Origin of the sequence: Kribbella sp. NPDC051770 (assembly GCF_040681455.1) — a bacterium.
In the GTDB taxonomy this organism is placed as follows: Bacteria; Actinomycetota; Actinomycetes; order Propionibacteriales; family Kribbellaceae; genus Kribbella.
Window position 1 is genome coordinate 1 of record NZ_JBFAYT010000013.1, and the last position, 112,789, is coordinate 112,789.

Annotated in this window: 110 protein-coding genes, 2 tRNA genes and 1 riboswitch (1 of these 113 cut by a window edge); of the genes, 35 read left to right on the top strand and 77 right to left on the bottom strand. The window is 70.4% G+C overall.

Annotated elements, in window-relative coordinates; genetic code table 11:
- Positions 1-158: 158 nt before the first annotated feature.
- The 3 genes from AB0M01_RS32590 to ffh form a co-directional block, all read right to left on the bottom strand.
- A complete protein-coding gene (locus tag AB0M01_RS32590; RefSeq protein WP_363676321.1) occupies positions 159-1,193 on the bottom strand; it encodes a lytic transglycosylase domain-containing protein in 1,035 nt (344 codons plus the stop codon).
- A 937-nt stretch (positions 1,194-2,130) separates the two neighbouring features.
- Entirely contained in the window at positions 2,131-3,501 is a 1,371-nt protein-coding gene (locus AB0M01_RS32595) for a lytic murein transglycosylase (protein WP_363676322.1), read from the bottom strand.
- Positions 3,502-3,743: 242 nt separating this feature from the next.
- Positions 3,744-5,315, bottom strand: coding sequence for a signal recognition particle protein (gene ffh / locus AB0M01_RS32600; RefSeq protein WP_363676323.1), 1,572 nt, complete (start codon positions 5,313-5,315; stop codon positions 3,744-3,746).
- Positions 5,316-5,467: 152 nt separating this feature from the next.
- Between ffh and AB0M01_RS32605 the strand changes: the two genes are divergently transcribed.
- The 4 genes from AB0M01_RS32605 (at position 5,468) to AB0M01_RS32620 (ending at position 8,873) form a co-directional block, all read left to right on the top strand.
- A complete protein-coding gene (locus AB0M01_RS32605; RefSeq protein ID WP_363676324.1) occupies positions 5,468-6,067 on the top strand; it encodes a hypothetical protein in 600 nt (199 codons plus the stop codon).
- A gap of 106 nt (positions 6,068-6,173) precedes the next feature.
- Complete coding sequence (locus tag AB0M01_RS32610) at positions 6,174-6,608, top strand: hypothetical protein (RefSeq protein ID WP_363676325.1); 435 nt, start codon at positions 6,174-6,176, stop codon at positions 6,606-6,608.
- Positions 6,609-6,611: 3 nt separating this feature from the next.
- Positions 6,612-7,934: a hypothetical protein gene (locus AB0M01_RS32615; protein ID WP_363676326.1), complete on the top strand. Its 1,323-nt coding sequence runs from the start codon at positions 6,612-6,614 to the stop codon at positions 7,932-7,934.
- 213 nt (positions 7,935-8,147) lie between these two features.
- Positions 8,148-8,873 carry an arginase family protein gene (locus AB0M01_RS32620; protein ID WP_363676327.1) on the top strand — a complete coding sequence of 242 codons (726 nt, stop codon included), beginning with the start codon at positions 8,148-8,150 and terminating at the stop codon, positions 8,871-8,873.
- Positions 8,874-9,091: 218 nt separating this feature from the next.
- On the opposite strand, the gene AB0M01_RS32625 is transcribed toward AB0M01_RS32620, so the two are convergent.
- From AB0M01_RS32625 to AB0M01_RS32645, 5 genes are all read right to left on the bottom strand, one after another.
- Positions 9,092-9,598: a hypothetical protein gene (locus tag AB0M01_RS32625; RefSeq protein WP_363676328.1), complete on the bottom strand. Its 507-nt coding sequence runs from the start codon at positions 9,596-9,598 to the stop codon at positions 9,092-9,094.
- 88 nt (positions 9,599-9,686) lie between these two features.
- A complete protein-coding gene (locus tag AB0M01_RS32630; protein WP_363676329.1) occupies positions 9,687-10,823 on the bottom strand; it encodes a DUF2332 domain-containing protein in 1,137 nt (378 codons plus the stop codon).
- Between the two features lie 10 nt (positions 10,824-10,833).
- Positions 10,834-13,095, bottom strand: coding sequence for a [protein-PII] uridylyltransferase (locus AB0M01_RS32635; RefSeq protein ID WP_363676330.1), 2,262 nt, complete (start codon positions 13,093-13,095; stop codon positions 10,834-10,836).
- The gene (locus tag AB0M01_RS32640; protein WP_363676331.1) at positions 13,096-13,434 is read right to left on the bottom strand and encodes a P-II family nitrogen regulator; all 339 of its coding nucleotides are present in this window, start codon (positions 13,432-13,434) and stop codon (positions 13,096-13,098) included.
- A complete protein-coding gene (locus AB0M01_RS32645) occupies positions 13,431-14,792 on the bottom strand; it encodes an ammonium transporter (protein ID WP_363676332.1) in 1,362 nt (453 codons plus the stop codon). The genes AB0M01_RS32640 and AB0M01_RS32645 overlap by 4 nt, the downstream gene beginning before the upstream one ends.
- A 251-nt stretch (positions 14,793-15,043) precedes the next feature.
- Between AB0M01_RS32645 and AB0M01_RS32650 the strand changes: the two genes are divergently transcribed.
- Positions 15,044-15,640, top strand: coding sequence for a TetR/AcrR family transcriptional regulator (locus AB0M01_RS32650; protein ID WP_363676333.1), 597 nt, complete (start codon positions 15,044-15,046; stop codon positions 15,638-15,640).
- Here the strand turns inward: AB0M01_RS32650 and AB0M01_RS32655 are convergent, their stop codons facing one another.
- Genes AB0M01_RS32655 through AB0M01_RS32665 form a run of 3 tightly spaced genes read right to left on the bottom strand, consistent with a single transcriptional unit; the run spans position 15,641 to position 18,299 of the window.
- Positions 15,641-16,882 carry a hypothetical protein gene (locus AB0M01_RS32655; protein WP_363676334.1) on the bottom strand — a complete coding sequence of 414 codons (1,242 nt, stop codon included), beginning with the start codon at positions 16,880-16,882 and terminating at the stop codon, positions 15,641-15,643.
- Positions 16,879-17,331, bottom strand: a complete 453-nt coding sequence (locus AB0M01_RS32660) for a sigma factor-like helix-turn-helix DNA-binding protein (RefSeq protein ID WP_363676335.1) — start codon at positions 17,329-17,331, stop codon at positions 16,879-16,881. The genes AB0M01_RS32655 and AB0M01_RS32660 overlap by 4 nt, the downstream gene beginning before the upstream one ends.
- 26 nt (positions 17,332-17,357) lie before the next feature.
- Positions 17,358-18,299 (bottom strand): NAD(P)/FAD-dependent oxidoreductase, encoded by a 942-nt coding sequence (locus tag AB0M01_RS32665; RefSeq protein ID WP_363676336.1) that lies wholly within the window; start codon positions 18,297-18,299, stop codon positions 17,358-17,360.
- 79 nt (positions 18,300-18,378) lie between these two features.
- Here AB0M01_RS32665 and AB0M01_RS32670 point away from each other — a divergent pair, with 79 nt between their 5' ends.
- Both AB0M01_RS32670 and AB0M01_RS32675 read left to right on the top strand, forming a co-directional pair.
- The gene (locus AB0M01_RS32670) at positions 18,379-18,957 is read left to right on the top strand and encodes a helix-turn-helix transcriptional regulator (RefSeq protein WP_363676337.1); all 579 of its coding nucleotides are present in this window, start codon (positions 18,379-18,381) and stop codon (positions 18,955-18,957) included.
- A 39-nt stretch (positions 18,958-18,996) separates the two neighbouring features.
- On the top strand, positions 18,997-19,968 hold the full coding sequence (locus AB0M01_RS32675; protein WP_363676338.1) for an asparaginase: 972 nt from the start codon (positions 18,997-18,999) through the stop codon (positions 19,966-19,968).
- On the opposite strand, the gene AB0M01_RS32680 is transcribed toward AB0M01_RS32675, so the two are convergent.
- The 7 genes from AB0M01_RS32680 to AB0M01_RS32710 are packed head-to-tail and all read right to left on the bottom strand — an operon-like array spanning position 19,940 to position 29,346.
- Entirely contained in the window at positions 19,940-21,142 is a 1,203-nt protein-coding gene (locus tag AB0M01_RS32680) for a sigma-70 family RNA polymerase sigma factor (RefSeq protein WP_363676339.1), read from the bottom strand. The two genes, AB0M01_RS32675 and AB0M01_RS32680, sit on opposite strands and share 29 nt — an antisense overlap.
- An 18-nt stretch (positions 21,143-21,160) precedes the next feature.
- A complete protein-coding gene (locus tag AB0M01_RS32685) occupies positions 21,161-22,465 on the bottom strand; it encodes an NAD(P)/FAD-dependent oxidoreductase (RefSeq protein WP_363676340.1) in 1,305 nt (434 codons plus the stop codon).
- Between the two features lie 47 nt (positions 22,466-22,512).
- The gene (gene ftsY, locus AB0M01_RS32690; RefSeq protein ID WP_363676484.1) at positions 22,513-23,661 is read right to left on the bottom strand and encodes a signal recognition particle-docking protein FtsY; all 1,149 of its coding nucleotides are present in this window, start codon (positions 23,659-23,661) and stop codon (positions 22,513-22,515) included.
- 46 nt (positions 23,662-23,707) lie between these two features.
- A complete protein-coding gene (gene cydC / locus AB0M01_RS32695) occupies positions 23,708-25,312 on the bottom strand; it encodes a thiol reductant ABC exporter subunit CydC (RefSeq protein WP_363676341.1) in 1,605 nt (534 codons plus the stop codon).
- Positions 25,309-26,925, bottom strand: coding sequence for a thiol reductant ABC exporter subunit CydD (cydD, locus tag AB0M01_RS32700; RefSeq protein WP_363676342.1), 1,617 nt, complete (start codon positions 26,923-26,925; stop codon positions 25,309-25,311). The genes cydC and cydD overlap by 4 nt, the downstream gene beginning before the upstream one ends.
- Positions 26,925-27,911 (bottom strand): cytochrome d ubiquinol oxidase subunit II, encoded by a 987-nt coding sequence (gene cydB / locus AB0M01_RS32705; protein WP_363676343.1) that lies wholly within the window; start codon positions 27,909-27,911, stop codon positions 26,925-26,927. Before cydB ends, cydD begins: the two co-directional genes overlap by 1 nt.
- A gap of 10 nt (positions 27,912-27,921) precedes the next feature.
- Positions 27,922-29,346 carry a cytochrome ubiquinol oxidase subunit I gene (locus AB0M01_RS32710; protein WP_363676344.1) on the bottom strand — a complete coding sequence of 475 codons (1,425 nt, stop codon included), beginning with the start codon at positions 29,344-29,346 and terminating at the stop codon, positions 27,922-27,924.
- 114 nt (positions 29,347-29,460) lie between these two features.
- Here AB0M01_RS32710 and AB0M01_RS32715 point away from each other — a divergent pair, with 114 nt between their 5' ends.
- Positions 29,461-29,847, top strand: coding sequence for a BlaI/MecI/CopY family transcriptional regulator (locus AB0M01_RS32715; RefSeq protein WP_363676345.1), 387 nt, complete (start codon positions 29,461-29,463; stop codon positions 29,845-29,847).
- Positions 29,844-30,749, top strand: coding sequence for a M56 family metallopeptidase (locus AB0M01_RS32720; RefSeq protein ID WP_363676346.1), 906 nt, complete (start codon positions 29,844-29,846; stop codon positions 30,747-30,749). The genes AB0M01_RS32715 and AB0M01_RS32720 overlap by 4 nt, the downstream gene beginning before the upstream one ends.
- A 176-nt stretch (positions 30,750-30,925) precedes the next feature.
- Here the strand turns inward: AB0M01_RS32720 and AB0M01_RS32725 are convergent, their stop codons facing one another.
- The 4 genes from AB0M01_RS32725 to AB0M01_RS32740 form a co-directional block, all read right to left on the bottom strand.
- Complete coding sequence (locus AB0M01_RS32725; protein ID WP_363676347.1) at positions 30,926-32,017, bottom strand: beta-eliminating lyase-related protein; 1,092 nt, start codon at positions 32,015-32,017, stop codon at positions 30,926-30,928.
- Between the two features lie 33 nt (positions 32,018-32,050).
- Positions 32,051-32,773 carry a zf-HC2 domain-containing protein gene (locus tag AB0M01_RS32730; RefSeq protein ID WP_363676348.1) on the bottom strand — a complete coding sequence of 241 codons (723 nt, stop codon included), beginning with the start codon at positions 32,771-32,773 and terminating at the stop codon, positions 32,051-32,053.
- On the bottom strand, positions 32,770-33,294 hold the full coding sequence (locus AB0M01_RS32735; RefSeq protein WP_363676349.1) for a sigma-70 family RNA polymerase sigma factor: 525 nt from the start codon (positions 33,292-33,294) through the stop codon (positions 32,770-32,772). The genes AB0M01_RS32730 and AB0M01_RS32735 overlap by 4 nt, the downstream gene beginning before the upstream one ends.
- Positions 33,295-33,414: 120 nt before the next feature.
- Positions 33,415-33,942, bottom strand: coding sequence for a hypothetical protein (locus AB0M01_RS32740; RefSeq protein ID WP_363676350.1), 528 nt, complete (start codon positions 33,940-33,942; stop codon positions 33,415-33,417).
- An 88-nt stretch (positions 33,943-34,030) separates the two neighbouring features.
- Between AB0M01_RS32740 and AB0M01_RS32745 the strand changes: the two genes are divergently transcribed.
- Entirely contained in the window at positions 34,031-34,354 is a 324-nt protein-coding gene (locus AB0M01_RS32745) for a nuclear transport factor 2 family protein (protein WP_363676351.1), read from the top strand.
- Between the two features lie 21 nt (positions 34,355-34,375).
- Here AB0M01_RS32745 and AB0M01_RS32750 read toward each other — a convergent pair whose 3' ends face one another.
- The 12 genes from AB0M01_RS32750 to AB0M01_RS32805 form a co-directional block, all read right to left on the bottom strand.
- The gene (locus tag AB0M01_RS32750; RefSeq protein WP_363676352.1) at positions 34,376-34,780 is read right to left on the bottom strand and encodes a type II toxin-antitoxin system VapC family toxin; all 405 of its coding nucleotides are present in this window, start codon (positions 34,778-34,780) and stop codon (positions 34,376-34,378) included.
- Positions 34,777-35,049: a type II toxin-antitoxin system prevent-host-death family antitoxin gene (locus tag AB0M01_RS32755; RefSeq protein ID WP_363676353.1), complete on the bottom strand. Its 273-nt coding sequence runs from the start codon at positions 35,047-35,049 to the stop codon at positions 34,777-34,779. Before AB0M01_RS32755 ends, AB0M01_RS32750 begins: the two co-directional genes overlap by 4 nt.
- 45 nt (positions 35,050-35,094) lie before the next feature.
- Positions 35,095-38,646, bottom strand: a complete 3,552-nt coding sequence (gene smc / locus AB0M01_RS32760) for a chromosome segregation protein SMC (protein ID WP_363676354.1) — start codon at positions 38,644-38,646, stop codon at positions 35,095-35,097.
- 319 nt (positions 38,647-38,965) lie between these two features.
- A complete protein-coding gene (locus AB0M01_RS32765; protein WP_363676355.1) occupies positions 38,966-39,166 on the bottom strand; it encodes a hypothetical protein in 201 nt (66 codons plus the stop codon).
- A 140-nt stretch (positions 39,167-39,306) separates the two neighbouring features.
- Complete coding sequence (mutM, locus tag AB0M01_RS32770) at positions 39,307-40,161, bottom strand: bifunctional DNA-formamidopyrimidine glycosylase/DNA-(apurinic or apyrimidinic site) lyase (RefSeq protein WP_363676356.1); 855 nt, start codon at positions 40,159-40,161, stop codon at positions 39,307-39,309.
- A 1-nt stretch (position 40,162) separates the two neighbouring features.
- The gene (rnc, locus tag AB0M01_RS32775; protein WP_363676357.1) at positions 40,163-40,894 is read right to left on the bottom strand and encodes a ribonuclease III; all 732 of its coding nucleotides are present in this window, start codon (positions 40,892-40,894) and stop codon (positions 40,163-40,165) included.
- 13 nt (positions 40,895-40,907) lie between these two features.
- Positions 40,908-41,099, bottom strand: a complete 192-nt coding sequence (rpmF, locus tag AB0M01_RS32780) for a 50S ribosomal protein L32 (RefSeq protein ID WP_077012766.1) — start codon at positions 41,097-41,099, stop codon at positions 40,908-40,910.
- Between the two features lie 107 nt (positions 41,100-41,206).
- Positions 41,207-41,725, bottom strand: a complete 519-nt coding sequence (locus AB0M01_RS32785) for a DUF177 domain-containing protein (protein WP_363676358.1) — start codon at positions 41,723-41,725, stop codon at positions 41,207-41,209.
- A 129-nt stretch (positions 41,726-41,854) separates the two neighbouring features.
- The gene (gene coaD / locus AB0M01_RS32790) at positions 41,855-42,325 is read right to left on the bottom strand and encodes a pantetheine-phosphate adenylyltransferase (protein WP_363676359.1); all 471 of its coding nucleotides are present in this window, start codon (positions 42,323-42,325) and stop codon (positions 41,855-41,857) included.
- Entirely contained in the window at positions 42,318-42,881 is a 564-nt protein-coding gene (gene rsmD, locus AB0M01_RS32795; protein WP_363676360.1) for a 16S rRNA (guanine(966)-N(2))-methyltransferase RsmD, read from the bottom strand. Before rsmD ends, coaD begins: the two co-directional genes overlap by 8 nt.
- A gap of 16 nt (positions 42,882-42,897) precedes the next feature.
- Positions 42,898-45,141, bottom strand: a complete 2,244-nt coding sequence (gene recG, locus AB0M01_RS32800; RefSeq protein WP_363676361.1) for an ATP-dependent DNA helicase RecG — start codon at positions 45,139-45,141, stop codon at positions 42,898-42,900.
- Entirely contained in the window at positions 45,138-46,823 is a 1,686-nt protein-coding gene (locus AB0M01_RS32805) for a DAK2 domain-containing protein (protein WP_363676362.1), read from the bottom strand. Before AB0M01_RS32805 ends, recG begins: the two co-directional genes overlap by 4 nt.
- A gap of 44 nt (positions 46,824-46,867) precedes the next feature.
- Here AB0M01_RS32805 and AB0M01_RS32810 point away from each other — a divergent pair, with 44 nt between their 5' ends.
- Positions 46,868-47,881 carry an SAM-dependent methyltransferase gene (locus AB0M01_RS32810; RefSeq protein WP_363676363.1) on the top strand — a complete coding sequence of 338 codons (1,014 nt, stop codon included), beginning with the start codon at positions 46,868-46,870 and terminating at the stop codon, positions 47,879-47,881.
- A 121-nt stretch (positions 47,882-48,002) separates the two neighbouring features.
- Entirely contained in the window at positions 48,003-48,488 is a 486-nt protein-coding gene (locus AB0M01_RS32815; RefSeq protein WP_363676364.1) for an AAA family ATPase, read from the top strand.
- 69 nt (positions 48,489-48,557) lie between these two features.
- Here the strand turns inward: AB0M01_RS32815 and rpmB are convergent, their stop codons facing one another.
- From rpmB to AB0M01_RS32840, 5 genes are all read right to left on the bottom strand, one after another.
- A complete protein-coding gene (gene rpmB / locus AB0M01_RS32820; protein ID WP_077012774.1) occupies positions 48,558-48,779 on the bottom strand; it encodes a 50S ribosomal protein L28 in 222 nt (73 codons plus the stop codon).
- A gap of 80 nt (positions 48,780-48,859) precedes the next feature.
- On the bottom strand, positions 48,860-50,845 hold the full coding sequence (locus AB0M01_RS32825; RefSeq protein ID WP_363676365.1) for an aldo/keto reductase: 1,986 nt from the start codon (positions 50,843-50,845) through the stop codon (positions 48,860-48,862).
- Between the two features lie 24 nt (positions 50,846-50,869).
- Entirely contained in the window at positions 50,870-51,697 is an 828-nt protein-coding gene (locus AB0M01_RS32830) for a carbohydrate ABC transporter permease (protein ID WP_363676366.1), read from the bottom strand.
- Entirely contained in the window at positions 51,687-52,721 is a 1,035-nt protein-coding gene (locus AB0M01_RS32835; protein ID WP_363676367.1) for a sugar ABC transporter permease, read from the bottom strand. Before AB0M01_RS32835 ends, AB0M01_RS32830 begins: the two co-directional genes overlap by 11 nt.
- Before the next feature lies 1 nt (position 52,722).
- Positions 52,723-54,009, bottom strand: a complete 1,287-nt coding sequence (locus AB0M01_RS32840; protein ID WP_363676368.1) for an ABC transporter substrate-binding protein — start codon at positions 54,007-54,009, stop codon at positions 52,723-52,725.
- A 238-nt stretch (positions 54,010-54,247) separates the two neighbouring features.
- Here AB0M01_RS32840 and AB0M01_RS32845 point away from each other — a divergent pair, with 238 nt between their 5' ends.
- Complete coding sequence (locus AB0M01_RS32845) at positions 54,248-54,892, top strand: HAD-IA family hydrolase (protein WP_363676369.1); 645 nt, start codon at positions 54,248-54,250, stop codon at positions 54,890-54,892.
- Here AB0M01_RS32845 and AB0M01_RS32850 read toward each other — a convergent pair.
- Both AB0M01_RS32850 and AB0M01_RS32855 read right to left on the bottom strand, forming a co-directional pair.
- Positions 54,821-55,924, bottom strand: coding sequence for an MFS transporter (locus AB0M01_RS32850; protein WP_363676370.1), 1,104 nt, complete (start codon positions 55,922-55,924; stop codon positions 54,821-54,823). The two genes, AB0M01_RS32845 and AB0M01_RS32850, sit on opposite strands and share 72 nt — an antisense overlap.
- Before the next feature lie 37 nt (positions 55,925-55,961).
- On the bottom strand, positions 55,962-56,570 hold the full coding sequence (locus tag AB0M01_RS32855; RefSeq protein WP_363676371.1) for an HAD-IA family hydrolase: 609 nt from the start codon (positions 56,568-56,570) through the stop codon (positions 55,962-55,964).
- A gap of 41 nt (positions 56,571-56,611) precedes the next feature.
- Between AB0M01_RS32855 and AB0M01_RS32860 the strand changes: the two genes are divergently transcribed.
- Positions 56,612-57,772, top strand: a complete 1,161-nt coding sequence (locus AB0M01_RS32860; protein WP_363676372.1) for an ROK family protein — start codon at positions 56,612-56,614, stop codon at positions 57,770-57,772.
- 15 nt (positions 57,773-57,787) lie between these two features.
- On the opposite strand, the gene AB0M01_RS32865 is transcribed toward AB0M01_RS32860, so the two are convergent.
- Genes AB0M01_RS32865 through AB0M01_RS32875 form a run of 3 tightly spaced genes read right to left on the bottom strand, consistent with a single transcriptional unit; the run spans position 57,788 to position 60,246 of the window.
- Positions 57,788-58,459, bottom strand: a complete 672-nt coding sequence (locus AB0M01_RS32865) for a DinB family protein (RefSeq protein ID WP_363676373.1) — start codon at positions 58,457-58,459, stop codon at positions 57,788-57,790.
- Entirely contained in the window at positions 58,456-59,268 is an 813-nt protein-coding gene (gene thiD / locus AB0M01_RS32870) for a bifunctional hydroxymethylpyrimidine kinase/phosphomethylpyrimidine kinase (RefSeq protein ID WP_363676374.1), read from the bottom strand. Before thiD ends, AB0M01_RS32865 begins: the two co-directional genes overlap by 4 nt.
- Positions 59,269-59,283: 15 nt before the next feature.
- Positions 59,284-60,246 (bottom strand): thiamine-phosphate kinase, encoded by a 963-nt coding sequence (locus AB0M01_RS32875; protein ID WP_363676375.1) that lies wholly within the window; start codon positions 60,244-60,246, stop codon positions 59,284-59,286.
- A gap of 295 nt (positions 60,247-60,541) precedes the next feature.
- Here AB0M01_RS32875 and AB0M01_RS32880 point away from each other — a divergent pair, with 295 nt between their 5' ends.
- The 6 genes from AB0M01_RS32880 to AB0M01_RS32905 all read left to right on the top strand — a co-directional run bounded on the left by AB0M01_RS32880 (position 60,542) and on the right by AB0M01_RS32905 (position 66,131).
- Entirely contained in the window at positions 60,542-60,775 is a 234-nt protein-coding gene (locus AB0M01_RS32880; protein ID WP_041290445.1) for an Lrp/AsnC ligand binding domain-containing protein, read from the top strand.
- Between the two features lie 149 nt (positions 60,776-60,924).
- Positions 60,925-61,377 carry a DUF3515 domain-containing protein gene (locus AB0M01_RS32885; protein ID WP_363676376.1) on the top strand — a complete coding sequence of 151 codons (453 nt, stop codon included), beginning with the start codon at positions 60,925-60,927 and terminating at the stop codon, positions 61,375-61,377.
- Between the two features lie 552 nt (positions 61,378-61,929).
- Positions 61,930-62,346: a YciI family protein gene (locus tag AB0M01_RS32890; RefSeq protein ID WP_363676377.1), complete on the top strand. Its 417-nt coding sequence runs from the start codon at positions 61,930-61,932 to the stop codon at positions 62,344-62,346.
- Positions 62,347-63,119: 773 nt separating this feature from the next.
- Entirely contained in the window at positions 63,120-64,298 is a 1,179-nt protein-coding gene (locus tag AB0M01_RS32895; RefSeq protein WP_363676485.1) for a DUF6596 domain-containing protein, read from the top strand.
- 85 nt (positions 64,299-64,383) lie between these two features.
- On the top strand, positions 64,384-64,911 hold the full coding sequence (locus tag AB0M01_RS32900; RefSeq protein WP_363676378.1) for a helix-turn-helix domain-containing protein: 528 nt from the start codon (positions 64,384-64,386) through the stop codon (positions 64,909-64,911).
- Positions 64,908-66,131, top strand: a complete 1,224-nt coding sequence (locus AB0M01_RS32905; protein WP_363676379.1) for an MFS transporter — start codon at positions 64,908-64,910, stop codon at positions 66,129-66,131. Before AB0M01_RS32900 ends, AB0M01_RS32905 begins: the two co-directional genes overlap by 4 nt.
- 715 nt (positions 66,132-66,846) lie before the next feature.
- Here the strand turns inward: AB0M01_RS32905 and AB0M01_RS32910 are convergent.
- From AB0M01_RS32910 to AB0M01_RS32920, 3 genes are all read right to left on the bottom strand, one after another.
- Positions 66,847-67,509 (bottom strand): DUF4129 domain-containing protein, encoded by a 663-nt coding sequence (locus AB0M01_RS32910; protein WP_363676380.1) that lies wholly within the window; start codon positions 67,507-67,509, stop codon positions 66,847-66,849.
- Positions 67,510-68,259: 750 nt separating this feature from the next.
- Positions 68,260-69,075: an SDR family oxidoreductase gene (locus AB0M01_RS32915; RefSeq protein WP_363676381.1), complete on the bottom strand. Its 816-nt coding sequence runs from the start codon at positions 69,073-69,075 to the stop codon at positions 68,260-68,262.
- A 208-nt stretch (positions 69,076-69,283) separates the two neighbouring features.
- On the bottom strand, positions 69,284-70,810 hold the full coding sequence (locus AB0M01_RS32920) for an MFS transporter (protein WP_363676382.1): 1,527 nt from the start codon (positions 70,808-70,810) through the stop codon (positions 69,284-69,286).
- A 92-nt stretch (positions 70,811-70,902) separates the two neighbouring features.
- On the opposite strand from AB0M01_RS32920, the gene AB0M01_RS32925 reads away from it, so the two are divergent.
- The gene (locus AB0M01_RS32925; RefSeq protein ID WP_363676383.1) at positions 70,903-71,499 is read left to right on the top strand and encodes an XRE family transcriptional regulator; all 597 of its coding nucleotides are present in this window, start codon (positions 70,903-70,905) and stop codon (positions 71,497-71,499) included.
- 36 nt (positions 71,500-71,535) lie between these two features.
- On the opposite strand, the gene AB0M01_RS32930 is transcribed toward AB0M01_RS32925, so the two are convergent.
- Genes AB0M01_RS32930 through AB0M01_RS32945 form a run of 4 tightly spaced genes read right to left on the bottom strand, consistent with a single transcriptional unit; the run spans position 71,536 to position 75,268 of the window.
- The gene (locus AB0M01_RS32930; RefSeq protein ID WP_363676384.1) at positions 71,536-72,669 is read right to left on the bottom strand and encodes a D-alanine--D-alanine ligase family protein; all 1,134 of its coding nucleotides are present in this window, start codon (positions 72,667-72,669) and stop codon (positions 71,536-71,538) included.
- A gap of 58 nt (positions 72,670-72,727) precedes the next feature.
- Positions 72,728-73,852 (bottom strand): FAD-dependent oxidoreductase, encoded by a 1,125-nt coding sequence (locus AB0M01_RS32935; RefSeq protein ID WP_363676385.1) that lies wholly within the window; start codon positions 73,850-73,852, stop codon positions 72,728-72,730.
- Positions 73,853-73,874: 22 nt separating this feature from the next.
- Positions 73,875-74,066: a ferredoxin gene (locus AB0M01_RS32940; protein WP_363676386.1), complete on the bottom strand. Its 192-nt coding sequence runs from the start codon at positions 74,064-74,066 to the stop codon at positions 73,875-73,877.
- Positions 74,066-75,268 (bottom strand): cytochrome P450, encoded by a 1,203-nt coding sequence (locus AB0M01_RS32945; RefSeq protein WP_363676387.1) that lies wholly within the window; start codon positions 75,266-75,268, stop codon positions 74,066-74,068. Before AB0M01_RS32945 ends, AB0M01_RS32940 begins: the two co-directional genes overlap by 1 nt.
- Positions 75,269-75,341: 73 nt before the next feature.
- On the opposite strand from AB0M01_RS32945, the gene AB0M01_RS32950 reads away from it, so the two are divergent.
- Together AB0M01_RS32950 and AB0M01_RS32955 are read left to right on the top strand one after the other, a co-directional pair.
- Positions 75,342-75,935 (top strand): TetR/AcrR family transcriptional regulator, encoded by a 594-nt coding sequence (locus tag AB0M01_RS32950; RefSeq protein ID WP_363676388.1) that lies wholly within the window; start codon positions 75,342-75,344, stop codon positions 75,933-75,935.
- A 142-nt stretch (positions 75,936-76,077) separates the two neighbouring features.
- Positions 76,078-77,184, top strand: a complete 1,107-nt coding sequence (locus AB0M01_RS32955; protein ID WP_363676389.1) for an aminotransferase class I/II-fold pyridoxal phosphate-dependent enzyme — start codon at positions 76,078-76,080, stop codon at positions 77,182-77,184.
- Between the two features lie 96 nt (positions 77,185-77,280).
- Here AB0M01_RS32955 and AB0M01_RS32960 read toward each other — a convergent pair whose 3' ends face one another.
- Positions 77,281-78,438 (bottom strand): MFS transporter, encoded by a 1,158-nt coding sequence (locus AB0M01_RS32960; RefSeq protein WP_363676390.1) that lies wholly within the window; start codon positions 78,436-78,438, stop codon positions 77,281-77,283.
- A complete protein-coding gene (locus tag AB0M01_RS32965) occupies positions 78,435-79,217 on the bottom strand; it encodes a DeoR/GlpR family DNA-binding transcription regulator (RefSeq protein ID WP_363676391.1) in 783 nt (260 codons plus the stop codon). Before AB0M01_RS32965 ends, AB0M01_RS32960 begins: the two co-directional genes overlap by 4 nt.
- 69 nt (positions 79,218-79,286) lie before the next feature.
- Between AB0M01_RS32965 and AB0M01_RS32970 the strand changes: the two genes are divergently transcribed.
- Positions 79,287-80,444 carry an MFS transporter gene (locus AB0M01_RS32970; protein ID WP_363676486.1) on the top strand — a complete coding sequence of 386 codons (1,158 nt, stop codon included), beginning with the start codon at positions 79,287-79,289 and terminating at the stop codon, positions 80,442-80,444.
- Here the strand turns inward: AB0M01_RS32970 and AB0M01_RS32975 are convergent.
- Complete coding sequence (locus AB0M01_RS32975; protein WP_363676392.1) at positions 80,441-81,103, bottom strand: FCD domain-containing protein; 663 nt, start codon at positions 81,101-81,103, stop codon at positions 80,441-80,443. The genes AB0M01_RS32970 and AB0M01_RS32975 overlap by 4 nt on opposite strands.
- Before the next feature lie 28 nt (positions 81,104-81,131).
- On the opposite strand from AB0M01_RS32975, the gene AB0M01_RS32980 reads away from it, so the two are divergent.
- Positions 81,132-82,328 (top strand): MFS transporter, encoded by a 1,197-nt coding sequence (locus AB0M01_RS32980; protein WP_363676393.1) that lies wholly within the window; start codon positions 81,132-81,134, stop codon positions 82,326-82,328.
- 95 nt (positions 82,329-82,423) lie between these two features.
- Here AB0M01_RS32980 and AB0M01_RS32985 read toward each other — a convergent pair whose 3' ends face one another.
- Entirely contained in the window at positions 82,424-83,431 is a 1,008-nt protein-coding gene (locus AB0M01_RS32985; protein WP_363676394.1) for a sugar phosphate isomerase/epimerase family protein, read from the bottom strand.
- Between the two features lie 41 nt (positions 83,432-83,472).
- Entirely contained in the window at positions 83,473-84,561 is a 1,089-nt protein-coding gene (locus tag AB0M01_RS32990) for a Gfo/Idh/MocA family oxidoreductase (protein ID WP_363676395.1), read from the bottom strand.
- A 78-nt stretch (positions 84,562-84,639) separates the two neighbouring features.
- Here AB0M01_RS32990 and AB0M01_RS32995 point away from each other — a divergent pair, with 78 nt between their 5' ends.
- Complete coding sequence (locus AB0M01_RS32995) at positions 84,640-85,785, top strand: ROK family protein (protein ID WP_363676396.1); 1,146 nt, start codon at positions 84,640-84,642, stop codon at positions 85,783-85,785.
- Here the strand turns inward: AB0M01_RS32995 and AB0M01_RS33000 are convergent.
- The 3 genes from AB0M01_RS33000 to AB0M01_RS33010 are packed head-to-tail and all read right to left on the bottom strand — an operon-like array spanning position 85,775 to position 88,463.
- On the bottom strand, positions 85,775-86,686 hold the full coding sequence (locus tag AB0M01_RS33000) for an aminoglycoside phosphotransferase family protein (RefSeq protein ID WP_363676397.1): 912 nt from the start codon (positions 86,684-86,686) through the stop codon (positions 85,775-85,777). The two genes, AB0M01_RS32995 and AB0M01_RS33000, sit on opposite strands and share 11 nt — an antisense overlap.
- Positions 86,683-87,687, bottom strand: a complete 1,005-nt coding sequence (locus AB0M01_RS33005; protein WP_363676398.1) for an NAD(P)H-dependent glycerol-3-phosphate dehydrogenase — start codon at positions 87,685-87,687, stop codon at positions 86,683-86,685. The genes AB0M01_RS33000 and AB0M01_RS33005 overlap by 4 nt, the downstream gene beginning before the upstream one ends.
- Complete coding sequence (locus tag AB0M01_RS33010; RefSeq protein ID WP_363676399.1) at positions 87,684-88,463, bottom strand: lysophospholipid acyltransferase family protein; 780 nt, start codon at positions 88,461-88,463, stop codon at positions 87,684-87,686. Before AB0M01_RS33010 ends, AB0M01_RS33005 begins: the two co-directional genes overlap by 4 nt.
- 16 nt (positions 88,464-88,479) lie before the next feature.
- Between AB0M01_RS33010 and cofC the strand changes: the two genes are divergently transcribed.
- Positions 88,480-89,169: a 2-phospho-L-lactate guanylyltransferase gene (gene cofC, locus AB0M01_RS33015; protein WP_363676400.1), complete on the top strand. Its 690-nt coding sequence runs from the start codon at positions 88,480-88,482 to the stop codon at positions 89,167-89,169.
- On the opposite strand, the gene AB0M01_RS33020 is transcribed toward cofC, so the two are convergent.
- From AB0M01_RS33020 to corA, 4 genes are all read right to left on the bottom strand, one after another.
- Positions 89,166-89,372 (bottom strand): hypothetical protein, encoded by a 207-nt coding sequence (locus AB0M01_RS33020; RefSeq protein ID WP_344183556.1) that lies wholly within the window; start codon positions 89,370-89,372, stop codon positions 89,166-89,168. The two genes, cofC and AB0M01_RS33020, sit on opposite strands and share 4 nt — an antisense overlap.
- 158 nt (positions 89,373-89,530) lie before the next feature.
- Positions 89,531-90,121, bottom strand: coding sequence for an HU family DNA-binding protein (locus AB0M01_RS33025; RefSeq protein WP_363676401.1), 591 nt, complete (start codon positions 90,119-90,121; stop codon positions 89,531-89,533).
- A 224-nt stretch (positions 90,122-90,345) separates the two neighbouring features.
- Positions 90,346-90,531: a hypothetical protein gene (locus AB0M01_RS33030; RefSeq protein ID WP_363676402.1), complete on the bottom strand. Its 186-nt coding sequence runs from the start codon at positions 90,529-90,531 to the stop codon at positions 90,346-90,348.
- Positions 90,532-90,596: 65 nt separating this feature from the next.
- A complete protein-coding gene (gene corA / locus AB0M01_RS33035) occupies positions 90,597-91,769 on the bottom strand; it encodes a magnesium/cobalt transporter CorA (protein WP_363676403.1) in 1,173 nt (390 codons plus the stop codon).
- Positions 91,770-92,574: 805 nt separating this feature from the next.
- Between corA and AB0M01_RS33040 the strand changes: the two genes are divergently transcribed.
- Positions 92,575-93,156, top strand: coding sequence for a flavoprotein (locus AB0M01_RS33040; RefSeq protein WP_363676404.1), 582 nt, complete (start codon positions 92,575-92,577; stop codon positions 93,154-93,156).
- A 61-nt stretch (positions 93,157-93,217) separates the two neighbouring features.
- Here the strand turns inward: AB0M01_RS33040 and AB0M01_RS33045 are convergent, their stop codons facing one another.
- The 5 genes from AB0M01_RS33045 to leuC form a co-directional block, all read right to left on the bottom strand.
- Complete coding sequence (locus tag AB0M01_RS33045) at positions 93,218-93,679, bottom strand: NUDIX hydrolase (protein WP_363676405.1); 462 nt, start codon at positions 93,677-93,679, stop codon at positions 93,218-93,220.
- Positions 93,680-93,785: 106 nt separating this feature from the next.
- Positions 93,786-94,703, bottom strand: a complete 918-nt coding sequence (locus AB0M01_RS33050) for an LLM class flavin-dependent oxidoreductase (RefSeq protein WP_363676406.1) — start codon at positions 94,701-94,703, stop codon at positions 93,786-93,788.
- 2 nt (positions 94,704-94,705) lie between these two features.
- On the bottom strand, positions 94,706-95,743 hold the full coding sequence (locus AB0M01_RS33055; protein WP_363676407.1) for an SGNH/GDSL hydrolase family protein: 1,038 nt from the start codon (positions 95,741-95,743) through the stop codon (positions 94,706-94,708).
- A 152-nt stretch (positions 95,744-95,895) separates the two neighbouring features.
- The gene (leuD, locus tag AB0M01_RS33060; RefSeq protein ID WP_363676408.1) at positions 95,896-96,495 is read right to left on the bottom strand and encodes a 3-isopropylmalate dehydratase small subunit; all 600 of its coding nucleotides are present in this window, start codon (positions 96,493-96,495) and stop codon (positions 95,896-95,898) included.
- Between the two features lie 13 nt (positions 96,496-96,508).
- The gene (gene leuC / locus AB0M01_RS33065) at positions 96,509-97,939 is read right to left on the bottom strand and encodes a 3-isopropylmalate dehydratase large subunit (RefSeq protein WP_363676409.1); all 1,431 of its coding nucleotides are present in this window, start codon (positions 97,937-97,939) and stop codon (positions 96,509-96,511) included.
- A gap of 109 nt (positions 97,940-98,048) precedes the next feature.
- Between leuC and AB0M01_RS33070 the strand changes: the two genes are divergently transcribed.
- Positions 98,049-98,768 (top strand): IclR family transcriptional regulator, encoded by a 720-nt coding sequence (locus tag AB0M01_RS33070; RefSeq protein ID WP_012922430.1) that lies wholly within the window; start codon positions 98,049-98,051, stop codon positions 98,766-98,768.
- Between the two features lie 153 nt (positions 98,769-98,921).
- Entirely contained in the window at positions 98,922-99,494 is a 573-nt protein-coding gene (locus AB0M01_RS33075) for a DUF308 domain-containing protein (RefSeq protein WP_363676410.1), read from the top strand.
- A 109-nt stretch (positions 99,495-99,603) separates the two neighbouring features.
- Here the strand turns inward: AB0M01_RS33075 and AB0M01_RS33080 are convergent.
- From AB0M01_RS33080 to AB0M01_RS33100, 5 genes are all read right to left on the bottom strand, one after another.
- Positions 99,604-99,679, bottom strand: a tRNA-Glu gene (locus AB0M01_RS33080).
- Between the two features lie 81 nt (positions 99,680-99,760).
- Positions 99,761-99,832, bottom strand: a tRNA-Gln gene (locus AB0M01_RS33085).
- A gap of 118 nt (positions 99,833-99,950) precedes the next feature.
- Positions 99,951-100,910, bottom strand: coding sequence for a type II CAAX endopeptidase family protein (locus AB0M01_RS33090; protein WP_363676411.1), 960 nt, complete (start codon positions 100,908-100,910; stop codon positions 99,951-99,953).
- Between the two features lie 4 nt (positions 100,911-100,914).
- A complete protein-coding gene (gene gltX / locus AB0M01_RS33095) occupies positions 100,915-102,450 on the bottom strand; it encodes a glutamate--tRNA ligase (RefSeq protein WP_363676412.1) in 1,536 nt (511 codons plus the stop codon).
- On the bottom strand, positions 102,443-103,231 hold the full coding sequence (locus AB0M01_RS33100) for a fumarylacetoacetate hydrolase family protein (RefSeq protein WP_363676413.1): 789 nt from the start codon (positions 103,229-103,231) through the stop codon (positions 102,443-102,445). The genes gltX and AB0M01_RS33100 overlap by 8 nt, the downstream gene beginning before the upstream one ends.
- Before the next feature lie 138 nt (positions 103,232-103,369).
- On the opposite strand from AB0M01_RS33100, the gene AB0M01_RS33105 reads away from it, so the two are divergent.
- Both AB0M01_RS33105 and AB0M01_RS33110 read left to right on the top strand, forming a co-directional pair.
- Positions 103,370-103,876, top strand: coding sequence for a GNAT family N-acetyltransferase (locus AB0M01_RS33105; RefSeq protein ID WP_363676414.1), 507 nt, complete (start codon positions 103,370-103,372; stop codon positions 103,874-103,876).
- Positions 103,873-104,733 carry a 3-methyladenine DNA glycosylase gene (locus AB0M01_RS33110; RefSeq protein ID WP_363676415.1) on the top strand — a complete coding sequence of 287 codons (861 nt, stop codon included), beginning with the start codon at positions 103,873-103,875 and terminating at the stop codon, positions 104,731-104,733. The genes AB0M01_RS33105 and AB0M01_RS33110 overlap by 4 nt, the downstream gene beginning before the upstream one ends.
- Positions 104,734-104,751: 18 nt before the next feature.
- Here AB0M01_RS33110 and AB0M01_RS33115 read toward each other — a convergent pair whose 3' ends face one another.
- The gene (locus AB0M01_RS33115; RefSeq protein ID WP_363676416.1) at positions 104,752-105,660 is read right to left on the bottom strand and encodes a class I SAM-dependent methyltransferase; all 909 of its coding nucleotides are present in this window, start codon (positions 105,658-105,660) and stop codon (positions 104,752-104,754) included.
- Between the two features lie 319 nt (positions 105,661-105,979).
- On the opposite strand from AB0M01_RS33115, the gene AB0M01_RS33120 reads away from it, so the two are divergent.
- The 3 genes from AB0M01_RS33120 (at position 105,980) to AB0M01_RS33130 (ending at position 110,845) form a co-directional block, all read left to right on the top strand.
- Complete coding sequence (locus AB0M01_RS33120) at positions 105,980-106,561, top strand: DinB family protein (protein ID WP_363676417.1); 582 nt, start codon at positions 105,980-105,982, stop codon at positions 106,559-106,561.
- A gap of 58 nt (positions 106,562-106,619) precedes the next feature.
- Positions 106,620-106,777, top strand: a riboswitch (cobalamin riboswitch).
- A 130-nt stretch (positions 106,778-106,907) separates the two neighbouring features.
- Entirely contained in the window at positions 106,908-109,775 is a 2,868-nt protein-coding gene (locus AB0M01_RS33125; RefSeq protein WP_363676418.1) for a ribonucleoside-diphosphate reductase subunit alpha, read from the top strand.
- Entirely contained in the window at positions 109,736-110,845 is a 1,110-nt protein-coding gene (locus tag AB0M01_RS33130) for a ribonucleotide-diphosphate reductase subunit beta (RefSeq protein ID WP_363676487.1), read from the top strand. The genes AB0M01_RS33125 and AB0M01_RS33130 overlap by 40 nt, the downstream gene beginning before the upstream one ends.
- Here the strand turns inward: AB0M01_RS33130 and AB0M01_RS33135 are convergent.
- The 3 genes in view from AB0M01_RS33135 to AB0M01_RS33145 are tightly spaced (at most 56 nt apart) and all read right to left on the bottom strand, a layout consistent with a single transcriptional unit that may run on beyond the window.
- Complete coding sequence (locus AB0M01_RS33135) at positions 110,832-111,494, bottom strand: HAD family hydrolase (RefSeq protein WP_363676419.1); 663 nt, start codon at positions 111,492-111,494, stop codon at positions 110,832-110,834. The genes AB0M01_RS33130 and AB0M01_RS33135 overlap by 14 nt on opposite strands.
- Before the next feature lie 56 nt (positions 111,495-111,550).
- The gene (locus AB0M01_RS33140) at positions 111,551-112,129 is read right to left on the bottom strand and encodes an isochorismatase family protein (RefSeq protein ID WP_363676420.1); all 579 of its coding nucleotides are present in this window, start codon (positions 112,127-112,129) and stop codon (positions 111,551-111,553) included.
- A gap of 14 nt (positions 112,130-112,143) precedes the next feature.
- A protein-coding gene (locus AB0M01_RS33145) for an MFS transporter (protein ID WP_363676421.1) crosses the window boundary here: on the bottom strand, positions 112,144-112,789 show its 3' portion. It continues 713 nt past the right edge of the window; 646 of the gene's 1,359 nt are visible here — the last part of the coding sequence; the start codon falls outside the window, past its right edge — the gene reads right to left on this strand; the stop codon is at positions 112,144-112,146.

Here is a 112,789-nt window from a genome sequence, read left to right on the forward strand (position 1 = left end):
GTCCCCGGCCGCCCCGCCCCAGCCCCGTCGCGCGGCCGGCCGCGGCGGGGCCCCCCCGCCCCCCGCGCCCCGCCACAACACGCGCGAGCCCCCCACCAACCCACCACCCCCGCGCGCCCCGTCCGGCGCCGCGCGGACTTGTTCACCTCAAGTGGGACCTACCCGTGCGAGCCGCTGCCCTGGGTGCAGGGCGTCGGGTTCCCCTCGGTCGCGCACGGCGAACCGCTCGGGGTCTCCGACGGCGACGGAGTGTCGGACGGCGTCGGGGTCGGGGTCGGCGTGGGGGTCGGCGTCGGGGTGGGCGTCGGCGTGTCCTCGGTCGGTGTCGGCGTCGGCTTGCCCGTCGGCGGCTTCGTCGGCCGGGTCGGGCGGTCGGTCGTCGGCGGCGTCGGTTCGACCGGCGACGGGATCGACGTCTGCATCGGCTCGGTCGGCTTCACGGTCGCCTTGGTGTCGTCCGGTACGTCGGGCACGTCGCGCGGGTCGACCTTGCGCTCGGCGTTGCCCAGCGGCTTCGCGGCCGACAGGTTGCCCTTCGCGTTCGGGATCAGTACGGCGCTCTTGCTGTACACCCGCATCCAGCGCAGCACGGTCGCCACGAAGTCCTTGGAGTGCTGGTACCGCAGCAGGGCCGCGACCAGGTCGCGCGGGCGCTTCAGGTCGTCGCCCTCGGAGCACAGGTAGACGGCGACCGTGGTCACCGCGTCGTACACGTTGTTCGGGTTGCGGAAGCTGTCACCGTTGCCGTCGGCGCCGAACTCGCTCCAGACGCCCGGGACGATCTGCATCGGGCCGACCGCACGGTCCCAGACCCGGTCGGCGTCGTACCGGCCGCGGTCGGTGTCGGGGATCTTGCCCAGGCCTGCCCGGCCGTTGAGCACCGGGCCGAGCAGCTTGCCGCGGGTGGTGCCGGCGACGTCGACGCGGCCGCCGCTGGCGTGGTTGGACTCGACCTTGCCGATCCCGGCCAGCAGGGGCCAGGTGAGGCCGCAGTTCGGCCGGACCACGGCGAGATTCGCGGTGGCGCGGCGGTAGGCGGGGAAGACCCCGCGGGGGATGCCGTTCACGGCGTTCGGCCGGCCGGGACGGACGACCGAGCGGCCGTCGGTGGCCCCTTGGACGGGGACGTCGGCACGGGCGGGCTTGTCCGATCCGATCCGGCCGTCCACTCCGGGACGCTGCGGAACGATCATCGTCAGTTCGTCGAATTCACCGCTGTTCAGTCCGGCTCCAGGCGATGGGGCGACCGGGCTGTCCGCCGCGAGCTGGCCGGAGGCACCGGCTCCGCCCGAGGCGACTGTCACGATGGCCCCCACCAGGAGGGGGGCCGTGCACAGTGAAGCGATGATTACTTTGACCCGACGGTTTCCACTACGGGTTAGGCGCATAGACCCCTCAACGATCGATGCGCCAGAAAGTTATCGAGATCTGACGGAAAGTTAACGTAGCCGTCGGCCCGTCAGCCGGCGGAGGCTCGGCGGACGGGTTCAGGGGCTCGATCGTCGTCCGAGTACCGTACAGGTCCGTCCGGCGGGGGCGCCAATCGGTCTCGTTCCACCCCGGGGCCGCACCATCCCGGCCGGTTCCATGATCGGCCATGCTCGGGCCGACTCCATGCCTAGCCACCCTGGGGGCAGCCGGGCCTGCCGACACTCGACCGCGTCACCAGCAGCCCACTTGCCCACGTCCCACCGCGGGCTTCACCGGTTACTGCGGTGCTGCCGAGGAGCCTTGGAGTAGGCCCCGGTCGTGTGCGCCGGGCGTGCGACGAACTGGTGAGCAGTACCGCGGAGTGCGGCTGGGGTGAAGCCCGGCGGGTGTCGACGTGCACCACTGATCAACCCGTCTGATGAGGCCTCCGCGCAGGCTCGCTGAGCGTGGCTGGATGAGGGTGCGGATGGTTGGACAGTGGTGGGCGTCGGCGGGGAAGCAGTCCACCTGCGATCGAACTGCCTCAATCGGCGGACCCGGTCGCGAGGGCCGAGCGCGAAGCGGGCACCGGTCATGCGGGCCGAGCGTAGAGCGGCCCCCGATCGTGCGGATCAGGCGCGAAGCAGGCTCGGGTGCTGCTGGACCCGCTTCAGGGCCGGCACTACCGATGCCCCGCGCAGCCCGAGCGCCCGATCGAACTCAGTTGGCGGGTTTCGGGGCCTCGTCCGGTGTCGCGTTGTTGTCCGGGGCCTCGGTCGCCGCGCAGTTCGGGTCCGGGGTGGCCGTCGGCGTCGGGGTGGGCGTCGCGGTCGGCGTCTCCTCCGGCGTACAGGTCGGCTCGCCGGTCGGCGTCGTCGTCGGGGTGTCGCTCGGCGTCGGCGTCGGGGTGGGAGTCGGCGTCGGGGTCGGCGTCGGGGTCTCGGTGTCCTGGGTGTTCGTCGGCGTCGGCGTGGTCGGGGTCAGCGTCGGCGGCGTCGGCTTGGTCGGCGGCTTCGGCGTGTTCGTCCACGGCGGCAGCGAGGTCGGCGGCTTGGTCGGCAGCGACGTCGGCGCCGTGGTCGGCGTCAGCGTCGGCGACTTGGTCGGCTGCGTCGGCCGGGTGGTCGGCTGCGTCGTGCTCGTCGTCGCGCTCGGCTTCGGCGTACTGTCGTCGTCGCCCGGGACCTGGCGCGGGTCGTCGTCCTGCTGGACGTTGCCGTCGTCACCGGACGGCGGGGTGATCACGTTGTCGTCGTCCGGCGTGGTGATCGTCGAGTTGCTGTACGACTTCATCCAGCGCAGCACCGTGGACACGTAGTCCATCGAGTGGTTGTAGCGCAGCACCGCCTCGACCAGGCCCTGCGGGCTGCTCAGGTCGGCGTTCGCCGCGCACAGGTAGTCGGCCGCGGCCCGCGACGCGTCGAACACGTTGTGCGGGTTCTTCACGCCGTCGCCGTTGCCGTCGGCCCCGAAGCCCTTCCAGGTCCCCGGGATGAACTGCATCGGCCCGACCGCCCGGTCCCACTGCGCGTTGCCGTCGTACTGGCCGCCGTCGGTGTCCGCGATCGCGGCCATCCCCGGCCCGCCGTCGAGCACCGGCCCGAGGATCTGCCCACGCGTGTTCCCAGCGGCATCGACCCGGCCGCCGGAGGCGTGCGCCGACTCGACCTTGCCGATGCCGGCCAGCAGCGGCCAGGTGATGTGGCAGCCCGGCTTCAGCGCCGCGAGGTCGTTCGCCGCCTTCTGGTACGCCGCCAGCACCGTCCCCGGGATCCCCGAAACCGCTCCGCTCGGGCCGATCACCGGCTGCTGGTTGTTGTTCGTCGTCCCGGTCACCGGGACCTCGATCGTCGACTTCTTCTCCGACGGGATGCTGCCGTCGACACCGGGCTGGTTCGGCACGTCCTCGACCAGGTCGTCGAAGACCGAGTCCTGGCGCGGCTGGCTGAGCGCGTGCGCGTCGACCACGAAGGTGTTCGACGGTCCGCCGGCGACGAACACGGCGACCATCGCGGCCGGCGGGGCAAGACAGATCCACGTCGCGGTCAACTTGCCCCGCCACGTGTCGAGATCCTTGAACTGCCGCCTCATCCGAACCCGTTTCCTCGACGTGTTCTGCAGTACCCCCGTGCTCCGGGAGCAGGGACGATCTTAACCGGTGACCCGTCAGGCACAACCGGTCACGGTGAGTCCCCACTGCCCGAACAACCGCTGCCGGCCCTCGTACGACGTACTGGCGCCCGTCGTACCGCCGGCTCCCCCGCGAGGCGAAACCCCGCAGGATCACCGTACGTCACCAGCACCGGCGGCCGCACCCTCCGCCGAAGAATTGGCTACTTGTTCTTGTCGTCGCCGTCGAGCAGGTTCTTGAACGCGTCCGGGAGCTCGAAGTTGCTGTTCCCGAGCTGGCCACCGAACGCGGCCGGCAGCTCACCCGGAGCGGCCGGCTCGGCCGGCTGGCCCGGGCCCTTGGCGCGCTTGGCCGGGTTCCCCGAGCCGCGCTTCGGCTTGCCCTTCTTGGCCTGCTGCTTGCCCTTCTTGCCGCCGCCCATCCCCGGCATGCCCGGCATCCCGGGCATCCCCGGCATGCCCTTGCCGCTGGCCATCGCCGACATCATCTTGCGGGCCTCGAAGAACCGCTCGACCAGGCCGCTGACGGTGGCCACCTCGGTCCCGGAACCCTTCGCGATCCGGGCCCGGCGGGAGCCGTTGATGATGTGCGGGTCGTTGCGCTCGGCCGGGGTCATCGAGTGGATGACCGCCTCGATCCGGTCGATCTCGCGCTCGTCGAAGTTCTCCAGCTGGTCCTTGAACTGGGCCGCGCCCGGCAGCATCCCGAAGATCTTGGTCAGCGGGCCCATCTTGCGCACCGACTGCATCTGGGCGAGGAAGTCGTCCAGGGTGAACTCCTTGCCACCCTTCTTCTGCAGCTTGGCCGCGGTCTTGGCCGCCTGGTCGGCGTCGAAGGTCCGCTCGGCCTGCTCGATCAGGCTCATCACGTCGCCCATGCCGAGGATGCGCGAGGCCATCCGGTCGGGGTGGAAGACGTCGAAGTCCTCGAGCTTCTCGCCGTTCGAGGCGAACATCACCTGGCGGCCGGTGACCTGCGCGATCGACAGCGCCGCACCACCGCGGGCGTCGCCGTCCAGCTTGGACAGTACGACGCCGTCGAAGCCGACGCCGTCCAGGAAGGCCTGCGCGGTGGTCACCGCGTCCTGACCGATCATCGCGTCGACGACGAACAGGATCTCGTCCGGCGTCACCGCGTCGCGGATGTCCGCGGCCTGCTTCATCAGCTCCTCGTCGACACCCAGCCGGCCGGCGGTGTCGACGATCACGACGCTGTGCTGCTTGGTCCGGGCCTCGTCCATCGCCTGCTTGGCCACCTGGACCGGGTCACCGACGCCGTTGCCCGGCTCCGGCGCGAACACCGGTACGCCGGCGCGGTCGCCGACCACCTGGAGCTGGGTCACCGCGTTCGGGCGCTGCAGGTCGGCCGCGACCAGCATCGGCGTCTGGTGCTTGACCTCCTTGAGCCACTTGGCCAGCTTGCCCGCCAGCGTGGTCTTACCGGCACCCTGCAGACCGGCCAGCATGATCACCGTCGGCGGCCGCTTGGCCATCCGCAGCTCACGGGTCTCGCCACCGAGGATCTTGACCAGTTCCTCGTTGACGATCTTGATCACCTGCTGCGCCGGGTTCAGCCCACCGCGCACCTCGGCCCCACTGGCCCGCTCCTTGACGGCAGCGATGAACTCCTTCACCACCGGCAACGCGACATCGGCCTCCAGCAACGCGATCCGGATCTCCCGGGCGGTCGCGTCGATGTCGGCGTCGGTCAGCTTGCCCTTGCCCCGCAAGTTCTTGAACGCACCAGAAAGCCGATCGGAAAGCGTGTCGAACACAGCAAAGTCCGTTTCTTCAGTCCAACCCAGACAACTCGACGAGTCTACCGGCCGGTCCGGGGCGCCCGAACCTGTGGATAACTCCCGCGCCCGGTCGGCCGGAATCACTACGGTGAAACCACACACCCGGCCGCGATCAGAGACGGACAGCGATGGACTCCCTCACCTTCAGGAACCAACTCCTTGCCCGGCAGATTCTGCTGGGTGAGCAGCTGGCGGAGCTTCTCGTGCAGGCGCAGGAGGATCTGTACGAGGTGCTGCCAGAGCTCGAGACCGAGGACGAGCGGCGCGAGGCGGCCGCGCTCGTGCAGGAGATGCCGCAGTCGCTGGCGTCCTACCTGAAGCCCCGGAGCCGAGCGCGAATGCTGGCCGAGCAGGCGATCAGCAAGGCGCTCCCCGGTGCGATCGGGATCGACCAGAAGCTGGCCGGCATCGAGTCCGCCCGCAAGCGGGTCTGGGAGCTGGCCGAAACCGCCGGCGAGGAAGCCAACGAGATCCGCTGGATGACCCGCGGCTTCGACTGCACCGAACGCGACCTCCGCGATGACGAGGTCCCCTGGGCCCACGAGAACGTGAGCATGTACCAACCCACCCTGGAGGAGAGCCTGACCCGGCGCCTGTGGGCGACAGCCGATCCGTACCGCCTCCCAGTCCCAACCGAAGGAACACCCGCACCGGCCGACGTCCCGACGTTGACTTCGGCGCACTCCGAGACACGCTCGGTCGAGCCTCCGAAACCGCCTCCGGAGTGATTCTCTGTTCGGGACGCGAGGGTTGTGGACAGAGGTCGGCGACCCGGGCGCCGGTTCGGATACTTTGCGGGAGCCAGGAGATGCATAGTGAAGGAGGTTCGGGCTGATGCCGCTTGATGCTCAGGTGTTCACGATGGCGTTCGCGCGGGCGCGGGAGCGGCTGGAGCAGGCGGGCGACGTCGCGGCCGAGCAGGCGCAGCTGCGAGCGCTGGTTCCGGACGACTCTTCCGACGAGGACAAGCAGTGGACGGCGATCCTGATCGAACGCCTCGGCAAACCGCCTGCCGCGGCACCGCCGCGGAGCGCGCTCTTCGAGGAGGCGGCCTCGATCCACGCGGAGGCGTTCACGGCGGAGGGGGACCCGGACGCGAAGATCGCGGCCGCCCGTGAGGCTCGACGGCGGATCTTCGCGCTCGCCGAGCAGGCGGACGAGGCGGAAGCCGCTGACATCCGGGCGATGACCCGGCCGCTCGAGCACTGGGAGAACGACCTGCTCGATCCGCCGTGGCCGATCGAGGGGTCACCCGGACAGGACGGGTGAGCGATGGGCGGCGGTGATCCGGTCGTTCCTCGCGACTCCGCCGTCCACCGGGAGTTCGTTCGGCTGTACGGCGTCGCGCAGCGGATCGCCCCGACGGCGGTCGACCGGTGGAGCGGCGTACTGCGCGCCACGCACACGCCACCCGGCGAGCTGCCGAGGTGGGGTGCGTTCGATCCGAAATCGGGCGACATCACGTTGTCGGCCGAGCTGGTGCTGCCGTACCTGACCGGACCGGGTTCCGGAGCGGCCGGCCCCGCGCAGGGGCAAGCGCTGGCGACGGTTCTCCACGAGGCGACGCACGCCGGCATGGAGATCGATGCACCGGACGATCCGAACGCCGTCCGCACCGCGGAGTCCCTCGGGTTGATCGAGGCGTTCGCCGAGTACCGCGCGGTCGAGCAGTTCGAGACGTTCGCGGTCGCCGCCGGATATCCGGACGCCTACCTCGTCACCCCGCAGTACCCGGGCTGGTACTCGGCGATGGACGACCTTGTGCGGCAGGTCTCCGGGCCGGCGAAGGATCGTGCCGCTTTGCTCGCCGAGGCGATCCGCGGTCCCGGTGCCTTGCATTTCGACCAGCTCGCCGACAGCGTCGTCAAGAATCGGCTGACCCACGACGTACCCGCCAACGCGATCGACCAGCGGGCGGCTCGCGCGGCGCTCATCCCGGCGATGACGCACCGGCTGTGGCCGGCGCTGCGGCACCGGCCGGCTGAGTCCGGCCTGATGGTCGCCGGCGAGATCCGGCAGCACCTGGACGCCGCGGTGGACGCGATTCGGCACTACTACAGAGGCGCTCCGGACCGGCCGTACCCATCGAGTCCGTCCAACCTGGCAGCAGTCCACACCGAGCCGCTGATTGCTGAGGGCAACAAACTGGCGGCGCTGCCGCCGCCTGTGGCGCGGGATCGGGTGGACGGGCCGGTGCGGGGCGGTTGGGTACCGACGGCGGGAGCCGCGAGCGGACGCCCGGTGGTCGAGCCGGTGGAGGGGCGTCCTGCGGTCGCGCCCGCAGGTGGGCAGTCGGCAGTTGGAGCCACGAGTGGGGGCCTAGGGGTTGCGCCCGCAGGTGCTCGGGCGGCCGAGGTCAGTGGCTCAGCGGCAGGTGAGGGTGTGGGCCGGGGCGAGGTCGGCGGGGCTGCGGAGAGCGACGCGATGGTGCCTGGGAAGGCGGCGTCGGGTGGGGTGGAGATGCGGTTCCTGGATGGAGTCGCGGGGGCGGCCGGCGCAGTACGGAAGGCGCCTGTGTTGGGGCAGGGAGCTCGCGGGGTGAGGGCGGAGGGGCGTCAGCGCGGAGGTGAAGGGCGGTCGGGCGTGGAGCGTTGACAGGGGGATGAGGGGCCGTGAGGATTAACCGCTAAATGTCGGGCTAGCGGTTAGGGGTGGGATGTGATGAAGCAGCGGGTTGTGGTGGATGGGCCTTCGAACCTGGGGTTGCGGCCGCCGGCGGTGGGGGTGGTGCCGGGGTGTTACAAGTTGGCGGGGGCGGTTCGGGATCTGGGGTTTCTGGGGCGGATCGGGGCGGTCGACGGTGGGTGTGTGACGCCGCCTCGGTACGACCGGGGGGACTGGGCGCCTGGGGACGGGGTGTTCAACGCGGCCGGGATTGCGGCGTACAGCTTGCGGGTGGCTGAGCGGGTGGGGCGGCTGGTGGACGACGGGAACTTCGTGGTGCTGCTGGGTGGGGAGTGCAGCAACCTGCTGGGGCCTGCGGTGGCGTTGCGGCGGCGGGGGCGGTTCGGGGTGGTTTATCTGGATGGGCACTCGGACTTCAGGACTGTGGAGAACTCGGGGCACGTGGGGGCGGCCGGCGGGGAGGCGCTGGCGTTGGTGACCGGGCGGGGGCAGGCGGATCTCACAGATCTCGAGGGGTTGTCGCCGTATGTACGGGACAGCGACGCCGCGTCGGTGGGGATTCGGGAGGACGACTCGGACCGGGAGGAGATGCTGGCGGCGGGGATCGGGGTTTGGCCGGCGGCTTCCATCGGGGCGGGGACCGCGGGTGAGGTGCTGGAGCGGATGCGGGGGCTCGACGGATTCTGGGTGCATCTGGATGTGGACATCCTCGACGCGTCGGTGATGCCGGCGGTGGACAGTCCGGATCCGGGTGGGATCGGGTACGACGAACTGGTGGCGCTGCTCAAGCCGTTGCTGCAGGCCGACGGGTGCGTGGGGATCGACATCGGGATCTTCGACCCGGATCTGGATCCGGACGGGAAGTACGCGGTGGAGCTGACGGACGCGCTCGTCGCCGCGCTGACGTGAGGAAGGCCCCACCCGGGCCGCCATGCGCGGGTGGGGCCGACAGTGGCGAGCCGAGAACTCGCTACTGCTCGACCGGGGGCTGCAGCCACCTGACAGCTGCCGCCGATCGAGGACCGGTCGGCTGACCGACCGAGAACAGGTCAGCCGGACCGGCGTCTGGGATCTTCAGCGCTCGCCGCATCGAAGGAGATCAGCGCTCCGATGGACGCCCGAGGCGGTCAGCTGAAGGAGACCGGGATGTAGACGTCGCCGGAGCGGTCGTTGGCGGCGAAGTGGTCGCGGCGGGAGACGATCGCGCAGGTGATGTCGGGGTCGCTGCAGTCCAGGCCGGAGTTGGTTTCGGCGATCCGGATCTGGGCGGTGAAGGTGCCGTTCGCGGCGATCGGGTACGACGCGCTGCCGCCGAGCGGGCTGTTGGTGACCCAGGCGGACGGGCCGACCGTCGTACCGCCCTGACCGTCGCCGCCCGCGCACGGGCTGGGCTTGGTGCCGTAGCTGTAGTCGGACGGGACCGCGCAGAGCGCGACGTAGTACCCCTGGCTCGGGCTGTACCCGCTGCCGGTGACGGTGATCGTCTCGCCGGCCGCGGCCAGGACGGTCGCGTTCGACGCGGTCAGGGTCTTGCCGAGGTTGCTCGCGCTACCGGGTGCGGCGTGGGCGGGGGTGACCAGACCGGCGGCCAGCGCGGTGGCGGCCGCCAGGGTCAGGACGGTACGACGGATCATCGGGGCGAAATCCTCTCGTCTGAAGTTAGGTTAGGTTTACCTAACTAACGCGCTCAGACTAAGGCCCGACCGGCCGGGAAAGCCAGCCTCATTCCCAGACCGCGGGCAGCCCGTGCGGCGCCGCGTGACCGAGAACACGCCGTACGCCGGTCGGCCAGACCTGCAGCACGATCAGGAACTCGTACGCCGCCTCCGGCGTCCGCCGCATCGGCTCCAGGCAGAGCCGCGCGAGCGGCGCCGACTCGGTGGCCCGCTCCCCCAGCGCCGCGATCGCGGCGTCGGCGACGATCTGGTCGTCGCGGGTCAGGTACTGCCACATGACGGAGTGCCAGACGACGGTGACGTGCCCCTCGGAGAGCTCGAGGTTGCGCAGGAAGGAGAGGGCGTCCTCGCGGTGCACGTCGGCGGGGACCACGCGGGCGACCTCGAGGGCGCCGCGCAGGCGGGCGAGGCGCTCGGTCATGTCCGGCCAGACGTACGACGTGAGCGTGAGCGCGCCGTCCTCGGTGAGCGGGTTGACCGGGTTGATGTCGCTGCCGACGCGTTCGGCGATCCGGAGGTCGGGGGCGGGGACGATCGGGCGGCCGGACCAGGCGTCGGTGAAGACGACGGGGCTGTCGGGTGCGCCGAAGATCGTGGGGGTGTCGGTGGTGCTGACTTGGGAGGTTTCGGGGGCGGGACCTGGGCGGGAGGCGGGGGCCGGGTCGGTGGTGCTGACTTGAGAGGTGTCTGGGCCGGACACCTCGTACCGGAAGTGGTCCGGGCGCAGGTTGAGGCCGCCGCTGGCGCCGATCTCGAACAGGCGGACGGGGAGCGGGACAGCCTCGTGCAGCCGGAGGAGGCCGCCGTACAGGGCAGTCGAGCGGCCGACCTCGTTGGTCTGTGGTGGCTGGGTCAGCAGGCTCTGCAGCTCGGCGCCGCGCGACAGGAGGACCTGTTCGAACGCCTCCCAGCCCAGGACCGGGTCCCACTCGCCGCCGGTGCTCGGGTAGAAGACAGCGAGCTCCGGCGCCTCGCCGGCGAGCACCAGTCGATGCACCGAGCCCAGCAACCGCAGCGCGAGCGCTGACGGACCAGGGTCCTGCTCGTGCCCGGCGAGCACCCGGGTGCTGACTCCGCCGAGCTCGTAGTCGTCCACGAGCCGGCGGAGCAGGTCGGCGTACAGGGGCGAGCCGAGCTCTTCGCACGCGGTCGCCTGCAGTTGAAAGGCTTCTACGACATCCACACCGCAGACACTAAGAGGTCAGGCGATCCAGCACTGTCTTGGCTGTCACCCGCGCGTCCTCTTCCTCCAGCGGGGAGCCGTGGGAGTCCGTCAGGTAGAACACGTCGACGCACTCGGCGCCGAGCGTTCCGACGTGCGCGGAGCGGATGTCGGCGCCGGTGGCGGCGATGGCTGCGGTGACGTCGTAGAGCAGGCCGGGGCGGTCGTGCGCCCGTACCTGCAGCACTGTCGCGGTCTCCGACGCGCCTGGCAACAGGTCGACTCGCGCAGCAGGGCCGCGACGGGCGACAGAGTCCCGGGCGGTTAGGCGGCGTACCAGGTCGCTGCTGTCGCGCAGAGCCACCGCCAGGCGGTCCCGGAGCCGCACGGGATCAGGAGCAGACCCCGCGACAGTCCACGACGAGATACCGAGGCCCTCGACGGAGGTGATCACCGCAGACCGCACAGCGAGCCGCTCAACAGCCAGTACGGCGGCAACCGTCGACAGCGTCCCCACCTGGTCAGGCACAGCCACGTTGACCCGCAGCTCTCCATCAGACACCGAAGACACTGCAACGCCCAGCCGCCCAACGCCAACGACCTGATGCAGCTCCGGCAACGGCAGCGGCGGCGCCTCGCTCCACAGCGACGCCCCTCCCCCGGACAGCTCGCCACGCACCCGCCGAGCCAGCTCCCCCACCAGCCGCATCCGCCACGGCGACGAGGCAGCTGGACCAGCAGCACGCGCATCGGCGTACGTCAGCGCTTCCAGCAGATCCAGCGTCTCCGTGTCCCCGACAATCCCCACCACCAGGTCCACAGTCATCGGGTCGTCCAGGTCCCGCCGCGTCGCCACCTGCGCGAGCATCAGATGCTGCCGCACCAGCAGCGTGATCGTTGAAACGTCGGCCGAGCTGAAGCCCAGCCGGCGGGCGATCACCTCAGCGATAGCAGCACCGGTCACGCTGTGGTCCCCCTCGACCGCCTTGCCCAGGTCGTGGATCAGCGCGGCGACCAACAGCAGGTCCGGACGCCGTACGTCGCGCACCATCGTGGACGCCTCGACACAGGTCTCCAGGAGGTGCCGGTCGACCGTGTAGCGGTGGATGGCCGACTGCGGCGGCCGGAAACGCACGCTGTCCCACTCCGGTAGCAGCCGGGAGATGTACCCGGTCTGGTCCATCGTCTCCCACACCTCGAGCAGCCCCGGCCCAGCGCCCAGCAGCGCACAGAACAGCCGCCGCGCCTCACCCGGCCATGGCTCCGGTAGCTCAGCAGCAGTAGCAGCCAGCCGTGCCGAGACAGCAGGCGACAGCACCAGCTCCCGCTCGGCAGCAACCGCAGCAGCGCGCAGACCGAGCGCAGCGTCCCGCTCCGGCCGAGCGTCAGGCATCAGCACGACCTCCCCCTCGTGCTGGCCGACCCCCTCGTCCAGCGCGAGCAGCAACGGCCCGCCCGTACGCCGACGCCGCGAGCGAGGCGGTCTGGCCACCAGGCTCTCGATCCGCCGCCAGGACACGTCGCACACGTGCGCGAGCGTCCGGCCGGTCGAATAGACATGCCGCAACAGCTCGTCCCGCCCCGAAAGCCCAAGCCCGGCAGCGACTTCGCGACCGACGTCGGCAACCAACCGGTCGGTTGCCCGACCGGCAGCAGCGTGCAGCTCGTCCCGCACATCCAGCAGGTCCAGCCGGCACCGCTCCACCACCGGGTGCGGTACGTCGACCAGCCACGACGCCACCAACGCCCGCAGCACCACAGCGTCCCGCAGCCCGCCGTACGCCTCCTTGAGGTCCGGCTCGGCCAGGTGCGCCAGCTCGCCCACCGACGACGCCCGGTCCCGGCAGGCCTGCGCCAGCGCCGGCAATCGCGCAGCAGCCGTACGCCGCCAGTCGGCCATCAGCACCGCCCGCAGTCGCAGCGTCAGGTGCGAGTCCCCCGCGACGTGCCGCGCGTCCAGCAGTCCCAGCGCCACCCGGATGTCGTCAGCAGCCGCCTGCCGCGCCTGGTCCAGGGTCCGCACGCTGTGGTCCAGCCTGGTCCGCGAGTCCCACAGCGGGTACCAGATCTGCGCGGCGAGCTCGTCCACCCGTGGGTACCCCTCGACGTGCACGAGCATCACGTCGAGATCGCTGCACGGCGACAGCTCCTCGCGGCCGTAGCCGCCGACAGCGACCAGCGCGACGCCCTCGGCAGGAACACCGAGAGCGTCGCAGGCCTTCGCGAGGAGCAGGTACAGCAGCGCGTCGGCCTCCTCGGCCCGCGCGCGCCGCTGAGCTGCGCGATCCACCATCTACAGTGCGTCTCCGTCGACCTCGCCGGTGCGGACCCGGACGATCGTCTCGACCGGCGTCACCCAGACCTTGCCGTCGCCGATCTTGCCGGTCTGCGCGGCCTTCACGATCACGTCCAGCACGTCGCCGGCGTCACCGTCCTCGACGACGACCTCGAGCCGGACCTTCGGGACCAGGTCCACCTCGTACTCGGCGCCGCGGTAGACCTCGGTGTGGCCCTTCTGCCGGCCGTAGCCGCTGGCCTCGGTGACCGTCATCCCGGTCACGCCGAAGGTCTCCAGCGCGGTCCGGACGTCCTCCAGCTTGTGCGGCTTGACCACCGCGGTGATCAGCTTCATGCGTTCGCACCTTCCTTCTCGGCTGCGTCCTTCTTCGGTGCGTCATCTTCCACGACCGGCGCCGGCGTCCGGACCACCGTCGCCGGGCCGCGCAGGCCGGAACCCGCGGCCAGGAAGTCGTACGCCGTCTCGGCGTGCTCGACCTGGTCGACACCGGTGACCTCGTCGTCCTCGGTGATCCGGAAGCCGATCGTCTTGTCGATCAGCTTGGCCAGGCCGAAGGCGACCACGAACGAGTAGACGCCGACGATCAGGTTGGCCAGCGCCTGCCGGCCGAGCTGCCCGGCACCGCCGCCGTAGAACAGGCCGTCCACCGCGGACGGCGCCGCGGCCGAGCCGAGGAAGCCGATCGCCAGCGAGCCGACCAGACCGCCGACCAGGTGCACGCCGACCACGTCGAGGGAGTCGTCGAAGCCGAGCTTGTACTTGAGCGAGACCGCGAAGGCGCAGATGCCACCGGCAACGACGCCGAGGATCAGCGCGCCGACCGGGGTGACCGCACCGCAGGACGGGGTGATCGCGACCAGGCCGGCGACCGCACCCGAGGCCATACCGAGCGTGGTGGCCTTGCCGTGCCGGATCCGCTCCACGACCAGCCAGCCGATCACGGCGGCGGCGGTGGCGACCTGGGTGTTCACGAAGGTGACGGCGGCCGTCGTACCGGCGGTCAGGGCGGAGCCGGCGTTGAAGCCGAACCAGCCGAACCACAGCAGACCCGCACCCAGTACGACGAGCGGCAGGCTGTGCGGCCGCATCGGGTCCTTGCGCCAGCCGACCCGCTTGCCGAGCACGATCGCCAGAGCCAGCGCGGCCGCGCCGGCGTTCACGTGCACCGCCGTACCGCCGGCGAAGTCGATCGCCTTGATCCCGGTGCCGATGAAGCCGCCGCCGCCCTCGCCGTCGAGGAACCAGACCGAGTGCGCGACCGGGAAGTAGACCAGCGAGGTCCACAGCGCCACGAACACGATCCAGCCCCGGAACGAGGCCCGGTCGGCGATCGCGCCGGAGATCAGCGCCGGGGTGATGATCGCGAACATCAGCTGGAAGCCGACGTAGGCCAGCGTCGGGATGGTCCCGCTGACCGCGTCCGGGGCCATCAGGCCCTTCAGCCCGGCCACCGAGAAGTCGCCGATCACCCCACCGTGGTCACCGCCGAAGGTGAGTGAGTAGCCGACCACCACCCACAGCAGCGTGACGACACCGATGGTGATGGCGCTCATCATCATCATGTTCAGCACGCTCTTGACGCGCACCATGCCGCCGTAGAAGAAAGCCAGGCCCGGTGTCATCAGGAACACCAGGGCGGCACTGACCAAGACCCAGGCGGTATCGCCGGCGTTGATCTCCATCAACGTCATCCCTTCCATCGATCTGTGGTGGCCCGCGTCCTCATCGAGGAGTTCTCCACAACGCCGGGAAGCCCACGCGGCGCCACACCGGACACGGTGTCGGGGCGCGGTTTCAGCCGATCGGTCCGGATGTTTCGGGCGTGTGACAAAGCGGTCGGTCAGGTGACATCCAGGTGACATCGCGTCAGGTGTGGCACTCTGGCCTGACCACACGGGCCGCAGCCGCGCCACTGCGACCGTCCGAGCTGGGGACACGACCGATGGGAACGAACAGCGGGGAGAAACCACGCCGGGGCCGGCCACGGGACCCGGACGCCGAACCGAGGATCCGGCGGTACGCCGTGCAGCTGCTGCTGGAGCGCGGCTTCGACGGCATGACCGTGGACGACGTCGCGGAGGCCGCGGGCGTCGGGAAGGCCACGATCTACCGGCGGTGGGCGAGCAAGGAACAGCTGGCCAACGACGCGCTGGCCGACATGTTCGACGTCGAGATCCCGGACGCCGACACCGGTTCGATCGCGGGTGACCTGCGCCAGGTCTACCGCGACGCGCTGGCGTTCGTGAACCGGGCCGAGGGTGTCGCGCTGGTCCGGCTCGCGGTCACCGAGATGAACCGCGACGAGCAGTTCGCGGTCTTCTACCGCAACTTCCTGCAGCGCCGGGTCGACCAGACCGAGGCGGCGCTGAAGCGGGCCCGGGCGCGCGGTGAGAGCGTCCGGGACAGCGCCGACGCGGTGCTGATGGTGCAGTGGCTGGCCGGGGTGCTGATCATCCGCGCGATGACCGGGGAGCCGATGCCACGGATCGAGGAGGCCGATCACCTGGTGCAGATGACGATGCGCTGCATCGTCGAGTAGTCAGCCGCGCAGTCCGGGGCCGACCGCAACGGCCGGTACCTTCAGCTCGGCCACCCGGCGGACCTGGCCGGTCTCCAGGCTCCAGGCCAGCATCCAGCCGGTCACCTTGAACAGCAGGGTGTCGTTGTCGTACCACCCCAGTACGGCGCAGCAGCCGCGCTCCCGGACCGCGTCCGGCACCGGCCCGCCGGTCGGTGCGGGAGTGGCCGCCGGCGTCTCTCCCAGCACGAGCAGTCGCGACGGCCTGCTGTCCACCGCGGAGACGGCGGCAACCACTTGCGGGCGCGAGGCAACCGTCTGCACCTGCGGCAGGACGTCCGACACGAACGTCCGGGCGGCCAGGTTGCCGTCGGAGAACGTCTGACCCGTCCACCTCTGCACCGGCAGCTGCAGCGGGCTCTGCGCCGTCCAGCCACGCAGGTTGGAGCGCATCAGCACCACCTGGGAGGTGATCCCGTCCAGCCGGTACGGCGCTGTGGCGGCGTCCGGGTCGACGCTGGCCTGGAAGTCCCGGACCTCCTCGGCAGCACCAGGCGCCACCCGGTAGGTGCGCCGCCCGCTGCTCACCAGCATCAGCTCGCGGTCCCCGAACCAGGAGACGCTGCGGATGTCCTGGTCGGGCAGCGGGATCCGCCGTACCGCCGCAGTGGTCGTCTCGACGACTACGACAGCACCTGGTTGGGGGAAGGCCACCAGACGCCCACTGAGAGCTACAGATCCGGCACTGAGAGGTGCGCCGGTGGCAATCGGAGCCAGGTCGAGGTCCACCTCGGACCAGCGGGATGTGCTCGCCAGCAGCAGCGGCCGGAACCTGTCGCCGTTGCGGGCGAGCACGACGGCAGCCACCTGGTCGATCGGCCGCTCGGTGAGCGGAGGCGGGTTGTCCGGGTAGTCGAGCTCGCCACCCATCGGGGTGATCATCCGGTTCAGGTACGGCTCGCTGCCGCCCTGCGGCGCGATCCAGAAGTCCATGCCCGCAATCTGACCGGCCGGTGGCACGTACCCCGGCGGATGCGTCGGTACGACGTCCGGCGGGTGCAGCCCGAACGACGGCCGCTTGACCGCCACCAGCACGCCACCGACCAGCAGCACCAGTACGACGAGCGCCGCGACGAGCACCTGGCTCCGCCGCCGCTTCCGGCGGATCGCCAGGCCGCCCGTCCAGGCGCTGTCGGCCAGGTCCGGTTCCGGCAGCTCACCGACCGCCCGCTCCAGCAGGGGTCTGACGTCCTCGCGCCTCATCTCCGCTCCACCGGGTTCCGCCAGTCGCCCAGCCCGAGGCCGGTGCGGAAGCGGCTGAGGGCGGTCTGGCCGTGCCCGTGGACAGCGGTGTGCGACAGGCTGAGCAGGTCGGCGATCTCGAACTCGGTCAGCTCCTCGTAGTACAGCAGCACGAAGACGGTCCGCTGCACCGGAGTCAGCTCAGCCAGTGCTGACAGGGTGGTGTCGTCGCTGGGCAGCGCCGGCCGCGGCGGGTGCAGGCGCGACAGGGCCGGCTGGTAGAGCAGGCGCTGGACGAACACGTCCGGGTCGTCCGGCCGTCCCCACACCATCGCGAGCCGGCTGAAGGCGTGCAGGAGCAGGGCTTCAGCCCGCGCCTGGTCGCCGTAGACGAGGGCGGCGGTTCGCAGCCACCTGCCCTGCCGCGCATCGACGTACGAGGCGAAATCGGGGTCGATCGAGTCGCGCATCCACCCTCCCGCCTCTATTCAACTCCTCAACTACTGCGCGCGGCCACAGCCAACCGGGTGTCTTCTCCGACCAGGTCGCCGTTGATCGCGGCCCCGGCGGAGAATCCAGCGGCCGCCGAGGTGACCACCTGGCTCATCGGGTCGGTCACGTTGCCCGCTACCCACACGCCAGGGACGCTGGTCGTCCCACTCGGCCCGGCCTCGACAGCGGTCCCGATGGAGATCCCTCTGACCTCCCGCTCGACCGCCTTGAGACCCAGCTCGTCCAGGAAGTCAGCACGCGCCCGCAGGTAGCTCTGGACAGCCAGTGCCTGCCGCGGGATCACCCGGCCGCCCTCCAGCCGTACGCCGGTCAGCTGGTCGTCGCTGACCTCCACCTGCTCCACAACGCCTTGCACCACAGAGATCCCGCGCGCAGCGAGCTCCTCCCACTCCTGCTCGGTCGGGTGCGGTCCGGTGTGCAGGAACAGCGTCACGTCGTCGCTCAGCTGGCGGAACATCATCGTCTGGTGGATCGCCGCCGGCCCGGTCGCCAGTACGCCGATCGCCTGGTCCCGCACCTCCCAGCCGTGGCAGAACGGGCAGTGCAGCACATCCCGCCCGAACCGCTCCGCCAACCCCGGTACGTCGGGCAGCTGGTCGGTCAGCCCGGTGGTGACCAGCAGGCGCCGCGACTCGTACGTCCGGCCATCGGCCGTCTCGACCACGAAACCACCGGCCGCGGAACGGGCGGACACGACCGTGCCGTCGACCACCTCACCGCCGTACCCGGTCACCTCATGGCGGCCGAGCGCGGTCAGCTCCAGCGGCGGGATCCCGTCGCGCGTCAGGAAGTTGTGCACCCCGTCGGCGGGGGCGTTGCGCGGCTCGCCCTGGTCGATCACCAGGACCGACCGGCGGGACCGGACCAGGGGCAGCGCCCCGCTCAGCCCGGCCACCCCGCCGCCGATCACGATCACGTCGTACATCTGCGTCTCCTTCACTAGGTCTGTCCCCAGAATCCGCAGAGTTCTCGAAAATGACAAAGAACTTTGCCAAGATGGCAAGGTGAACGACTTCGACGACGTGCTCGAGGCGGTCGGTCCGCGGTTGCGCCGGCTGCGCCAGGAGCGCGGGACCACACTGACCGACCTCGCGACCTCGACCGGTATCTCGATCAGCACGCTGTCCCGGCTGGAGTCCGGCCAGCGGCGCCCAACGCTGGAGCTGCTGCTGCCGCTGGCCCGGGCGCACCAGGTCCAGCTGGACGAGCTGGTCGACGCCCCGCCGACCGGCGACCCGCGGATCCACGCCCGGCCGATCAAGCGGCACCACGGCGCGATCGTGATCCCGCTCAGCCGGCGGCCGGGTGGCCTGCAGGCCTTCAAGCAGATCGCACCGGCCGGCTGGCCCGGTGGCGAGGTGAAGCAGCAGACCCATGAGGGCTACGACTGGGTGTACGTGCTGTCCGGTCAGCTGCGGCTGGTGCTCGACGACAAGGACTTCATCCTCAAGGAGGGCGAGGTGGCCGAGTTCGACACCAGGATCCCGCACTGGTTCGGCAATCCCGGTCAGCGGCCGGTGGAGATGCTGTGCCTGTTCGGTCCGCAGGGAGAGCGACTGCACGTACGCGCCAAGTCACAGTAGGCTTCCGTCGGCCCGGCAGTAGGACGAGAGGAACCACCTGTGAGCGTCGCGCTCTTCACCCTCGGCGGCACCATCTCCGTGGCCGGCGGCTCGAACCGGTTGACCGGCGCCGAGCTGACGGCGGCAGTGCCGGGGCTGGCCGAGCTGAGTGCACCCCTGGAGGTGCAGGACGTCGAGGCGGTGCCCAGTGGCAACCTGACGCTTGCGACGATGCTGGACGTTGTGGACGCGGCGTCCAAGGCTGTCAGCGCCGGTGCTTCCGGTGTGGTCGTCACCCAGGGCACGGACACGCTGGAGGAGACCGCGTTCGTGGTCGACCAGGTGTGGCCGCACCCGCATCCGTTCGTGCTGACCGGCGCGATGCGCAACCCGACGCTGGCCGGTCCGGACGGCCCGGCGAACCTGCTGGCTGCCGCACGCGTCGCCTGCTCCCCCGCTGCTCGAGACCTGGGCGCTCTGGTGGTGTTCAACGACCAGATCCACGCCGCCCGTTGGGTCCGCAAGACGCACAGCACCAGTACGGCGACGTTCGCGTCGCCCAACGCCGGTCCGATCGGCCACCTGGTGGAGGACCAGGTGCGCATCCTGGCCAAGCCCGCGCGGCAGGACGGCGTACCGGGACGGCCGGAGGCTGCTGAGCTGGACGCTGCCCGGGTAGCGCTCTACACCGTCACGCTGGACGACGACGGGCTGCTGCTGGAAGGGCTGGCCGATACGCACCAGGGTCTGGTCGTTGCGGGCTACGGCGTCGGCCACGTGCCGTCAGCGCTCGCTCCGGTGCTCGGTGCGTTGGCCGAGCGGATGCCCGTCGTACTGACGTCGCGGACCGGTGGCGGCTCGGTGCTCCGCAGCACCTACAAGGCCGTGGGCTCCGAGTCCGACCTCCTCAACAGAGGGCTCATCGACGGCGGCTTTCTCGACCCCTACAAGGCGCGGGTGCTGCTGAAGTTGCTGCTGGCAACAGGTGAGGGCCCGGACGAGATCACTGCGGCTTTCGCGCAGCACCACTGACCGCTGCGGCCTTGAGCGTCAGGTAGTCCCGTTCCGGCAAGCTCGTCGTACGCCGGGCCGCTGCGCGGAAATGCTCCGCTGCGGCCTCGCTGTCTCCCCGCATCTCCTGCAGATGCCCCCGTACGGCGTCCAGCCGGTAGTGCCCGGCCAGCGGCTCGTCCAGCGGCTCCAGCACGGCCAGACCGGCGTCCGCCCCGTCGACCATGGCCACTGCGATCGCCCGGTTGAGCGTCACCATCGGGTTGCCGGACAGCTGCTCCAGCAGGTCGTACAGGCCGAGCACCTGTGGCCAGTCGGTGTCCTCCGGCTTGTCCACCTCGTCGTGCAGCGCAGCGATCGCCGCCTGCAGCTGGTACTCCCCCAGCGGCGGCCGGCCGAACGCATCGACCGCCAGCGCGACCCCTTCGGCGATCAGCTCGCGGTCCCACAGCGAGCGGTCCTGCTCGGCCAGCGGGATCAGCTCGCCGGCCGGCCCGGTCCGCGCGTCCCGCCGGGCGTCGGTCAGCAGCATCAGCGCAAGCAGACCGGTCACCTGGCCGTTCTCCGGCAGCAGCGCGTGCACCATGCGCGTCAGCCGGATCGCCTCCGCCGCCAGGTCGCGGCGGTGCAGCTCCGGGCCGCTGCTGGACGTGTAGCCCTCGTTGAAGATCAGGTAGAGCACGTGCAGCACGTTGCGCAGCCGCTCGTCGTCCTGTGCCAGCTCGAACGACGCGCCCTTGAGCTTCTGCTTGGCCCGGCTGATCCGCTGCGCCATCGTCGACTCGGGCACCAGGTAGGCCTGAGCGATCTCGGTATTGGTGAGCCCACCGACAGCACGCAGCGTCAGCGCGATCGCCGACGCCGCGGTGAGGTCCGGGTGGCAGCACATGAACAGCAGCCGCAGCGTGTCGTCGCTGTCCTCCACCTCCTCAGCCGGTACGTCGCGCTGCGCGGCCAGCTCCTCGCGCTTGCGCCGCGCCTGCTCCTGCCGGATCTCGTCGATCACCTTGCGGTGCGCGGTCTGGATCAGCCACGCCCGCGGGTTGTCCGGTACGCCGTCACGCGGCCAGGTGCGCGCGGCGGCGAGCAGCGCCTCCTGCACCGCGTCCTCGGCCGCGGCGAAGTCCCCGGTCCGCCGGACCACGGCTCCGACCACCCGGGGCGTCAGCTCACGCAGCAGGGACTCCAGCTCCATGCTGCAGGAACCTACCGCCTACGGGTGCCGCCGCACCCGCTCCGGGCTCGCCGTCTCCAGCGGTACGTCCACGGCCGGGATCAGCCCGAGGTGCGTGCTCTGGCGGGACAGCGTCGCGTCGAACAGCCACTCGGTCGCCGTACGGATCCTGTTGCCCGGCATCGAGAGCAGGTGGTAGCCGCGGGTCACCGCCTTGGCCGGGAGCCCACCGAGCGGGATCTGCAGCGGGTTGGCCGCCGCGTCGATCCCGCCAAGGTCCACCACGAAGCCCAGGTCCTTGTGCACGTACGGCTTGCGCTCACCGGTCCCGAACGAGGCGGCGACGTTGTGCGCGGCCCGCCGGCCCTGGCGCTCGGCGTGCTGGGCCGTCATCGGCGTCACCTCACCGGGCCGGGTCAGGTCCGGTACGGCGGCCGCGTCACCGCAGGCGAACACGTCCGGGTGCCCCGGCACGTTCAGGTACTCGTCGACGACGAGGCGGCCCTTCTCGGTCTTCAGGCCCAGCCCCTCGACCACCGGGTCCGGCCGGACGCCCACGCACCAGACCAGCGACATGGTGGAGATCTCGGTCTGGTCGGTCAGCCGGACGCAGTCGTGCTTGACCTCCTCGACCGACAGACCCATCCGGACCTCGACACCACGCTTGCGCAGCACCTTGTCGGCCGTCCGGGACAGGCGCTTGTCCAGCTCGGGCAGCACCCGGTCGGCGATGTCCAGCAGCATCCAGCGCATCCGCTGGTCGCGCAGCCGGGGCCGGTGCTTCTTGAGCAGCTCGGTGAACAGCACGCCGTGCGCGGCGACCTCTGTCCCGGTGTAGCCGGCTCCGACCACGATGAACGTGCAGAGCGCGTCCCGCTCGTCCTGGTCGTCGGTGGCGTCGGCCAGCTCGATCTGCTGGATCAGGTGGTCGCGCAGGAACACTGCCTCCGGGATGCCACGGAAGCCGTGCGCGTGCTCGGCGACACCGGGGATCGGCAGCAGCTTGTTCACGCTGCCGGCAGCGATCACCAGCCGGTCGTACTGCACCGAGCCGGGGTTGCCGACCGGGTCCTCGTACGACACCGTCCGGCTGTCCAGGTCGAGCCCGTCCACCTCACCCAGCACCAGCTGGACGTCGGGCAGCGCCTCGGCCAGCGACACCGTCAGCCGGCGCGGCTCCAGGATGCCGGTGGCCACCTCCGGCAGCAGCGGCACGTACAGGAAGTAGTCGGTCGGGTTGACCAGCACGATGTCGGCCCGGCCCCTGCTGACCCGGCACAACGTCTTGGCCGCGTGGAACCCGGCGAACCCGGCGCCCACGATGACGATCCTCGGTCGGCTCATGTTTCTTGATACCAGATCGGTACCGACCGCAAACCCTCGAAGAGCGCTCAGTCGAGCAACGCGTCCACGAACTGCTCGGGGTCGAACGGCGCCAGGTCGTCGGCGCCCTCGCCGAGCCCGACCAGCTTCACCGGTACGCCGAGCTCGCGCTGCACCGCGATCACGATGCCGCCCTTGGCGGTCCCGTCCAGCTTGGTCAGCACCAGGCCGGTCACGTTGATCACCTCGGCGAACACCCGGGCCTGGGTCAGCCCGTTCTGCCCGGTGGTGGCGTCGATGACCAGCAGCACCTCGTCCACCTCGGCGGTCTTCTCGATCACCCGGCGGACCTTGCCGAGCTCGTCCATCAGACCGGTCTTGGTGTGCAGCCGCCCGGCGGTGTCGATCAGGACGACGTCGGCCTGCTCCTCGATGCCCTGCTTGACCGCGTCGAACGCGATGCTGGCCGGGTCGCCGCCCTCCGGGCCGCGCACGGTCCGGGCGCCGACCCGCTCGCCCCAGGTCTGCAGCTGGTCGGCCGCGGCGGCGCGGAACGTGTCCGCCGCACCCAGCAGCACCTTCTTGTCCTCGGCGATCAGGACCCGGGCCAGCCGGCCGACGGTGGTGGTCTTGCCGGTCCCGTTGACGCCGACCATCAGCATCACCGCGGGCTGGTCGTCGTCCCGGTCGACCTTCAGCGACCGGTCCAGCGACGGGTCGACCAGCGTGATCAGCTCCTCGCGGAGGATCGCGCGGGCCTGCTCACCGCCGACGCCCTCGACCCGGACCCGGGTGCGCAGCCGCTCGACCAGCTCCTGCGTCGGGGTGACGCCGACGTCGGCCGTGATCAGCGTGGTCTCGATGTCCTCCCACGTCTCGTCGTCGAGCTTGTCGCGGGACAACAGCGCGAGCAGACCCTTGCCGAGCGAGCCCTGCGACCGGGCCAGCCGGGAGCGCAGCCGGACCAGGCGGCCCTGCGCGGACTCCGGCTTCTCCAGCGTCGGCAGCTCGGTGTCCTCGAGCGTGCGGGTGGGGGTGTCGCGCGGCTCCTCGGCGTCCTCGCCGACGGTCGGCTCCGCGGTCTCGATCGGCGCGGTCGGAGCGGCCGGCGGCAGCTCACGGGTCCGGCGCCGGGCGACGACCAGCCCGGCGGTTCCGGCCGCGACCAGGACCACGACCACCGCGACGATCGCGATCAGGGCGGCGTCGGCGAGCATCGGCACAAGCTGAGGAGTCAACACGGTTCCCCATCTTGGCAGATGCTCAAGCCAGAACCACGATCGGTCGCGTTGGGTGAGGCGCCAGCTCCGGGCGGTGGGTAAGTAGTACGACGGTACGGCGGCCCGCCGCGCGGTACAGGTCGGTCAGCAGGCTCCGGGCGGTCTCCTCGTCCAGGTGCTCGGTCGGCTCGTCCAGGACCAGTACGTCGTGGTCGGCCAGCAGCAACCGGGCGAACGCGAGCCGCTGCCGCTCTCCGCCGGACAGCCGGGCGCCGTGCTCCCCCACCATCGTGTCGAGCCCCTTCGGCAGGTCGTGCACGAAGTCACCGAGTCGCGCCCGGTAGAGCGCGTTCCACAGCTGCAAGTCGCTCGCACCGGGCTTGGCGAGCAGCAGGTTCTCCCGGATGCTCGTGTCGAACACGTAGCTCTCCTGGGTCAGCAGTCCCACCTTGGTCCGCACCTCGTCGCTGTCCAGCCGCCGTACGTCGGAGCCGTCCAGCAGCACCTCACCGCCGCGCGGTTCCAGGAAGCGGAGCAGCACCAGGGCCAGCGTGCTCTTGCCGGACCCGCTCGGACCGGTGATCACCACCCGGCTGCCCGCAGGCAGGTCCAGGTCGAGGTCACGCAACACGTCGTCGGACCCGTAGCCGGCCCGCAGCCCCCGGACCTGCAGCCCAGACCCCGCCGGCATCGGCAGCGGCGCGGCAGGCTCGGCCACCGGCACCGGCGTGCCCAGCAGGTCCTCCACCCGCTGCAGCGCAGCGCGCACCCGGATCGCCAGCTGCGCCGCGAGCGGCACCCCGCCCAGCACGTCAGCCAGCGCCAGCGGCGTCAGCACCAGCACCGCGTAGACCGGCCCCGACTCACCCGTCCCGAGCACCAGCCCAGCGATGCTCGCCGCCCCGACGCACAGCACCAGCAGCGCGCCGCCGAGCCCGGTGCTCCACGCAGACCGCTGCTGCGCCGCCGCCAGCCGCCGGTCCGCCGTCTCGAACGACGCCAGCACCTGGTCCACCGCCCCGAACGCCAGTACGTCGCCCGCAGTCTGCAGGTTCTCGGTCGCAGCAGCCGCGACCTCACCGCGATGCCCAGCCATCATCCGCTCGGCCCGCGCAGCACTGGCCGCCGTCAGCCACGGCACCACCGTGCAGGCGACCAGCACCGCTACAGCCACAGCAGCACCCGCTACCGGCAGCAGCAACACCAGCAGCCCAACAGTCGCCGTCGCCGTCACCACCGCGACCACCAAAGGCAGCAGCACCCGCAACCACAGGTCGAGCACCGCATCGATGTCCAGCACCAGGCGCGCCAGCAGGTCCCCGCTGCGGGTCGACGCCAGTCCGACGGGCGCCAGCGGCTCCAGCCGCTCGGTGATCCGCGCCCTGGTGTCGCCGAGCACCCGGTACGCCGCGTCGTGGCCGGCCAGCCGTTCGACGTACCGGAAGACACCGCGGCCGACGCCGAAGGCCCGCACCGCCACGATCGCCACCAGCAGCGTCAGCACCGGCGGCTCGGCAGACGCCTTGGTGATCAGCCACGCCGAGGTGGCCAGCAGCCCGACCGCCATCCCCGACGCCAGCACCCCAGCCAGTACGGCGAGCAGCAGTCGTAGCCGCACCCCACGCTCCGGCATCACCAGCAAGCTCATACCGGCACCAACTCCCTCGACACCGACACCACGCGATCAGCCGCCTCCATCAACGCCGGCCGGTGCGCGACCAGCAGCACCGTCCGCCCGGTCGACCGCAGCCCAGCGACCACCGCAGCCTCGGCCACCGGGTCCAGCCCAGCCGTCGGCTCGTCCAGCAGCAGCACCGGCGCATCGGTCACCAGCGCCCGAGCCAGCGCCACCCGCCGCCGCTGCCCACCCGACAGCAACTGCCCCTGCTCCCCTACCGGCGTCTCCAGCTCCAGCTCAGCAGCCCCTGCCGTGTCGAGCGCCGCTCGCACCTCAGCGTCAGTCGCCGAGGGCCTGCCCAACCGCACGTTCTCCGCGATGCTCCCGACCCGCAGTCCCGGCCGCTGCGGCACCCACCCGAACTGCTGCCGCCACAAGCCCATGTCGAACTCGTCCATCGCACTCCCACCCGCCACGATCACCCCGGACTCCGGCACGACGAACCCGAGGATCGCCGCCAGCACCGTCGACTTCCCCGCGCCACTCGGCCCGGTCAGCGCAACCACCTCACCCGGCCACAGGTCGAGGTCGAAGCTCTGCAGCGCCGGGCGGTCCGCGTACCTGACGGTCACGTCGTGCAGGTGCAGCCCGGTCGTCCGCAGGTCCGGTACGTCGGTCCTGTCGCCCGTCAGCGGCAGCGGCGTCTCCAGCACCCGGAACACCTCTTCACTCGCCGCCACCCCGTCCGCACTCGCGTGGAACTGCGCACCTACCTGCCGCAGCGGCAGGTAGGCCTCCGGCGCCAGGATCAGCACCAGCAGCGCCGTCTCCAGCCCGAGCTTCCCGTCCACCAGCCGCAGCCCGACCCCGACCGCGACCAGCGCGACCGAGATGCTCGCCAGCAGCTCCAGCACGAACGACGACAGGAACGCCAGCCGCAGACTCGCCATCGACGCGACCCGGTGCTCCTCGGTCACCCGGCGTACGGACTCGGCCTGGCCCTTGGCGCGGCCGAACAGCTTCAGCGTCGCGAGCCCGGAGATCACGTCGGAGAAGTGGTGAGCCAGTACGGCGAGCGCCCGCTGCCGCCGCCTGCTGTACGCCTGCGTGGCCCAGCCGACCAGCGCCATGAACACCGGGATCAGCGGCAGCGTCACCACCACCGTCGCGGCAGCGATCAGGTCGCCGGTCGCCATCCAGCCGACGACTCCAGCGGGCACAGTCGCCGCCAGCACCAGCTGCGGCAGGTACCGGGCGAAGTACGGGTCGAGGTCGTCCAGCCCCTTGGTCAGCAGCGTCGTCAGCTGGCTGCTGCGCTCGCTGCTGAGCCAGACCGGCCCCAGCTTCAGCGAGTGCTCCAGCACCTGCCGCCGCAGAGTCGACTTCACCGCTGCCGCCGCCCGCTGAGCCACGACCTCCTGCAGCCAGGTCAACGCTGCCCGGCCGACGACAACCGCCGCCAGCAACCAGGCCACCTCACCGACACCAGAGCCGTGCAGCACGACGCCGGAGATCCCGCGCGCGAGCAGCACCGCCTGCACGATCACCAGCGCACCCGTGGCGACACCGATCAGCACCGACCCGACCAGGAACAGCCGGGCCGCCTTGGCCCGGCGCAGCAACCGCGGATCGAGGGGCTTCATCAGACGCCGACGATCACGCGCTTGCGGAACACCCAGTACGTCCAGCCCTGGTAGAGCATCACCACCGGGGTGAAGACGGCCGCGACGACGGTCAGGATCCTCAGCGTGTACGGCGTGGAGGCGGCCGCCGCCGTGGTCAGCGTCGAACCCGGGTCGAGCGTCGACGGCATCACCGCGGGGAACATGGCGACAAAGAGAGACGTCACCGTCAGCGCGATCGCCAGCGCGGTCCCCGCGAACGCCCAGCCCTCCCGGCGCAACCTGTTGGCCAGCAGCGCGCCGACCAGTGCCAGCGCAGCCAGTACGGCGATCAGCACCGACCAGCGGTCGCCGCGGAGCTGCTGAGCCCAGGCCAGGAACCCGACGGCGAGCACCGCCGCCACCAGCCCGGTCCACCCGGCCAGCCGGTTCGCCCGCTCGCGCAGCTCGTCCGTCGTACGGAGTGCCAGGAAGATCGCGCCGTGGGCCACGAAGACGGCCGTGAAGGTCACACCGCCCAGCAACGCGAACGGGCTCAGCAGGTCGCCGAACCCCCCGACGAACTCGTACGACGCGTCCAGCGGGATGCCGCGGACCAGGTTCGCGAACGCGATCCCCCACAGCAGCGCCGGGGCCAGCGACCCGATCACGATCAGCGTGTCCATCCGCGACCGCCACGGCAGGTCGTCGCGCTTGCCGCGGTACTCCAGGGCGACGCCGCGCAGGATCAGCGCCACCAGGATCCCGAACAGCGGCAGGTAGAACGCGCTGAACAGCGTCGCGTACCACTCCGGGAAGGCCGCGAACGTCATCGCGCCGGCCGTCACCAGCCAGACCTCGTTGCCGTCCCAGACCGGCCCGATCGTGGTCACCACCGCGCGTCGTTCGGGCTCGTCGCGACCGAGCACCCGGAGCAGCGTGCCGACGCCGAAGTCGAAGCCCTCGAGCACGAAGTAACCGATCCACAGGAACGCGATCACCATGAACCAGACCGTCGTCAGTTCCATCGTCATCCCCTCAGTACGCGAAGGACAGCGGCTTGGCCTCGGCCGAGCCGTCGTCGTCGGAGTCGGGCCCGTCGGGATCCTGAGCCGGCGCAGACCCCGCCAGCCCGGCCCGGACGGCCTTGAACATCAGCTTCACCTCGACCACCGCCAGTACGCCGTACAGGAGCGTGAAGCCGATCAGGCTGGTCAGCACCTCTGCGGTCGTCGTCCCCGGTGACACTCCCGCCGACGTCGGCAGCAGCCCGAACACCAGCCACGGCTGCCGCCCGGTCTCGGTGAACACCCAGCCGAAGACGTTCGCGAACAGCGGCAGCAGCGGGAGCGGCAGCGCCATCCAGATCAGCAGCCGGTGCGGTTCGCGGCCCTTCCGGGTCATCCACAACAGCAGCGCGGCCAGCGCGACCGAGGTCATCCCGACCCCGATCATCAGCCGGAAGGTCCAGTAGGTCAGCGGGACGTTCGGGTTGTACGAGCCGGGGCCGTAGAGCTTCTCGTACGCCTCCTGCAGGTTGTTGATGCCCTGCACCTCGCCGTCGAAGGTCCCGGTGGCCAGGAAGGACAGCAGGTACGGCACCTTGACCGAGAAGATCTCCTTCGAGCCGTCCAGCGTCCCGACCGTGAAGACCGAGAACGCGGCGGGCTTCTCGGACTGGTAGAGCGCCTCGGCGGCCGCCATCTTCATCGGCTGCACCTCGGTCATCACCTTGCCCTGCTGGTCGCCGCTGAGCGCCACGCCGGCCCCGGCGGCGATCACGATCACCGCGCCCAGCTTCATCGCGGTCCGGAACGCCGCGGTGTCGACGCCCGGCCGGCGGACCAGGTGCCAGATCGCGACCCCGGCGACGAACGCGCCGCCGACCATGAACGCGGCGAAGATCGTGTGCGGGAAGGTGACCAGGACGACCTTGTTGGTCAGCACCGACCAGAAGTCGGTCAGCTCGGCGCGGCCGCGCTCGGCGTTGTAGCGAAAGCCCACCGGGTTCTGCATCCAGGAGTTGGCCGCCAGGATGAAGTACGCCGACAGCTGCGTGCCGAGCGCGACCATCCAGATGCAGGCCAGGTGCACCTTCTTCGGCAGCCGGTCCCAGCCGAAGATCCAGAGCCCGATGAACGTCGACTCCAGGAAGAACGCGAGCAGCCCCTCCAGCGCCAGCGGGGCGCCGAACACGTCGCCGACGAAGCGTGAGTAGTCGCTCCAGTTCATCCCGAACTGGAACTCCTGGACCAGCCCGGTGACCACACCCATCGCGATGTTGATCAGGAAGAGCTTGCCGTAGAACTTGGTCAGCCGCAGGTACTTGTCCTTGCCGGTGCGCACCCAGGCGGTCTGGAGGCCGGCCGTGATCGCGACCAGCGAGATCGTCACTGGGACGAAGAAGAAGTGGTACACGGTGGTGACCGCGAACTGCCAGCGGGCCAGGTCGAGCGTGTCCATCGGGGCCCCTCCCGAAGATCTACGACGTTACGTAGTAGATGCTAGCGCAGATCTACGACGGAATGTAGTAGATACCGCCGGTGATCTACTACAATGTGTAGTTATACTGGTCACGTGACCACCGACCCGAAGGCTCCGCGACCGCTCGGCGAGCTCGAGCGGGTGGTGATGGAGCAGCTCTGGGCGGCCGAGGGCGCGCTCACCGTGCGAGAGGTGCACGAGCGGCTCTCGCGCACCCGCGACCTGGCCTACACCACCGTGATGACGGTGCTGGACCGGCTGGCCAAGAAGAAGCTGACCGAGCGCGAGCGCGACGGCAAGGCCTGGCGCTACAAGGCCTCGGCACCGCGCGCCGACCTGGCCGTCGACCTGATGCGCGACGCGCTCGACCAGGCCGGCGACCGCCGGGAGGCGCTGGTCCGGTTCGTCGGCCAGGTCTCCGACGAGGAGGCCGCGCTGCTGCGCGAGGCCCTGAGCAAGCTCGAGGCGCGAGAGGGGTGATCACCCCGATCCTGCTCGCGGCACTGGCTCTGGTGCTGACCGGGCCGGCCCCGGCGTTGCTGGCTCGCTCCAGCTGGCCGTACCGGATCCCGCGCGCCGCCGTAGCGCTCTGGCAGGCGCTGGCGATCGCCGCCGTACTGGCTGCGCTCGGCGCCGGCATCTCCCTGTCCTACTCAACAGCTGGCGAGCCCGGCGAGCCGCGCTTCGACCCGTCATCCCTACGCGACCTGGCTGCGGCTGCAGTGCTCGCACTGACCGCCCTGGTCGCCATCAGACTCCTGTACGCCGCCGGCCGCGTAGCCGTCGGTACCCGCGCCCGCCGCAAGCGCCACCGCGACCTGGTCGACGTACTGGCCACACCGGACGGCCTGATCCCCGGGCTGCGGGTGCTGGCCGAGGAGACGCCGCTCGCCTACTGCCTGCCCGCGATGCGCGGCTCCCGCGTCGTGGTGTCGGTGGGCGCGCTCGACCGGCTCGACGACAGCGAGCTGCGCGCCGTACTGGCGCACGAGCAGGCGCACCTGCGCGCCCGGCACGACCTGGTGCTGGAGGCGTTCACGGCGCTGCACATGGCGTTCCCGCGCTGGGTCCGCAGCGACGTGGCGCTGGAGCAGGCGCGCACGCTCGTCGAGCTGCTCGCCGACGACGACGCCCGCCGCCGCAACGGCCCGCTCCCGCTGGCCCGCGCCCTGGTCGCACTGGCCGGCTCCCCGGCACCCGCCGCGGGCCTGGCGATGGCCAAGTCCGCGACGGTGCTGAGAGTCCAGCGCCTGGCCGACCCCGAACCGCGCTTCCCCCTGCTGTCGGCGGCCACCTACGCGACGGCGGTCGCACTGCTCGTGCTGCCCACCGTCACCGTCGCCGCTCCCGTGCTGAAGGCGCTGGCCGAAGCCGTCCGCTGACGCCTTTTGTTGCTTACAGCAATTACTTACCCGAAGTGCTTACCCTCACCTCGCGCCACCGCCAGCAGCACGAGCCCCGAAAGAACCAGCAGAACAATCATGGTGAAAACGAACGTCAGCACTGACCTGCAACTCTCCCCGCCTGGAATGCGAACAACCTCACTGGTGATACGCACCTAGTCTTCCAGAAGTTCCCCGAAAGCCTTGGCCACCTCGTCGACCGGCCACGCCAACGTGTCCGGAGTCACCACCAGCTCGACCCACGACCACCCCGGGACGTCGGCCGGCTGCCAGGTCCAGGTCAGCGACTCGCGCGTCGCCTCCATCCGCCGGACCGCGGCGCGCTCCATCTTGTCGGCCGGGCGTGGCGCGTAGACGCGGAACGAGTTCGTGTGCGGCGGCTCGGGGAAGACCCGGTAGCCGGTGGCCTGCAGCGCGACGGCCAGCTCGACCGCGCGGTCGTGCAGGTCACCCATCAGCGGCAGCAGCGAACGCAGGCCCTCGCGGGCGGCCACGGCGTACGGGAAGAGGGTGTAGGGGTTCGCGCCGAGCCGCCGCTGCCAGCGGCGGACCTCCGCGATCACGTCGGCCGGCCCGGCGACCGCTGCTCCGGCCAGCCCGCCCAGGCCCTTGTAGAACGAGACGTAGACGGTGGTGGCCAGCTCGGCGATCTCGGCCAGGCTGTGACCGAGGTACGGCGTGCTCTCCCACAGCCGCGCACCGTCCAGGTGCAGCGGTACGCCGCGCGCCGTACAGGCCTCGGCGAAGATCACCAGCTCGTCCCAGGTCGGCAGCACGAACCCGGCGTCGCGCAGCGGCAGCTCCAGCGTCACCGCCGCCAGCGCACCCGGTACGGCGGCCAGCTCGTCCGGCCGCGGCTGCCGCGGCTCGGAACACAGCCGCTCGATCCGGAGGTGGTGCACCTCCTCCAGCGCGTTCAGCTCGTGCACCAGCAGGTGCGACAGCCCGTGGACGGCGACCCGCTGCGTACCGGCCCGGTCGGCGAAGACCCGGAGCACGCTCTGCTGCGCCGCGATCCCGGTCGGCATGAACACGGCAGCCGGCTTGCCCAGCAGCTCGGCGACCTCCGCCTCCAGCAGCGCGACCTCGCCGCCACCGCCGTAGCTGTCGCGCTGCTCGTCGGTGGCCACCTCGGCGAGCCGGCGGAGCGAGTCCGCCGCCGACGGCCGCCGCCCGGTGAGCCAGCGGGTGGACTCGGCGGCAGCGGCCTGACGGCGTACCTTCAGGTCTTCGGAGGAGTCAGCCACGCGTCCATCCTCTCCCTTGCGGCAACCGGGTTTTCAGACCTGGGTGGTGACGAGGTGCTCCCCTGCGACGGTCCGGATCTCCACCGAACGCACCTGCTCGACCGGGACCAGCACACCGCCACTGAACCGGCTCCCCTCCTGGGCAGCCTTCTCCGACACCGTCCAGCTCCCCGCCGTCCACGTCCGGCCGGACGTGTCGGTGACGAGCATCTCGCACTCGGCGCCGGCCTTCAGACCGGTCAGCTTGACCACGACCCAGCTCCAGCCGGTCCGCGGCTCGACCGTCGTGGCCATCGTCGTTCCGGTCGCTGCGTCGGTCGTGCTGACCTGCTTGGACCCGGCCGGGGTGTCCTCGGCGACCACCTGGTCGACCGACTGCCTTCCGATCGCGACACCACCGCCGAGCGCTCCGGCGACGATCACCGCGGCGGCTGCCGCCAGCAACCACGGCCTGGTCCGGCGCCGCGAGGTGGTCTCGACCTGCTGCGCCGGGGTCGCCTCAACAGGAGTCGTCCGGGCAGCCCGCAGCGTCCGCTGCAGCAGCAGGTCGCCGTCGGCCGGCGGCCCGTCCAGGAACGCCTCCGGCGGAACCTCGCCGAGGAACTCCTGCATCTCCTCGAACTCCACCAGCTCGGCCCGGCACTCGGCGCAGCCGGCCAGGTGCTGCTCGACCTCACGGGCCTCGTCGGGCTCCAGCGAACCCAGCGCGTACGCGCCGAGCTGGGAGCGGTCGTGCCCGCTGTCACTCGTACTCATCGGGCCACCTCCGCTCCGGTTCCACCCAGCACACTCCGCAGGGCTCGGAGGGCGTAATACGATCTCGACTTCACGGTACCGGGCGGAACGCCCAGCTCCTTGGCTGCCTCGGTCACGGTCCGGCCGCGGTAGTACAGCTCGACCAGGACCTCCCGGTGCTCCGGCGTGACCTGCTCCAGCGCCTCCAGCACGACCATGCTGTTCACGACCGACTCGGAGTGGTCGCCCTGCACCGGCGGCAGGTCCTCCACCTCGGCGACCTCGGCCGGCCGGACGGCGCGCGCCCGGGCCCGGTCGGTGACGATGTTGCGGGCCACGGTCAGCAGCCAGCCGCGCACCGAGCCCTTGCCCGACACCAGGTCGTCGGAGTGCTTCCAGGCCCGCAGCAGGGTCTCCTGGACGACGTCCTCGGCGGCGGCCCGGTCACCGGTCAGCCGGGTCGCGTACGCGAGCAGGCTGCGGCCGTGCTCGGCGTACAGGGCGCGGATCAGCTCCTCGCCACTGCGGTCCGGCTCGCCCACCGCGGTCCTCCCGGCCTCGATGCTCGCGGTCGTTCGTACGATAGGCGATGCCGCCCGCCGGACGGGCGCAGGGCCCGCCAGCGGGCCCCGCAGCGCGTGTCCGATGGACATGACGGCGGCTCAGTAGCCGCTGTTGCCGGAGTCGCTGCCCCCGGCCGGAGTGGTGATCTTCTTGCCGTCGGCACCGACCACCCACCACTTGCCGAGCACGCCCTGGCCCTTGCCGTCGCCGGCCTGGGTGTCGGGGGCGTACTGGTACAGCGGCAGGCCGGCCAGCGTGACCTGCTTGCTGCCGTCGGTCCGGGTCACCGTGCCGACCAGGGATGCGTCGATACCGTCCAGTTGCGGTGCGGCGGTGCCGGCCTTCACCGGCGGCCAGAGGGCGGCGCACTCGCCGTCACAGGTGGAGGGTTTGCCCGCGCTGTCGTTGTCGAACACGTACAGCGTGCGCTGGTTGCCGTCGACAACGACCTTGCCGAAGTTCGCGACGTCCGCCGTCGCCAGCTTCGGGGCGGAGCCGGCGTCCGGCGTACTGGCGGTGCTCTGGCTCTGCGGGGCGGCAGCCGGGGTGTCGTCACCGCCACCACAGGCGGTCAGGGCCGCCAGGCCGAGTACGGCGGTGGCGGCGGCAAAGGCGAAACGCTTCATGGGTCCTGCTCCTCGGAATGGTGTGTTTCTCGAACACCTTCCACACGGACAGATCCCCGGACCGGTTCAGCGGGGTTATCGTCACGTCATGAGCAACGACATCCCTGCCGCGGTCCAGCGTGCCCTGGACGCCATCGACCAGCTCGACGCCGACGCCTTCGTCGCCGCCTTCCACACCGACGGTTACGTCGACGACTGGGGCCGCAAGTTCCAGGGCCCGGACCGGATCCGCTCCTGGAGCGACGCCGAGTTCATCGGCAAGAAGGTGACCTTCGCCGCTACGTCGGTCGCCACCGCCGGCAACCCGATCACCCTGCTGACCCAGGTCGGCGGCGACGGCTTCAACGGCCCGTCCCACTTCACCTTCGACGTCCAGGACGACCGGCTCGCCTCGATGACGATCACGGCCTGAACAGGACCTTCCCGGTCCGGGTCAGACCGCGTGGACGGTCAGCAGGTCGCCGAGGCCTTTGAAGTCGTCCGGGTTCCGCGTGTACAACGGCAGGCCACGGCACGATGCGATCGCGGCGATCATCAGGTCCAGCCGCCGCGGCCGGGGATTCCGGCCGGCGTCGAGCACGAGGGCCACCAGGCTGCCGTACCGGCCCGCGGCATCGGCGTCGAACGGCAACGGCTCGAACTCGCTCACCCCGGCGTGCAGCACCTCGGCGCGGGCGGCCATCGTCACCGGATCCTTCGCCATCGTCACACCCTGGTAGAGCTCGGCCAGCGTGATCGTCGTGAGCTCGGGGTAGTCCGGAAGGTCGTCGGGATCGAGCACTCCGAGGTCGATGAACGTACAAGTGTCCAGCACACCGGAGGTGGGCAGCGCGGTCACTCGCGATCCCACACGTCGTCGTCGTCCAGGCGGTCCGCGCCGCCGAAGATCTCATCTCCCTCGGCCCGCAGGCGATCGGCGTCGATGCGCGGCAACCGGCGATGCCTGGCCACGAGGTCCGCCGCGGTCATCCGCCGGCGCCTGTTCAGCGGACGCAACTCGGCGACCTCGGAACCGTTCCTGGTGATGTGGAACGTCTCCCCTGCCTCCACAGCATCCATCACGGCCGCGGACTGGTTCCGGAACTCGCGTTGCGTGATCACCTTCATATCCCAAGCGTAGCGCGGTGGGACACACCTCGCTACAGCTTGCTGCTACGCCGGTTCGGTCTCCCGGATGCGCTGGGAGATGACCGCCGAGACGCCGTCGCCGCGCATCGTCACGCCGTACAGGGCGTCGGCGACCTCCATCGTGCGCTTCTGGTGGGTGATCACCAGGAGCTGGCTGTTCTCGCGCAGCTCCTCGTAGATCTCCAGCAGGCGGCCCAGGTTGGTGTCGTCGAGTGCGGCCTCGACCTCGTCGAGGATGTAGAACGGCGACGGGCGGGCCTTGAACAGCGCGACCAGGAAGGCGACCGCGACCAGCGAGCGTTCACCGCCGGACAGCAGTGACAGGCGCTTGACCTTCTTGCCCGGCGGGCGGGCCTCGACGTCGATGCCGGTGGCGAGCATGTCGCTCGGGTCGGTCAGGACCAGGCGGCCCTCACCGCCGGGGAAGAGCCGGCTGAAGACGTGCTCGAAGGCGACCTCGACGTCGCGGTAGGCCTCGGTGAAGACCTGCTCGACCCGCTCGTCGACCTCCTTGACGATGTCCATCAGGTCCCGGCGGGACTTCTTCAGGTCGTCGAGCTGCTCGGCCAGGAAGCGGTGCCGCTCCTCCATCGCCTCGAACTCCTCGAGGGCGAGCGGGTTGATCCGGCCGAGCTGCCCGAGCGCGCGCTCGGCGGACTTGAGCCGCTTCTCCACCTTGGTCCGGTTGAACGGCTCCCCCGGCCGCTCGACGTCCGGGTCCTCGCCCTCCTTCGGCGGCAGCGGCGGGACCAGCTGGTCCGGCCCGTACTCCGCGACGAGCTGCTCGACCTCGGTTCCCAGCTCGCTGAGCGCCTTCTCGTACAGCTGCTCCAGCTTCATCTTCTGCTGGGCCCGGGCGAGCTGGTCGCGGTGGACGGTGTTGGTCAGCTGCTCCAGGTCGGAGCTCAGGTTGCGCGTGGAGGAGCGGGCCTGAGCCAGCCCCTTCTCCCGGTCGGCGCGCTGCGCCTGGATCGCCGAGCGCTCGGTCGCCGCGAGCTGCAGCGAGCTCTCCAGGCGAGCCAGCACGTGCCCGGCGGCCAGGTGGACGGCCTGCGCCGCCTCCGACTGCCGCGCTCGCCGCGACGCCCGCGCGATCGCCCGGGCCCGCGCCTCGCGCTCCTGCCGGGCCGCGCGCTCCAGCGAGTCAGCGCGGCCGGACAGCGCCCGGGCCCGCTCCTCGGTGGTGCGCAGCGCCAGCCGCGCCTCCATCTCGGCCGCGCGGCCGGCCTTGGCCGCCTCGCTGAGCCGGTCGCGCTCGGTCGGGTCCGGCTCGTCGCCGCCGTCCTCGTCGAACATCTCCGCGTCGCTGAGCCGCTGCTCGAGGTCGGCGAGGCCGGACAGGTTCCGGTCGCGCTCCTCCTCGGCCGCGGCGATCGCCTCGGCCATCCGCTGCGCCTCGCCGCGCGACGCCTTGGCCATCGACCCGAACTGGGCCAGCTGCTCGGCCACGGCCGCCATCGCCGCGTCCGACTCGTGCAGCCGGGCCAGCGTGATCTCGACGTGCTCCTTCTGCGCGCTGCGCTCCTGCTCCAGCGCGGCCAGCTCGAACCGCAGCCGCTCGCTGCGCGCCGTCGCCTCGGTGAGCTTCTCGGCGGCCTCGTCGACCGCGGACTGCACCTCGATCAGGCTCGGCGCGGCGTCCGACCCGCCGTACGCGAAGTGCGCACCCAGTACGTCGCCCTGCCGGGTGGTCGCGGTGACGTCGGGCAGGTGCTGGACCAGGGACTGCGCGGCGGCCACGTCGTCGACGACCGCGACCTTGCGCAGCAGCCGGCGCAGCGCCGGGCGCAGCTGCTCGGGGCAGTCGACGACCTCCACCGCGTACGTCGCGCCGTACGGGAGCTGCGGCCAGGACGACTGGTCCTCCGCGGGAGCGTCACCGAGCAGCATCCCGGCGCGGCCGAGGTCGTGCTCCTTCAGGTGCCCGACGGCTTCGACGGCGGCGGCCTTGTGCGTCACGGCGACCGCGTCGGCGGCCTCGCCGAGGGCGGCCGCGATCGCGGTCTCGTACCCGGTACGGACGCTCAGCAGCGCGGCGACCGAACCCATCAGCCCGGTCACCTGCTCGGAGGCGGCCAGCAGGGCACCGGCGCCGTCCTTGCGGTTCAGGCCGATCTCGAGCGCCTCCTTGCGGGCGGCCAGACCGGTCCGCTCGCGCTCGGCGTCGCGCTCCTCGGCGCGCACCTTGGTGAGCCGCTCGTCCATCTCGTCCAGGACGCTCTGCGCGGCCTCGAACTGGTCGTCGAGGCCCTTCTCACCGGCGTCCAGCCCGGCGACCTGGGTCTCCAGGGCGGTGAAGTCGTGCTGCGCCTTCGCGGCGCGCTGCTCGGCCTCGCGCTGGTTCGCGGCCAGCCGGCCGATCTCGGACTCGGCGGCCGACGCGCGGCTCTTCAGCGCGTTCACCTGGCCGGTCAGCCGGGCCAGGCCCTCGCGGCGGTCGGCGGACGCCCGGATCAGCGCGGCGATCCGGCGCTCCTCCTCGGCGTGCTCGGCCTCCAGCTGCTGGCGGCGTTCGATCGACTCGGCGAGCACCTCGGAGTGCGCCTCGACCTCGGCCTCGATCTGCGCCTCGGTCTCGCGGACCCGGGCCGCCTCCAGCTCCAGCTCCTCGGGGTCGCGGCCGGCCCGCGGCTCGTCGGCCTCGTCGTTCAGCGACCGGATCCGGTCGGCGGCGATCCGCGCGGTGCCCTTGATCCGTTCCCCGAAGCCGGACAGCGAGTACCAGGTGTCCTGGGCGGCCTGCAGCGCCGGCGCGTCCTCGCGCAGCGCCTCCTCGAGGTCGGCCTCGGTCTCGCGGGCCTCGCGCAGCGCCGCCTCGATCTCGGCCCGGCGCTGGGTCATCGCGGCCTCGTCCTTGAGCTCGGCCTCGAGCGCGGACTGGGCCTGGACGATGTCGTCGGCGAGCAGCCGGGAGCGGCCGTCGCGGACCTCGGCCTGGATCGTCACCGCGCGCCGGGCCACCTCGGCCTGCCGGCCGAGCGGCTTGAGCTGGCGGCGGATCTCGGTGATCAGGTCGCCGAGGCGGTGCACGTTGCCCTCGGTGGACTCCAGCTTCCGCAGCGCCTTCTCCTTGCGCTTGCGGTGCTTCAGGACGCCGGCCGCCTCCTCGACGAAGCCGCGGCGGCCCTCGGGGGTGGCGCGCAGGATCGAGTCGAGCTGGCCCTGGCCGACGATGACGTGCATCTCGCGGCCGATACCGGAGTCGCTGAGCAGTTCCTGGACGTCGAGCAGCCGGCAGTTCTGGCCGTTGATCTGGTAGTCGGAACCACCGTTGCGGAACATCGTCCGGGAGATCGTCACCTCGGCGAACTCGATCGGCAGCGCGCCGTCGGTGTTGTCGATGGTGAGCACCACCTCGGCGCGGCCCAGCGGGCTGCGGCCGGAGGTGCCGGCGAAGATGACGTCCTCCATCTTGCCGCCGCGCAGCGACTTCGCGCCCTGCTCGCCCATCACCCAGGCCAGCGCGTCCACGACGTTGGACTTGCCGGAGCCGTTCGGGCCGACGATGCAGGTGATCCCTGGTTCGAAGTTCATCGTCGTCGCCGAGGCGAACGACTTGAAGCCCCGGAGCGTCATGCTCTTCAGGTACAAAGCCTTGCTCCCAACCCGTGAAAGGACAGCCGGTATCCGATGGAACCGTCGTAACTGCCGGTGACGCTGCGGCTACCCGGGGGAAGGTGTTCCAGGCCCGAGTCTACGTCGGCCGGCCGCGCGCTCGGTGCAGGCGCTCGGTCCGGCGCGGAAAACGCAAAAAGTACGGCGGAGGCCCGGACGCGGGCCGCCGCCGTAGCCTGGATCCGCGACGGATCCAGGCTCAGGTGCTGCGGACGGTGCGAAAGCTCCCCGGGACCGGACGGCCCCGGGTCAGCTGGTACTGACTGGTCTGTCGCGCTGGTCAGACGTGGGCAGGCTCGTTCAGTGCCTCGTCCACGGTGAGCAGCCGACCGTCGTGTACGGCTGCGACCAGGTGGTCGTTCTCCGCCTGCAGCCGCATCACGTGCGCCTCCAGGTCCGCGACGCGCCGGTTGAGCAGTCGAACCTGCTCGAGCAGACGCGGGTCAGTGCCTCCAAGATGCCCTAGAAGAGCCTTGGCCATTGTGCTGTCCTCCGGAAGGGTTTTTCTGGCCGGTAGCGCCCCAGGTCCGAGGAGCGCTTCTCAAAAGATGTGCCGTCTTTCAGGGTGACACCCGCAGTGCCAAGGGTCAACCTGGGGTACGTCAAATCATGGTTTACCGCTCACCACCGGGCGTGTCGTGGCACCGGCTGGCACTTCGGGCAGCGGAACGAGGAACGGTTCATGAACGGTTCGCGCCGGATCGGGCGGCCGTCGCGCGGGCACGGCGAACCCTCCTGGCCGTAGACCGCCAGACCGCGCTCGAAGTAGCCCGATTCCCCGTTCACGTTGACGTACAGGGCGTCGAAGCTGGTGCCGCCGACGTCCAGCGCCTCGGCCATCACGGCCTTGGCGTGACCGAGAATCTCCTTGGCCTGTTGGGGTTTCAGGGTCTCGGTGGCCTTCGCGTAGTGCAGCTTGGCCCGCCACAACGCCTCGTCGGCGTAGATGTTGCCGATCCCGGAGACGACCGTCTGGTCGAGCAGCGCCCGCTTCAGGCCGGTCTTGCGGCGGCGCAGTTTCGCGGCCGCCTCGTCCAGGTCGAACAGCGGGTCGAACGGGTCCCGGGCGATGTGCGCGATCTCGGCCGGCAGCTCGGCGCCGCCTTCGGCGTACGACAGACCACCGAACATCCGCTGGTCCAGAAAACGGACCTCTCCGCCGGTGTCGGCGAACCGGAACCGGATCCGCAGGTGCTTCTCGTCCGGCGTCCCCGTCGGCTGGACGCGGAACTGGCCGCTCATCCCCAGGTGCGCGAGAACGGCGTCACCGGACTCCAGCGGGAGCCACAGGTACTTGCCGCGGCGGGCCGGCGTACCGAACGTCTGGCCCTTCAGCGTCGCGACGAAATCGTCCGGCCCGGCGAGGTGCCGCCGGACCGGACGAAGGTGCAGTACGTCGACGGCGTCGATCGTCCGCCCGGTGGTGAAGTCCGCGAGTCCGCGGCGAACGACCTCTACCTCAGGAAGTTCAGGCACCTCAGGGCTGCTGGGACGGGTCGATGCTGTCGGGATGCGCGGCGCGCAACGCCTTCCACGCCGTCTCGGCCGCCTGCTGCTCGGCTTCCTTCTTGCTCCGGCCGATGCCGTGCCCGTAGGTGTCGGAACCGATCCGGACCCGCGCCTCGAAGGTCTTGGCGTGGTCCGGGCCGGACTCAGCGATCACGTACTCGGGGACGCCGACGCCGAGCTGGGCGACCAGCTCCTGCAGCGACGTCTTCCAGTCCAGACCGGCGCCGAGCCGTGCCGACGACTCCATCAGCTCGTCGAACAGCGTGTGCACGACGCCGCCGGCCACCTCGAACCCACGGTCCAGGTAGACGGCGCCGATCAGCGCCTCGACGCAGTCGGCCAGGATCGACGACTTGTCCCGGCCGCCGGTGGCCTCCTCGCCGCGCCCGAGCCGCAGGTACTTGCCGAGCTTGAGGTCGCGAGCGACCCCGGCGAGCGCGCGCATGTTGACCACGGCGGCGCGCAGCTTGGCCAGCCGGCCCTCGGACAGGTCCGGATGGTTACGGAACAGCGACTCCGTGACGATGACACCGAGCACCGAGTCCCCGAGGAACTCCAGCCGCTCGTTGGTCGGCAACCCACCGTTCTCGTACGCGAACGAACGGTGGGTGAAGGCGTGCTCCAGTAGTTCGTCAGCCAGCGATACGCCGAGCCGCTGGTTCAGCTCGGCGTAGAGCCCCGTCTCGTTGACCGAATTCACTGACTGGTGCCGTTTAGCTCTCGACGACCTGGCGACGCTCGCCCTTCGCGCCGTACTGGCCGCAGGTCGGGCAAACGGTGTGCTGCAGGTGCTTCGCGCGGCAGGCGGGGTTCACGCAGGTCACCAGCGACGGGGCAGTGGTCTTCCACTGGGCCCGGCGGCTGCGGGTGTTGCTGCGCGACATCTTCCGCTTCGGAACGGCCACGGTTATGACTCCTCGGTTCGGCCGGAGGCTCGAGAACCCGGCCGGCTTGGTGTGCGGTTGCTCTGTAGTTGTACTGCCCCCGTACCGCGGTACGGGAAGATCTGAGGTTACTGGTCCGGCCGGTCGTCCTGCGCCACCAGCCCGCTGAGGGCCGACCAGCGAGGATCGACCGCGTCCTCGTGCTTGTGCCCCGGCGCGTCGTCCAGCCGCACCCCGCACTCGGGGCACAGACCGGCACAGTCGTCGGTGCACAAGGGCGTGAACGGCAGTGCGAGCACCACCTGGTCCCTCAGCGCCGGCTCGAGGTCGATCAGATCGCCCTCCATCCGGCTGGCCTCGTCGGGCTCGGCGTCGCTCTCCGGGTAGACGTACAGCTCCTGGACGTCGGCGAGGAACTCGTCCTCGATGTCGACCAGGCACCGCGCGCACTCCCCGACCAGCCGGCCCTGGGCCGTCCCGGTCACGAGCACCCCTTCGACCACCGCTTCCAGTCGTAGGTCGAACTGGATCGGGTCGCCTTCGGGTACGCCGATCACGTCGATCCCGAGATCGGCCGGTGCCGGAACCGTGAAGGAGACTTCGCGCTGGGACCCGGCGCGGCGAGACAGCTCGTGGGTGTCGATCACGAGTGGGGACCGCGGGTCCAAGGCGCTCAGAACATCCCTTTCAGGCGTGGGCAGGCAGAATCTCGGTCTCAGCGAGACCGAGGAACAACATTACCAACTCCGGCGCCACTAGCCCAATTCGGGGTGACACTAGAGTTTCGCGGCGAGTCGGACGTGAACGGCGGGTGGCAGGAAGGCGTCGACCGGACCGCCGAGTCTCGCAATCTCCTTGACCAGGCTGGACGACACGTAGCCGTGCTCCGGCGCGGTCGGCAGGAACAGTGTGTCCAGGCCGGTCAGCCGCCGGTTCATCTGCGCCATCCGCAGCTCGTAGTCGTAGTCGCTGCCCGAGCGCAGGCCCTTCACCACCACCTGCGCGCCGACTGCGCGGCAGTAGTCGACGAGCAGCCCGTCGAAGGTGTCCACCCGGACGTTCGGGTACGGCGCGGCGATCTCGGTCAGCATCCCGACCCGCTCGGCGGCGTCGAACATCCGCTGCTTGGACGGGTTCACCCCGGCCGCGACGATCACCTCGGTGAACGCCGCAGACGTCCGCGCGATGACGTCCAGGTGGCCGTTGGTGGGTGGGTCGAACGTGCCTGGGAAGACCGCTCTACTCATGGCGGTGACCGTACCAAAGCCGGGCCTCGCCGTACTTGCGGTCCCGCAGCGCGGCGAACCCCTCCGGCCACTCCCACGGCTCCCGCTTGCCGCGCTCGACCACCACGACCGCGGCAGCGGCCAGCCAGCCGTGCTCCAGCAGCGCCACCAGCACGTCCTGCAGCGCTTCCGTCTCCAGCTTGTACGGCGGGTCGGCGAACACCAGGTCGAACACCTCGCCCGCGTTGTCGCCCTGGGCAACCTTCTCGACGGGCCGGGTGAGCAGCGTCGCGCCCGGCAGCCCGACCACGCGGATGTTCGCGGCGATCACCTCGGCGGCCTTGCGGTCCTGCTCGACCAGTACGACGCGCGCGGCGCCGCGGGACAGCGCCTCCAGCCCGATCGCGCCGGACCCGGCGTACAGGTCGAGGACCGCGAGGTCCTGCATGCCGCCGAACTCGGTCTCGACGGAGGCGAACATCGCCTCCCGGACCCGGTCCCCGGTCGGCCGCGTCCCGGTCCCGGCAGGAACCGCGATCCGCCGGCCACCGGCAACCCCCGCGATGATCCGGCTCACCGCGCGCCCAGCCTGCTCATGTCTTCTCCAAGTACTCAGCCGCCTCGGACTCCAGCGTCTCCGCCACGAACGCCTTCAGCGCCGGGTACTCGGCCAGCGAGGCGTCCACGGACACGATCGAGTTCGCCACGTGCCGGGCCGCGTAGATCACGTCCTCGTCGCGCAGCACACTCAGCAGCTTCAGGCTCGTCCGCCGCCCCGACTGCGCCACCCCGAGCACGTCACCCTCGCGCCGGTTCTCCAGGTCGATCCGCGACAGCTCGAACCCGTCCGTGGTCGACGCGACCGCGTCCAGCCGCTCCCGCGACTTCGACGCCGGCCAGCTGTCGGTCACCAGCAGGCACAGCCCCGGCACCTGCCCCCGCCCGACCCGGCCGCGCAGCTGGTGCAGCTGCGAGATGCCGAACCGGTCGGCGTCCAAGATCACCATCGTCGACGCGTTCGGGACGTCGACGCCGACCTCGATCACGGTGGTCGCGATCAGCACGTCGGTCTCCCCCGCGGCGAACTTGGTCATCACCGCGTCCTTCTCGTCGGCCGGGAGCCGCCCGTGCAGCACCGCCTTGCGCAGGTCCGGCAGTACGTCGTCCAGCACCTCGGCCACCTGCAGCACCGAGATCGCCGGCCGCGGCTTGCCCTTCGCCTCGGTCTCCTCCTCGGCGCCGGCCGCGAACTCGCCCTCCTCGTCGGCGGCGTTCTTCACGTCGTCGCCGATCCGCGGGCAGACGACGTACGCCTGGTGGCCCTTCTGGACCTCCTCGCGGACCCGCTCCCAGGCCCGCTCCAGCCAGGCCGGGCGTTCCTTGGCCGGGACCACCGACGACTTGATCGGCGACCGCCCGGCGGGCAGCTCGGTCAGCGTCGACACCGACAGGTCGCCGAACACGGTCATCGCGACCGTGCGCGGGATCGGCGTCGCGGTCATCACCAGGACGTGCGGCGTGTTCTCCCCCGACTTCGTGCTCAGCGCGGCCCGCTGCTCGACCCCGAACCGGTGCTGCTCGTCGACCACCACCAGCCCGAGGTCGGCGAACTGGACCTTGTCCTCGAGCAGCGCGTGCGTCCCGACGACGATCCCCGCCGCGCCGCTCGCGGCGTCCAGCATCGCCGTACGCCGGGCTGCCGCGTTCAGCGAGCCGGTCAGCAGCCCGACCTTGGTGGCCCGCTCGGCGCCGCCGAGCATGCCCTGCTCGGCCAGCTCGCCGAGCATCTTGGTCAGCGTCTTGTGGTGCTGGGTCGCGAGCACCTCGGTCGGGGCGAGCAGGACGGCCTGGCCGCCCGCGTCGACCACCGACAGCATCGCCCGCAGCGCGACGACGGTCTTGCCGGACCCGACCTCGCCCTGGAGCAGCCGGTGCATCGGGTGCGCCCGGGCGATGTCGGCGAAGATCTCGTCGCAGACCTCGGCCTGGCCGGCGGTCAGCTGGAACGGCAGCCGTGCGTCGAAGTCGTCGAGCAGCCCGCCGGCGGTCCGCTCGCGCGGGACGGCCTTGAGCGCGTCGGTGACGGCCCGGCGCTGGGCCAGGATCGTCTGCATCACCAGCGCTTCCTCGAACCGGAACCGCTTCTCGGCCGCCCTGATGTCGGCCTCGGTCTCCGGCAGGTGGATCTTCTGCAGCGCGTCCCGCAAGCCGATCAGGTCCTCGTTCTTGAGGATCAGCTCGGGGATCGGGTCGTCCAGCTCCTCGAGGTTGTCCAGGACGATCTTCAGGCTGCGCTCGATGGTGGCCGTCGGCAACTTCGCGGTCGCCGGGTAGAGCGGCCGGAACGGCTTGGCCCGGCGCTCGATCTCGGCCTCGCTGAGATCCTCCTCGTCGAGGATCTCGGTGCCCGGGCCCTTCAGCTGCAGGGTCTCCCGGAACTTCGTCACCTCGCCCCAGAACAGCGCGGCGGTGCCCGGCGTCAGCTTGTTGGCCAGCCAGGGCTGGTTGAAGAACGCCAGCTCCAGGTCGTTGCGGCCGTCGGTGACCACCACCTTGGTGATCGTCTTGTGCCGGCGGAACTTGTTCACCTCGTCCGGGCGGATCTCCTGCTTGGAGTCCAGCGACCGCACGGTGACCTTCTTCACCCGGCCGTTCACGGTCGCCTGGTCGCCGACCTCCAGCTCGTCGAACGGCGTCAGCTCACCCTTCTTCAGGTACCGCCGCGGGTAGTGCCGCAGCAGCTCGCCGACGGTCTCGATCCCGAGCACGTCGGTGAACGTCTTGGCCGTCCGGGCGCCGAGGAAGTCGCGCAGCTTCCGGTCGATGTCTGTCTTCATTCCACCCCGATCAGCAACGGGTACCGCTCCTGCCCACCGTCGTACACCATCACGTCGACATCTTTGCGGTGCCGGCGCACGTGCCGGACCACCGCCTCGACCAGTTCGGCGTCCGCCTCACGGCCGCTGACCACGGTCAGCAGCTCGCCGCCACCGCCCAGCAACCGGTCCACGACGCCTGTCGCGGCCGTGGTCAGATCCTCGGTGATCAGCGTGAAGTCGCCGTCGACCACCCCCAGCGCGTCGCCGATCCGGCAGGTCCCGGCCATCGTCCAGGCGTCCTTGACCGCGATCGTGACCGCGCCGTGCCGGGTCTGCCCGGCCGCCGCCGACAGGTGCACGACGTCGTCGTCGAAGCTGCGCTCGGGGTCGTGCACGGCGATCGCGGCCAGCCCCTGGACCTGGGCGCGGGTCGGGATCACAGCCACCCGTACGCCGTCCTGCCGCGCGGCAGCGGCCGCGGCCTCGGCGACCGCGATCGAGTCCTTGTCGTTCGGCAGCAGCACAATCTCCGGCGCCTTCGACTGCTCGATCGCCCGCAGCAGCTCACCGGTCGAGCAACGCCGGCCGGGACCACCTCGTACGACGATCGCTCCCGCCTCGCCGAACAGCTCGGCCAGCCCGTCCCCGGCGGCCACCGCGATCACCGCGCGCCCGGGGACCGGCGCGTGCGGCGCGAGGTCGGCGAAGTGCGTGACCCGGATCCGGTGCGGGCGCCCGATCCCGATCCCGAGCTCGATCACCGCGCCGACGTCGTCGGTGTGCACGTGGACGTTCCAGAGCCCGTCACCGCCGACCACCACGACGGAGTCGCCCAGACCGGTCAGCGCCCGCCGCAGCTCGCCGATCCGCCCGTCGTCGGCGTCCAGCAGGTACATCACCTCGTACGCCGGCCCGTCCGGCCCCAGCTCGTCGGCGCCGGTGAGTGCGAGCGCAGCGCTGTCGCCGGAAGCTGCTGCCGCCGCGATGTCGCCGGAGGCGACAGGCGCTCGCGGGCTGCGCGCCGGGACCGACCAGTCGAACCCGGCCGGGCGACCGGACAGCACCGACTCCATCGCGCCGAGGATCACCACCAGGCCGGCTCCCCCGGCGTCGACCACGCCGGCGCGCTTCAGCACGTCGAGCTGCTCGGTGGTCTTGGTCAGAGCGACCCGCGCAGCCGCGACGGCAGCCAAGCAGACCTCGGCGAGGTTCTTGTCCTCGCTCGCCGCAGCAAGCGCCGCGTCAGCGGCGACCCGGGCGACGGTCAGCATGGTCCCCTCGACCGGCTGAGCGACGGCGCCGTATGCCGCGTCGGCGGCGAAGACCAGCGCCTCGGCAAAGGCCACCGCCTCGCTCGGCCGCTCGGCCGCGGCGCCGCCCGAGGGCGGGCCCTCGGCCGACAGCATCTCCATCAGCCGCAGCCCGCAGGCGCGCACCAGCTGCGACGTGATCACCCCGGAGTTCCCCCGCGCCCCGAGCAACGCGCCCCGCCCGAACGCCTGGACCGCCTCCGCGAACGTCAGCTCGCCCTCCGGCAGCGCGTCGCACGCCGCCTCCCAGGTCAGGTACAGGTTGGTCCCGGTGTCGCCGTCCGGGACCGGGTAGACGTTGAGATCGTCGATCTCCGTCCGCGCCCGGCCCAGCTCGACGAGCGCCGTACGGGCCCAGCTCCGCAGCACCCCGACCGTCAGCTCATCCACGCCCGGAAGGTTATCCGGTACCGACCACCCGCTTACCATGTGTTGTGCTCGCAACTGCTCCGGTGCTGTTCTCCGCCGACCGCGATTCCTACGAGCTCGCGGTGCGGGAGATCCGGGAGGAGTTCGGCCGCGAGGTCCGGATCGAGCGGGTCAGCGCCGACCTCGGCCGGATCACCGACAACGCCCCGCCGGTCGCCGACCTGGCCGCGGCCTGCGACACCGGCCGGATCGTCTTCGTCCGGCACCTGACCGTCGAGATCGCGAGCTTCCCGCCGGACGACGTACCGCCCGCGCACGAGCTCGCCGAGCTGATCCTCGCCGAGCTGCCGAAGCATCCCCAGGCGCTCGCCGTCCAGACCTGGACCGACGGCGCGGGGACCGGCGGCACCTACTACCACCTGCTCGACGAGGCGCTCGGCGCCCGCGGGATCGCGGTCTCGCGGGCCGAGCAGGACGTCGTCGTCTCCTGCTTCGTCTCCCAGCGCCAGGTGCTGATCGGGCTCAACCGCCTCGCCGACAGCCTCGCGGACTGGCCGGGCGGCCGGATGCGGCTGGCCCGCTCGGACGACCGCGTGTCGCGCTCGGAGTTCAAGCTCGAAGAGGCGATCCGGACCTTCCACCTCGGGCTGAAGCCGGGCGGCAAGGGCCTCGACCTGGGCGCCAGCCCGGGCGGGTGGACGCGGATCTTGCGCCAGTACGAGCAGGAGGTCTGGTCGGTCGACCCCGGCGCGCTCGACCCGCGGCTGGACTCCGACCGCCGGATCCACCACGTGGCGACGACAGCCGGCGAGTTCTTCCGCCGCAACGACGTGCGCTTCGACGTGGTCGTGAACGACATGCGGATGGACCAGGTGATGAGCGCGCGGGTGATGCTCGACGCCGTACCGCACCTGCGCCGCGGCGCGCTCGCCGTCGTCACGCTGAAAGGCGGCGGCCGCAACCCGCTGGACGCCGCCCGCCGCGGGATGGACGTCCTGGCCAAGGAGTACGACGTACTGCACGCCCGCCAGCTGCACCACAACCGCCGCGAGATCACCGTGGTCGCCCGCGCCCGCTGACCGCCGTCCACAACCGGGACCGGCAACACCCAGCCGGGGCCTCGAACAGGTTATTGCCTGTCCCAGGCCCCCAACAGGTGTTCAAGGCCCCGCCGGCCGGGCCCGCGGTTAGGGTGCCGTCATGGTCCAGGCGACGATGACGCTGCTGATCGGCCTGCCCGGGTCGGGCAAGACGACGCTGGCCAAGCAGCTGGAGGCCGAGCGCGGAGCGCTGCGGCTGACGCCGGACGAGTGGATGAGCCCGCTCTTCGGCGCCGGCGAGCACCAGGGTCGGCGCTGGGTGCTGGAGTCGGAGCTGCTCTGGAGCGTCGCCGCCCGGGTGCTGACGCTGGGGATCGACGTGATCCTCGACTACGGCTGCTGGTCGCGCGACGAGCGTGAGCTGTTCCGCGAGCGGTCCGCGGAACTGGGCGCCCGGACCGAGATGATCGTGCTCGACCTGCCGCTCGACGTGCTCTGGAAGCGGCTCGACGCCCGCAACCAGGTCGCGCCGGCCAACACCTTCCACATCACCGAGCGGGAGCTGCGGTCCTGGGACGAGCTGTTCGAGCGTCCGACCGCGGACGAACTCGCCGGCTACACGACGTACGCCGTACAACAGCAGTAGGCGCCCGGGACATCCCGGACGCCTACGAGGCCCTGCACGGAGACCGGCTCTCAGGGAGCCGGAAGAGTACTAGCCGACGACGCGCTGGACCTTGCCCGCCTTGATGCAGGAGGTGCAGACCTTCAGCTTGGTCGGGGTGCCCTTGATGACCGCCAGGAACGGCTGAATGTTGGGGTTGAACCGTCGCGGCGTACGCGCCTTGACCCGGCGGATCATCGCGCCCTTACCCAGCCGGGCAACACTGTTGCCGAACGTCGGCTGCTTGCCGCAAACATCGCACTTCTTAGACATGATTCTCCGTGGTCAAGGGTGTTCAGGGTCGTACGCCGACAGACCATGTTACACAGCGTCTGTGGAGCCGACCAAACCGGTCAGTCCGCCGTGAGCCAGGCCACTTCCTCGTCGGTGAGCTGCACCGACAGTCCCGGCAGTGAGGTACGGGTCTCGCTGATCTGCCGCGGCCCGATCAGCGGAAACACAGGATACGGCTGATGGAGCAGCCACGCCAACGCGATCGCCGTCGGCTCGACGTTCTTGGCCTTGGCGAGCTCCCGCGCGCGGTCCAGCCGCCGGAAGTTCTCGTCGGAGTAGAAGCAGCGCACCAGCTCCTCGTCCGAGGTGTCCTCCGGCTTCGCCCGGCCGGTGAAGAACCCGCGAGCCTGACTCGACCACGGGAACAGCGCGACCTGGCGCTCCCGCAGCCACGCCTGCGACTCGTCGTCGCTGACGTGCCGGCAGCCCTTCCACGGTACGTCGTACGCCCGGGCCAGGCTGAGGTGATTGCTCAGCAGCGTCAGCGGCTGCTTGCCGTTCGCCTTGGCGTACTCGTTCGCCTCGTCGAAGCGCGCGGTGGTCCAGTTCGACCCACCGAACGCCTTGAACCGGCCCGCCCGGAACTGCTCGTCCATGGCGTCGACGAACTCCCCGACCGGGATCTCCTCGTTGTCGCGGTGCATCAGGTACAGGTCGACGTGGTCGGTCTGCAGCCGCTGCAGGCTCTCCTCCAGCTGTCGGCCGATCGACTCCGGGTCGCAGTGCGGCGTGTGCGCACCCTTGCCGATGACAACCACCTCGTCGCGGTTGCCGCGGGTCTTCATCCACTGCCCGAGGAGCCGCTCGCCACGCCCGCCGCCGTAGATGTACGCCGTGTCGAACGTCGTCCCGCCGCGCTCGACGAAGTCGTCGAAGATCGTCGCGGCGTGCGGCAGCGTGTTCTGGTTGTCGACGCCCATCACCAGCCGGGAGACCTGCTTGTCCAGGCCGGGCACGGTCCCGTACGTCATCGGGGCGTCGTCGCGCCGGGCCAGCGGCCGGCCGGTCGCGGTCGGTACGGCGGCGTCGTCGCGCTCGCTCGCGTACTGCTGGCCGATCAGCTTGCGCCACTCGTCCTGGACCTCGAGGTTGCCCAGGGTGTCGGCCCAGGTCATCTCCGGGGCCTGCCGGGCGGCGATCCCGGCCGCCACGGCGTCCGCCTCGGCGGCGTAGATGTAGGCCGGCTCCGCGGAGATGTCCCGCGGCTCCTGCCCGATCTTGTGCACGGTGACGTGGGTCGGCTTGCCGTCGCCGCCGAACCACGGGTCCTCGACGACGATGAACCCGTCGCTGCCGAGGATCTTGACCAGCGGCTCGTCCTTCAGCCGGACGCCGGTCTGCACCTGGGCGGTCAGCCCGCTGTCGAAGAACAGCGTCGCCACCGCCCACTCGTCGACCCCGGTCTCGCCGACGTTGCCGGCCGCGGTCACCGCGGCCGGGTCGGCGAACGGCTGACCGGTCGCGGCACCCGCGATCAACCGGGCGTACGAGACCGGGTACCCGCCGACGTCGAGGATGCCGCCGCCGGCCAGCTCGTCGGCGAAGATCCGGCTCTCGGCCCGGAACTGGGCCTGGAACGCGAACGACGCCTGGATCTGGTGCACGGCCCCGATCTCGCCGTCGCGGATCAGCTGCGCGACCAGCTTGGTCTGCGGCAGGCAGCGGTACATGTACGCCTCCATCAGGAAGACGTCGTTGCGCACCGCGGCCTCGATCATCGCCGCCGCCCAGGACCGGTTGATCGCCAGCGGCTTCTCGCACAGCACGTGCTTACCGGCCTCGGCGGTCTTGATCGCCCACTCCGGGTGCAGCGGGTGCGGCGTGGCGATGTAGACCGCGTCGACGGTGTCGTCGGCGAGCAGTTCCTCGTACGACGCGTGCCGGTGCGGGATCGAGTACTTGTCCCCGAACGCGTCGGCCGACTCCTGGCTGCGGCTGCCGACCGCGGCCAGCACACCGGTGGACGAGGACGGGATCTGACTGGCGAACCGGGACGCGATGTTGCCGGTCCCCAGGACTCCCCAGCGAATCTTGTCTTGTGACACGTAGGCCCCTTGTGAAGTGGTCGATCAGAATTTCATGGCGCCGGCGGCGATGTCGGCGATGAAGTGCCGGCCCCCGATGATGAAGACCCCGATCAAGGGGATCACGCTCATCAGGGCGCCCGCCATCACCATGCTGTAGTCGGTGCCGTACACACCGTTCAGCTGCTGGAGGGCGACCTGGAGGGTGAGCCGGTTCGGGTCCGTCATCACGATCAGCGGCCAGAGGTAGTCGTTCCAGACGTTGATGAAGGTGAAGATGCCGAGAAAGGCCAGACCGGGCCGCAGCACCGGCAGGCCGACGGTGAGGTACTGCCGGAAGAAGCCGGCGCCGTCGACCTTGGCGGCCGAGATCAGTTCGTCGGGGATCGCGCCCTTGGCGTACTGGCGCATCCAGAAGATCCCGAACGCGTTCGCCGCGCCCGGGATGATGAGGGCCTTCAGCGACCCGATCCAGCCGAACTCCGCCAGCGTCACGAACTGCGGGACCAGCGCGAGCTGGGACGGGATCATGAAGGTGACCAGCAGGATCCCGAACAGCAGGTTCCGGCCGGGGAACTCGTACTTGGCGAACGCGAACGCCGCCAGCGAGTCGAAGAACAGCACCAGGACGGTGACCCCGAGGGAGGCGAACAGCGTGAGCAGCATCGCCCCGAAGAAGTCGATGTTGTCCAGCACGTTGCGCATGTTCTCCAGCAGGTGCGACCCGACCAGCAGCTTCGGCGGGTAGGTGAAGATGTCCGGCGTCGTGTTCGACGCCATCACCAGCATCCAGTAGAACGGGAACAGCGAGACCAGGACGCCGAGCAGCAGCACGACGTGGCTGGTCACCTCACGGACTCGTTCAGTGCGCATCGGCGTACTCCTTCCCGGCCTTCTCCGCGGCGATCTTGCGCTGCGCCCGGCGGGCCGCCCGCTTGGTGATCCGTTCGTCGTCGTTGCCGCCGATCAAGCGCCAGTTGATGATCGAGAAGAGCACGATCAGGATGAACAGCGCCCAGCCGACGGCCGCGCCGTACCCGAACTGGTTGGCGCCGAAGGCGTTGTCGTACAGGTAGGACACGATCGTCAGACCGCCGTCGCCCGGGCCGCCGATCGAGCCGCTGGCGCCGAACAGCACCTGCGACTCGGTGAAGATCTGCAGCCCGCCGATCGTCGAGGTGACCGCGGTGAACAGGATCACCGGGCGCAGCAGCGGGACGGTGATCTGCCAGAACTGCTGCCGCTTCGAGGCGCCGTCGACCTTGGCCGCCTCGTAGATGTCGGACGAGATCGCCTGCAGGCCGGCCAGGAAGATGATCGCGTTGTAGCCGGTCCAGCGCCAGGCGACGATGGTGGCGATCGCGATCTTGATCCCCCAGGGCTGGCTGAGCCACTCGATCTTGTCCAGCCCGATCGAGGTCAGGAACGCGTTCAGCAGCCCGAAGTTGTTGCTGAACACCGAGCCGAACACCATCGTCACCGCGACCACCGAGGTGATGTTGGGGATGAAGTAGGCGATCCGGTAGAAACTGCGGAACCGGGTCGCGTTGTGCAGCGCGTTCGCGATCAGCAGCGCCAGCAGCAGCATCGGGACCGTCGAGAGCACCCAGATGATCAGGGTGTTGGTGATCGACTTCCAGAACGTCGGGTCGGTGAACAGGTAGCTGTACTGCTCCAGCCCGACCCACTTCATCTGGCCGATGCCGTCCCAGGAGTGGAACGAAAGCCAGATCGAGAAGAACACCGGGAAGGCGCCGAAGATCGCGAACAGGATGAAGAACGGCGACACCGCGGCGTACTGGGGGAAGGCCTGCCGGAACCTGTTCGGCGGCTTGCTCGGGCCGTCGTCGGTGACCCGGACGGCCGCCGGGGAGCGGAGTGCGTCGCTGACGGCCATCTCAGATCGCCCCCACCCTGGTCAGCTCCCGGTCGACCAGGTGCTGGGCGTCGCGCCAGGCCTGGTCCGAGCTCTTGGCGCCGATCTCGACGTTGACCAGCTCGGCGGTGATCGGCTTGTTGATGATCGAGTCGTACGGGCTGAAGTAGGTGCCGGGGTACTTCTTGGCCGACTCCGCGAAGACGTCGACGATCTTCTGGCCGCCGAAGAACTCGTCCGGGTCGTTCATCTTCGGGTCGTCGTAGCTGGCCGGCGTGGACGGGAACAGCACCGGGTCGAGGAACGACTGGGCCTGGCTCTTGGCCGACTCCAGCCAGGTGATGAACGCGAACGCGGCCTCGGGGTCCTTGCAGTACTTCGTGATCGCCAGGAACGAGCCGCCGCGGTTGCCCGGCCCACCAGGTGCCGGGGTGACGCGCCACTGTCCCTTGCTGTCCGGCGCCGCGTTCTTCGGGCCGAGCTGGGCCCACCAGACCGCGCCGACGAAGGCGGCGAGCCGGCCGTTGGTGATGACGGCGTTGGCGTCGGTGCTGCCGTTCTGCGCGTTGGCCGACAGCCCTTCCTTGACCACCTGCACCGACAGGTCCCAGGCCTCGCGGATGTGGTCCTGGTCGCCGATGTACTTGCCGTCAGGCGTCATGTAGCGCTGCGGCAGCTGGGCGAGCCGGTAGGCGTACGTCGAGGTGATGTTGTCGGTGATCGCCGAGCCGGGCACGGCCTGCTTCAGCTTCTTGCCGAGCTCGATGTAGGCGGGCCACTCGGCCGCCGCGGCGGCGACGTCACCGGGCTCGGTCGGCAGGCCGGCCTTGGCGAAGATGTCCCGGCGGTAGAACAGCGCGGTCGGGCCGGTGTCCATCGGGAAGGCCATCATCCGGTTGTCCGGGGTGATGCCGAGCTTCCACTTCCACTCCAGGAAGTCGCCCTTGACCTTGTCCGCGCCCAGCTCGTGCAGATCCAGGAACTGGTCGGCGTTCGGGAAGTACGTCGCGACGTCGTCGTTCAGGCCGACGATGTCGGGGACCATCGACTTGCCGGCCAGCGAGGTCAGCAGCTTGGTCTTGTAGTCGCCGCCGATCCGGGTCAGCGCGATCTTCTTGCCGGTCGCGCCGGGGATGCCCTTGGCCGCCTGGGCGATCAGGTCGTCGTTCACCGAGCCGGTCCAGGCCCACAGGCTGAGCTCGTCGTGGGCCCCGAGCGAACTGCGCGAGCCGCACCCGGTGAGGCCCGTGGTCGCGGCGGCGACGCCTCCCGCGGTCAGGCTCAGGAACTTCCGTCTGGTCAGAGTCATGCGCCTCACCGGGCTCTCTGTGTTCGATTGCGCCAGAAGTTGTTCACAAGTGTTCAGACGGCCTCAAGGTAAGCGCATACCAACTGAACCGGTCAAGGGGTCAGGTCCCCTGTGCCTGAATCGGCCAAACCCGGTGTCTCGGTGCTCGGAGCGCGGCTGGTCGCCCGGGGGCGCCGCGGGTTGACCATGGGTTGGCCGGGGCGCCGCGGGTCGGCCGGGCGGCTGCTTGGATGGTGGTATGCGTATCGATGCGGTGCTGTTCGACGCCGACGGCGTGATCCAGGAACCGACCGTCGACTGGCAGGCCACACTGGCGGCCTTCGTCGGCCCCGGCCGGTCGGCCGACGAGTTCGTGCTCGACCTGATCGCCTCGGAGGCCCCGTCGATCGCCGGCCAGGGCGACTTCCACGACGCCGTGGCCGCCGTACTGGAGCGCTGGGAGGTGACGACGCCGATCGGCGAGGTGCTGGGGCTGTGGGAGCGGTTCGCCGCCGTACCGGAGGCGATCGCGGTCGTCCAGGAGCTGCGGGCGGCCGGCGTACCGTGTCACCTGGCGACCAACCAGCAGTCGTACCGGCGCACGATCATGAACGACGAGCGCGACTACGGGCAGTGGTTCGACCGGTCGTTCTACTCCTGCGACCTCGGGCTGGCCAAGCCGGACCCGGCGTACTTCAAGACGATCCTGCGCGCGATCGACCTGCCGCCGTCGGCGGTGCTGTTCGTCGACGACAACGAGCGGAACGTGGAGGGCGCGCGGGAGGCGGGGCTGCACGCCGAGCTGTTCCACCTGTCGAGCGGCGTACCGGTGTTACGCGGGCTCCTGCACTCGTACGGGCTGCCGGTCGCGACTGACGAGCCAGAGGATCGCCAGCAGGGGTAGGGGGATCAGGAAGGCTGTCCGGAGGTCCAGCCAGCCGGCGAGTGCGGCCAGCGCGGTCGGCGCCAGGAGGATCGCCGTACCGGAGGCCAGTGCGCCGAGTGCCGCCAGGCGAGCTGGATTGATGCCGGGGATGGCGACGAGGGCGGCGATGTTGAGCGGGTAGAGGGGCGCTACGCCGAGGCCTGCTATGAGGAGGCCTGCCGCTACTGCTGCTGGTTGGTTGAAGAGGCAGACGAGCAGGGTGCCGGTGGTTGCCAGTAGTGCTGCTGGGACCAGGGGCGACCAGCCGCGCCAGTTGATGGGGCCGATCGCTCTGCCGGCCGCCATCCCGATCGGGAAGGCACTGCCGAGCAGCGCTGCGGTGGACATCGGCACACCGGTCGCCGCGAGCCGGGCGACCGCCCAGACGACGAAGCAGAACTCGACGGCGACAGCCAGTACGACGCGCAGCCAGCCTTTGAGGATTTGACCTGCCGGCGCCCGGTCAGCTTCCTCATGAATCGGAGCGTCTCCGGACCCGGCGAGGGCCGCCAGTACCAGCAGCGGCGGTACTGCGGCCAGCAGCGCGATCCGCCCGGTGGCGCCGAGCGCGTCGACCCCTCCGATCGCCAGCGGGGCAAGGATCCCGGTGGCGCTGGAGACGGCGTTGACCCTGGTCAGCCGAGCCGCGGCCGTCGGCCCGTGCAGCAGCAGCGGCGCGACGAGGACGAGCAGCGCACCGCCGACGCCGATCAGCAGCCCACCTGCGACCGCCACTGCGAACCCGTGCGCCAGCGCCAGCGCTGCTGCGCCCACCGCACACAGCAGCGAGCCGGCCCGCAGGACTGTCCCGATGTGGAAGCTCCGCAGCAGCAACGGCCCGATCACGGCAACGATCAGCAGCCCGACGGCGAACGCTGAGGAGAGGATCGCCAGCTGGTCGGTGGATTTGCCGAGGTCCCTGGCGAGTACGGCGATCGAAGCGCCCAGCCCGGCGAGCAGGAAGCCGAGCGCCGAGAGGGCCAGCCCGATCCGCAGGTCGACCCGGCTCATCGCAGCCTGCCAGTCGACGTAGCTCCACCCACCCCGCTCACAGCAGCGCGGCGAGCTGGTGCAGGTCCGTCAGCGCGAGATCACCCTGCAGCCCTTTCAGCCCAGCGGTGTAAGCACCCGCCGCCTTGCCGGCCGCGAGCCCGACCTCGGCGTCCTCCACCACCAGGCAGTGCTCCGGCCGCACGCCCAGCAGCTCCGCACCGCGCAGATACCCCTCAGGATCCGGCTTCCCGTGCGCAACGTCCTCGATCGTCACCAGCACCTTCGCCTCGATCCCCGCCGCCCCCAGCCGAGCCTCGGCAAGCCGCTGATCCGCACTGGTGACAACCGCCCACGGAATCCCCCGCCGCTCCAGCAGCGCGAGCAACTCGTGCGCCCCAGGAGTAGGAACGACATCCACCAGATCGTCGTACTGGAGCTCGTGCTGCCGCAGCGCAGCCTCAGCCCGTCGAGCCAACTCGAGATCCGGCCGAACCCGAGCGACAACCGACGCCGCCGGGCTCCCGTGCGCAACAGCAAGCACCTGCGCCGCGTCAACGCCGTACTCATCAGCCCAGGTAGTCCAGGCCCGCTCGACCGCGGCGTCGGAGTCGACCAGCGTGCCGTCCATGTCGAACAGCACCGCGTGGATGTCCCGTGGATTCACAACCGCCTCCATTAAGCTCGTCCTCCGAGGATAACCTGGAGATGATCGTGAGCAGAAGAGGTCAGTGGCAGACCGCGTCCGACGTCCTGTCCCTGGTGAGCCGCCAACCCGGCATCACCCGCGCTGCCGTGGCCAAGACCCTGAGACTCAGTACCGGTTCTGCGACTGAGGTCACCGCCCGCCTCCGCGACTTGCAACTCCTCAGCGAACTCCCCGCCCCCATCCAGGGCCGCGGTCGCCCGACCACCGTCCTCACCGCACACCCCCAGGGCCCGGTAGTGCTAGCTCTAGAGATCCGCCAAGGCGGCTGGCGCAGCGGCGTCGTCGCCCTCGACGGCTCCCTCCAGCAGCTCCCACCCCGCCAGCACCAAGCCCGCCGCCCAGCCCCCGTCCTCGCAGCACTCCGCGATGCAGTCGCTGAAGCCGCCAGCCGGTACGGCGACCGCCTGCAAGCAGTAGCCCTCGCCGTACCGGGCACTGTCCGCGGCCAAGAGCTGCTGCAGGCCTCAACCCTCTCCTGGAACGACGTAGACCTCTCCCCAGTAGTCGAGGACACCGGGCTCTACCTGCTCACCGGCAACGACGCCACCCTCGCCGGAGTAGCCGAAGCCCGCACCGGCGCCGCCGCCGGAGCCGGCACGGCTCTCCACCTCATCGTCGAGGTAGGCATCGGCGGCACCCTCCTCCTGGACGGCGTCCCAGTAGCCGGAGCCAGTGGCACAGCAGGCGAGTACGGCCACACCCCGTACGGCGACCGCTCGGTCCGCTGCCCCTGCGGCGCCCGAGGCTGCTGGGACCTGGAGATCGACGGCCGAGCCCTGGCGCGCCACCTCGGCGAGCCGGAGCCGGAGGATCCCTACGGGTATGCGGACACCCTTCTCCAGACTCCCAATTCTCCCGCTGTCCAGGCTGCCCTCGACTCCGTCAACGAAGCCCTCGGCGCAGGCATCGCCGGCCTCGTCAACGTGCACGACCCTTCAGTCATCACCCTCGGCGGCCTGGCCGTCCCCCTCCGCGCCGCAGCACCGACAGCCTTCGCCGCGGCGTACGAGGACAACCTGATGACCTTCCACCGGGCCACTCCCCCGCCGGTGCTCGACGCCGCCCACCCCACCGACGGCGTCCTGCGCGGCGCCGGAGCCCTCGGCCTCGACCACCTCACCTCGGAAGCGTCGCTCACCGCCTGGGCAGCCACGCACTAGCCGCTCGTACGCGCGCTAGCCCGCGTTCACGTCCTCCTCGATCGCATTGATGTCCCGCACGACAACGCTCTCGCCCTGCTCGACACCGGCGACCTCTTCCGCGGTCTCCTCGACCACCGGCTTCGGCGCCGGCACGATCGGCGGCTCCACCTCCGCGAGGATCTCGATGATGTCGTGCCGATGATGCTGGATCTCGTGCGCCGTGTGCCGCACGATCCAGCTCAGCGACCGCGGCGCCCGGACCGGGTAGTTGTACAACCCCAACCGCCCCAGCTCCTGCGGCGTCAGCACCCGCGCCGCGGCACCGAACTCGCGCGCGAACTTCATCACCGCCGCCCCGACCTCGACCGGGTTCTGGAACTCGTACTTCTCCTGCTTCACCCGCCCGGTCCGGTCCATCGGCGCGTACACCGGCCGGTCCTCGGCCAGGCACTGCGCGATCCGCAGCCGCTGCACCTCCAGCACGTCCCGCACGTGGCACGCGTACTCGATCGCCGACCACACCTCCGGCTCCGGCCGCAGCCGGACCACGTCCGGGTCCGGCCCCGCCGCCGCCTTGGTCAGCGCCATCGCCGCCTCCGCGGCCTGGCGGACCAGCAGCGTCACGGTGCCCTGCAGGTCACCCGTGCCGTAGTTGAACCCGCACTGCTCACACAGCCCGTCGACCGGCGGCTGCTGCTTGCTCACTGACCACTCCCTCGGAACTGCCACGCGTGATCCACCGGCCCGATCCCTCCACCCAGGGCGAACCCGTGGGCGACCGCACCGCTGATGTACTCCTTCGCCGCACCTACTGCCGACGGTACGTCGTACCCGCGCGCCAGGTACGACGCGATGGTGCTGGCCAGCGTGCAGCCGGTCCCATGCGTGTGCCGGTTGTCCGCACGCGGCGCACTGAACTCCTGCCGGGCACCGGGCCCGTGCAGCACATCAGTAGCCAGGTCACCGTCATCATGCCCGCCCTTGACGAGCACCCAGGACGCACCGGTGTCCAGCAACGTCTTGGCGGCCAGCTCACGGTCCTCCAGCGTCCGCAGCTCCACACCGGCGACAGGACCCAGCTCGGTGAGGTTCGGCGTCAGTACGGTCGCCAGCGGCACGATCTCCGACCGGACAGCCTCCATCGCCTCAGCACCGAGCAGCGGGTCGCCGTGCTTCGACACCGCCACCGGGTCGACCACCACCGGCACCTCCGGCGGCAGCGTGCGCAGCAGCGCCGCGACGACTCGCACCATGTCCGCGGAGGCGAGCATGCCCGTCTTCACCACGTCCACGCCGATGTCGTCGACCACGCTGCGGAACTGCGCCTGCACCTGCTCGGCCGGCAGCTCCCAGGCACCCTGGACGCCGAGGCTGTTCTGCGCGGTGATCGCCGTGAGCACGCTCATCCCGTGCACGCCGTTGGCCAGCATCGCCTTCAGGTCGGCCTGGATCCCGGCTCCACCACCGGAGTCGGACCCGGCGACGGTGAGCACTCTGGGCGGGGCGGACGTCATCTGTCTGGCTCCTGTTCAACTCGTGAAGTGGGCGTGACCGGCGACGGACCCGAACAGCTCCCCGTCCACCGTCACCGTCCCGGCCGGCACCGTTTGATTGCCCTCAGCAACCGTCCCGACCACCGTCCACCCGTCCGGTACGTCGGCCGGCTCGAACGTCCCGACCAGCGCGTGGTCCTCGCCACCGGTCAGCACGAACGTCAGCGCGTCGAGCCCGGTCGCGGCGGCGACCGCCTGCAGCGGCTCCGGGACGGCCAGCGCCTGGGTGCGGACGTCGATCACCACCTGACTCGCCTCGGCGATGTGCCGCAGGTCCGCGATCAGCCCGTCGCTCACGTCGCACATCGACGACGCGCCCGCGAGCGCGGCGCGCGGGCCCTCGGCGTACGGGGGTTGTGGCCGGCGGTGCGCGTCGACGACGGTCCGCGGCGAGCGGAAGCCGCGCGTCAGCACGGCGTACCCGGCCTCGGCCCACCCGAGCCGCCCCGCGACCGCGAGCTCGTCGCCCGGCCGCGCGCCGGACCGCAGTACGGGCTTCCGGCCGTCGAGCGAACCGAACGCGGTCACCGACACCAGGATCTTCTCCGACTGCACCGTGTCGCCGCCGACGATGCTCGCGCCGACCAGCTCGGCCTCGTCGGCGAGCCCCTGGTTCAGTTCGATCGCCCACGCCGTCGGCAGGTCCGCGGGCCCACCGAACCCGACCACCAGCGCCGTCGGGCGAGCACCCATCGCGACCACGTCCGCGAGGTTCTGCGCCGCGGCCTTGCGGCCCACGTCGTACGCCGAAGACCAGTCCTGCCGGAAGTGCCGGCCCTCGACGAGCAGGTCGGTGGTGATCACCATCCGCCCGTCCGGCACCGCCACCACCGCCGCGTCGTCCCCCGGCCCGACCAGGACGTCCTCACTCCTGGACAGCCCCCGGGTGACGGCCGCGATCAGCCCGAACTCCCCGGTAGTGCCCAACGTCTCTGTCACGTGTTAGACCTCCCATATCGCCGCAGTGAGTCTAGGACGTGTCTGGCATATCCCCGCAGTCGCGAGCAGTTGCTCGGTGCGGTAGCTCGGCGTGCTGGCGTGAAGGCCTCGATGTTTTTCCATCGTGGCCTTTGCGCCAGTGCGCCGAGGTGCCGTGCCGAGTGACGCGCAGCACGCGGGGATATGCCAGACACGTCCGAGGCGGTACGGTGACGTGGCAACGACGAGTACGCCCGGCCGCTCTGCAGTACTGTGACCGGTGCCCGCTGAGGACGACTGAGTGGAGAACGACGTGGTGGTCCAGGCCTACATCCTGATCCAGACCGAGGTCGGCAAGGCCGCCGACGTCGCAGCGCAGATCGCCGAGGTCCAGGGCGTCACCCTGGCCGAGGACGTCACCGGCCCGTACGACGTGATCGTCCGCGCCGAAGCCCGCAACGTCGACGAACTCGGCAAGCTGGTCGTCGCCCGGGTCCAGAACGTCCCCGGCATCACCCGCACCCTGACCTGCCCCGTCGTCCACATCTGACCATCAACCGGTCCCCCCTGACCCCCGCACCGGCCGGTCAGCACCACAAGCACGCCGTACGGCCCGAGCCGCGCGCCCTCGCCACCATCCGCGCAGGGCGCGCGCTCGCCACGCCCCGCGCAGGGCGCGCCGCCGCACTCCGCTCGGCATTGCGCGTAGCGCTGACCACCGCCCTCCTGGCCGCCCTCACCTCCTGCGGCTCCGACCCGGTCCCGATCGCGGTCCCCGAGCCCGCCCCCGAGGTCAGCGACGCCTGCGCACCCCTCATCAAGGCCCTCCCCGCGAAGATCCTCGACGCCGATCCCCGCTCGACGACGCCGGAGAGCCCGCTCACCGCGGCGTACGGCGACCCACCCATCGAAATCACCTGCGGCGTCTCCCCACCCGCCGGCATGGCCCAAGCCCAGTCCCAGTGCTTCGAGGTCAACGGCGTCGGCTGGTTCGCCAAGGAAGCCTCGAACGGCGTCATCTTCACCACCATCGGCCGCAAGCTGTACGTCGAAATCGCCGTCCCGAAGAAGTACACCCCCGAGGCGAACGCCCTCACCGACGTCTCCGACACGATCAAAACCCACAACCAGCTGATCACCCCCTGCACGTAGCAAACGGAGTTTCCGCATCCAGCCGTGCACCAACCTCCGCACTGACCCGACGTCGAAGGCGGAGCTGCCACTCCCAGCCGCGCGACAACGAGCAAGAATCCCCCAGCAGGCCGCAGCAAAGCGGAGCCACCGACACCCACCACTGATCAACCCCCACCACCCCGGTCCAATCAGTCTCGCTCAGGCGGGACCGCCAGCCTGTGCCGCCGCTTGGTCAGTGGTGGGCGTCGATCACTGTCACTCCACCACTCACTAACCTCGCGCCCGACCCCCCTGAAGGCCCGCATCCGAGCGGGGCGCACCGGCGGCCCGAGCGCCAGCGCGACACTTACTGAGTGCTGCACGTCCGCTGCCCCGAGCGTTCCCACGCGCGCCCCGTCCGCGAGGTGACGCTCCGTCCTCGACCGCCGGGGCGGCTCGAAGACCCGGTTCACGGCTGGAAGCGGAACCTCCGTATTTCCTCCGCGGACTCATGTCCGGTTCCGCGTGGGGGCGTCGACCTACTGGGTGAGAGGCGCCACAGTGGTGTCACTCGCTACCCGAGGAGATGGCATGAAGTACATGATCCTGACTTACGCGTCGCAGACCGACTACGACGGCATGGCCGGAAAGGACACCGGCAAGCCGGCCTGGACCGAGGCGGACTTCATGGCGATGGGCGCGTTCATGGAGAAGTTCAACGCCGACCTGGCCGAGTCCGGTGAACTGGTCGAGACCCGCGGCCTCGCCGCGCCGGTGCTGACCCGCCGGATCGGGTCGAAGAACGGCGAGTCGGTCGTCACCGACGGCCCGTACGCCGAAACGCAGGAGGTACTCGCCGGCTACTGGATCGTCGAGTGCGACTCCTTCGACCGCGCGGTCGAGATCGCCTCCCGCCTCGGCGACACGCCGGCCCCGGAACACGTACGAGCCACGGCGTACGCCGACATCCGCCCGGTCGTCGAAGGACGCGACGACATGCTCGCCTGATGAACCACCCCACGGACCTCCCGCCCGCCGAGCCAACCGGCGGCCCGGGAGACCCGGCCGGACCAGACAGCGGTGCGGGAGCACCCGGCCAGTGGGACGCGGGCGCATCGGCCGGGCCGACCGCCGGTGCAACTGCACCCGCCGAGTCGACCGCGGACGTGGAAGCGCTCGCCGAGCCGAGCAGAGGTGAAGCAGCGCTCAGCGAGCCCGCAGGAGATACGGGAACCCGCGCCGGGCCGACCGCCGGTGCGGGGGCGCCCGCCGAGCAGGGCGCGGGAACACCGACCGCAGATTCCGGGGCACCCACCGCACAGGTCGCGGGCGCACCGGCCGAGCGGAGGGCAGGAGCACCGGCCGACCCGATTGCAGGCACAGGAGCGCCCGCCGAGCAAGGCGCCGGTGCGGGAGAACCTGCCGAGCTGACCGCAGGAGCGGCTGCACCCACCGAGCCGACCGGGGACACGGACGCCTCCGCCGAGCCGATCGCGCGCGCGGGATACGCGGCCGGGCCGGACAGCGGTGCGGCAGCGCGCAGGGAGCCCGCGAGAGACGCGGGAACACCCGCCGGGCCGGTCGCTGGCACGGGAGCACCCGCTGCGCGGTTCGCCGGTGCCGGAGCCCCGTCGGAGTCGATCGTAGGTGTGGAAACGCCCGTCGAGCCGGCCGTCGGTGCAGGAGTGCCCACCGAGCGGGTCGGAGGAGCGGGAGTACAGGCGGAGCCGGACGTCAGTGCGGGAGCGCCAACCGAGACGACCGAGTCGGCCGAGGAACTCCTGCGGCAGCTGGCGCCGCGGGTGCTTGGGGCTCTCGTACGCCGGTACGGGCACTTCGACACTGCGGAGGACGCCGTGCAGGAGGCCCTGTTGGCGGCTGCCAAGCAGTGGCCGGTGGATGGGTTGCCGGACAACCCGCGGGGATGGCTGGTGACTGTGGCCTCGCGGCGGCTGACTGATTTGTTGCGGGCGGAGCAGGCTCGGTTGCGGCGGGAGCAGCAGGTGGCGCAGTGGATGGTGGTGCCGCAGGAGCCGGTGGCTGATTCTGATGACACGTTGATTCTGCTGTTTCTTTGCTGTCATCCGTCGCTTTCGGCGTCGTCTCAGATCGCGCTTACTCTTCGCGCGGTTGGCGGTCTGACGACGAGCGAGATCGCGCGGGCGTTTCTGACCACCGAGGCGACGATGACTCGGCGGATCACTCGGGCCAAGCAAACCGTGAAGGCGAGTGGGGCGCGGTTTTCGTTGCCGCCTGATCATGCTGATCGGCTCGGTGCCGTGCTGAAGGTCGTCTACCTGATCTTCAACGAGGGGTACGCCAGTACGTCGGGGGCGCAGCTGCATCGGGTCGAGTTGGCTTCGGAGGCGATCCGGCTCGCTCGGATGCTGCACGAACTGCTGCCGGACGATCCGGAGGTCGTCGGGCTGCTCGCGTTGATGCTGCTCACCGACGCGCGGAGGCCCGCCCGCACCAGCGCGTCCGGTGAGCTGATCCCGATGGACGAGCAGGATCGCGGGCTCTGGATCCGGCCGGCGATCGACGAAGGGATCGCGCTGATCACCGCGGCGCTCCCGCGCGGCCCGCTCGGGCCGTACCAGCTCCAGGCCGCGATCGCCGCCGTTCACGACGAGGCGCCGACCGCCGCCGAGACGGACTGGCCGCAGATCGCCGCCCTGTACGGCGTACTGCTGCAGCTCACCGACAACCCGATGACCGCGCTGAACCACGTCGTCGCCGTCGCCATGTCCCAAGGCCCCGAGGCCGGCCTCAAGCTGCTCGCCACCATCGACGAAGACCCCAGGCTCACCGTCGACCATCGCCTGTACGCCGTCCGTGGGCATCTGCTGGAGATGTCCGGCAACCCGGGCGCCGCGCGAGCGGCGTACGAGCGCGCGGCCGAGCTCGCCACGAGCGTCCCGCAGCAGCGGTATCTGAACAAGAAGCTCGCCGGTCTCTGACTCTGACTCCCCAACAACTGTTTGACAGTCGCAAGCGCCGCGGGCATCCTTCCCCCCAAGACTTGTTGGGGAGTGAGGACAGGCGATGACGGACGACGACATCAAGGAGCTGCGGGCCGGGGCGCACCCGGTGCGGCTGCGGATCATGTCGCTGCTCACCGGTACGGCGATGAGCGCTGCCGAGGTGGCGCGCGAGCTGGACCTGACGCACGCCAACGCGTCGTACCACCTGCGCTTGTTGTTCGAGTCCGGCGCGATCGTCGAGGCCGGCGAGGAGCGGATCCGCGGCGGGGTCGCGAAGCGCTACCGCTACCCGCACGAGCACCGCGGCGAGCGCCGCAAGCACGGCGTCACCCAGAGCCGCGTCGCCGAGCTGCGCGCCCTCGCCCGCGAGGTCGAGCGCCGCCTGCGCTTCCGCAAACGGGCCGGACGCAACCACTTCAGCGACATCGAGGCCTGGGTCACGCCGGAGGTCTCCGACCAGGTGCGAGCGTTGCTGAAGGAGGCGTCAGCGCTGATCCACGACAGCAACCAACCACCCCGTACGCCGGGCACAGTGCACGTCAGCGCCACCTCCTGGATCTTCGAGATGACCCGGAGGACCAAGTCGTGAAAGGCGCCCTCGCACCGCTTCGTGAGTCGAACTTCCGCTACTACTGGCTGGCCCGCCTCATCGACCGCGCCGGTACGACGATGGCCGGCGTCGCGCTCGCGTTCGCGGTGCTGGAGGTCAGCAGCTCGGCCTCCGCCCTCGGGACGGTGCTGGCCGCGCAGAGCATCCCCCTGGTCGTCTTCCTGCTCGCGGGTGGCGTCCTGGCCGACCGGTTTGGACGGACCGTGGTGATCCAGGTGACGAACGTCGCCTCCGGTCTTAGCCAGCTCGCGATCGCCGTCCTGGTGATCACCGGCACCGCCGAGATCTGGCACCTCGCAGTGCTCTCGGCGGTCAGCGGTACGGTCACCGCCGCTCGGATGCCGGCGCTGGCCGGCATCCTCCCCCAGCTGGTCCCCCGCGACCAGCTCAAGCCGGCGAACCTGGCCGTCGCCGTTCCTGAGAACGCGTTGATGGTCCTCGGACCAGCGGTCAGCGGATTGCTGGTGGTGGCTGCCGGGCCCGGGTGGGCGCTCGCGGTCGACGGTACGACGTACCTGCTCGCTGCACTTGTGCTGACCCGCGTCCGCATCCCGCGTCCGGTGGAAGGCCGGCAGCGCAAGGGTGTCGCCGCCGACCTGCGCGAGGGCTGGAGCTACGTCCGCTCGACCCAGTGGTTGTGGGTGGTGGTCGCCGCGTTCTTCCTGCTGAACGCGATCGTCAGCGGCGCGTTCGCCACGCTGGGTCCGGTGCTCGCGACGCGCACCGACCTCGGCGAGGCCGGGTGGGGGCTGATCCGCTCGGCGCAGGCGGTCGGCTTCCTGGTCTGCTCGCTGGTACTGATCCGGCTGACCCTGCGCCGACCGCTGCTGTGGGGCATGATCGCGATCGCCGTCCAGGGCGCGCCGATGCTCGTGCTCGGCTTCCAGCCGCTGCTGGTCACCGCGATGATCGCCGCGTTCGCCGCCGGGGTCGGCAGCCAGATCTTCGGCCTCGGCTGGGACCTGGCGATGCAGGAACACGTGCCGGACGAGATGCTCTCGCGCGCGTACTCCTACGACATGCTCGGCTCGGTGGCGGCGATCCCGATCGGCCAGCTGGCGTTCGGGCCGCTCGGGCTGGCGTTTGGGATCCAGCCGGTGATGATCGTCGCCGGTACGGCGTACGTCGTGGTCGCGCTACTCCCGCTGCTGTCCCGGTCGGTGCGCGAACTGCCGCGCGCGACGACGGTGAGCGTCTGAGTCGCGCGAGGGGGCGAGGGCCCGGGAGAGGCGGGGCGAGAACCAGCGTGAGCCCATTCGGGCGGGGCGGGTGTGAGCCCGCCCAGGCGAAGCACGCGGGGGCGGGACGGGTATAAGTCCGCTCAGGCGAAGAGGCGCGGAGCTGGTCGGGAGCCAGCGCGAGCCCGCTCAGGCGAAGAGCGGCACGGCGGGCCGGGAGCCAGCGTGAGCCCGCTCGGGCGGGGAAAGGCGAGGGCCGGTGTGAGCCCGCTCGGGCGGGGCGGGAGCGATCGCGACCCGCTCGGCGAGGAGATGCGGGACGAGAGGGGCGGGGGCGGAAGCCGGCGCGAGCCCGCTCGGGCGGAGAGACGTGGGCGGGCACGGAAGCCGGCGTGAGCCCGCTCGGGCGGAGAGACGTGGGCGGGGACGGAAGCCCGCGTGAGCCCACCCGAGCGGGGAGAGGCAGGCGGGAGCCAGCGTGAGCCTGCTCGGGCGCGGGGGCAGCGTCTGAGCCCTGCGCCGAGGCGGAGGGGCAGCGTCACATCCCCGAGCCGAGGCGGAGATCAACACCTCAGCCCCGCGCGCAGGCGGCTGAAGATCCACGGCATGGTCGACCGCGAGATCGAGTCGAGCACACCAGCGTCGGGCGGTACCCGTTCGTCGGCAGCTTCGCCGGGGCGGGAGGGCACGCTCGGGGACACCTCGCTGCGACCTGCTGGAGCGGCCGGTCGTCGGGTCAGCGGCTCAGCCCCGCGCGGAGGCGGGTGAGGGCTTCCTGGGCCTGGCTGCGGGTGGGCTCGTCGATTCCGTGCTCGGAGAACCGCGCCTCGCGGTACAGGGACGCGAGGAGGTGGAGGTCCGCTGGTGGGACGTCGCGGGCCGCCAGGACGCGGACGGTGAACTCCGACGAGGTCTCGGAGGGTTCGCGGGGGATGCCCGCGTCGGCGGCGTACGACTCCAAGGCCGCCCAGCAGCGGATCACGGCATCGGTGGGCGCGGCCGAGGTGATCGCTTGGAGGCCGGCGTCGAGGGCGGCTTCCAGCTGTTCGTCGCGGATCGCTGCGACCCGGCTGAAGTGGGCGTCGCGCTCGGCTCTGGCGCGCTGCTGGGTGCGGTCGGTCACCTTCACGTAGACCACGCGGGCGATCACCAGGAGCGTCACAGCCAGTACGACGCTCAGCAGGCCTGTCACCAGCCAGTCCCACCAGCCTGGGGTGGCGGTGGGGACCGACTCCGGGCGCTTCGGCGGCGTCGGCGTACCGCGTGGGGTTCGAAGCGGCGCCGGCGGACCGTCTTGGTTCTGCCACGGCCGGACGCTTCCGGCCGCGGCCGCGATCACGATCAGTACGCCGGCGGCGAGCCCGCCGAGGGTCAGCCAGAGTCCACGTGTACGCCGCAAGTCGCCCCCGTCCCCAGGGCACCAGTGTGAGGGGACGGCGGGGCCAAGTCGGCCCGTCGGCCCGCCGGGTCGTCGAGTCTCCCTGGCCGTTGGAGCCGCCGGAGTCTGCCCGGAGCCGCGGGTGTTGCCGGAGTCCCGGGCGTCGCCCGAGTCTGCTCGGAGTCGTCCGAGCCGCCGGACTCCGCCCGGCAGCGCAACAGCCGGCATCGCGTTCTGGATCTGCCGGCCGCCGCTGAGCGACCGCCTCCCGGTGTCCGCAGGACCAGCCACTGCGCCGCCCGGCCCTGAGCGCCGGTACGCCGGTACGCCGGCGTCAGTCGTCTACCTCCCCGCCGGTGCCTGGCTCGGAAGAAATGCCGATGCCGGCCCGGCCTGCGCCGAGGGTGTGGCGCTCGCCGGGGTGGACGAGGGCGCCGCGAGGGAGGGGTGGGCGCGACACGTGCGCGTTGAGCGGCGGGTGCGTGAGGCCCTATGCCTGCGCCGCGGGGTGGGTCTCACCCGGGGAAGGCGCCGAGGCCGGCGGCTGCGATTGGTCTGTCGACTGGGCTGCGGGTGTGGGGTTGGCTCCGGCTGGGGTGTCTGGTGGCCTTGGGTGTGGTGCCCGGGCGGCGAGGCCGGCCGGTACGCCGGGACGCTGCGCCGGCGTCGGCATGCCGAACGTCGGCCCGCCGATGCGCCGGTACAGGCTCCGGCTCACCATCCCGCGCGCTCATCGATCACGCATCCAACCGATCCTCGATCGGCCCCGGCTCAGTTGTCGAACAGCATCGCCGTCGTACCCGCATCCACGAACAGCTCGACCCCCGTGATCGCCCGGGCCTCCGGGGACAGCAGGAAGGCGACCGCGTTGCCGATGTCGATCGCCTCGACCGGGGTCGGCAGCATCTGGTGGTCGGCGACGAAGTCGGCGAGCAGGTGCTCACGGCCCCGGGCCTCGACGGCGCCGGGATGCACGATGTTGCAGCGGATGTTCTCGCGGCCGTGGTCGCGGGCGATGCCGCGGGTCAAGGCCGCGAGGGCGGCCTTCGTCGCGGCGTACAGGGTGAAGGTCTCGGCGGCGCCGGCGGCGTGGACCGAGCCGATGTTGACGATTCCGCCGCCGCCGTTGTCGAGCAGCACCGGTACGACCTCACGGATGCAGGTCCAGGCGCCGCGGTAGTTGATCGCGTGCAGCCGGTCGAACTCCTCCGGCGTCGCCTCCGTACCGAGCTTGCGCAGCCCGACGCCCGCACTGTTGACCCAGGCATCGATCCGCCCGTACGCCGTCACAGTCGCCGCGACGACCTCCCGGACCGACTCGGTGTCGGTGACGTCCAGGCGCATCGCCGCCGCGGTCGCGCCGCCCGCCTGCAGCTCCTCGGAGACCAGCTCCGCCGCGGCGAGATCCTGGTCGGCGACCACCACGGTCCAGTCCTTGGCAGCAAGCGCCCGGCAGATCCCGCTGCCGATCCGCACCCCGCCGCCGCCCGTCACGACACACACCCGCATCTCCGCGCACCCGCTTTCATCGATTGCCGTACCGCCGTCCGCGACGGCGACGAGGTCCTCACCGCGCTCCGCGAGCACGGTGTCCGGGTCGTCGCCCGAACGCCCGGGCCGCCGACGTCCCGGTCACGCCGACCGCACTCAGCTGACGCCCAACACCCGAAGGCCCGGCCAGGCCGACCGCACACAGCCGCCCCCCGAAGGCCCGGCCAAGCCGTCCGCACTCACCCGACCCCCGAAGGCCCGCCCACACCGACCTCGCCGACCGCCCAAAACCGCGCTCATTCCATCAGACCTCCTCCCCACCCGCCCGCCCCGCCCGGGCGACCACGAAGACGAACAGCCCAGCCATCACCCCGGCCCCGACCCACATCGCCTGCTGCCACCCCTCCACGAACGACTGCTGCGCGGCTCGGACCACCGTGTCCGAACCGCCCGCGACCGCGTTCGCCACTCCCTGACGCGCAGCCGCCGCGACGTCCCCAGGTACGCCGTCCAGCCGCGGGTCGATCGCGGCCCGGTAGCCCGCGGACAGCACGGCGCCGAGCAGCGCGACCCCGAGCGCGGTGCCGAACTCACGGGTCACGTCGTTGAGCGCCGAGGCGACACCTTGCCGCTCACGCGGCAACGAGCTCGTGATCGCCTCGGTCGACGGCGTCATCGACAACCCCATCCCGAGCCCCATCGCGAGCAGGCCTGGCAGCACGGACAGATAGCCGCGATCGGCGGACACCAGCCCCGCCATCAGGGCCAGGCCGGCGGCGCCGAGCAGGACCCCGGTCGCCATCGTCGCCCGATTCCCGATCCGCAGTGCCAGCCGCGGCGCGACCGCGGAGGCGACCATCATCAGCAGCGCCATCGGCATCATCGCCAGCGTCGCGCTCAGCGCGGACCACCCGAGCACGGCCTGCAGGAACGGGAAGAACACCACCAGGATCCCGGCCTGCACCCCGAACACCACGAGCAGCGTCACCGACCCGCCGGCCAAACCGTGTTGCCCGAACAGCCGGACGTCGAGCAGCGGCGCGGCCTGCCGCAGCTCCCACAGCACGAAACCGATTGCCGCGACCAGCCCGCCGATGAGCGCGATCAGCGTCATCGGTTCGGTCCACCCGTGCACCGGACCTTCGTGCAGCACGTAGATCAGCCCGACCACCGCGACGACCGACGTGAGCGAGCCGACGACGTCGAAGCGGTGGGCGGCGTACTCACGAGAGTTGGGGACCGACCGTACGACGAGCGCCGCCGAGACCACGACGAGCGCGATCGGCAGGACGAACAGCCAGCGCCAGGTGGCGACGTCGACCAGCAGCGCCGACAGGTACATCCCGATGATGCCGCCACCGCCGGCCACCGCGGTCCAGACCCCGATGCCCTTGGAGCGCTCGGCCTCGGGGAACGTCGAGGTGATCACCGCGAGCGTGACCGGCATGATCATCGCGGCGCCCACTCCGGACAGCAGCCGGGAGGCGAGCATCAGTTCCGCCGTACCGGCCAGTCCGGCGGCGACGTTCGAGACGCCGAAGACAACCAGGCCGGCCAGCAGCACCGGTTTGCGCCCCCACCGGTCCCCGAGCGCGCCGAGCGGGAGCAGCAGCGCGGCGAGGCTGATCGTGTAGAGGTTGATGAACCACAGCACCTCGGTCTGGGAGGCGCCGAACTCGACGGCGAGCTGCGGCTGGGCCACGTTCAGGCCGGTCACCGAGGCGACGACGGCCATCAGCGCGACACAGACCGCGATCAGCACCGTACGGCGCTGAGCCGGGTCGTCGACGGTCGGGCCGGCGTCGACGGCGGGTGGGAGGTGGGTACTCACGGAGGTCCTTTCAGCGAACGGCTGGTACCTCCCGATCGTGGCCAGGGGCAATCGATCCGGCAAACGTTGTTGCCGAATGGCAAGCTGGCGGCATGGACGAAACGATCGATCGCACCCTCGGCGCGGTGGGACCGCGGCTCAAGACGCTGCGGCAGCGCCGCGAGGTCACCTTGAGCGACCTGTCCGCGCAGACCGGTATCTCGACCAGCACGCTGTCGCGGCTCGAGGCCGGGCTCCGGCGTCCCACCCTCGAGCAGCTGCTGCCGCTGGCCCGGGCGCACGGGGTCACGCTGGACGAACTGGTCGACGCGCCGCCGACCGGTGATCCGCGGATCAACCTGCGGCCGATCCCGACCAACGACGGCCGGACGATCCTGCCGCTGACCCGGCGGCCGGGCGGCATCCAGGCCTACAAGTTCGTGCTCCCGGCCGGGCGCGACGACGCCGAGCCGGACCTGCGCACCCACGAGGGCTACGACTGGGCCTTCGTCCTCAACGGCCGGCTCCGGCTGGTGCTCGGCGAGCACGACATCGTCCTCGAACCGGGCGAGGTGGCCGAGTTCGACACCCGTACGCCGCACTGGTTCGGCGCCACCAGCTCAGGTCCGGTGGAGTTCCTCAGCCTGGTCGGCAAGCAGGGCGAACGCGCCCACGTCCGCGCTGCTCCGAAGCAGCGCGGACCGAAGTGAGGCGTACCGCCGTACGGCCGAAGCCGGGCCGCATCGTCAGCGCAGACCGGTAGGCCGCGTCTGCGCCAGCGTCAGCAGGCGGTCGACCAGCGCCGGGTAGTCCAGCCCCGACGCCGCCCACAGCCGCGGGAACATGCTGGTCGGCGTGAACCCCGGCATCGTGTTGATCTCGTTGATGATCACCCGGCCGTCACCGTCGAGGAAGAAGTCGACCCGCGCCAGCCCCTCGGCCTCGATCGCGTCGAACGCGGTCAGCGCCTTCGCCCGGATCTCCGCCACCACGTCGTCGGGAAGGTCCGCGGGCACCGACAGGGCCGTGTACTCCTCGCCCTCCGGCAGGTACTTGGTCTCGAAGTCGTAGAAGTCGTGCCCGCCACCCGAGATCGCGATCTCGCCGCAGACGCTCGCCTCGGGGAGGCCGCCGTTCAGCCCGCCCAGTACGCCGACCTCGATCTCGCGCGGCGTCTTCACCGACGCCTCGACGATCACCTTCGGGTCGTGCGCACGGGCCTCGGCGATCGCCGCGTCCAGCTCGTCGGCCGACGACACCTTGCTGATCCCCAGGCTCGACCCGCCGCGCGCGGGCTTCACGAAGACCGGGAATCCCAGCTCGGCCACCGCGGCCCGGCAGGCGCCGGGGTCGCGCAGCCAGTCGCGGTCGCGGATCACGACGTACGGGCCGACCTCGAGGCCGGCCGCCGCGAAGACGACCTTCATGTAGTGCTTGTCCATGCCGACCGCGCTGGACAGGACGCCGGAGCCGACGTACCGGATGTCCGACATCTCCAGCAGGCCCTGCAGCGTGCCGTCCTCACCCCAGGGGCCGTGCAGCAGCGGGAAGACCACGTCGACCTCGCCGAGTGTGCTCGGCACCTGGTCGGGTTCGGAGACCACCAGCTCGCGGTCGGCGCCGAACAGCACCGGGGCCGCCGTCACGTCCACCTCGGGCAGCTTGCCGTCGGTGATCGACAGCCGGTCGGGGTCACCGCTCTCCAGCACCCAGTGTCCCGAGGTGGTGATCCCGACCGGAACCACCTCGTACTTGTCCCGGTCGATCGCCTGCAGCACGTTGGCCGCGGTCACGCAGGAGATCGCGTGCTCGCTCGACCTCCCGCCGAAAACCACAGCGACGCGGGGCTTGCTTTTTTCGTCCCTCGAGAACTCACTCACCGGCTCGACGATAGCGCTAGCACGGCCGCGGCTTGACCGGGGTTTGGTAAAGATGTCTTCAGATTGCTGTCAGTAGCGCCCGCTCGGAGCGCAGTTCGCGGGGCATGTTCCAGCCCAGTACGGCGCTCACGCGGCCGCCGGAAACGTAGTGGGCGAGGAACTTCCGGGCCGCCGGATCGCCGGCCACGACGACCATCCGCGCGTCGGGCGCGACGACGCCGTAGACCTGGATGCGGGCGTCGTACTGGTCGGTCCAGAAGTACGGGATCGGGTCGAAGTCGACCTCCTGCCCGAGGATCCGGCGAGCGGCCCAGACCGCTTGCTCGGTCGCGTTGAACCGGTGCTCCAGCCGCAGCGACGTCCCGAACCGCGGGCTCGTCCACCGCGCGACATCGCCCGCCGCATGCACTCCAGCCGGCGCTTCGTCACACAACACGCCGTCCCCGCACGGCAGCCCGGACGTATCCAACCAGTCGGTTACCGGACGGGACCCGACAGCAACCAGCACAGCATCCGCCTTCACCACCGAACCGTCCGACAGCTCGACGCCCTCCACAGCCGACTCCCCTAGGAGCCGCGTCACACCAGACCCACCAACAACCCGTACGCCGTTCGCCGCATGCAGCTCGGCGAGCATCCACCCCAGCTCAGCGCCCAGCTGCACAGCGAGCGGCGCCGGAGCCAGGTCGACCAGCGTCACCTCGCAGCCGAGCTGGCGAGCCGCAGCAGCCGTCTCCGACCCCAGGAACCCAGCTCCCACGACCACTACCGACGCAGCGTCGACCAGCGACTTCCGCAACGCCACAGCATCGTCCAGCGTCCGCAGCACGTGTACGCCGGCCAACTGGTGCCCGTCGCTGAGCCGCACGGGCTGCACGCCCGTGGCCACAACCAGGTGATCCCAGCCGAGAGCCTCGCCAGTCGACAAGGCCACCTCCCGCCGAGCCAGGTCCAGCCCAGTAGCGCGGGTAGCAAGCCGCAGGTCGATCCCCTGCTCGGCGTACGTCGTACCGGCGCCGAAGCTGGTGCGCTCAGCCGGCCAGCTGCCGAGCAGGACCTGCTTCGACAGCGGCGGCCGGTCGTACGGGAGGTGCGGCTCGTCGCCGATCACTGTGATCGCTCCGGCGAACCCCTCTCGCCGCAACGTCTGTGCGGTCGTGGAGCCCGCAGCCGAAGCTCCCACGATGACTACCTGCTCCACGGAACTACTCGCTCAGCACAATGGCACGGGCCGGACACAGCAACGCAGCCTCACGGGTGGCGGCGTACTCGTCAGCACCAGGCTCCCGCAGCAGTACGGCGACGCCATCCTCGTCCCGCTGGTCGAAGACCTCCGGCGCGGCCAGCACGCACTGCCCGGCCGCGACGCAGCTCTCCTGGTCGATGTCGACGTTCATCACTTCGCCTCCCAAGTCACCGGCAGCGCGGCCAGGCCGTAGACCAGCGCGTCGTGCTTGAACTCCAGCTCCTCGAACGGCACCGCCAGCCGCAGCCCGGGGATCCGCCGGAACAGCCGCGTGTAGACCTCGATCAGCTCGACCCGTGCGAGCTGCTGGCCGAGGCACTGGTGCGGCCCGAAGCCGAAGGCCAGGTGCGCCGACGCCTTGCGGGTCAGGTCGATCCGGTCGGCGTCCGGGAAGACGCTGGTGTCCCGGTTCCCGGCGGTGATCGCGGCGATCAGGTACTCGCCCGCCTTGACCGTCTCGTCGCCGATCGGGATGTCGTCGAGCACGTGCCGGAACAGGCCGAACTGCACGACGGTCAGGTACCGCAGCATCTCCTCCACTGCGGCCGGTGCGATCTCCGGGTGCTCCCGCAGCTGCTCCAGCTGATCAGGGTTGCGCAGCAAGGCCAGTGTGCTCAGGCCGATCATGTTCGCCGTCGTCTCGTGCCCGGCGATCAGCAGCGTGATGCCGATCGACACCAGCTCGGGCACGGTCAGCGGCGTGCCCTGATCCTCGGCTCTGGTGATCAGCCGCGTCAGCAGGTCGTCAGCAGAGCGGTCCTCGTGCTTGGCCAGCACCAGCTTGGCCATGTACTGCTGGATCTCCTCGCTGGTCTCCTGCTGCTCCTGCGGGGTCCGCTGCACCGAGAGCAGCAGCGCTGACCAGTGCTGGAACTGGTCGCGGTCGGCGTACGGTACGCCGAGCAGCTCGCAGATCACCAGCGACGGGATCGGCAGCGCGAAGTGCTCGACCAGGTCGACCGGTCCGCCGGTGGCGAGCAACCTGTCGAGGTGCTCCTCGACCAGGTCGACGATGCGCGGCCGCAACGCCTGCACTCGCTTCACGGTGAACTCCGCGGTCAGCAGCCGGCGCAGGTGCGCGTGGCGCTCGCCGTCGTTCTGCAGCACCGAGCCGGAGTCGACCTCGCGCTCCAGGTCGGCGTGCGGCGACATGTGCGCCGAGGGAGCCGAGCGGGAGCTCAGGTTCGGGTTGCTGAGCACCTCGCGCACTTCGTCGTACCGGCTGACCACCCAGGCGTCGACACCGAGCGGGGTGGACACCTTGGCGGGCTGCGGCCCGGCCAGTAGGTCGGCGTACCCGGCGGCGGGGTCGAACGGGCAGCCGCTCGGCCGGGTGTGCGGAAAGTCGGTCATCGAACCTCCAAAGCTGGAAGTGACTACCATATGACTGTCTGTGTTGCTTTTCAAAAGGAAGTAAGTTGAGCAGATGGGACTGCGTGAGCTGAAGCGGGAACGAACCCGCCGGCTGATCTCGGACAAGGCTTTCGAGCTGTTCAGCGACCACGGCTTCGGCCGGACCACGGTCGAGCAGATCGCCGCGGCCGCCGAGGTCGGGCCGAGCACGCTCTACCGCTACTTCCCGACCAAGGAGACCCTGGTCATCGAGTTCGTCGAGGACTCGCTGTTCGGCGCGATCGACTGGCTGCGCGAGCAGCCGGCCGAGCTGGAGCTGCCGGTCGCGCTGGCCCAGGTGATCGACCGGGTCCTGGACCGGATGCAGAGCAACCCCGACCGCGTCCGCACGGTCTACGAACTGGCCGAGCAGACCCCGTCGCTGAGCGCCCACCTGACCGACGCGATCTGGCGCTGGCGCAAGGACCTCAGCACCGAGCTCGTACGCCGGTCCGCCGGCTCCGCGCTGACCGCCAAGCTCGCGGCCGGGACGACGATGAACGTGATCGAGATCGTCGTCGAGACCTGGGTCGGCGACCCCGCCGGCCCGTCGATCAAAGCGCTGGCCCGCGAAGCCCTGCAGCTGTTCGAGGACCGCGGCATCCCGCTGCCGTCGGCCACCCGCTGACCTCCGCCGCCCTTCCCCTGCGCGATCTGCTGCCCGCTCGCCTTCCCCTGCGCCACCTGCTGCCCCGCTCGCTCTCCCCCGCCCACCCCGCTGCCTCTCCCCCCGGCCCGACCCGGCTGACTCCGCTTGCGACAATCCCCGCATGACCCCTGCGCTCGATCCGTCCACCGTCGTCGTGCACGCCGGACGCCCCGAGCGGGTGCCGGACGCGCCGCTCGGCGAGTCGCCGGTGTTCAGCTCCACCTACATCGCGGGCGGCGACCGCGGCTACGGGCGCTTCGACAACGACGCCTGGGCCGCGCTCGAGCAGACCCTCGGCGAGCTCGAAGGCGGCCGCGGGCTCACCTTCGCCTCCGGCATGGGCGCGGTCGCGGCGATCTGCGACCTGATCCCGGTCGGCGGGCGCGTGGTCGCTCCCCAGCACGCCTACAGCGGCGTACTCGGTCTGCTCGACCAGCAGGCTGCAGCCGGTCGGCTGCAGCTGCAGCGCGTCGACATCGCCGACACCGACCAGGTCGTCGCGGCCGTCGCCGGAGCAGACCTGCTGTGGATCGAGTCCCCGACCAACCCGGCGATGGAGGTCGCCGACCTACCGGCACTCTGTACGGCGGGACGCGCGGCCGGCGCACTGGTCGTGGTCGACAACACCTTCGCCACACCACTGCTGCAGCGTCCGCTGGAGTTCGGCGCGGATCTGGTGATGCACTCGGCGACCAAGTTCATCGCCGGGCACTCCGACGTACTGCTCGGCGCGATCGTCACCGCGAACGACGACCTGTGGACGACGCTGGAGTCGAAGCGCCGCAACCTCGGCGCGATCCCCGGCCCGATGGAGGCCTGGCTCGGGCTGCGCGGCCTGCGCACGCTCGCGCTCCGGCTGGAGCGCGCGCAGTCGAACGCCGCCTTCCTCGCCGAGCGCCTGCGCGAGCACCCGCGGGTCAGCCGCGTCCGCTACCCCGGCCTCACCGACGACCCCGGGCACGCCCGCGCCAAGGCGCAGATGTCGGGCTTCGGCGCGATCCTCGCCGTCGAGCTCGGCGGCGACGCCGAGCTGGCTCAGCGCGTCTGCCAGTCCACGAAGCTGTGGGTCCACGCCACCAGCCTCGGCGGCGTCGAGTCCATGCTCGAACGCCGCCGCCGCTGGCCCGCGGAGGTCCCGACGATCCCCGTCGACCTGATCCGCATGTCGGTCGGCATCGAGCACCCGAACGACTTGTGGGCCGACTTGGAGCAAGCGCTCAAGGCCTAGCCCGCCCGCCCCTGCGGGGCGGGGAGCCGGTGAGGCGGGGAGCGGGTGAGCCGGGGAGCGGGTGAGGCGGTGGGGCAGGGCGACGGCGGGCGGGGCTCAGGGCTTCCTGGCCCGCAACACCGGCGCTCCGATCACCGTCAGCACGCACAGCACCGCAGGCAAGATGAACGCGATGTTCAGCGGCATGAAGTGCGCCAACCCACCGATCAACGCCGGCCCGGCCAGCAACCCGACGTACCCAAGCCCAACAACCTTCGCCATCAACGCCCCCGAGGCCCGCGGATCCAGGTTCCCCGCCGCCGTGAACAGCTGCGGCACTCCCCCGGCCAACCCGAGCCCGAACATCGCCCAGCCGATCAGTCCAACAACCACCCACGGGCTCAGAATCACCACGGTCAATCCGACAGCAGCCAGCGCAGCGCCGTACCGCACGATCGCCATCGCACCGATCACCGCGGCAACCCGGTCCGTCGCGAACCGCCCGACCGTCATCGCCACCGCGAACGCGCCGTACGCGTACGCCGCCGTACTGGTCGAAGTCCCCAGCACATCCCGGAACTGCAACGCAGCCCAGTCGTTCGCAACCCCCTCCGCCAGCATCAGCCCGAAAGCCAGCCCACCCAACGCCCACACCAACTTCGCCGGCGGCTTGCTCGAGGGCGCTTCCTCATGGGACTCCGGCACCTCAGCCTCGATCAGGTACCGGCTCGTCGCCAGCGACACGACGACCAGCAGCACCCCACAAGCCCCCAACGTCACCTCGGTCGGTACGCCGGCCCGCAACGTCATCGCCCCGATCAGCGCGGCGATCGCCCCACCGATCGACCACATCGCGTGGAACGCCGCCATGATCGGTCGCGGGTAAGCCCGCTCGACGACGACGGCGTGCGCGTTCATCCCCACATCCAGCGACCCGTTCGCGAAGCCAAGCAGCATCAGCGTCAGCCCAAGCGTCCACCAAGAGTCAGTCAGCCCCGGCCCGAACAGCGACACCCCCAGCAACGCCGCCGACGCAGGCACCAGCCGACGCTGCCCGACCCGATCAGCGAGTGGCCCGGCCACCTGCATCCCCAGGAACGCAGCACCACCGAGCACGAGCAACAGCAGGCCGAGCGTGCTGTGCGTGATCCCGGTCGCGTGCTCGATGTTCGGGATGTGCACCACCCACAGCCCGATGGCGAAACCGTTGATGCCGAAGTACACCCAGGTCGCGATCCGGGCCGCTCGCGGCGGCGCGGCGACGATCGTGCTCACAGAACGTCCTCCACAGCTGAGCCGGCCACCTGGACGAGGACGCCGCGCTCGGCCAGCGCGGCCCGCTCGTCCTGCGGGGCCGACGGGTCGGTGATGATCAGGTCGGGACGGTCGGCGGCGCAGACGTAGGCCAGCGCCGCGCGGTCCCACTTCGCGCCGTCCACCAGCGCGATCGAACGGGTCGCCACGGCGAGCGCCTGCAGCTTCACCTCGGCGTCCCCCAGGTCGTACGCCGTGAGCCCCGCCTCCAGGCTGAACGCGCACGGGCTGAGCACCGCGACGTCGAAGCGCAGCGCGCGCAGCGAGGCCAGCGTCAGCGGGCCGACCAGCGCCTGCTCGCCCTTGCGCGGTTCGCCGCCGGGCAGCAGCAGCCGGATGCGCGGGTTGTCGACGAGCTCCTGGGCGACCTGCAGCGACAACGGCATCACCGTCATCGTCCGGCCGCGCAGCAGCCGCGCGACCTCGAGCGCCGTCGTACCGCTGTCGAGCACGATCGAGTCGCCGTCACGCAGCTGGTCGACGGCCGCCGCGGCGATCGCCTGCTTGGCCTTGACCGCCGCCGTCGAACGCGCGGCGAACGGCGGTTCGAGTCCGGCCGGCATCGCCGAGACGGCGCCGCCGTGGACGCGTTTGAGCACGCCCTGCGCGGCCAGGTAGTCGAGGTCGCGGCGCACGGTCATGTCCGAGGCACCGGTCAGCTCGACCAGTTCGGCCACTGCGATCCGGGCCGAGCCCTGCAGCCGTTCTACGATGACTCGCTGACGCTCGGCACTCTTCACGCCGTCGAATCTAACATTTCTTCCTGTGCGTTCAAACATTCCGCCTGTTGATATGGACTTCCCCCTGTGATGATCGATGAGGTACGGCGGGCCCGCGTCGCGGTGGCCGTCGTGTTCTGCGTGCACGGCTCGGTGACCGGCTCGTTCGCGACCCGGGTGCCGTGGATCCAGGACCACGCCGGCGTCAGCCCCGGCCAGCTCGGTCTCGCGCTCGCGTTCCCCGCGCTCGGTGCGGCGCTCGCGATGCCGCTGGCCGCCCGGGTCAGTCACCGCTTCGGTTCCCGTACGGCGTTGCGCGGGCTCCTCGCGCTCTGGACGCTCGCGCTGATCCTGCCCTCGCTCGCGCCGAACCTGCCCGCCCTCTGCGGCGCACTGCTCGTGTACGGCGCGACCGCGGGCATGGCCGACGTCGCGATGAACGCGCTCGGCGTCGAGGTCGAGCACCGGCTGGAGAAGTCGATCATGTCCGGCCTGCACGGGATGTGGAGCGTCGGCGCGCTGATCGGGTCCGGGATCGGCACGGTCGCCGCCCACCTCGACGTGAACGCGCAGCTGCACCACCTGGTGATGGCCGGCGTCCTGACGGTCCTCGGCGCGATCGCCTGCCAGTACGTGCTCAACCTGCGCCCGACCGAGGAGGAGGAAGCGCCGCCGCGGTTCGCACTGCCGCCGAAGTCGGCGCTGCTGATCGGCGCGGTCGGTTTCTGCGCGGTCTTCGCCGAGGGCGCGAGCCTGGACTGGTCGGCGGTCTACCTGGAGGACGTGCTCACCACCTCGGCCGGGGTCGCGGCCGGCGCGACGACCGGTTTCGCGCTGACGATGGCGATCGCGCGGCTGGTCGGCGACGCGGTGGTCGACCGGTTCGGCGCGGTCCCGACGGTCCGGGTCAGCGGCGTGATCGCGACGCTCGGCGGCGTACTCGTCGTACTGGCTCCGCACCCGGTCGTCGCGATGACCGGCTTCGGCCTGCTCGGCCTCGGCATCGCGGTCGTGGTCCCGCTCGCCTTCGCGGCCGCGGGCAAGTCCGGACCCAACCCGAGCCAGGCGATCGCCGGCGTCGCGACCGTCACGTACGCGTCCGGCCTGGTCGCGCCGTCGATCATCGGTGGGATCGCGCAGGCCAGCAGCCTGACGCTGTCGTTCATCGTGGTCACCGTGCTGGCGACCGGCCTCGCGCTGTTCGCGCCGGTCCTCGCACCTCGCCGCAAAGTCCCCGACGCCGCCTAGGCGCCCTGCTTCACCGTCTCGATCAACCCGTACGACGCGCGCGCGGCCGCGTCCGGGTCGCCGTTCGTGATCGCCTCGAACACGTCGAGGTGCGCCGCGCGCAGCTGCGGGTGCTCGGGGAACGCCGCGCTCTGCTCGATCGACTCGCTCAGCAGACCGCCCATCGCGGCGTACAGGCGCACCAGCACCGGGTTCCCCGACGCCTCGACGATGCCCCGGTGGAACGCGGTGTCCGCGGCCACGAAGGCCGCGAGGTCGCTCGCGTCGTGGGCGGCGTCGCGGGCCTCGAGCGCCGCGATCAGCGTCTTGATCCCGTCGGCGCTCGGGCGCTGCGCGGCCAGCCGGGCCGCGGCCGCCTCGATCCCGGCCCGGGCGTCGAAGACGTGGTCGAGCGACGTGATCTCGTCGCGCAGCAGCACGCCGCCGATCTCGTCGGTCGCGCGCACGTAGGTGCCGTCGCCGACCCGCGGCTCCAGCAGCCCGGTCAGGCTCAGTGAGCGCAGCGCCTCCCGCACGGTCCCCCGGCTGACGCCGAGCTCCGTGGCGAGCTGGTGCTCGCCGGGAATCCGCTCACCGCGCGGCCACTCGCCGGACTCGATCCGCCCGCGGAACTGTTCCGAGACCTGGATCACCAGCGGAACCTGCCGAATCAATGACATAGTGTGTAAATGTAGGACATCTACAGGGATGAGGGAAGCACCAGTGGCTCAGTCCGCCGCGCCGGCCGTCCGGCAGTACTCACCAGCGATCACCGCGACCGCCTTCGTCGTGGCCCTGAGCCTGCGCCCGGCGCTCACCGCGGTCGGCCCGGTGCTCCCCCGGATCGGCGTCGACCTGCACCTCGGTGAGGGCGTGCTCGGTCTGCTCGGCACGCTGCCCCTGCTGGCGTTCGCGTTCGCCTCCCCGCTCGTGCACCTGCTGTCGCGCCGCTTCGGGATGGAGCGGACGGTCTTCGTCTCCCTGCTCGTCCTGGCCGTCGGTACGGCGGCCCGCCCGTACACGGGTCTGGCCGGTCTCTGGATCGGAACCGTCGTGGTCGGCGCGGCGATCGCCGTCGGCAACGTGCTCGTCCCGGTCATCCTGAAGCGCGACTACGCCGCCAACGTCTCGCGCGCGACCGGGATCTACACCGCGTTCATCACTGGCGGCGCCGCGGTGGCGTCGCTGGTCGCCGTACCGATCGCCAACGCGGCCGGGTGGCGGCTCGCGCTCGCGGTCTGGGGCGGGCTCGCCGTGCTGGTCGCGCTGGTGTGGCTGCCGCGGACGATCTCACCGGCGCCGGTCCCCGCTGCGCCCGCGACGGACGACGAGAATCCCCCGGTCAGCGTCTGGCGGCAGCCGATGGCTTGGCTGGTCACGTTCTTCATGGGCCTGCAGTCGACCAGTTTCTACCTGCTGGTGAACTGGCTGCCGACGATCGAGATCTCGACCGGGATCTCGGAGAAGACCGCGGGCGTGCACATCTTCCTGTTCCAGGTGTTCGGGCTGATCGGCGGCCTGAGCATCCCGTGGCTGATGCGGCACCCGACCGACCAGCGCCCGGGCACGATCGCCGCGAGCGTGCCGATCCTCACCGCGCTGTTGGGGCTCCTGCTGCTGCCCGACCTGGCGCTGCTGTGGGTCGTACTGGCTGGGCTCGGGCAAGGCGCTGCGCTGGTCGCCGCGCTGTCGCTGATCAGCATCCGCGGTCGCAGCCACCACGAGACGACGCAGCTGTCGGGTATGGCTCAGTCCGTCGGGTACCTGCTGGCCGCCGGTGGTCCGGTGGCCGCAGGGTTCATCACCGAGCACACGGGTGGGTGGGACACGACGCTGATCGTGTTCGCGGCCCTGGCGACGATCCAGCTCGCCCTGGGCTTCGCCGCCGGCCGCGACTCCCGCTAGCCCCTACAACGCACCGCCCGCCAACCACCGCCGCCAACCACTTCAAGTAGTTGCCACCGCCACCTGCACAATTCGCCGTGGCGGTGGCGGACTGACTACTTGTCCGTGGCGAACGCCGCGTCGAAGGCAGCTTCCGGCTTGTCGAACGCCAGGTTCCGAATCACGTTCACAGCCTCCGCCGCCCCCACCTTCCGCTCCATCCCGGCGTCCTCCCACTCCACCGAGATCGGCCCGGCGTACCCGATCGAGTTGAGGACCCGGAAGCAGTCCTCCCAGTTCACGTCGCCGTGGCCGGTGGAGTAGAAGTCCCAGCCGCGCCGCGGGTCGCCCCACGGCAGGTGCGAGCCGAGCCGGCCGTTGCGGCCGCCGCCGACCCGCATCCGGGTGTCCTTGCAGTCGACGTGGTAGATCCGGTCCTTGAAGTCCCACAGGAACGCGACCGGGTCGATGTCCTGCCAGACCATGTGCGACGGGTCCCAGTTCAGGCCGAACGCCTCGCGGTGCCCGATCGCCTCCAGGGCCAGCGTCGTCGTCCAGTAGTCGTAGGCGATCTCCGACGGGTGCACCTCGTGCGCGAACCGGACGCCCTCGGCGTCGAACACGTCGAGGATCGGGTTCCAGCGGTCGGCGAAGTCCTGGTAGCCGGCGTCGATCCGCTCGGCCGGGACCGGCGGGAACATCGCGACGTACTGCCAGATCGACGAACCGGTGAAGCCGATCACCGTGTCGACACCGAGCAGCCGGGCCGCCCGGGCGGTGTTCTTCAGGTCGTCGGCCGCGCGCTGCCGGACGCCCTCGGCGTCGCCGTCGCCCCAGACCCGGCCCGGCACGATCGCCTGGTGCCGGAAGTCGATCGGGTCGTCGCAGACCGCCTGGCCGACCAGGTGGTTCGAGATCGCCCAGACCTTCAGGTTGTACTTGTCCAGGATGTCCTTGCGGGTCTGGACGTAGTTCGGGTCGTCGATCGCCTGCTGGACGTCGAAGTGGTCACCGGAGCAGGCGATCTCGACGCCGTCGTACCCGGCCGACGAGGCGAACTCGCAGACCTCCTCGAACGGCAGGTCGGCCCACTGGCCGGTGAACAGGGTGATCGGGCGTGGCATCCGCGGTGCTCCTCAGCTGGAAGTGATCTTGTACGGCGTACTCAGGCGTCGACGTCGACCCACGCGGAGTCGGCGGCGGCCGACCGCAGCACGGCGTCGACCAAGCGGGCAGACCGTGCGCCGGCGGCGAAGTCCGGAAGTCCGTCCGGACGATCGCCACCGCGCACGGCCGCGTAGGTGTCCGCGACGAACGAGTCGAACGCGTCCTGGTAGCCCTGGGCGTGACCGGCGGGCAGCCGGTTCACGCGGGCCGCCGGCGGGCTCAACGTGTCGGGGTCGCGGGTGAGCAGCTGGCTGGCCGCTCGGTGGCCCACCCAGAGGCGGTCCGGGTCCTCCTGGTCGAAGCCGTAGCTGGACTCGGTCCCGGAGACCTCCAGGTAGAGCCGGTTCTTGCGGCCGGCGGCGACCTGGCTGACCACGACCGTGCCGACGACGCCGGCCTCGGTGCGGAACTGGGCCGTCGCCAGGTCCTCGGTCTTGACGTCCACGCCACCACGCTGCGACCTGACCGTCCGGGTCTGCGCGCTGACCTGGGAGATCCGGTCACCGGTGACGAACTCGGTCAGATCGCACCAGTGCGAGCCGATGTCGGCGAACGTCCGCGACGGGCCGCCGGCCGCGTCGTCGACGCGCCAGTTGTCGTCGTCGGCGCCGGCCAGCCAGTCCTGCAGGTAGCTGCCGTGCAGGCTGGTGATGATCCCGGCGTCACCGGCCGCCACTCGCGTCCGCAGCTCGCGGACCATCGGGTGGTAGCGGTAGACGAACGGCACGGTGGCGACCAGCCCGGCCTCCTGCGCGGCCGCGACCAGACCGGCGGCGTCCTGCACGTTGGTGGCCAGCGGCTTCTCGCAGATGACGTGCTTGCCCACCTCGAGCGCCTTCAGGGTCACCGGGAGGTGTGTGCTGTTCGGCGTACAGACGTGGACGAGGTCGATGTCCGCGGCCAGCAGGTCGTCGAGGGTCGCGAAACCCTCGTCGGCACCGGTCGCCTCGGCCGCGGCCTTCGCGCGGTCCGGCGTCGAGCCGATCGCACCGACCACCCGCGCACCACCGACCAGCGCGGACCGGCCGTGCACCCGGCCCATGAAGCCACCACCGACGATTCCGACCTTCAGCTTGTCTGTGGACACGCTCGGGACGCTATGTGACACTTTTGAACCCTGTCAAGCAAAAGTCCAGCGACGGCCGACGAAAGTGCGAGCACCCCGATGAGCGACCTCGGCACCACCGCCGGCGAGGCGGGTCCGCTGCTGCGGTTGCTGCTCGACGGCCGGCCGCGGACGCGCGCCGAGCTGATCGACCTGAGCGGCCTGGCGCGATCGACGGTGACCGGCAGGATCGAGGCGCTGCTGGCCAGCGGGCTCGTCGTACCGTCGGGTGAAGCCGCGTCGACCGGTGGCCGTCCGCCGGCTCGCTTCCGCTTCAACCCGTTGGCGCGCTTGGTCCTGGCCGCGGACGTCGGCGCGACGCATCTCTCGATCGCCCTGACCGACCTGACCGGCACGATGATCGACAGCCGCACGCTGCCGCTGAACATCGCCGAAGGTCCCGAGGTGGTGCTCGGCGCGATCGTCCGCGAGGGCCTCGCGATGCTCGCCGCCGCGGGCCGCTCCCCCGCCGACCTGGCCGGCACCGGCGTCGGCCTGCCCGGTCCCGTCGACCACCGCACCGGGCGCCCGAACCACCCGCCGATCATGCCCGGCTGGGACTCGTACGACGTCGTCGCGCATCTGTCTGCCGACCTCCCCGGCCCGGTGCTCGTCGACAACGACGTGAACATCATGGCCCTCGGCGAGCACACCACCGCCCACCCCGACGTCGAGCACCTGCTGTTCGTGAAGGTCGCCACCGGTATCGGCGCCGGAGTCATCAGCGGCGGCCGCCTGCACCGCGGCGCGCAGGGTGCGGCGGGCGACATCGGCCACGTCCAGACCCCCGGCAGGACCGACCTCTGCCGCTGCGGCAACACGGGCTGCTTGGAAGCAGTTGCTTCCGGCACCGCGATCGCTGCTGCTCTGTCGGCAGCCAACACCGCTGCGAGTTCAAGCCGCGATGTCGTCGACCTGGTCCGCTCCGGCAACCCCACTGCAACTCAACTCGTCCGCGAGGCCGGCCGTCAGATCGGCTCCGTCCTCGCCACCGCGGTCAGCCTGCTCAACCCCTCGGTGATCGTCGTCGGCGGCTCGCTCTCCCTCGCCGGCGACAGCCTGCTGGCCGGCATCCGCGAGACCGTCTACGCCAGATCGTTGCCCCTGGCCACCACCGAGCTGCGGGTCGTAGCCTCCACGGCCGGCGCCCAAGGCGCCCTCCACGGCGCCGCCGCGCTCGTCCTCCAGGAGACCCTCACCACCTGACGGCGAGCTGATCCACGAACGCCATCGCCCGCTCCAGCTCCGGCCCCCGCCGCGCGAACCGGAACCCGTGCCGCCGCCCCCAGTACACACCCCGCACCAGCTGAAACCGCGCCCACTCCCGCACCCGCTCGGCATCGACCTCCGCGGCCTCGGCGAACACCTCCAGCTCCCGCCGCAACGCCTGCACCGCGTCGTCCGCCCCCAGCAACACCCGCAGCCGCGACCGGAACAGCATGCTCCCGTCGTACGCCGGATCCCCGACCCACCCCTTCGGGTCGATCGCGAGCCAGTCCTCCCGCTCGCTCCGCAGAATGTTCCGCGGATGCAGATCCCCGTGCACGACCAGCTCCGGCTGACAGCGCCCGATCTCCTCCACGACAGCAACCGCCGCATCCACCACCGCGCCCGGCAGCACCTCCGGGTACGCCGCCGCCCCAGCACGAAGCTCCCGCACCCAGCCGTCGACCTGCTCCTCCAACCGCGGCCACCCCCGCGGCCCCGGAACCGCCAGCCGGCGACTCAACCTCCCCGCCACCTCGGCGATCTCGTCCCCGTCCTCGAGATCCGCCAGTTGCTCCGGCCCCGCGCGCTCCAACAGCATCGCGAACCGCGCGTCATCCCGCTCGCGGAGCAGGACCGCGCCCCGCCCTCTCCACAGCGCGAACGCCTCCGGCTCGAACCTGTTCTCCGCTTGGGGGAACGAGACCTTCAGCACTGCAGCGCCGTCAGTACGCCGTACCGGCACAACCAGCCCGACGCCGCCGTAACCGACCTCGCCATCGGCAACACAACCCCACCGCGCCAACAGCTCGTCGACAACCCCAGGCAACTCAGCCAGCCAAGCCTCCCCGGCCTCGCCCTCCCGATCGATCGTGGTCCGGACGAAGCCGTCCGGGATCACCCCCAGCGCTCCGACTTCGCCGACCGCGAGACCAGGCTGAACAGCATGTCCTTCGGCGTCATCTCCCCCGCGACGACCTTGGTCACGTGCTCGGCGATCGGCATCTCCACATCGTGGTGATGCGCCAGCTCGGTGATCGACGAGCACGACTTCACGCCCTCGGCGACCTGACGGGTCGCCCCCGCGATCTCCGCGACGGTCATCCCCTGCCCGAGCTTCTCCCCGAACGTCCGGTTCCGCGACAGCGGCGACGAGCAGGTCGCCACCAGATCGCCGAGCCCCGCCAACCCCGAGAACGTGTGCTCGTCAGCACCCAGCGCCCCGCCGAGCCGCGCGGTCTCCGCCAGCCCGCGCGTGATCACCGAAGCCCGCGCGTTGTCGCCGAACCCGAGTCCGACCGCCATCCCGACGGCCAGCGCGATCACGTTCTTCGTCGCGCCCCCGAGCTCGCAGCCGACGACGTCGTTGTTCGTGTACGGCCGGAAGACCGGCGAGTGGCACAGCTTCTGCAGCCGCGTCGCCGTCCCTTCGTCCGCGCACGCGACGACCGCCGCGGCCGGCTGACCCTCGGCGATCTCCCGCGCGAGGTTCGGCCCCGAGACGACCGCGATCCGCTCCGGCCCGGCGCCGGTCAGCTCGGCGATCACCTCCGACATCCGCTTCGTCGTACCGACCTCGACGCCCTTCATCAGACTGACCAGCGGTACGGCGGGCGGCAGCACCCCGGCCCAGTCGCGCAGGTTGTCGCGCAACGACTGGCTCGGCACGGCGAGCACGATCGCCTCGGCACCGTCGGCCGCGGCGGCCGGGTCGTGGGTCGCGGTGATCGCGTCGGGCAACCGCAGCCCCGGCAGGTAGTCCGGGTTCTCGTGCCGGCTGTTGATCGCCTCGCACAACGACTCCCGGCGCCCCCACACCGACACCTGGTTCCCCGCCTGCGCGAGCACGGTCGCGAACGCCGTACCCCAGGAACCCGCCCCGAACACCGCGACCTTGGTCATCCGTTCTCCTCATCCTTGGACTTGCGGAGGTCGAACAATTCCTTCGGCGGGGTCTCCCCACGCAGCTCACCCAGACCGGCGGCGACCGTCTTCATGATCACCTCGGTTGCCTCGTGCAACAGCTCGTTGGTGATCTCGCGGCCCCGGAACGCGTCCAGGTCGACCGGCGGCCCGGCCTTGACCAGCATCGTCTTGCGCGGCAGCAGCCGGACCCGCAGCTTGTTGCCGTACGACTGGAAGACCTCCTGCGCGCCCCAGTTCGCGATCGGGATCACCGGGCAGCCGGTCATCAGCGCGATCCGGGCGGCACCGGTCTTACCGGTCATCGGCCACAGATCCGGGTCGCGCGTGATCGTGCCCTCGGGGTAGACGCCGACGCACTCACCGCGCTCGACCGCAGCGACCGCGTCCCGGAACGCGTCGGCCGCCTGCGCGGACTCGCGGTAGACCGGGATCTGCCCGGCCGCGGTGATGATCCGCCCGGCGATCGGCAGCTTGAACAGCGACGCCTTGCCGAGCAGCCGCGGGATCCGCCGGCACTCCCAGATGTAGAACCCGAGCACGAACGGGTCGAAGTGCGAGATGTGGTTCGTCACGAACACCACGCCACCGGTGCGCGGCATGTTCTCGCGGCCGCGGAAGTCGGGCTTGGTGAAGACCAGCATGAACGGCTTGACCAGCGCCACCACCAGCCCGAACCAGAACCCGCGGCGCGGGCGGGGATCGGGTGCCGGGCTGTTCACTGCTGCCTCCTGCTGGTTGTCGCCGTACGTCATGGGAGAATCCTGCCTGATGGAAGACGTACAGGTCGCTCCCTGGATCCTGGTGATCCCGGTGAAGCGTACGGCGATCGCGAAGAGCCGGCTCGCTGCGGCCTACCCTCAGCACCGTCCGGAGCTTGCCCGCGCCTTCGCGGCGGACACCACCACGGCCGCGCTCGCGTCCCCGCTGGTGCGCGCGGTGCTGGTCGTCACCGACGACCCCCAGGTCGCCGCGGACGTCACCGCGGCGGGCGCGCGCGTCGTACCGGATCTTCCGGCCTCCCCCACCCATCCTTCGCTCGGTGGTCTCAACGAAGCACTCACGCACGGCGCAGCGATCGCGGCCGCCGAGTTCTTTGGTGCCGGCGTCGCCGCACTCTCGGCCGACCTTCCCGCGCTCCGCCCCGACGAGCTGACCGCCGCCCTCGCCGCCTGCGTCGCCGACCGCTCCTTCGTCATCGACCAACCCGGCACCGGTACGACGATGCTGGCCGCCGCACCCGGCGTCGCCCTCGACCCGCGCTTCGGCGTCGGCTCCGCCCTGGCCCACCAGGCGTCTGGCGCCGTCCCGCTCGCGCTCCCGATTCCCTCGGTACGCCGCGACGTCGACACCGCCGCGGATCTCGCCGACGCGATCCAGCTCGGCGTCGGGCCGCACACGGCCGACGTACTGTCGATCGTTCTCGGTGCTGCGACGGGCTCCGAGGGTCTCGCCTGTTAGTGCAAGGTGATGAAGTGGACTGCGGTGATCGCGATCCCGTGGCCTGACCCGCTGGTCTCGACCCGCACCCGCTGACCGACGCGCAGGAAGCGGACCGGCGTACCGGCCAGCTCGTCGGCGCTGAACGGCAGCTCGACACCGGTGTCGGTCAGCACCGCACCGGACCTGGACGCGTCGTCGTAACGGCTCACTGTCGCCTGCATGGCTCCACGCTAGAGCACCGGGACGTTGCCGACGACATCTTCTCGCCACTCGCGTGCTCGGGACACGGCACTGCGCTGTCCGGACACGGCGAAGGCCGGTCGCCCCTGGAGTGGGGAGACCGGCCTTCGCTGGTACAGCGGTGCCGCAGTGCCGAAGGTCAGCGGGCCGAAGCGCGCTTCGCCGGAGCCTTCTTGGCCGGGGCCTTCTTGGCCGGCGCCTTCTTCGCGACGGTGGCCTTCTTGACCGGGGCCTTCTTGGCAACGGTCTTGGTGGCCGGGGCCTTCTTCGCCGGGGCCTTCTTGGCGACCGTCTTGGTGGCGGCGGCCTTGGCCGGCGCCTTCTTCGCGGCGGTCTTGGTCGCGACGGCCTTGGCCGGAGCCTTCTTGGCCGGAGCGGCCTTCTTGGCCGGAGCAGCCGCCTTGGTGGCGGTCGCGGCCGGCTTCGGGGCCACCAGCTTCGGCATCTTCTTCGCGCCGGAGACCACGGCCTTCAGCTCCGCACCCGCGCGGAACTTCGGAACCACGGTCTTCTTGGCCCGCTTGGTCTCGCCGGTCCGCGGGTTGCGGACCATGCGGGCACCGCGCTCGATGGCCTCGAAGGCACCGAACCCGGTGATGGCGACCTTGCCGCCCTTCTTGGTCAGCTCGCGCTGGACGGTGTCGATCACCGACTCCAGGGCGTGCTGGGCCGAACGGCGATTTCCGTCGAAGTGCACTGCGAGCGCTTCGACCAACTGGCTCTTGTTCACTGTCTTCCCTCCGTGAACGATGGCGTCGAGCACAGCGCTCGATCTCACAGGAACGTTATGGACTCAACACGCCGTTCACAAACACCAACGCGGCAATTCGGCCTTGTTTTGGGCGATTTGCCCCCGATTTGGCCCCCGAACGCCCCTTTCGGGCCCCCGGATTCCCTTCTGAGCAACGATCCGGCGACCAACGGTGACCCCGGCCACAACCCGCCCGGAGCCGTCTAGCGACGCTTTCCGCGCAACGACCGCAGCCCCGACCGGGCCGTGTCGAGCCCTCTGGTGACGGCGCTGTCGCCCTTGCGTTCCCGCAACGTCGCGCTGACCTTGCCCAGCAGCCACTCCACCAGCGGTACGGCGATCGCGAGCACGGCCCACAGGATCAGCCGCCGGCGCAGGAACAACAACATCTCAGCCTCCAGAAGTCTCCGAGTCCGTCGAGGACCGGTGCCCAACCACCACACCGGCGTACGGGTCAGAGCCAGCCGCGGCGCTTGAAGACCTGGTGCAGGCTGCCGCAGACCAACGCCATCAGGCCGATCGCGAACGGGTAGCCCCACTGCCAGTGCAGCTCCGGCATCACGTCGAAGTTCATCCCGTACACGGTCCCGATCAGCGTCGGCGCGAACAGGATCGCCGCCCACGCGGAGATCCGCTTCACCTCTTCGTTCTGCGCGTTGCTGGCCACCGTCAGGGACTTCATCTCCTCGTTCTGCTGCTGCGCCACCAGCGTCGCGTTCACGGTCAGGATGTCGCGCAGCAGCTCACGGAAACCGTCCACCCGCTCCACCACCTGCGTCACGTGGTCGGCGACGTCGCGCAGCGACCGCTGCAGCTCCTGGTCCACGCCGTACTTGTCGAACCCGGCCCGCAACGAGTCCAGCATCCCGATCAGCGGCCGGGTCGCGCGCTGGAACTCGATCACCTCACGCGACAGCTCGTAGATGCGCCGCGACACCTTCGGGTCGCCGCGGAACACCTCGGTCTCGATCTCGTCGATGTCGTTCTCCAGCCCCGCCACCACCGGCGCGTACCCGTCGACGACCTTGTCCATGATCGCGTAGAGCACCGCCTCGGTCCCCTGCCGCAGCAGCTCCGGATCGCGCTCCACCCGGCGCCGTACGGCGGCCAGGTTCGGCGCCTCCGCGTGCCGGACCGTCACCACGAAGTCCGGCCCCACGAACACGTGCACCTCGCCGAACTCGACCTCCTCGGTCGCGTCCCGGTACCGCGCCGCCTTCAGTACGACGAACAACGTGTCGCCGTACCGCTCCAGCTTCGGCCGCTGGTGCGCCTGAATCGCGTCCTCGATCGCCAGCTCGTGCAGATCGAACTCCTGCGCCAGCGACATCAACTCGCGCCGGTCCGGCCGGTACAACCCGATCCAAGCCAAGCTGCGCGGCGCCTCGTGCAGCACCTGGTACGTGTCAGCCAGCGACTCCGGCGACGCCACCCGCCGCCCGTCGCAGTAGATCGCGCTGTCCACAACCGAATGCCCCTTGGGCTTGCTGTGCCCCGGGTGCTCCGGCGCCGGCTCGATCGCCTCAGGAGCAGGCGCAGCCAGCCCCCCGGCGTACCGGCGAGCAGCAGCCCGCAGAGACGGCGTACGGCCGAAGGCCCGAAGAGTGCGCAGACGCAGGTCGGACATGAGTCCTCCAAAGAAGCAGCAGACGGATACCTACGACGTCTGCCCGACCCCCGCGGCTCACCCACCGCGCACCACAACAACCCCGGCTTTTCACGCAGGGGCAGCTGACCAGGAAGAGGAACTAGTTGCCTCGAGGCCGAGCGAGATCGGTATGTCTGGAGGGGTCACTGGTCATCAGCGCCTCACCTCCTAGATCTCGCAGCCTTGTCCGAACAACCTGGCAAGGGTAACACCAGAGTTATCACCCGGAGGTTTCCATCCCACGCGGGCTCCTCCGTTCGCTGGCGCTCACTACGGTGCCTGCTCCCACCCGCCCTTTGTTCAGTTGCGGGCTAGCGCCCGCCTGTGCGCGTGCTTCGCCCGCTTCAAGTGCGCGCTACCGCGCTTCAAGTGCAGCGCTGGCGCGCTGAGCACGCGTGCTAGCGCCCGCTTGGAGTGCGCGCTGGCGCGCTCAGCAGGCGTGCTGTTGCCGGCTTGGTTGCCCACTCTCCTCAACTGACACCGCTCTCGACGACCTCGGCAGACCGACGCGGGTGTCCCAGATCTGCCGGGGTCCGCCTTGCACAGGAACCATCGAGGTGCGTGAAGATGGTGACTCTGTTGTCGAACCGCGCCCTGCACGGACCTGAAGTCGCTGCCGAACCACACTCTCTCGTCCCGTAGGACGCAACAGTTGACGCGGTATCACCCTCAGGTTCACGAGACCGTACAGTCACTCGCCATCAGCGATCAGCGAACGTCCGCCTCTCTTGCGAGGTTCGCCGCGTGGTGCGGCGTTCGTGTCTGAGCGGAGAGGTACGGACACATGAGTGAAACCCGCCGGCCGGTTCTCTATGCCCTGGTGACTGGTTCCCCCGCCGCCACGGACGTGGGCAAGCTGGTCGACCTCGCGCAGGCGGACGGCTGGGATGTGTGCGTGATCGCCTCCCCCAACGGCCGGCCCTTCATCGACTGCGATGCCTTGGCAGCCAAGACCGGGCACGCGGTGCGGAGCGCTTACAAGGAGCCGGACGCCCCGGACGTCCTCCCGCCCGCCGACGCGATGATCGTCGCACCCATCACCTGCAACAGCCTCGCCAAATGGGCCGCCGGGATCTCTGACACCCTCCCCCTCGGGCTGCTCGTGGAGGCAGTGGGGAAGCGACAGCCTGTCGTGGCGATGCCCTTCTCCAACTACGCGCAGATCAGTTTTCCGGCGGTGCAACAGGCGATGGAGCGGTTGTCGAGCTGGGGTGTCACGATGCTCGTCGGCGACGACGTCTACAAGCAGCACGAGCCCGGCACCGGCGAGAAGTACATTCACCTCTTCCCCTGGCATCTCGCTTGGAAAGCACTTCTCGACCATCCCTGGCGGACCACCGCTCCCATTGAGAAAGACAGCGGCTGAGGCGCCCAACTCAGCCGCTGGGAAGCCGTACCAAGCCTTCGCAGGCAACGTCAGCCGCCGATCAGCGCGGCCCTTCGATCATCAGCCGCAGCAACGCCAACTGCGACGAGGCTCCGATGATCTCCCCGTTCGCGATCCGCTCCAGCACGGACGCCAACGGAATCCACGCGACTTCTGCAGCTTCGTTGACGTCAGTCGGCTCGCCAACGTAGTCGGCGCCGCGCGCGACGTAGATGAGGTTCTCCGCATCAGCGATCCCCACGTTCGGCTGTGCCGACATCAGGTACTCGACATCACGCGGTCGCCACCCGGTCTCCTCCTCGACCTCGCGGCTTGCCGTGACGGCCGGGTCCTCATTCGGATCGACGTAGCCGCCGGGCAACTCCCAAACCCACCGATCGATGATGAACCGATGCCGCCGCATCATCAGCACGCCGCCACGCCCATCCAGCACCGCCACGATCGCGGCCTTCGGGATCCGCAGCACGTACTGCTCGAACGTCACGCCGTCCGGCAACTCCACCGAAGCCACACTCAACGTCAGCCGCCGTGAGGCATCGACGACTCGCTCACCATGAATGGTCCACCTGGTCACGCCTGCACGCTACCCAGCATGCAGGCACGAACACTCAAGCCAAGAAGCGAGCCCGGACCCCCGCGGCAACCTCCTCGGCGTACCGACGAGTCTGCTCCACCGTGTCTCCCTCCGGCATCATCACGAACCCGTTGAACGACCCCTCCTCGGCGAGCCGAGTGATGACGTCGACCCAACCCTGGACATCGGTGCGGATCGGCTCCGACCCGCGCAGGGTGCTGCTGCCGGCGTCGGGTGTGATCGTGCCGACCAGTTGGGCGATTCTGCGGACCTCGGACGGCTTTCGCCCGGCCGCGATCGCGCTGCGGTCGATCGTTCGATGGCCCTCGGTCCAGCGTTCGTAAGGAAAGTACGGCGCGATCGGCGCGGCCCAGCCGTCCGCGACTCGACCGGTCAGCTCCAGGCTTCGCGGGCCCATGGCGCCGAGCCAGATCTCCACGCCGGCGGGGTCGGGAGCCTGGCCCGCCATGCCTTCGACCGGATACCACGGGCCGGGCGAGGTCACCGACGCATCGTCGTGCCACAGTTGCCGCATCAGCGCGATCGCCTCTTCCTGGGCCGCGAGGGCCTGAGCAGCGGTTCGTCGTTCGACGCCCATCGAGGCGATGCCGTCCCACAGCCCACCGGCGCCCAGGCCGAGCTGGAAGCGTCCGCCCGACAGGGTGCTCAGCGAGCTCGCGGCCCGTGCCAGCATCGGTGCGGGGCGCAGGGGCAGGTTCGCCACGTCGGGGAAGAAGTGCACGTGCTCGGTCCGCGGGATCAGATCGGCGATCACGGCGAGCGCGTCCAGGTTGCTTGCGACGAACGGAAGGTCCTGGACGCCGACGAGATCGAGTCCGCCTTGGTCGGCCGCGGCCGCCACCGCTCGCAGTCGTTCCGGTGCGCGCTCCGGCGAGACAGCGACCCCGAAGACGAGCCGGTTCAAACGATGGTCATCAGAGGTGACAGTCATCTTCAGGCCGTCACCACTGCGAGCTCGGCCGCCGCGATGTCGGCGGCGCCGGTCGCGTTGGGATGGAACATGTCGTTCATCAGCCCCGCGTCGCGGGCCGCGCCGAAATCGCCCCACCGGTCGAAGAGATCCAGAACCGGTACGCCGGTCTCGTCCGCCACGGCGTACACGGCCTTGCGATACGGATCGAGGTCCACCAACGCGGGATCCCCGGGGATCTGCACCTCGAGTACGACGTCGCAGTCGCCGACCAGCGCATCGACCATCGCGCGCAGGTTGGCGGCGTACCGATCCGGCGGGACCGCGAGACCGTGAGCGTCGTTGGTCATCAACGCGATGATCGCGAGATCCGGAGCCCAGGCCACGACGTGCCGCAGTGCCGAGTACGGCGCACCGCCGGCCACCCAGTCCTCGGTCGTCGACATCGAGATGCCGAAGTCACCGACCGCGATGCCGGCCGAGGCCTCGATCCCGATACTGCCCACCTGGAGCACGCCCGCATCACCGGCGACCGTCACCGTCACGCGGTGCTCTCCAGCCGCGAGCCCCTGCAGCGGGATCTCGGTCGCCATTGGACCGACGCCTCCGCGAGGGGTGACCAGGACAGCTTCGCCGCCGTCGACGCCGATCCGGAACGGCCGCGAGTCGGCGCCGTGGATCACCCGAGCCCGGTAGTCGCCGGCGTCCCCGATCGACGCGGTGAACTCGATCGAGTCGCCCGCCGTGCGCGACGCCGCATAGGTGGTCAGCGCATCCTGGTCGAGCTCGGACCAGGCACCCCTGAACGCCAGGCGCGAATCCGCCGTCCGCGTGCGCGGGTTCATGATCACGGACGCGCCGCGGACCGGGAACCCCTGGGCAGCCAGCATCCCCGCCATCACCACGGGCGGCGACTGGGTGCTCGGCTGCAGCCCTTGGCCGGCGCTGATCGAATCACCGATCTTGGCGTACCGGGCCGCTCCCGTTCCCGCCACGGTCGCCGCGCGGCGCCACCGCCACCGGCGCAGCGCCGCCGCCGTCATCCCGTGGATCTCAGTCATGATCTCTCCCTCTCGAGCGCGACGATTGGTCACCAAAGATTATAGTCACAGATCATGACTAAATCTCAAGAGGCCCGACCGCGCAGCAAAATGGGCCGGCGAACAGGAGAGATCCCCTGTCCACCGGCCCCGAAGAAGAGCCCGCTACGAACTCAAGCCTTGGCAGGCAGCGTCGCCGGCTTGAAGCTCGGCCGCGTCGCCTCGTACGCCTCGATCGCGTCCGCGTGCGACAGCGTGATGCCGACATCGTCCAGCCCGTTGAGCAGCCGGTAGCGCGTGTAGTCGTCGATCTCGAACGGCGCCGACAGCGCGCCTGCCGAGATCGTCTTGGCCTCGAGGTCCACCGTCACCTTGGTCCCCGGATCGGCCTCGATCGTCGACCACAGCTCCTCGACGACCTCCTCGGTGACGAGAGCGGCGAGCAGGCCCGCCTTGCCCGAGTTGCCCCGGAAGATGTCGCCGAAGCGCGACGAGACGACGACCCGGAAGCCGTAGTCGAGCAGCGCCCAGACCGCGTGCTCACGCGAGGACCCGGTCCCGAAGTCGGGGCCGGCGACAAGCACCGAGACTCCCTCGTACTCCGGCTGGTTCAGGACGAAGGCAGGGTCGTTGCGCCAGGCAGCGAACAGCCCGTCCTCGAAGCCGGTGCGGGTGACCCGCTTCAGGTAGACGGCGGGGATGATCTGGTCGGTGTCGACGTTGCTGCGGCGCAGCGGGGCCGCGGTGCCGATGTGCTGGGTGAAGGCGTCCATGATTCCTTTGTCCTCAGACGTTCTCGGGTACGGCGACCTCGACCGGCGGCAGGTCGGCCGGGGCAGCGAGGGTTCCGGTGACGGCGGTGGCGGCGGCGACCAGCGGGGAGACCAGGTGGGTGCGCCCGCCCTTGCCCTGCCGGCCTTCGAAGTTGCGGTTCGACGTCGACGCACTGCGCTCGCCCGGGGCCAGCTGGTCCGGATTCATGCCCAGGCACATCGAGCAGCCCGCGCCGCGCCACTCGGCGCCGGCGTCCTTGAAGATCGTGTCCAGGCCCTCGGCCTCGGCCTGCAGGCGAACCCGCCCCGACCCCGGTACGACGAGCATCCGGGTGCCCTCGGCAACCTTCCGCCCGGCCAGTACGCCGGCCGCCGCGCGCAGGTCCTCGATCCGGCCGTTGGTGCACGAGCCCAGGAAGACGGTGTCGACCTGGATCTCACGCAGCGGCGTACCGGCGGTCAGGCCCATGTACTCCAGCGCCCGCTCAGCCGCGACCCGGTCGTTCTCGCTGTCGAAGTCCGACGGCGACGGCACGTTGGCCGACAGCGGCAGCCCCTGGCCCGGGTTGGTGCCCCAGGTGACGAACGGCGCGATGTCCTCGGCGCGCAGCACGACCTCACGGTCGAACGTCGCATCCTCGTCGGTGGCCAGGCTGTTCCAGTACTCGACCGCGGCTTCCCAGTCGACGCCCTGCGGCGCGTGCGGCTTGTCCTGCAAGTACGCGTACGTCGTCTCGTCCGGCGCGATCATGCCGGCCTTGGCGCCCCACTCGATCGACATGTTGCAGATCGTCATCCGGGCTTCCATGCTCAGCGCGCGGATCGCCTCGCCGCGGTACTCGACGATGTAGCCCTGGCCGCCGCCGGTGCCGACCTGCGCGATCAGCGCGAGCACCAGGTCCTTGGCCGAGACGCCGTCCGGCAGTACGCCGTCGACGGTGACTGCCATCGTCTTCGGCCGGGCCTGCATCAGCGTCTGGGTGGCGAGCACGTGCTCGACCTCGCTGGTGCCGATCCCGAACGCGATCGCACCGAACGCGCCGTGCGTCGAGGTGTGGCTGTCACCGCAGACCACGGTCATCCCGGGCTGGGTCAGGCCGAGCTGCGGGCCGATCACGTGCACGACCCCCTGGTCGGGGTCGCCGAGGGTGTGGATCCGGATCCCGAACTCCTCGGCGTTCTTGCGCAGCGTGTCGACCTGCGTGCGCGAGACCGGGTCGGCGATCGGCTTGTCCACGTCGTACGTCGGGACGTTGTGGTCCTCGGTCGCGATCGTCAGGTCCGGCCGCCGGACCGGGCGGTTGGCCAGCCGGAGTCCGTCGAAGGCCTGCGGGCTGGTCACCTCGTGGACCAGGTGGAGGTCGATGTAGAGGAGGTCGGGTTCCCCGTCGGCGTGACGCACGACATGTGCGTCCCAGACCTTTTCCGACAACGTCCTGCCCATCAGACTTCTCCTTCGGGTGGTGTACTGAGGTGCGCTTTGGCTCACAGTGCGCCGAGATGAGGCGCTCACGCGACTTGCGTTCCACGATTCGAGACGGCAATATCGTCTCATGGACAACTCTAGCGGAGTCGGCGTTCTCGACAAAGCAGCTCTCGTTCTGTCCGCACTCGAGTCCGGGCCGGCGACCCTGGCCGGACTCGTGGCGGCGACGGGGCTGGCCCGCCCGACGGCGCACCGGCTGGCCGTCGCGCTCGAGCACCACCGGCTGGTCGGGCGCGACATGCAGGGCCGCTTCGTGCTCGGGCCGCGCCTGAGCGAGCTCGCCTCCGCCGCCGGCGAGGACCGCCTGCTGGCGACCGCCGGCCCGGTGCTGGCCCGCCTCCGCGACATCACCGGTGAGTCCGCGCAGCTGTTCCGCCGCCAGGGCGAGTACCGGGTGTGCGTCGCGGCCGCCGAGCGTCCGTCCGGTCTGCGCGACACCGTCCCGGTCGGCAGCCAGCTGACCATGGCCGCCGGGTCGGCCGCCCAAATACTGCTGGCCTGGGAAGACCCGGAGCGGATGCACCGCGGCCTCCACAACGCGACCTTCAACGCCGCGGCCCTGGCCGGCGTACGGCGTCGTGGCTGGGCGCACTCGGTCGGCGAGCGCGAGCAGGGCGTCGCGTCGGTGTCCGCGCCGGTCCGCTCCCCCTCCGGCAAGGTGATCGCGGCCGTGTCGGTCTCCGGCCCGATCGAGCGGCTGTCCCGCCAGCCCGGCCGGATGCACGCCCCGGCCGTGATGGCGGCCGCCGAACGCCTCTCCGAAGCACTGCGCCGCGCTTCCGAGTAACCGCCGTACCGACAGAAGGCCTGACCGCACACCCCAGCGGTCAGGCCTTCTGCTTTTCTTGCGACTGGACCACAACCCTTGTCGATCCCCCGCCCGCGGGATCACGATGAAGACGGGTTGCGGCCCGTCCCGGGCCGGCCCTGGGAGGTCGGTATGGAGCGTGACTGGCTCTCGGTCGGATGGAAGATGCTGGTGGCGCGCGGCGCGGTCGGCATCGTGTTCGGGATCCTGGCCATCGTGTGGCCGCTCTCGACGGCGATCGCCCTGGCCCTGCTGTGGGGCTTCTGGGCGCTGATGGACGGCATCGGCTCGCTGGCCCAGGCCTTCCAGCCGCAGGCCCAGGGTCGGGTCTGGCTGATCGTGATGGGCGTGATCGCGCTGGTCGCGGCGTTCTTCGCGATCTTCAGCCCGGCGACGACCGCGGTGACGCTGACCTGGATCCTCGGGATCTGGTTGATCGTCCGCGGTCTGTTCGAGGTGTTCGGGGCCTTCGGCAGCAACCTGGCGACACCGCGCTGGCTGTTGCTGCTGAGTGCGGCGCTGTCGATCCTGATCGGCATCCTGTTCGCGGCCAACCCGGGCGCGGGTGCGGTGACGATCGCGACCTGGCTCGGTGTCGTCGCGCTGCTGTGGGGCGGGGTCTTCGTGCTCGGCGGTCTCGCCGTACGCCGGGAGCTGGCCGGCTCGACGAGCCCGACGACTCCACCCAACCTCGCGACCCCCTGAGAAACCGGGCGCGAGAAAACAGGCCTCGAGAAACCAGCGGGTCCGAGAAGCCGGCGGGCCCGAGAAACCAGAAGCGCCTCTCACCCTGAGGTGAGAGGCGCTCTTTCTCTGGTAGCCCCGACGGGATTCGAACCCGCGCTACCGCCTTGAGAGGGCGGCGTGCTAGGCCGCTACACAACGGGGCCAGAGGGTTGTTGCGTGATCCTTGCGGATCTGGCAACGAGGAAGGACTCTACCGATTTTCATCGGCCGGGTCCAATCGCTCGCTGGGGTACTAGGACTCGAACCTAGACTAACTGAACCAGAATCAGACGGGCTGCCAATTACCCCATACCCCAAAGGCATTTCACCGGTTTTCTGAGTTCGTTTCCGCCCTCATCACCCGGCTCAGAGAGCATACCGAAGTCCGGGCCCAGACACCAAAACGAGTCCCCGCTGAACCAGATGTCACTCGTGTCACACCAGTCTCTTGCCCGGTCCGCCGATCACCGGCGCGTGCACCAGCGGCAGGTCGCAGGTGGTCGCCAGGTCCTGCCTCCGCGCCAGCAGCACGGCCACGACACCGAACAGCACGAACTTCGAGATGTCCACCGCCACCAGCCCCCAGCCCGCGTCCGAGGCGTTCAGGCTGGCGTTCACGCTGTTGGTCAGCGCGGCGTAGATGAACGTCACCACGTTGTTGGCCGCGTGCGCCGCGATCGACGCCTCCAGCCCACCGGTCCGTACGGCGAGGAAGCCCGCGACCAGCCCGAAGGCGAAACGGTCCAGGAACAGCGCCGGGCTCTCCCACGGCCACACACCGTGCGCCATCGTGAACAGCACGGTCGTCACCACCACGGCGACCACCGAGCTCCGCACGAACGCACCGACGGCCTGCAGCAGGTACCCGCGGAAGAAGTACTCCTCCCCCGCGGCCTGCAGCGACGACGTGAGCAGTACGACGGCGATCACGCCGGCCGCATCGGCGGCCGCGCCCTTGCCGTCGCCACTGAGCAGCTCGACCCCGCCGACCTTGATCACACCGAGCATCACCAGCTCGACCACCACGGCGGCCAGCCCGAACCACAGCATCGGCCGCCACCGGATCCGGCCGACCACCGACGACAGCAGCCCCGGCGTCTGCTTGTTCAGCCGGGTCGCGACGAGCATCGTCAGCGGGATCAGCACGATCAGCGTGAGGTTCGTGGTCAGCAGCCCGAACCAGGAGATCGTCCCTTCGGGATCCTTGCGGATCGCGAAGCCGACCACCTGGATCAGCAGGCTGAGGAACATCCACCCGGCCAGGACCGCGAACGCGCCGAGCACCACGGTCCAGCCGGCCGTGACCGGGTTGCGCAGCAGCCGGTGGTACGGCTGCGGCCCCGCGTCCCGGGGGTCCGCGGTGGACCCGGGACGCGGCGTCGCGTCGTACGGCATCAGCTCACTCCGCCGGGAGCAGGGTGCGGGCGTGCTCGAGCCGGTGCAGCGCCTTGTCGCGGCCGAGCAGCTCCAGCGACTCGAACAGCGGCGGCGAGATCCGGCGGCCGGAGATCGCCACCCGGACCGGGCCGAACGCGTTCTTCGGCTTCAGCCCGAGACCCTCGATCAGCGAGGCGCGCAGCGCGGCCTCGATCGCCTCGGTGCTCCAGTCGGACAGGTTCGACAGCGCCTTCACCGAGGCCTCCAGCACGGCTCCGGCGTCACCGGTCAGCACCTTGCCGGCAGCGTCGGCGTCGACCTTGAACGCCTCGTCGGCGACGAACAGGAAGCCGAGCATGTCGACCGACTCCGACAGCGAGTTCATCCGCTCCTGCACCAGCGGTACGGCGGCGGTCAGCAGCTGCTGCTGCTCCTCGGTCGGCTCGGCCGGCAGCACCCCGGCCTTGGCCAGGAACGGCACCACCCGGCGGCCGAACTCGGCCGGCTCCAGCAGCCGCATGTGCGAGGCGTTGATCGCCTCGCACTTCTTCGGGTCGAAGCGGGCCGCGTTCGAGTTCACCTTGCGGATGTCGAAGGCCTCGATCATCTCGGCCATCGTGAACACGTCGCGGTCCTCGGCGATCGACCAGCCGAGCAGGGCCAGGTAGTTCAGCAGACCCTCGGGCAGGAAGCCGCGCTCCATGTACTCGCCGAGGCCGGCGCCCGGGTCGCGCTTGGACAGCTTCTTGTTGCCCTCGCCCATCACGAACGGCAGGTGCCCGAACCGCGGCGTCCGGCCGGAGCCGATGCCGATCTCGGCCAGCGCCTCGTACAGGGCGATCTGCCGCGGCGTCGAGGAGAGGAGATCCTCACCACGCAGCACGTGGGTGATCTGCATCAGCGCGTCGTCGACCGGATTGACCAGCGGATAGAGCGGATGACCGTTGGCCCGGACGAGCACGTAGTCGCCCAAGTTCTCCGGCAGGAAGGTGATCTCTCCGCGCACCAGGTCGGTGAACGTGATCGGGCGGTCCGGCATCCGCAGCCGGACGACGGGCCGGCGGCCTTCGTCCACGTACGCCTTCACCTGCTCCTCGGTGAGCGTGCGGCAGTGCCCGTCGTACCCACTGTGCTGACCGGCCGAGCGAGCCGCCTCACGACGCTGGTCCAGCTCCTCCTGGGAGCAGTAGCAGTGGTACGCCTTGCCGGCCTGCAGCAGCTTGCCCACGACGTCGGCGTAGATGTCCATCCGCTCGGACTGCAGGTACGGCCCGTACTCCCCACCGACCTGCGGGCCCTCGTCCCAGGTCAGGCCGAGCCACGTCAGCGATTCGTACGTGTAGCGGTAGCCCTCTTCGGTGTTGCGGGCGACGTCGGTGTCTTCCAGGCGAAGCACCATCTTGCCGCCGTAGTGCCGCGCGAACGCCCAGTTGAACAGCGCGCTGCGGATGTTGCCCACCGTGAGCAACCCGGTCGGCGACGGTGGGAACCGCACCCGCACCTGGGCCGGTTCCAGATCGCCGAGGACGTCGTCGGTCGGAGCAGCCTGGTCAGTCACGCACGATCACCTTGTTCGTCAGAGTTCCGATTCCTTCGACGCTGACCGCGACCTCGTCGCCGGGCAGCATCGGGCCGACACCCGCGGGGGTGCCGGTGAGCACCACGTCGCCGGGCAGCAGCGTGGTGAAGGAGGTGATGTAGGCCAGCACCTCCGGGATGTCGAAGATGAACTGCGAGGTCCGGCCGTCCTGCTTCGGCTCGCCGTTCAGCTCCGTGCCGACCCGTACGTCGGAGACGTCCAGGTCGGTCTGGATCCAGGGGCCGAGCGGGCAGAACGTGTCGTAGCCCTTGGCCCGGGCCCACTGACCGTCGGTCTTCTGCAGGTCGCGCGCGGTCACGTCGTTGGCGATCGTGTAGCCGAAGATGACCTCCTCGGCGCGCTCGCGGGGCAGGTCGCGGCAGATCCGGCCGATCACGATCGCCAGCTCGCCCTCGAAGTGCAGGTTGTTGGTCTGCTCGGGGTAGACGATGCCGTCGCGCGGGCCGATCACCGAGGTGTTCGGCTTCAGGAAGATCATCGGCTCGGCCGGGACGTCGTTGCCCAGCTCGGCGGCGTGGTCGGCGTAGTTGCGCCCGACGCAGACCACCTTGCTGCGCGGGATCACCGGGGCCAGCAGCCGGACGTCGGCCAGCTGCAGCACCTCACCGGTCAGCTGGACCGGGCGGTACAGCGGGTCCGAGTCGAGCACGGCGACGGTACCGACGAGCCCTTCGGGGTCGTCGGTCTCGACGAGCCCGTACTTCGGTTCGTCGTCGACGGAGAATCTGGCGATACGCACGGCCGGCCTTCGGTCGGGGGGATTGAACGGCCCGAGCCTACCGCCGCCTGCGCGCAGTCTCCGATCCGGCAACCCGCTCGCTCTCTTTCCCTTCGTTCTCTTTTTCCTGTCCCCAGCCTGTGGTGAGACAGTTGTCGGGTGACCTCCGAAGCCACCACCGCGTTCACGATCCGCCTGGCCGAGCCCGCCGAGTACGCCGCCGTCGGCGACCTCACCGTCGAGGCCTACGCGAACGACGGCTTCATCCCGCCGAACTCCGACTACGTCGACGTGCTGCGCGGGGCCGCGGACCGCGCCGAACGCGCCGAGCTGTGGGTGGCCGCCGCCGGTGACGACCTGCTCGGCACCGTCACGTACTGCTTGCCCGGCTCGTTCTACGGCGAGATCGGCCAGCCGCACGAGGGCGAGTTCCGGATGCTCGGCGTCTCCGCGAAGGCCCGCGGCCTGGGCGTCGGTACGGCGCTCACCAAGCACTGCATCGACCGCTCCCGCGAGCTCGGCTTCACCCACGTCGTCCTGTGCAGCGCCGAGTACATGAAGCAGGCGCACCGCCTCTACGAACGCCTCGGCTTCACCCGCGTCCCCGAACGGGACTGGATCCCCCGGGAAGGCGTCAACCTGTACGCGTTCTCACTCGCGCTGTGACCGTTCTTCTCTCCCCCACCGAGTGGGAACCACTCGCCGCCGCCCACGCCGAGCGCGTCGACCAACTCGTCGCCGGTCACCTCGCGCGCCGGCAGCGTCGTGAGGCGCACCCGGTCGAGGACTTCCTCTTCACCTACTACCCCACCCGCCCGAACCAGCTCCGCGTCTGGCACCCCGGCCCCGGCGTCACGCTGCTCGGCGGTTCGGCGTACGAGGGTCGCAAGGGCTACCTGTACGCCGACGGCGCCGCGCGCCTGGACCCGGCCGAGATCGAGCGCCGGGCCGACAGCATCACCTGGATCCGCCGCCTGCTCGCCGCGACGCTGGACCGCCAGCCGCAGTTCGGCTGCTTCGGGCTGCACGAGTGGGCGATGGTCTACCGGCTGCAGCCCGGCGAGGTCCGGCACGAGAAGTGGCCGCTGCGACTAGGGGCCGAGGGCACCGACCAGGTCGTCGAGTCGCACAAGATCGGCTGCTCGCACTTCGACGCCTTCCGCTTCTTCACCGAACCGGCCCGCCCGCTCAACGCGCTCCAACCGACCCGCGAGCTCCAGCCCGCGCTCGAGCAGGGCGGCTGCCTGCACGCGAACATGGACCTCTACAAGTGGGCCACCAAGCTCGCGCCGTTCACCCCGAGCACGCTCCTGCTGTCCTGCTTCGAGCTCGCCAAGGACATCCGCACCCTCGACATGCGAGCGTCGCCGTACGACCTGGCGCCGCTCGGCTACACCCCGGTCCCGATCGAAACACCCGCGGGCAAGGCCGAGTACGCCGCCGCCCAACGCGCGTTCGCCACCCGCGCCCGCCCGTTGCGCGAACAGCTTGTCGCCCTGTGCGACGAGCTGCTGCCGACCTGACGCCCGGCCGCTCTCCTCTCAGACCTTCGTAGCCTTCAGCGCGAACAGCAGAGGAATGCGTGGCTGATCGTCCGGCAGTCGCCACCAGCCTTCGGGCGTCTGGACCATCGACGACCAGCGCGGCCACTGCAGGACCTCGGACTCGCGCAGGCTGTCGATCCGGAACCCGGCAGCGGACAGCGTCGTCACCAGCTCGCCCAGTCCGTGCATCCACTCGTAGCTCGTGTTCCGCCCCGGCACCTCGTCGCCGGTGTAGGTGACCGTCGAGTCGTGCGCGATCGCACCCCGGCCTTCCAGATAGTCGTTCCGCAGCACCAACTCGTCGGACTCTCCCGGCAACCCCACCGGCCGGAGCGCGTTGAGCAGCGGATGAAACTCCACGACGTACACGAACCCACCCGGCTTCAGCAGCCCGCTGACCACGTCGGCCCACTTCGCCAGGTCGGGCAGGTAGCAGAGGGCGCCCTTGCCGGTGTAGACGACATCGAACCGGCGACCGCCGAAGGCCTCCTCCGCGTCGTACACGTTGGACTGCACGTACTCGATGCCGACGCCGGCCTCGCGCGCGAGCCGCCGGGCCGCGTCGAGCGACCGCCCGGACAGGTCGAGCCCGAACGTCTTCGCGCCCCGGCGGGCGAACGCGATCGTCTCGGTCCCCAGGTGACACTGCAGGTGCACGACGTCGCGGCCGTTGAGCTCGCCCAGGTCGGCCCACTCATAGTCGGCGAACCAGAAGTCGGCCGGGCGCTCGTAGAACGCGCTCGCCGCGTGCAGTGGTGCTCGCGCGTCCCAGTCGGCCTCGTTGGCCGCCACCTGCGCCAGCTCGTCCGCGTTCAGCCCCACGGGCTTCTCCTTCTGTCGCCTGACCCGGTCGTCGTTCTCCCAGTCTCTCCAGGCCCAGGTCCAGACGTCCCCACTGAGGCTCACCTTCGCCGTCCTGACGTCACGAGCTGCCCCCTCGGCACCTTGTCCGCGCAGCGGCCGCGCCCCCGGACCGTCCCGAGAGCGTTCCCCCAGCCCTGCTCACCCAGCGTGACTCTACTCCTGTCGGACACGCTGAGTAGTCACGAACCGGTCTCACTCCGCACCATCTCCCCGAACACTTTGCAATAGCAGTCGACGACCATCAGCGCCAGCACCGACACGCTGTGCTGATTGACTTCGTGACCTCTCCTCGACCACAATTCGAACACATGTTCGAAGCAAGGACAAACCGCGGGGACTTCGGGGAGCGTGAGGATCTGTGATGCCGGAACCGTTCGACTGGGACATCCTGGAACGACCGTCGGCGATGGCGATGGTGCGCGGCCAGCTCGGTTTCAGCTGGATGGTGCTGGCCGCGCGACTGGCGGCACTGACCGACGACGAGTACTTCTGGCGACCGAGCGCGGAGGCCCTCACCGTCGTCCGCCGCCGGTACGCCGGCCGCTACCGCGCGCTCGGCTCCGGCGAGTGGGTCGCCCAGTGGCCGAACGAGCCGAACCACCGCGGCCCGCGCACGATCGCCTGGCTGATCGCGCACCTGACCGAGACCTTCTTCGAGCGCTGGGAGTGGACCTTCGGCGAGAAGCTCCAGGGCCGCACCGACATCACCCTGCACGGCAACGCCCGGGACGCGGTCGCCTGGCTGACCCACTGGGTGAACGCCTGGCAGGAGTCGATCGCCGGTCTGGAGGAGGACCAGGTGATGACGGTCGGCCTCAGCCAGGCCTCCGAGCTGGATGCCTCAGAGCCCTTCGGTCACGTCGTACTGCGGCTCAACCGCGAGCTGATTCACCACGGCTCGGAGATCATGACGCTTCAGGACCTGCATGCACTGGCCGCCTGAAACCACTAGATGTGCGCCACCCGGCGCGTCGAAGCACAACATGTCGGGGTCTACCGCTAGTGTTCTGCGTGCTGGTGGTTCTGCCCGGGCGACGCGACGTTGCGCGGCCGGGCGGAGGCAACAGGGGAATCCGGTGCGAGTCCGGAGCTGCCCCGCAACGGTGAGCGGACAGGTCGTCCGCGAGTCCGAGTACCTGCCACCGGTACGCGTACCGCCGGTACGCGTCGGTCCGAGACCTCGTGGGTGGGTCGGTGGGCGTGCAGGCAGTCGTACTCGCCGTACTGCCGCTCGTCACGCGCTCTCCCGCAGGTCGTGGTCCTTCGGAACTCGCGTGGAGAGAGCGCCTGTGACCATCGTTTCGTCTTCGTCGCCGACCGCGGCGGGCCTCGCGCCCGGTGCTGCGGCGTCCCAGCTGACCGTCGTCCGCCGCGACGGCACCAGCACCACCTTCGACCCGACCAAGATCGCGGTCGCGATGAGCAAGGCCTTCCTGGCCGTCGAGGGCGCCGAGGCCGGCGCCAGCCACCGCGTCCGCGACCTCGTCACCGACCTGACCGACCGCGTCGTCACCGCGCTCACCACGCGCGGCGACGTCCGCCGCAGCGTCCAGGTCGAGGACATCCAGGACCAGGTCGAGCTCGCCCTGATGCGCGCCGGCGAGCACCAGGTCGCCCGCGCCTACGTGCTGTACCGCGAGGAGCGCACCAAAGCGCGCACGCCTGCCGACGCGGCCGGTGCCGCCGAGACCCCGGTCATCACTGTCCGTGGCATCGACGGTGACACTGCGCCACTGGACGTCGCCCGCCTCCGGCTGGTGATCGCCGAGGCGGCCGCCGGGCTGGACGCGGTCGACCCCGAGCAGATCCTGAACGAGACGCTCGGCTCCTGCTACGACGGCATCGCCCAGCACGAGGTCGAGCTGGCCCTGGTGATGGCCGCCCGGTCGTACGTCGAGACCGAGCCGCAGTACAGCCAGGCCGCGGCCCGGCTGCTGCTCGACCAGATCCGCCGCGAGACGCTCGGCCGCGTGCACGGCGAGCCCCGGCAGGCCAGCCAGGCCGACATGAGCACGGCGTACGCCGAGTACTTCCCGCGCTACATCGCGACCGGGATCGACGCCGGGCTGCTCGACCCCGAGCTGGCCACGTTCGACCTGGAGCGGCTGGCCGCGGCGATCCGGCCCGAGCGCGACCTGGACTTCGCGTTCCTCGGCCTGCAGACCCTCTACGACCGGTACCTGCTGCACATCGACAAGGTCCGCTTCGAGCTGCCGCAGGCGTTCTACCTGCGGGTCGCGATGGGTATGGCACTCAAGGAGGACGACCGGGAGGCCCGGGCGCTGCAGTTCTACGAGCTGCTCAGCTCGTTCCGCTTCATGTCCTCGACGCCGACCCTGTTCAACTCCGGCACCACCCGGCCGCAGCTGTCGTCCTGCTTCCTGACCACGGTCGACGACGACCTGTCCGGCATCTTCGCCGGCATCCGCAACAACGCGCTGCTCGCGAAGTACTCCGGCGGCCTGGGCAACGACTGGACCCCGGTCCGCGGCATCGGCGCCAAGATCCGCGGCACCAACGGCGAGTCCCAGGGCGTCGTCCCGTTCCTGAAGATCGCCAACGACACGGCGGTCGCGGTCAACCAGGGCGGTAAGCGCAAGGGTGCGGTCTGCGCGTACCTCGAGACCTGGCACATGGACATCGAGGAGTTCCTCGACCTGCGCAAGAACACCGGTGACGAGCGCCGCCGTACCCACGACATGAACACCGCGAACTGGGTACCCGACCTGTTCCTGCAGCGGGTCGAGGCCGGCGGCGACTGGACGCTGTTCTCGCCCGACGAGGTGCCGGACCTGCACGACCTGTACGGCGCGGCCTTCGCCACGGCGTACGAGGCCTACGAGGCCGCCGCCGATCGCGGCGAGATCCGGGTCTTCCGCCGGGTCAAGGCCGTCGACCTGTGGCGCCGGATGCTGACCGTGCTGTTCGAGACCGGGCACCCGTGGATCACCTTCAAGGACGCCTGCAACCTGCGCTCCCCGCAGCAGCACGACGGCGTCGTGCACTCGTCGAACCTGTGCACCGAGATCACCCTGAACACGACCGTCGACGAGACCGCCGTCTGCAACCTCGGCTCGGTCAACCTGGTCGCCCACCTGACCGACACCGGTCTGGACGCCGAACTGCTCCGCGACACGGTGAAGACCGCGGTCCGGATGCTCGACAACGTGATCGACGTCAACTTCTACACGACGCCGGAGTCCGAGCGCGCGAACCAGCGGCACCGCCCGGTCGGACTCGGCCTGATGGGCTTCGCCGACGCGCTGTTCGCGCTCCGCATCCCGTACTCCTCGGACGCCGCGGTCGAGTTCGCCGACGTCTCGATGGAGGCGATCAGCTACCACGCGATCGAGGCGTCGACAGATCTGGCCGCCGAGCGCGGGACGTACCAGACGTACGCCGGTTCGCTGTGGAGCCAGGGTGTGCTGCCGATCGACTCGCTCGAGCTGCTGCGCTCGGCCCGGCAGGGCGACCTGCAGGTCGACACCGGGCGGACGCTCGACTGGGAGGCGCTGCGCGCGAAGGTGCTGAAGGACGGCATGCGCAACTCCAACGTGCTGGCGATCGCGCCGACCGCGACGATCTCCAACATCTGTGGGGTCAGCCAGTCGATCGAGCCGACGTACAGCAACCTGTTCGTGAAGTCGAACATGTCCGGTGAGTTCACCGTCGCCAACCCGTACCTGGTCGCCGACCTGAAGGCGCGCGGGCTGTGGGACCAGGTGATGGTCTCCGACCTCAAGTACCACGACGGCGTACTGGCGCAGATCGAGCGGATCCCCGCGGACCTGCGCGAGCTGTACGCGACCGCGTTCGAGATCGACCCGCTGTGGCTGGTGAAGGCGGCGTCGCGCCGGCAGAAGTGGATCGACCAGGCGCAGTCGCTGAACCTGTACATGTCCGCGCCGTCCGGCAAGGCGCTCGACGAGCTGTACCGGGGTGCGTGGCGGTACGGGCTGAAGACGACGTACTACCTGCGCTCGCAGTCGGCGACGCATGTGGAGAAGTCGACACTGCAAGGCACAGATGGTCGTTTGAATGCAGTACCGGTCACGCCTGCTCCGAGTCCCGCACCTGAAGTTCCCATGGACGACACGCTGCTCGACGCACCTGCCATCTGCAAGATCGACGACCCCGACTGCGAGGCCTGCCAGTGACCACGACTTCCACCGGACTCGGTGAGATCTCCGTCGGAGCGTCCCGTGTCGAGGTCGCCGACAAGGCGATGATCAACGCGCGCGCCGACGTCAACCAGCTGCTCCCGCTCAAGTACCAGTGGGCCTGGGACAAGTACCTTGCCGCCTGCAACAACCACTGGATGCCGACCGAGGTCTCCATGCAGGCCGACATCGCGCTGTGGCAGCGTAAAACGGGGGCCAAGGACGGCCTGACCGAGGACGAGCGCCTGATGCTGAAGCGCAACCTCGGGTTCTTCGCCACCGCGGAGTCCCTGGTCGCGAACAACATCGTGCTCGCGGTCTACCGCCAGCTGACCAACCCCGAGTGCCGCCAGTACCTGCTCCGGCAGGCGTTCGAGGAGGCCGTGCACACGCACACCTTCCAGTACATCTGCACCTCGCTCGGTCTCGACGAGGGCGAGCTGTTCAACATGTACCGCGAGGTCCCGTCGATCTCCGACAAGGACGCCTGGGCGCTGAAGTACACCCGGCACCTGGAGGACGGCAATTTCCGCACCGGTACGCCGGAGGCCGACACCGACTTCCTGCGCGACCTGATCGCCTTCTACGTGGTCTTCGAGGGCATGTGGTTCTACACCGGTTTCGCGCAGATCCTGTCGCTGGGCCGCCGCAACAAGATGGTCGGCATCGCCGAGCAGTACCAGTACATCCTGCGCGACGAGTCGATCCACCTGAACTTCGGCATCGACTGCATCAACCAGATCAAGCAGGAGAACCCGCACCTGTGGACACCGGAGTTCCAGGCCGAGGTCCGCCAGATGCTCACCGAAGCCTGCAACCTGGAGGTCGCCTACGGCCGCTCCACCATGCCCAACGGCATGCTCGGCCTGACCGCCGACCTGTGCGAGCAGTACATGCACTTCATCACCGACCGCCGCGCCGAACAGATCGGCCTCACCCCCATCTTCGGTGAAACCCGCAACCCGTTCGGCTGGATGTCCGAGGTGATGGACCTGAAGAAGGAGAAGAACTTCTTCGAAACCCGAGTCATCGAGTACCAGTCAGCCTCAGGCCTCACTTGGGACTAGCCCACGGCAGCGTGGAGTAGGCGGATACCAGCTCCCGCAAACCTTCGTGGACCTGAGCGGCGCCGGCGGACAACAGTTCGCCGGCGCCGCTCCCACCGGTCCTCAACGCCACCGCCGGTACGCCGATCCGCGCGGCCGCCTCGCAGTCCCAGACGGAGTCGCCGATCATCACCGCCGGCCCGTCCGATCCTTCGAGCGCGACCTCGAGCAGCTCTGGATCGGGCTTCGTCCCGGACGCATCCTCCCCGGTGATCCACCGATCACCGCCGAGCCCCTCGAAGTCCAGCAGCTCGACGACGTAGTGCTCGATGTGCTCGCGAGCGCCGGAGCTCGCCAGCACCACGCGCCACCCCCGGTCCTTCGCCGCGACCAGCGCCTCCCGCGCGCCGTCGAAGAGCCGCACCTCCGGCAGCATCGGGTCGAACTCCTGCTTCCAAGCGTCCCGGACCTCGTCACCGTGGCGCTTCTCGACGTCGTCGCCGGCGACAGCGGCGACCAGCCGATCACCGCCCATCCCGATCGCCCGATGGGTCCGCCACACCGGCACCGTCACCCCGAACCGCCGAAAGGCCCGGAACCACGCCACCGAGTGGTGGTAGTTGGTGTCGACCAGCGTGCCGTCGATGTCGAACAGAATCGTCTCGGTCATCCGCCCCCGGTACCCACGGGTTCCGGTCTCAGGCGTCGGGCAACGGCAGCGGCCTGCTACGCGTCGAGGTTCTCGAGCAGGTCGAGGACTTCGGCGGTGGTGCCCGACTCGCCCAGGCGGGGGAAGATCGTGCTCAGGGTGAAGGTGTGGCCCTGCTCCGACAGGTCGGACATGGCGTCGGTGGCCAGGGTGACGTGGTAGCCGTGGGCGTGGGCTTCTCGGGCGGTGGTGTCGACGCCGATGCTGGTGGCGATGCCGGTGAGGACGATCTGGGTGATGCCTCGGCGGCGGAGGTGGAGGTCGAGATCCGTGCCGTAGAAGGCGCCCCAGTTGCGTTTGGTGACGAGGATGTCGTCGGGGTGGCCGGACAGGGCGGGGACGATGTGGTCGCCGTTCTCGACTGGGGTGGCGGCGCGGCGGGGAGATTCGGTGCGGCCGGGGGTCCACTCGCCGGGGGCGGCGCTGACTCGGACGAGGACGACGGGGAGCTTGTGAGCGCGGAAGGCTTCGGCGAGTTCCGCCGTCCGGGCGATCACGTCGGCGGCGGAGTGCGGTGCGACGGGGAGGGCGGCGACCGCGTTCTGGAGGTCGATGACGACCAGGGCGGTGTTCGGGTCGAGGGTGGTGAGAGCCACGGGTGGGAGACCTTTCACTTGATTCGGGACAGGGAGCGGTCGAGCACGGTGAGGACGAGCAGCAGGACGCCGACGCCGAGCAGGAACCAGGACAGTTCGTGCAGTCCGGTGGTGGTCGCGCCGTCGGAGAAGAACGACGCGTTCGCGGCGGCCGCGGTGAGGGCGCCGAGGTAGGTGCAGGTGCGGAGCAGGCCCGCGGACGAGCCCATCCGGGCCGGGTCGGCCTGGTGGTACAGGGCGTTCTGGTTGGCGAGGCCGTTGAGTCCTTGGGGGAAACCGGCGAGCACGCCGAGGACGACGAGCAGCCAGAGCGGGCTGCCGCTGCCGGCCAGGTGGAGCGCGGCGACGGCGATCAGGAGAGTGATGCTTCCGGCGACGAGCTTGCCGCGGACGGCGGAGCGCCGGCCGGTGATCGCGGTGATCGCGACCGCGGCGAGCGACATCGGGAGCAGGACGAGACCGGCTGTCGGTGCGCTCAGCGAGCGGCCTTCTTCGAGCCACTGGGTGAAGCCGTAGAGGAACGAGTAGGAGACCACGAAGCTGCAGATCTGACGCCCGTACGTCGCCAGCAGCGGCCCGTTGCCGCCGAGCACCCGCAGGTCGATGAAGGGGTCGGGCGCCCGGAGCTCGCGCCAGGTGAAGCCGATGCCCACGGCAACA

Bases quoted from the DNA above. Each gene is read 5' to 3' on its own strand.
- AB0M01_RS32645 (WP_363676332.1), bottom strand. From the start codon at position 14,792: ATGACGTTGATGGAGATCAACGCCGGCGATACCGCCTGGGTCTTGGTC.
- rpmB (WP_077012774.1), bottom strand. From the start codon at position 48,779: ATGTCTAAGAAGTGCGATGTTTGCGGCAAGCAGCCGACGTTCGGCAAC.
- AB0M01_RS32985 (WP_363676394.1), bottom strand. From the start codon at position 83,431: ATGCCACGCCCGATCACCCTGTTCACCGGCCAGTGGGCCGACCTGCCG.
- AB0M01_RS32995 (WP_363676396.1), top strand. From the start codon at position 84,640: ATGAGCGACCTCGGCACCACCGCCGGCGAGGCGGGTCCGCTGCTGCGG.
- AB0M01_RS33040 (WP_363676404.1), top strand. From the start codon at position 92,575: ATGAGTGAAACCCGCCGGCCGGTTCTCTATGCCCTGGTGACTGGTTCC.
- cofC (WP_363676400.1), top strand. From the start codon at position 88,480: ATGGAAGACGTACAGGTCGCTCCCTGGATCCTGGTGATCCCGGTGAAG.
- AB0M01_RS33075 (WP_363676410.1), top strand. From the start codon at position 98,922: ATGGAGCGTGACTGGCTCTCGGTCGGATGGAAGATGCTGGTGGCGCGC.
- AB0M01_RS32615 (WP_363676326.1), top strand. From the start codon at position 6,612: ATGGGCGGCGGTGATCCGGTCGTTCCTCGCGACTCCGCCGTCCACCGG.
- recG (WP_363676361.1), bottom strand. From the start codon at position 45,141: ATGAAGACAGACATCGACCGGAAGCTGCGCGACTTCCTCGGCGCCCGG.
- AB0M01_RS32840 (WP_363676368.1), bottom strand. From the start codon at position 54,009: ATGACTCTGACCAGACGGAAGTTCCTGAGCCTGACCGCGGGAGGCGTC.
- AB0M01_RS32665 (WP_363676336.1), bottom strand. From the start codon at position 18,299: ATGTACGACGTGATCGTGATCGGCGGCGGGGTGGCCGGGCTGAGCGGG.
- leuC (WP_363676409.1), bottom strand. From the start codon at position 97,939: ATGGGCAGGACGTTGTCGGAAAAGGTCTGGGACGCACATGTCGTGCGT.
- AB0M01_RS32590 (WP_363676321.1), bottom strand. From the start codon at position 1,193: ATGATCGTTCCGCAGCGTCCCGGAGTGGACGGCCGGATCGGATCGGAC.
- AB0M01_RS32980 (WP_363676393.1), top strand. From the start codon at position 81,132: ATGAGGGAAGCACCAGTGGCTCAGTCCGCCGCGCCGGCCGTCCGGCAG.
- AB0M01_RS32950 (WP_363676388.1), top strand. From the start codon at position 75,342: ATGGGACTGCGTGAGCTGAAGCGGGAACGAACCCGCCGGCTGATCTCG.
- AB0M01_RS32850 (WP_363676370.1), bottom strand. From the start codon at position 55,924: ATGAGCCGGGTCGACCTGCGGATCGGGCTGGCCCTCTCGGCGCTCGGC.
- smc (WP_363676354.1), bottom strand. From the start codon at position 38,646: ATGACGCTCCGGGGCTTCAAGTCGTTCGCCTCGGCGACGACGATGAAC.
- AB0M01_RS33135 (WP_363676419.1), bottom strand. From the start codon at position 111,494: ATGACCGAGACGATTCTGTTCGACATCGACGGCACGCTGGTCGACACC.
- AB0M01_RS32730 (WP_363676348.1), bottom strand. From the start codon at position 32,773: ATGAGTACGAGTGACAGCGGGCACGACCGCTCCCAGCTCGGCGCGTAC.
- AB0M01_RS32650 (WP_363676333.1), top strand. From the start codon at position 15,044: ATGGGAACGAACAGCGGGGAGAAACCACGCCGGGGCCGGCCACGGGAC.
- AB0M01_RS32685 (WP_363676340.1), bottom strand. From the start codon at position 22,465: ATGAGCCGACCGAGGATCGTCATCGTGGGCGCCGGGTTCGCCGGGTTC.
- AB0M01_RS32635 (WP_363676330.1), bottom strand. From the start codon at position 13,095: ATGGTGGATCGCGCAGCTCAGCGGCGCGCGCGGGCCGAGGAGGCCGAC.
- AB0M01_RS32755 (WP_363676353.1), bottom strand. From the start codon at position 35,049: ATGAAGGTGATCACGCAACGCGAGTTCCGGAACCAGTCCGCGGCCGTG.
- cydC (WP_363676341.1), bottom strand. From the start codon at position 25,312: ATGAGCTTGCTGGTGATGCCGGAGCGTGGGGTGCGGCTACGACTGCTG.
- AB0M01_RS32900 (WP_363676378.1), top strand. From the start codon at position 64,384: ATGACGGACGACGACATCAAGGAGCTGCGGGCCGGGGCGCACCCGGTG.
- AB0M01_RS33030 (WP_363676402.1), bottom strand. From the start codon at position 90,531: ATGTTGTTGTTCCTGCGCCGGCGGCTGATCCTGTGGGCCGTGCTCGCG.
- AB0M01_RS32925 (WP_363676383.1), top strand. From the start codon at position 70,903: ATGGACGAAACGATCGATCGCACCCTCGGCGCGGTGGGACCGCGGCTC.
- AB0M01_RS33050 (WP_363676406.1), bottom strand. From the start codon at position 94,703: ATGACTGTCACCTCTGATGACCATCGTTTGAACCGGCTCGTCTTCGGG.
- AB0M01_RS32835 (WP_363676367.1), bottom strand. From the start codon at position 52,721: ATGGCCGTCAGCGACGCACTCCGCTCCCCGGCGGCCGTCCGGGTCACC.
- thiD (WP_363676374.1), bottom strand. From the start codon at position 59,268: ATGACGTCCGCCCCGCCCAGAGTGCTCACCGTCGCCGGGTCCGACTCC.
- AB0M01_RS32740 (WP_363676350.1), bottom strand. From the start codon at position 33,942: ATGAAGCGTTTCGCCTTTGCCGCCGCCACCGCCGTACTCGGCCTGGCG.
- AB0M01_RS32845 (WP_363676369.1), top strand. From the start codon at position 54,248: ATGCGTATCGATGCGGTGCTGTTCGACGCCGACGGCGTGATCCAGGAA.
- AB0M01_RS32890 (WP_363676377.1), top strand. From the start codon at position 61,930: ATGAAGTACATGATCCTGACTTACGCGTCGCAGACCGACTACGACGGC.
- AB0M01_RS33010 (WP_363676399.1), bottom strand. From the start codon at position 88,463: ATGACGTACGGCGACAACCAGCAGGAGGCAGCAGTGAACAGCCCGGCA.
- AB0M01_RS32940 (WP_363676386.1), bottom strand. From the start codon at position 74,066: ATGAACGTCGACATCGACCAGGAGAGCTGCGTCGCGGCCGGGCAGTGC.
- AB0M01_RS32640 (WP_363676331.1), bottom strand. From the start codon at position 13,434: ATGAAGCTGATCACCGCGGTGGTCAAGCCGCACAAGCTGGAGGACGTC.
- AB0M01_RS32765 (WP_363676355.1), bottom strand. From the start codon at position 39,166: ATGGCCAAGGCTCTTCTAGGGCATCTTGGAGGCACTGACCCGCGTCTG.
- AB0M01_RS32605 (WP_363676324.1), top strand. From the start codon at position 5,468: ATGGACTCCCTCACCTTCAGGAACCAACTCCTTGCCCGGCAGATTCTG.
- AB0M01_RS33055 (WP_363676407.1), bottom strand. From the start codon at position 95,743: ATGACTGAGATCCACGGGATGACGGCGGCGGCGCTGCGCCGGTGGCGG.
- AB0M01_RS32745 (WP_363676351.1), top strand. From the start codon at position 34,031: ATGAGCAACGACATCCCTGCCGCGGTCCAGCGTGCCCTGGACGCCATC.
- AB0M01_RS33070 (WP_012922430.1), top strand. From the start codon at position 98,049: ATGGACAACTCTAGCGGAGTCGGCGTTCTCGACAAAGCAGCTCTCGTT.
- AB0M01_RS32660 (WP_363676335.1), bottom strand. From the start codon at position 17,331: ATGCGCGACTCGATCGACCCCGATTTCGCCTCGTACGTCGATGCGCGG.
- AB0M01_RS32710 (WP_363676344.1), bottom strand. From the start codon at position 29,346: ATGGACACGCTCGACCTGGCCCGCTGGCAGTTCGCGGTCACCACCGTG.
- AB0M01_RS32970 (WP_363676486.1), top strand. From the start codon at position 79,287: ATGATCGATGAGGTACGGCGGGCCCGCGTCGCGGTGGCCGTCGTGTTC.
- AB0M01_RS32975 (WP_363676392.1), bottom strand. From the start codon at position 81,103: ATGTCATTGATTCGGCAGGTTCCGCTGGTGATCCAGGTCTCGGAACAG.
- AB0M01_RS32625 (WP_363676328.1), bottom strand. From the start codon at position 9,598: ATGATCCGTCGTACCGTCCTGACCCTGGCGGCCGCCACCGCGCTGGCC.
- AB0M01_RS32610 (WP_363676325.1), top strand. From the start codon at position 6,174: ATGCCGCTTGATGCTCAGGTGTTCACGATGGCGTTCGCGCGGGCGCGG.
- AB0M01_RS32815 (WP_363676364.1), top strand. From the start codon at position 48,003: ATGGTCCAGGCGACGATGACGCTGCTGATCGGCCTGCCCGGGTCGGGC.
- AB0M01_RS33020 (WP_344183556.1), bottom strand. From the start codon at position 89,372: ATGCAGGCGACAGTGAGCCGTTACGACGACGCGTCCAGGTCCGGTGCG.
- AB0M01_RS32595 (WP_363676322.1), bottom strand. From the start codon at position 3,501: ATGAGGCGGCAGTTCAAGGATCTCGACACGTGGCGGGGCAAGTTGACC.
- AB0M01_RS32830 (WP_363676366.1), bottom strand. From the start codon at position 51,697: ATGCGCACTGAACGAGTCCGTGAGGTGACCAGCCACGTCGTGCTGCTG.
- AB0M01_RS32680 (WP_363676339.1), bottom strand. From the start codon at position 21,142: ATGGAGCTGGAGTCCCTGCTGCGTGAGCTGACGCCCCGGGTGGTCGGA.
- cydB (WP_363676343.1), bottom strand. From the start codon at position 27,911: ATGGAACTGACGACGGTCTGGTTCATGGTGATCGCGTTCCTGTGGATC.
- AB0M01_RS33120 (WP_363676417.1), top strand. From the start codon at position 105,980: ATGCCGGAACCGTTCGACTGGGACATCCTGGAACGACCGTCGGCGATG.
- AB0M01_RS33005 (WP_363676398.1), bottom strand. From the start codon at position 87,687: ATGACCAAGGTCGCGGTGTTCGGGGCGGGTTCCTGGGGTACGGCGTTC.
- AB0M01_RS32655 (WP_363676334.1), bottom strand. From the start codon at position 16,882: ATGAGGCGCGAGGACGTCAGACCCCTGCTGGAGCGGGCGGTCGGTGAG.
- ftsY (WP_363676484.1), bottom strand. From the start codon at position 23,661: ATGCTCGCCGACGCCGCCCTGATCGCGATCGTCGCGGTGGTCGTGGTC.
- AB0M01_RS32860 (WP_363676372.1), top strand. From the start codon at position 56,612: ATGATCGTGAGCAGAAGAGGTCAGTGGCAGACCGCGTCCGACGTCCTG.
- AB0M01_RS32955 (WP_363676389.1), top strand. From the start codon at position 76,078: ATGACCCCTGCGCTCGATCCGTCCACCGTCGTCGTGCACGCCGGACGC.
- AB0M01_RS32945 (WP_363676387.1), bottom strand. From the start codon at position 75,268: ATGACCGACTTTCCGCACACCCGGCCGAGCGGCTGCCCGTTCGACCCC.
- cydD (WP_363676342.1), bottom strand. From the start codon at position 26,925: ATGAAGCCCCTCGATCCGCGGTTGCTGCGCCGGGCCAAGGCGGCCCGG.
- leuD (WP_363676408.1), bottom strand. From the start codon at position 96,495: ATGGACGCCTTCACCCAGCACATCGGCACCGCGGCCCCGCTGCGCCGC.
- coaD (WP_363676359.1), bottom strand. From the start codon at position 42,325: ATGAGTAGAGCGGTCTTCCCAGGCACGTTCGACCCACCCACCAACGGC.
- corA (WP_363676403.1), bottom strand. From the start codon at position 91,769: ATGTCCGACCTGCGTCTGCGCACTCTTCGGGCCTTCGGCCGTACGCCG.
- AB0M01_RS33090 (WP_363676411.1), bottom strand. From the start codon at position 100,910: ATGCCGTACGACGCGACGCCGCGTCCCGGGTCCACCGCGGACCCCCGG.